At 67.9% G+C, this 115,343-nt stretch carries 96 protein-coding genes, 3 tRNA genes, 1 pseudogene and 1 other annotated feature (1 of these 101 cut by a window edge); of the genes and pseudogenes, 74 read left to right on the top strand and 26 right to left on the bottom strand.

The features are described from left to right. Window positions 1-906: 906 nt before the first annotated feature. Window positions 907-1,041, bottom strand: a sequence feature (AL1L pseudoknot). Between the two features lie 311 nt (window positions 1,042-1,352). Further along, on the bottom strand, window positions 1,353-1,685 hold the full coding sequence (locus tag FBF36_RS13700) for a transposase (protein ID WP_263970020.1): 333 nt from the start codon (window positions 1,683-1,685) through the stop codon (window positions 1,353-1,355). A 143-nt stretch (window positions 1,686-1,828) separates the two neighbouring features. Beyond that, window positions 1,829-2,509, bottom strand: a pseudogene (locus tag FBF36_RS13695) (transposase); the annotation flags it as partial. 554 nt (window positions 2,510-3,063) lie between these two features. On the opposite strand from FBF36_RS13695, the gene FBF36_RS13840 reads away from it, so the two are divergent. The 7 genes from FBF36_RS13840 (at window position 3,064) to FBF36_RS10565 (ending at window position 8,617) form a co-directional block, all read left to right on the top strand. After that, a complete protein-coding gene (locus FBF36_RS13840) occupies window positions 3,064-3,369 on the top strand; it encodes a Dabb family protein (protein WP_034491756.1) in 306 nt (101 codons plus the stop codon). Beyond that, window positions 3,366-4,313, top strand: a complete 948-nt coding sequence (locus FBF36_RS10590; RefSeq protein WP_009395088.1) for a DMT family transporter — start codon at window positions 3,366-3,368, stop codon at window positions 4,311-4,313. Before FBF36_RS13840 ends, FBF36_RS10590 begins: the two co-directional genes overlap by 4 nt. A gap of 6 nt (window positions 4,314-4,319) precedes the next feature. Next, window positions 4,320-4,751, top strand: coding sequence for a DUF2000 domain-containing protein (locus FBF36_RS10585; RefSeq protein ID WP_087943976.1), 432 nt, complete (start codon window positions 4,320-4,322; stop codon window positions 4,749-4,751). A gap of 394 nt (window positions 4,752-5,145) precedes the next feature. Then, window positions 5,146-6,150 carry a phenylacetate--CoA ligase family protein gene (locus FBF36_RS10580; RefSeq protein ID WP_138137506.1) on the top strand — a complete coding sequence of 335 codons (1,005 nt, stop codon included), beginning with the start codon at window positions 5,146-5,148 and terminating at the stop codon, window positions 6,148-6,150. Further along, a complete protein-coding gene (locus FBF36_RS10575) occupies window positions 6,147-7,031 on the top strand; it encodes an aminotransferase class IV (RefSeq protein ID WP_087943977.1) in 885 nt (294 codons plus the stop codon). The genes FBF36_RS10580 and FBF36_RS10575 overlap by 4 nt, the downstream gene beginning before the upstream one ends. A 33-nt stretch (window positions 7,032-7,064) precedes the next feature. After that, the gene (locus FBF36_RS10570; RefSeq protein WP_009395095.1) at window positions 7,065-7,667 is read left to right on the top strand and encodes a prephenate dehydratase domain-containing protein; all 603 of its coding nucleotides are present in this window, start codon (window positions 7,065-7,067) and stop codon (window positions 7,665-7,667) included. An 8-nt stretch (window positions 7,668-7,675) separates the two neighbouring features. Further along, on the top strand, window positions 7,676-8,617 hold the full coding sequence (locus FBF36_RS10565; RefSeq protein ID WP_087943978.1) for an ornithine cyclodeaminase family protein: 942 nt from the start codon (window positions 7,676-7,678) through the stop codon (window positions 8,615-8,617). Between the two features lie 442 nt (window positions 8,618-9,059). Here the strand turns inward: FBF36_RS10565 and FBF36_RS10560 are convergent, their stop codons facing one another. Next, window positions 9,060-9,560 (bottom strand): hypothetical protein, encoded by a 501-nt coding sequence (locus FBF36_RS10560; RefSeq protein ID WP_009395103.1) that lies wholly within the window; start codon window positions 9,558-9,560, stop codon window positions 9,060-9,062. 223 nt (window positions 9,561-9,783) lie between these two features. Between FBF36_RS10560 and argF the strand changes: the two genes are divergently transcribed. The 4 genes from argF (at window position 9,784) to FBF36_RS10540 (ending at window position 15,868) form a co-directional block, all read left to right on the top strand. Further along, window positions 9,784-10,812 carry an ornithine carbamoyltransferase gene (gene argF / locus FBF36_RS10555; RefSeq protein WP_009395105.1) on the top strand — a complete coding sequence of 343 codons (1,029 nt, stop codon included), beginning with the start codon at window positions 9,784-9,786 and terminating at the stop codon, window positions 10,810-10,812. A gap of 133 nt (window positions 10,813-10,945) precedes the next feature. Continuing rightward, window positions 10,946-12,058 (top strand): o-succinylbenzoate synthase, encoded by a 1,113-nt coding sequence (locus tag FBF36_RS10550; RefSeq protein WP_009395107.1) that lies wholly within the window; start codon window positions 10,946-10,948, stop codon window positions 12,056-12,058. 133 nt (window positions 12,059-12,191) lie between these two features. Beyond that, window positions 12,192-13,928 (top strand): 2-succinyl-5-enolpyruvyl-6-hydroxy-3-cyclohexene-1-carboxylic-acid synthase, encoded by a 1,737-nt coding sequence (gene menD / locus FBF36_RS10545; protein ID WP_138137857.1) that lies wholly within the window; start codon window positions 12,192-12,194, stop codon window positions 13,926-13,928. Window positions 13,929-14,140: 212 nt separating this feature from the next. Further along, window positions 14,141-15,868, top strand: coding sequence for a S1C family serine protease (locus tag FBF36_RS10540; protein WP_009398621.1), 1,728 nt, complete (start codon window positions 14,141-14,143; stop codon window positions 15,866-15,868). A 23-nt stretch (window positions 15,869-15,891) separates the two neighbouring features. Here the strand turns inward: FBF36_RS10540 and FBF36_RS10535 are convergent, their stop codons facing one another. Together FBF36_RS10535 and FBF36_RS10530 are read right to left on the bottom strand one after the other, a co-directional pair. Next, the gene (locus FBF36_RS10535) at window positions 15,892-17,253 is read right to left on the bottom strand and encodes an isochorismate synthase MenF (RefSeq protein ID WP_138137501.1); all 1,362 of its coding nucleotides are present in this window, start codon (window positions 17,251-17,253) and stop codon (window positions 15,892-15,894) included. Between the two features lie 34 nt (window positions 17,254-17,287). Next, window positions 17,288-18,013 carry a demethylmenaquinone methyltransferase gene (locus tag FBF36_RS10530; protein WP_034490853.1) on the bottom strand — a complete coding sequence of 242 codons (726 nt, stop codon included), beginning with the start codon at window positions 18,011-18,013 and terminating at the stop codon, window positions 17,288-17,290. A 365-nt stretch (window positions 18,014-18,378) separates the two neighbouring features. Here FBF36_RS10530 and FBF36_RS10525 point away from each other — a divergent pair, with 365 nt between their 5' ends. From FBF36_RS10525 to FBF36_RS10405, 25 genes are all read left to right on the top strand, one after another. Beyond that, entirely contained in the window at window positions 18,379-19,680 is a 1,302-nt protein-coding gene (locus FBF36_RS10525; RefSeq protein WP_138137499.1) for a geranylgeranyl reductase family protein, read from the top strand. Continuing rightward, window positions 19,677-20,036 carry an NADH-quinone oxidoreductase subunit A gene (gene ndhC, locus FBF36_RS10520; RefSeq protein ID WP_003787163.1) on the top strand — a complete coding sequence of 120 codons (360 nt, stop codon included), beginning with the start codon at window positions 19,677-19,679 and terminating at the stop codon, window positions 20,034-20,036. Before FBF36_RS10525 ends, ndhC begins: the two co-directional genes overlap by 4 nt. A gap of 62 nt (window positions 20,037-20,098) precedes the next feature. After that, entirely contained in the window at window positions 20,099-20,713 is a 615-nt protein-coding gene (locus FBF36_RS10515; protein ID WP_009395411.1) for an NADH-quinone oxidoreductase subunit B, read from the top strand. Beyond that, a complete protein-coding gene (locus tag FBF36_RS10510) occupies window positions 20,710-21,495 on the top strand; it encodes an NADH-quinone oxidoreductase subunit C (protein ID WP_009395413.1) in 786 nt (261 codons plus the stop codon). The genes FBF36_RS10515 and FBF36_RS10510 overlap by 4 nt, the downstream gene beginning before the upstream one ends. Further along, window positions 21,495-22,883 (top strand): NADH-quinone oxidoreductase subunit D, encoded by a 1,389-nt coding sequence (locus FBF36_RS10505; RefSeq protein WP_075377297.1) that lies wholly within the window; start codon window positions 21,495-21,497, stop codon window positions 22,881-22,883. The genes FBF36_RS10510 and FBF36_RS10505 overlap by 1 nt, the downstream gene beginning before the upstream one ends. Next, a complete protein-coding gene (gene nuoE, locus FBF36_RS10500) occupies window positions 22,883-23,653 on the top strand; it encodes an NADH-quinone oxidoreductase subunit NuoE (protein ID WP_009395418.1) in 771 nt (256 codons plus the stop codon). Before FBF36_RS10505 ends, nuoE begins: the two co-directional genes overlap by 1 nt. Beyond that, window positions 23,650-24,981 carry an NADH-quinone oxidoreductase subunit NuoF gene (gene nuoF, locus FBF36_RS10495; protein WP_009395420.1) on the top strand — a complete coding sequence of 444 codons (1,332 nt, stop codon included), beginning with the start codon at window positions 23,650-23,652 and terminating at the stop codon, window positions 24,979-24,981. Before nuoE ends, nuoF begins: the two co-directional genes overlap by 4 nt. A 3-nt stretch (window positions 24,982-24,984) precedes the next feature. Beyond that, a complete protein-coding gene (locus FBF36_RS10490; protein ID WP_138137497.1) occupies window positions 24,985-27,732 on the top strand; it encodes an NADH-quinone oxidoreductase subunit G in 2,748 nt (915 codons plus the stop codon). After that, on the top strand, window positions 27,729-29,378 hold the full coding sequence (gene nuoH / locus FBF36_RS10485; protein WP_009395307.1) for an NADH-quinone oxidoreductase subunit NuoH: 1,650 nt from the start codon (window positions 27,729-27,731) through the stop codon (window positions 29,376-29,378). Before FBF36_RS10490 ends, nuoH begins: the two co-directional genes overlap by 4 nt. Next, window positions 29,371-30,078, top strand: a complete 708-nt coding sequence (gene nuoI, locus FBF36_RS10480; protein ID WP_009395309.1) for an NADH-quinone oxidoreductase subunit NuoI — start codon at window positions 29,371-29,373, stop codon at window positions 30,076-30,078. The genes nuoH and nuoI overlap by 8 nt, the downstream gene beginning before the upstream one ends. Beyond that, a complete protein-coding gene (locus FBF36_RS10475) occupies window positions 30,078-31,079 on the top strand; it encodes an NADH-quinone oxidoreductase subunit J (protein ID WP_138137495.1) in 1,002 nt (333 codons plus the stop codon). The genes nuoI and FBF36_RS10475 overlap by 1 nt, the downstream gene beginning before the upstream one ends. Continuing rightward, window positions 31,076-31,381 (top strand): NADH-quinone oxidoreductase subunit NuoK, encoded by a 306-nt coding sequence (nuoK, locus tag FBF36_RS10470; RefSeq protein ID WP_009394285.1) that lies wholly within the window; start codon window positions 31,076-31,078, stop codon window positions 31,379-31,381. Before FBF36_RS10475 ends, nuoK begins: the two co-directional genes overlap by 4 nt. A gap of 17 nt (window positions 31,382-31,398) precedes the next feature. After that, window positions 31,399-33,393, top strand: a complete 1,995-nt coding sequence (nuoL, locus tag FBF36_RS10465; RefSeq protein ID WP_009394287.1) for an NADH-quinone oxidoreductase subunit L — start codon at window positions 31,399-31,401, stop codon at window positions 33,391-33,393. 13 nt (window positions 33,394-33,406) lie between these two features. After that, window positions 33,407-35,011, top strand: a complete 1,605-nt coding sequence (locus FBF36_RS10460; RefSeq protein ID WP_009394290.1) for an NADH-quinone oxidoreductase subunit M — start codon at window positions 33,407-33,409, stop codon at window positions 35,009-35,011. Next, a complete protein-coding gene (nuoN, locus tag FBF36_RS10455; protein WP_009394292.1) occupies window positions 35,008-36,621 on the top strand; it encodes an NADH-quinone oxidoreductase subunit NuoN in 1,614 nt (537 codons plus the stop codon). Before FBF36_RS10460 ends, nuoN begins: the two co-directional genes overlap by 4 nt. Beyond that, entirely contained in the window at window positions 36,618-37,724 is a 1,107-nt protein-coding gene (locus FBF36_RS10450; protein WP_009394294.1) for a polyprenyl synthetase family protein, read from the top strand. The genes nuoN and FBF36_RS10450 overlap by 4 nt, the downstream gene beginning before the upstream one ends. 357 nt (window positions 37,725-38,081) lie before the next feature. Then, window positions 38,082-39,464 (top strand): OmpA family protein, encoded by a 1,383-nt coding sequence (locus tag FBF36_RS10445; protein ID WP_225792342.1) that lies wholly within the window; start codon window positions 38,082-38,084, stop codon window positions 39,462-39,464. A gap of 287 nt (window positions 39,465-39,751) precedes the next feature. Next, complete coding sequence (locus FBF36_RS10440) at window positions 39,752-41,239, top strand: FAD-dependent oxidoreductase (RefSeq protein WP_138137493.1); 1,488 nt, start codon at window positions 39,752-39,754, stop codon at window positions 41,237-41,239. Between the two features lie 94 nt (window positions 41,240-41,333). Beyond that, window positions 41,334-42,449 carry an alanine dehydrogenase gene (ald, locus tag FBF36_RS10435; RefSeq protein ID WP_009395492.1) on the top strand — a complete coding sequence of 372 codons (1,116 nt, stop codon included), beginning with the start codon at window positions 41,334-41,336 and terminating at the stop codon, window positions 42,447-42,449. Between the two features lie 3 nt (window positions 42,450-42,452). After that, window positions 42,453-43,037, top strand: a complete 585-nt coding sequence (locus FBF36_RS10430; protein WP_009395491.1) for a GNAT family N-acetyltransferase — start codon at window positions 42,453-42,455, stop codon at window positions 43,035-43,037. A gap of 33 nt (window positions 43,038-43,070) precedes the next feature. Next, window positions 43,071-43,940 carry a zinc metalloprotease HtpX gene (gene htpX, locus FBF36_RS10425; protein ID WP_009395490.1) on the top strand — a complete coding sequence of 290 codons (870 nt, stop codon included), beginning with the start codon at window positions 43,071-43,073 and terminating at the stop codon, window positions 43,938-43,940. Between the two features lie 2 nt (window positions 43,941-43,942). After that, window positions 43,943-44,485 (top strand): AAA family ATPase, encoded by a 543-nt coding sequence (locus tag FBF36_RS10420; RefSeq protein WP_009395489.1) that lies wholly within the window; start codon window positions 43,943-43,945, stop codon window positions 44,483-44,485. Then, on the top strand, window positions 44,485-45,498 hold the full coding sequence (locus FBF36_RS10415) for a phosphotransferase family protein (protein WP_009395488.1): 1,014 nt from the start codon (window positions 44,485-44,487) through the stop codon (window positions 45,496-45,498). The genes FBF36_RS10420 and FBF36_RS10415 overlap by 1 nt, the downstream gene beginning before the upstream one ends. A gap of 97 nt (window positions 45,499-45,595) precedes the next feature. Next, the gene (locus FBF36_RS10410; protein WP_138137491.1) at window positions 45,596-46,861 is read left to right on the top strand and encodes a sensor histidine kinase; all 1,266 of its coding nucleotides are present in this window, start codon (window positions 45,596-45,598) and stop codon (window positions 46,859-46,861) included. Then, window positions 46,849-47,493, top strand: coding sequence for a response regulator (locus FBF36_RS10405; RefSeq protein WP_009395484.1), 645 nt, complete (start codon window positions 46,849-46,851; stop codon window positions 47,491-47,493). The genes FBF36_RS10410 and FBF36_RS10405 overlap by 13 nt, the downstream gene beginning before the upstream one ends. A 90-nt stretch (window positions 47,494-47,583) precedes the next feature. Here FBF36_RS10405 and FBF36_RS10400 read toward each other — a convergent pair whose 3' ends face one another. The 4 genes from FBF36_RS10400 to FBF36_RS10385 form a co-directional block, all read right to left on the bottom strand. Further along, the gene (locus tag FBF36_RS10400; RefSeq protein ID WP_050792650.1) at window positions 47,584-48,705 is read right to left on the bottom strand and encodes an ABC transporter substrate-binding protein; all 1,122 of its coding nucleotides are present in this window, start codon (window positions 48,703-48,705) and stop codon (window positions 47,584-47,586) included. A 109-nt stretch (window positions 48,706-48,814) separates the two neighbouring features. Next, entirely contained in the window at window positions 48,815-49,660 is an 846-nt protein-coding gene (locus FBF36_RS10395) for an ABC transporter ATP-binding protein (protein ID WP_009395482.1), read from the bottom strand. Continuing rightward, complete coding sequence (locus FBF36_RS10390; RefSeq protein ID WP_009395481.1) at window positions 49,657-50,697, bottom strand: FecCD family ABC transporter permease; 1,041 nt, start codon at window positions 50,695-50,697, stop codon at window positions 49,657-49,659. Before FBF36_RS10390 ends, FBF36_RS10395 begins: the two co-directional genes overlap by 4 nt. 15 nt (window positions 50,698-50,712) lie before the next feature. Continuing rightward, window positions 50,713-51,210, bottom strand: a complete 498-nt coding sequence (locus FBF36_RS10385; protein ID WP_009395480.1) for a YajQ family cyclic di-GMP-binding protein — start codon at window positions 51,208-51,210, stop codon at window positions 50,713-50,715. 158 nt (window positions 51,211-51,368) lie between these two features. Between FBF36_RS10385 and FBF36_RS10380 the strand changes: the two genes are divergently transcribed. From FBF36_RS10380 to FBF36_RS10355, 6 genes are all read left to right on the top strand, one after another. Then, window positions 51,369-51,450: transfer RNA gene (locus FBF36_RS10380), tRNA-Tyr, on the top strand. Window positions 51,451-51,560: 110 nt separating this feature from the next. Next, window positions 51,561-51,633: transfer RNA gene (locus tag FBF36_RS10375), tRNA-Thr, on the top strand. A 38-nt stretch (window positions 51,634-51,671) separates the two neighbouring features. Beyond that, window positions 51,672-51,745: transfer RNA gene (locus tag FBF36_RS10370), tRNA-Met, on the top strand. A gap of 60 nt (window positions 51,746-51,805) precedes the next feature. Further along, on the top strand, window positions 51,806-51,976 hold the full coding sequence (rpmG, locus tag FBF36_RS10365) for a 50S ribosomal protein L33 (RefSeq protein WP_003779904.1): 171 nt from the start codon (window positions 51,806-51,808) through the stop codon (window positions 51,974-51,976). A gap of 114 nt (window positions 51,977-52,090) precedes the next feature. After that, window positions 52,091-52,897, top strand: a complete 807-nt coding sequence (locus FBF36_RS10360; RefSeq protein WP_034491924.1) for a MaoC/PaaZ C-terminal domain-containing protein — start codon at window positions 52,091-52,093, stop codon at window positions 52,895-52,897. Window positions 52,898-53,401: 504 nt separating this feature from the next. Further along, window positions 53,402-54,103: a MarR family winged helix-turn-helix transcriptional regulator gene (locus tag FBF36_RS10355; RefSeq protein ID WP_138137489.1), complete on the top strand. Its 702-nt coding sequence runs from the start codon at window positions 53,402-53,404 to the stop codon at window positions 54,101-54,103. A gap of 25 nt (window positions 54,104-54,128) precedes the next feature. Here the strand turns inward: FBF36_RS10355 and FBF36_RS10350 are convergent, their stop codons facing one another. Next, complete coding sequence (locus FBF36_RS10350; RefSeq protein WP_009395475.1) at window positions 54,129-54,794, bottom strand: Maf family protein; 666 nt, start codon at window positions 54,792-54,794, stop codon at window positions 54,129-54,131. 34 nt (window positions 54,795-54,828) lie between these two features. Between FBF36_RS10350 and FBF36_RS10345 the strand changes: the two genes are divergently transcribed. The 4 genes from FBF36_RS10345 (at window position 54,829) to FBF36_RS10330 (ending at window position 59,034) form a co-directional block, all read left to right on the top strand. After that, a complete protein-coding gene (locus tag FBF36_RS10345) occupies window positions 54,829-55,731 on the top strand; it encodes a biotin--[acetyl-CoA-carboxylase] ligase (RefSeq protein ID WP_009395474.1) in 903 nt (300 codons plus the stop codon). Window positions 55,732-55,825: 94 nt separating this feature from the next. Next, entirely contained in the window at window positions 55,826-56,974 is a 1,149-nt protein-coding gene (locus FBF36_RS10340) for an adenylate/guanylate cyclase domain-containing protein (protein WP_009395473.1), read from the top strand. A 225-nt stretch (window positions 56,975-57,199) separates the two neighbouring features. After that, on the top strand, window positions 57,200-57,871 hold the full coding sequence (locus tag FBF36_RS10335; protein ID WP_009395472.1) for a response regulator transcription factor: 672 nt from the start codon (window positions 57,200-57,202) through the stop codon (window positions 57,869-57,871). An 86-nt stretch (window positions 57,872-57,957) separates the two neighbouring features. Beyond that, window positions 57,958-59,034, top strand: coding sequence for a sensor histidine kinase (locus FBF36_RS10330; protein WP_034491922.1), 1,077 nt, complete (start codon window positions 57,958-57,960; stop codon window positions 59,032-59,034). Between the two features lie 107 nt (window positions 59,035-59,141). Here FBF36_RS10330 and FBF36_RS10325 read toward each other — a convergent pair whose 3' ends face one another. The 3 genes from FBF36_RS10325 to FBF36_RS10315 form a co-directional block, all read right to left on the bottom strand. Next, window positions 59,142-59,873 carry a VTT domain-containing protein gene (locus tag FBF36_RS10325; protein WP_034491920.1) on the bottom strand — a complete coding sequence of 244 codons (732 nt, stop codon included), beginning with the start codon at window positions 59,871-59,873 and terminating at the stop codon, window positions 59,142-59,144. Between the two features lie 112 nt (window positions 59,874-59,985). Further along, a complete protein-coding gene (locus tag FBF36_RS10320) occupies window positions 59,986-60,549 on the bottom strand; it encodes a GtrA family protein (RefSeq protein ID WP_009395469.1) in 564 nt (187 codons plus the stop codon). 40 nt (window positions 60,550-60,589) lie between these two features. Further along, window positions 60,590-61,852, bottom strand: a complete 1,263-nt coding sequence (locus FBF36_RS10315) for a hypothetical protein (RefSeq protein ID WP_034491918.1) — start codon at window positions 61,850-61,852, stop codon at window positions 60,590-60,592. 65 nt (window positions 61,853-61,917) lie between these two features. On the opposite strand from FBF36_RS10315, the gene FBF36_RS10310 reads away from it, so the two are divergent. Both FBF36_RS10310 and purE read left to right on the top strand, forming a co-directional pair. Then, window positions 61,918-63,213 carry a 5-(carboxyamino)imidazole ribonucleotide synthase gene (locus tag FBF36_RS10310; protein ID WP_009395467.1) on the top strand — a complete coding sequence of 432 codons (1,296 nt, stop codon included), beginning with the start codon at window positions 61,918-61,920 and terminating at the stop codon, window positions 63,211-63,213. Between the two features lie 62 nt (window positions 63,214-63,275). After that, window positions 63,276-63,827, top strand: coding sequence for a 5-(carboxyamino)imidazole ribonucleotide mutase (purE, locus tag FBF36_RS10305; protein WP_009395466.1), 552 nt, complete (start codon window positions 63,276-63,278; stop codon window positions 63,825-63,827). A gap of 42 nt (window positions 63,828-63,869) precedes the next feature. On the opposite strand, the gene FBF36_RS10300 is transcribed toward purE, so the two are convergent. Continuing rightward, window positions 63,870-64,874 (bottom strand): Abi family protein, encoded by a 1,005-nt coding sequence (locus tag FBF36_RS10300; RefSeq protein ID WP_138137487.1) that lies wholly within the window; start codon window positions 64,872-64,874, stop codon window positions 63,870-63,872. A gap of 198 nt (window positions 64,875-65,072) precedes the next feature. Between FBF36_RS10300 and galE the strand changes: the two genes are divergently transcribed. Next, a complete protein-coding gene (galE, locus tag FBF36_RS10295) occupies window positions 65,073-66,062 on the top strand; it encodes a UDP-glucose 4-epimerase GalE (protein ID WP_009395464.1) in 990 nt (329 codons plus the stop codon). A gap of 95 nt (window positions 66,063-66,157) precedes the next feature. On the opposite strand, the gene FBF36_RS10290 is transcribed toward galE, so the two are convergent. Both FBF36_RS10290 and FBF36_RS10285 read right to left on the bottom strand, forming a co-directional pair. Beyond that, window positions 66,158-67,657: an LCP family protein gene (locus tag FBF36_RS10290; RefSeq protein ID WP_138137485.1), complete on the bottom strand. Its 1,500-nt coding sequence runs from the start codon at window positions 67,655-67,657 to the stop codon at window positions 66,158-66,160. Window positions 67,658-67,672: 15 nt separating this feature from the next. Beyond that, window positions 67,673-68,959: an LCP family protein gene (locus FBF36_RS10285; protein ID WP_034491769.1), complete on the bottom strand. Its 1,287-nt coding sequence runs from the start codon at window positions 68,957-68,959 to the stop codon at window positions 67,673-67,675. A 119-nt stretch (window positions 68,960-69,078) separates the two neighbouring features. On the opposite strand from FBF36_RS10285, the gene FBF36_RS10280 reads away from it, so the two are divergent. Continuing rightward, window positions 69,079-70,131, top strand: a complete 1,053-nt coding sequence (locus FBF36_RS10280) for a glycosyltransferase family 2 protein (protein ID WP_412784055.1) — start codon at window positions 69,079-69,081, stop codon at window positions 70,129-70,131. Window positions 70,132-70,174: 43 nt separating this feature from the next. Here FBF36_RS10280 and FBF36_RS10275 read toward each other — a convergent pair whose 3' ends face one another. After that, entirely contained in the window at window positions 70,175-70,588 is a 414-nt protein-coding gene (locus tag FBF36_RS10275; RefSeq protein ID WP_009395117.1) for a DUF2304 domain-containing protein, read from the bottom strand. Between the two features lie 23 nt (window positions 70,589-70,611). After that, window positions 70,612-71,328 (bottom strand): glycosyltransferase family 2 protein, encoded by a 717-nt coding sequence (locus FBF36_RS10270; protein ID WP_009395115.1) that lies wholly within the window; start codon window positions 71,326-71,328, stop codon window positions 70,612-70,614. A gap of 253 nt (window positions 71,329-71,581) precedes the next feature. Here FBF36_RS10270 and FBF36_RS10265 point away from each other — a divergent pair, with 253 nt between their 5' ends. The 5 genes from FBF36_RS10265 to FBF36_RS10245 are packed head-to-tail and all read left to right on the top strand — an operon-like array spanning window position 71,582 to window position 77,116. Then, window positions 71,582-72,238: an acyltransferase gene (locus tag FBF36_RS10265; protein ID WP_075377555.1), complete on the top strand. Its 657-nt coding sequence runs from the start codon at window positions 71,582-71,584 to the stop codon at window positions 72,236-72,238. Continuing rightward, on the top strand, window positions 72,238-73,371 hold the full coding sequence (locus tag FBF36_RS10260) for a DegT/DnrJ/EryC1/StrS family aminotransferase (RefSeq protein WP_009396319.1): 1,134 nt from the start codon (window positions 72,238-72,240) through the stop codon (window positions 73,369-73,371). The genes FBF36_RS10265 and FBF36_RS10260 overlap by 1 nt, the downstream gene beginning before the upstream one ends. Before the next feature lies 1 nt (window position 73,372). Then, complete coding sequence (locus FBF36_RS10255) at window positions 73,373-74,443, top strand: Gfo/Idh/MocA family protein (protein WP_138137483.1); 1,071 nt, start codon at window positions 73,373-73,375, stop codon at window positions 74,441-74,443. A 26-nt stretch (window positions 74,444-74,469) separates the two neighbouring features. Then, complete coding sequence (locus FBF36_RS10250) at window positions 74,470-75,837, top strand: lipopolysaccharide biosynthesis protein (RefSeq protein ID WP_138137481.1); 1,368 nt, start codon at window positions 74,470-74,472, stop codon at window positions 75,835-75,837. A gap of 1 nt (window position 75,838) precedes the next feature. Beyond that, complete coding sequence (locus FBF36_RS10245) at window positions 75,839-77,116, top strand: glycosyltransferase (RefSeq protein ID WP_138137479.1); 1,278 nt, start codon at window positions 75,839-75,841, stop codon at window positions 77,114-77,116. Here FBF36_RS10245 and FBF36_RS10240 read toward each other — a convergent pair. Both FBF36_RS10240 and wecB read right to left on the bottom strand, forming a co-directional pair. After that, window positions 77,079-78,209 (bottom strand): glycosyltransferase family 4 protein, encoded by a 1,131-nt coding sequence (locus tag FBF36_RS10240; RefSeq protein ID WP_009395185.1) that lies wholly within the window; start codon window positions 78,207-78,209, stop codon window positions 77,079-77,081. The two genes, FBF36_RS10245 and FBF36_RS10240, sit on opposite strands and share 38 nt — an antisense overlap. A 31-nt stretch (window positions 78,210-78,240) precedes the next feature. Beyond that, window positions 78,241-79,323, bottom strand: coding sequence for a non-hydrolyzing UDP-N-acetylglucosamine 2-epimerase (wecB, locus tag FBF36_RS10235; RefSeq protein WP_009395183.1), 1,083 nt, complete (start codon window positions 79,321-79,323; stop codon window positions 78,241-78,243). 299 nt (window positions 79,324-79,622) lie between these two features. Here wecB and FBF36_RS10230 point away from each other — a divergent pair, with 299 nt between their 5' ends. The 3 genes from FBF36_RS10230 to FBF36_RS10220 are packed head-to-tail and all read left to right on the top strand — an operon-like array spanning window position 79,623 to window position 84,297. Then, a complete protein-coding gene (locus FBF36_RS10230; protein WP_009395181.1) occupies window positions 79,623-80,777 on the top strand; it encodes a glycosyltransferase in 1,155 nt (384 codons plus the stop codon). Beyond that, window positions 80,774-82,195, top strand: a complete 1,422-nt coding sequence (locus tag FBF36_RS10225) for a glycosyltransferase (RefSeq protein ID WP_138137477.1) — start codon at window positions 80,774-80,776, stop codon at window positions 82,193-82,195. Before FBF36_RS10230 ends, FBF36_RS10225 begins: the two co-directional genes overlap by 4 nt. Continuing rightward, entirely contained in the window at window positions 82,192-84,297 is a 2,106-nt protein-coding gene (locus tag FBF36_RS10220; protein WP_009733899.1) for a DUF6541 family protein, read from the top strand. Before FBF36_RS10225 ends, FBF36_RS10220 begins: the two co-directional genes overlap by 4 nt. 38 nt (window positions 84,298-84,335) lie before the next feature. On the opposite strand, the gene FBF36_RS10215 is transcribed toward FBF36_RS10220, so the two are convergent. Then, entirely contained in the window at window positions 84,336-86,084 is a 1,749-nt protein-coding gene (locus FBF36_RS10215) for an asparagine synthase-related protein (protein WP_087943941.1), read from the bottom strand. A gap of 102 nt (window positions 86,085-86,186) precedes the next feature. Between FBF36_RS10215 and FBF36_RS10210 the strand changes: the two genes are divergently transcribed. Both FBF36_RS10210 and FBF36_RS10205 read left to right on the top strand, forming a co-directional pair. Then, window positions 86,187-87,491 carry a nucleotide sugar dehydrogenase gene (locus FBF36_RS10210; RefSeq protein ID WP_009733901.1) on the top strand — a complete coding sequence of 435 codons (1,305 nt, stop codon included), beginning with the start codon at window positions 86,187-86,189 and terminating at the stop codon, window positions 87,489-87,491. Window positions 87,492-87,510: 19 nt separating this feature from the next. Next, window positions 87,511-89,646 (top strand): DUF6541 family protein, encoded by a 2,136-nt coding sequence (locus FBF36_RS10205; protein ID WP_138137475.1) that lies wholly within the window; start codon window positions 87,511-87,513, stop codon window positions 89,644-89,646. Window positions 89,647-89,666: 20 nt separating this feature from the next. On the opposite strand, the gene FBF36_RS10200 is transcribed toward FBF36_RS10205, so the two are convergent. Both FBF36_RS10200 and rfbB read right to left on the bottom strand, forming a co-directional pair. Continuing rightward, on the bottom strand, window positions 89,667-91,262 hold the full coding sequence (locus FBF36_RS10200) for a DUF6020 family protein (RefSeq protein ID WP_009733903.1): 1,596 nt from the start codon (window positions 91,260-91,262) through the stop codon (window positions 89,667-89,669). Between the two features lie 248 nt (window positions 91,263-91,510). Further along, window positions 91,511-92,506 carry a dTDP-glucose 4,6-dehydratase gene (gene rfbB / locus FBF36_RS10195; protein ID WP_009733904.1) on the bottom strand — a complete coding sequence of 332 codons (996 nt, stop codon included), beginning with the start codon at window positions 92,504-92,506 and terminating at the stop codon, window positions 91,511-91,513. 415 nt (window positions 92,507-92,921) lie between these two features. On the opposite strand from rfbB, the gene FBF36_RS10190 reads away from it, so the two are divergent. The 11 genes from FBF36_RS10190 to FBF36_RS10140 all read left to right on the top strand — a co-directional run bounded on the left by FBF36_RS10190 (window position 92,922) and on the right by FBF36_RS10140 (window position 108,635). Next, on the top strand, window positions 92,922-95,423 hold the full coding sequence (locus tag FBF36_RS10190; RefSeq protein WP_138137473.1) for an N-acetylmuramoyl-L-alanine amidase: 2,502 nt from the start codon (window positions 92,922-92,924) through the stop codon (window positions 95,421-95,423). A 112-nt stretch (window positions 95,424-95,535) separates the two neighbouring features. Next, window positions 95,536-97,572 (top strand): rhamnan synthesis F family protein, encoded by a 2,037-nt coding sequence (locus FBF36_RS10185; protein ID WP_009733907.1) that lies wholly within the window; start codon window positions 95,536-95,538, stop codon window positions 97,570-97,572. 122 nt (window positions 97,573-97,694) lie between these two features. Then, the gene (locus tag FBF36_RS10180) at window positions 97,695-98,720 is read left to right on the top strand and encodes a glycosyltransferase family 2 protein (protein ID WP_009733908.1); all 1,026 of its coding nucleotides are present in this window, start codon (window positions 97,695-97,697) and stop codon (window positions 98,718-98,720) included. Beyond that, on the top strand, window positions 98,717-99,184 hold the full coding sequence (locus FBF36_RS10175) for a GtrA family protein (protein ID WP_009733909.1): 468 nt from the start codon (window positions 98,717-98,719) through the stop codon (window positions 99,182-99,184). Before FBF36_RS10180 ends, FBF36_RS10175 begins: the two co-directional genes overlap by 4 nt. Then, the gene (locus FBF36_RS10170) at window positions 99,174-101,237 is read left to right on the top strand and encodes a membrane protein (protein ID WP_034490931.1); all 2,064 of its coding nucleotides are present in this window, start codon (window positions 99,174-99,176) and stop codon (window positions 101,235-101,237) included. Before FBF36_RS10175 ends, FBF36_RS10170 begins: the two co-directional genes overlap by 11 nt. Before the next feature lie 35 nt (window positions 101,238-101,272). Continuing rightward, window positions 101,273-102,115 (top strand): NAD-dependent epimerase/dehydratase family protein, encoded by an 843-nt coding sequence (locus tag FBF36_RS10165; protein WP_009733911.1) that lies wholly within the window; start codon window positions 101,273-101,275, stop codon window positions 102,113-102,115. 75 nt (window positions 102,116-102,190) lie between these two features. Continuing rightward, entirely contained in the window at window positions 102,191-104,071 is a 1,881-nt protein-coding gene (locus FBF36_RS10160; RefSeq protein ID WP_009733912.1) for a rhamnan synthesis F family protein, read from the top strand. Beyond that, on the top strand, window positions 104,068-105,174 hold the full coding sequence (locus tag FBF36_RS10155) for an acyltransferase family protein (protein ID WP_009733913.1): 1,107 nt from the start codon (window positions 104,068-104,070) through the stop codon (window positions 105,172-105,174). The genes FBF36_RS10160 and FBF36_RS10155 overlap by 4 nt, the downstream gene beginning before the upstream one ends. A 184-nt stretch (window positions 105,175-105,358) precedes the next feature. Continuing rightward, window positions 105,359-106,453, top strand: a complete 1,095-nt coding sequence (locus tag FBF36_RS10150; RefSeq protein ID WP_009733915.1) for an NAD-dependent epimerase/dehydratase family protein — start codon at window positions 105,359-105,361, stop codon at window positions 106,451-106,453. 4 nt (window positions 106,454-106,457) lie between these two features. Next, entirely contained in the window at window positions 106,458-107,324 is an 867-nt protein-coding gene (locus tag FBF36_RS10145) for an ABC transporter permease (RefSeq protein ID WP_009733916.1), read from the top strand. Window positions 107,325-107,333: 9 nt separating this feature from the next. Continuing rightward, window positions 107,334-108,635 (top strand): ABC transporter ATP-binding protein, encoded by a 1,302-nt coding sequence (locus FBF36_RS10140; protein ID WP_087943942.1) that lies wholly within the window; start codon window positions 107,334-107,336, stop codon window positions 108,633-108,635. Window positions 108,636-108,663: 28 nt separating this feature from the next. On the opposite strand, the gene FBF36_RS10135 is transcribed toward FBF36_RS10140, so the two are convergent. From FBF36_RS10135 to FBF36_RS10125, 3 genes are all read right to left on the bottom strand, one after another. After that, on the bottom strand, window positions 108,664-109,740 hold the full coding sequence (locus tag FBF36_RS10135) for a glycosyltransferase family 2 protein (RefSeq protein WP_034490934.1): 1,077 nt from the start codon (window positions 109,738-109,740) through the stop codon (window positions 108,664-108,666). A gap of 136 nt (window positions 109,741-109,876) precedes the next feature. Beyond that, window positions 109,877-110,896, bottom strand: coding sequence for a glycosyltransferase family 2 protein (locus FBF36_RS10130; RefSeq protein ID WP_009733919.1), 1,020 nt, complete (start codon window positions 110,894-110,896; stop codon window positions 109,877-109,879). Continuing rightward, a complete protein-coding gene (locus tag FBF36_RS10125; RefSeq protein WP_075377638.1) occupies window positions 110,893-112,017 on the bottom strand; it encodes a glycosyltransferase family 4 protein in 1,125 nt (374 codons plus the stop codon). Before FBF36_RS10125 ends, FBF36_RS10130 begins: the two co-directional genes overlap by 4 nt. 176 nt (window positions 112,018-112,193) lie before the next feature. On the opposite strand from FBF36_RS10125, the gene FBF36_RS10115 reads away from it, so the two are divergent. The 3 genes from FBF36_RS10115 to FBF36_RS10105 all read left to right on the top strand — a co-directional run. Continuing rightward, window positions 112,194-113,315, top strand: coding sequence for a glycosyltransferase family 4 protein (locus tag FBF36_RS10115; RefSeq protein WP_009733923.1), 1,122 nt, complete (start codon window positions 112,194-112,196; stop codon window positions 113,313-113,315). A 150-nt stretch (window positions 113,316-113,465) separates the two neighbouring features. Next, window positions 113,466-114,401: an SDR family oxidoreductase gene (locus FBF36_RS10110; protein WP_009733924.1), complete on the top strand. Its 936-nt coding sequence runs from the start codon at window positions 113,466-113,468 to the stop codon at window positions 114,399-114,401. A 55-nt stretch (window positions 114,402-114,456) separates the two neighbouring features. Next, on the top strand, window positions 114,457-115,343 hold the 5' portion of the coding sequence (locus FBF36_RS10105; RefSeq protein WP_009733925.1) for a DUF2142 domain-containing protein. It continues 664 nt past the right edge of the window; the window shows 887 of its 1,551 coding nt (coding positions 1-887); its start codon is at window positions 114,457-114,459; its stop codon lies off the right edge, out of view.

The raw sequence follows: 115,343 nt of genomic DNA, 5'->3' as shown, positions 1-115,343 counted from the left end.
AAGGCCGGAATCAGCATGTCCAAACAACAGGGGCAAGCCCCCCCGGTGGGTGTCGAGTGCCCAGGCGGCTTCGTGTTCGGCGGGGGTGCGCATGCCGATGGCGGAGTGTGGCCGGGTGGTGCCCGTACCAGTGGACCCGCTCGGTGGTGGCTAGCACGGGCGGCGTCGATGTCCTGCCAGGTTCCTGGCCAAAGGATGAGCTCGGCCTTGTACAAGGAGCTTGAGCGCCTCAGCCAGAGCGAAGCCGAAAGGAGGTCCCCCTTCGACCCCACCGAGGCGACCGCCTCGCAGTAGGCCAGAGCCTGCCCGTAGCGGATGGCTCGGTACTGCACGCCGCGGGGGCAAGTGGTGCACCAGGCCCGTCAGGTCAGCACCGGCTCGTTTCCGCTGCCAGACGGCCATTTTCAGGGCGCCGGCGGCCAGGTCGGTGCACACTGGCCGGTAGGTGGTCTGCCAGCCGATGATCCGCCGCGAGAACACGTCAGTCACGAAAGCCACATAGACCCACCCGGAGAAGGTGCGCACGTAGGAGGGGGTACCTCCCGCTTGCGGGGGAATGTCGGCGACCCACAGCCCACCCAGGGCTAAGGCCTCGAAGTGGCGCCTGACCAGGGCGACCGGGCACTGCTCCCGCGACGCGCTGCGCGTGGTGCGCGGGGACTTGGCGCGTCTGACGCCGTGGTTGACCCAGGTCGGCCATCAGCCGCACGGGCGGTGCACCGCCTCCGCGTGACCGGCACCGTGACGCTCGGCGACCTCAGGGCGACCCCGCATCACGTGCATCTTGCGGGCTCCCAGCACCGAGTAGCTGGTTCTTGTGGACCCTGGATATCTCCGCCTTGAGGACCTCGTTGCACAACGACCTGGCTGATGGAGGACGGCTACGACGGGCGTGAGTCAAGCACTCGGGGCGATCTGCACACCGGCCTCGCTGAGCGTGGTGCAGATCGGCCAGGCCCCGAGCTCCTGCCGGTTGTCGTCGATGAAGGAGTCGATGACCTCTACCGGCGCTCACACTCCGCCCGGGGCGCAGATAACGCACTCGCCTTGCGCAGGATCTCATTGGCCCGACGCAGCTCTCGGACCTCCAACGCCGGCTCCTTGATCCGGGCCGCCTCATCGGTGGTGGTGCCAGGCCGGGTGCCCTGGTTCGGTCCCGGGCCTGTCTCACCCAGATACGCAGAGCCTCGGGATGGACACCCAGCTCATCGGCGAACCTGCGCACCGCGCCCTTGGCCCGCGCCGGATCCGCCAGCGCCTCCAAGGCCATCCTCGTGGCCCGCTCGCGCAGCTCATCGGGGTACTTCGGTCAAGTCCCTGGTAGTGGTGTAGAGGCCCTTCGTGGTTAGGGGTCAGTGGGTCAGTGTCGGGGGCGTGTCTGGATGGTCGTCCTGGAGCTTGTTGGTGGTCTGGCACTGTTTGAGGGTGTCCAGGCTGAGGTAGCGGCGGTTCTCAGCCCATTCGTCGGTCTGCTCGGCCAGGACGGCGCCGACCAGGCGGGTGATGGCGTCCCTGTTGGGGAAGATGCCCACTGAGTCGGTGCGGCGGCGGATCTCCTTGTTGAGGCGTTCTTGGGGGTTGTTGGACCAGATCTGCCGCCATACCTCGACGGGGAAGGCGGCGGTAGGCCAGCAGGTCGGCTCGCGCGGCGTCGAGGTGGTCAGCGGCCTGGGGCAGCAGGTCACGGGTGTAGTCCAGGAGGCGGTCGAACTGGGCCTGGACGGCTGCTGCGTCGGGCTGGTCGTAAACCGAGTGGAGCGTGAAGCATGGTCTTGAGGGCCGGCCAGGCGCTCTTGGGGGTCACTGTCATCAGGTTGGCGGCGTAGTGGGTGGGGCAGCGCTGCCAGGTCGCTGCGGGCAGGTTCGCGGCGATGGCCTCGACCAGACCCGTGTGGGCGTCAGAGGTGACAAGCCGTACCCCTCCCAGGCCTCGGGCGACCAGGTCGGCGAGGAACTCGTTCCACGCTGCTCCGCTCTCGCAGGTGGCTACCCGCAGGCCCAGGACCTCGCGGTGTCCGTCGGCGTTGACCCCAGTGGCTGTCAGGACCACCGCACTGACCACGCGACCGCCTTCGCGGACCTTCATTGTCAGGGCGTCGGCCGCTACGAAGATGAAGGGGCCGGCGTCGCCCAGGGGAGGGTTGCGGAAGGAGGCGACGTGCTCGTCGAGCTCGGCCGCCATGCGTGAGACCTGTGACTCCGGGCAGTGAGCTGATGCCCAGGGCGCCTACCAGCTTGTCCATGCGTCGGGTGGAGACCCCGGGCCAGGTAAGGCGTCGGCGACCACCGTGATCAGCGCGGACTCGGCCCGTTTGCGGCGCTCGAGCAGCCAGTCGGGGAAGTACGAGCCGGTACGCAGCCTGGGAACAGCCACGTCAATGGTCCCGACCCGGGTGTCCAGGTCCCGGTGGCGGTAGCCGTTGCGCTGGGCCCTGCGCTGGGGGCTGGCCTGACCGTACTCGGCGCCGCACACCGCGTCGGCACCGGCCGACAGCAGGGCGTTGACCATGGTCTGCAGCAGACTGCGCATCAGGTCCGGGCAGGCCTGTCCCAGAGCCTGGTCAAGGGCTCCAGCAGGGTCGACAATGTAAGGAGCGGTCATCGTGATGATGTCCTTTCGAGGATTCGGTGGAAGGTTGACTCGAAGGACCACACGGTGACCGCACCCACAACCAATACGAGAGCAAGCCACCGGCGGCTACACCACACTACGAGGCACTACCGGTACTTCTTCTGTCCCATGGCAGTGATCCTTCCGTGTCATCACTGCCTCCATCAAACCCGGGACGGTTCACTTGATCCGGCCAAGCCCTGACATGCTGCAGGTATGGCCCCAGCGATACTAGGCGCCCCCTCATCGCACGGCACATGCGAGATCTGAACGAAAGATGACAAGGCACATCGATAGCGGCCTCGGCATCCATTTGGTTGGGGCATGCATGTGATATATGCTCAAGACTACGACTAGTAGTCACCTTAGGGGTTACGGTGCGTAGGATCTACGTGCAATGCGCCCTCCTCCGATGGACGAAAGAGAGGTCAGCTTTGAATGAGAGCCAGTTCATGCACGTTGTCGCATTCACTTTGAAGCCAGGCGTGTCGCGCGAAGACCCTCGTGCTCAGGCGGCTGCCACGATCACCAGCGGTCATCCCGCTGCTATCCCGGAGATCGCAACTTGGTACTGCGGGTGGGACATCACTCACAGGCCGGACTCTGCCGATTTTCTCCTCGTGAGCACCTTCGACACTGCTGCTGACTGCGAGACCTTCCAGTCCCATCCTGAGCACCAACGAGGCAAGGAGGCCTGGAGACAGATTGCGACGTGGATGGTGGCCGATATTCTCCCGTGCGGTGGTGAGCATTCATGAGACAGGACTCGACATCGCTTCACATCAGCGCCGTTATTGGTGCCGCCTTCTTATGGAGCACCTCTTTTGCAGTGACGAAGGTAGTTCTCCGCGATGTAGGGGCATTGACTCTCGGAGCACTCAGGTTCCTGGCTGCAGGGATTCTACTGATCACCATTTGTCTGTTCGTCCGAGTTCGTCTGCGCGCACCTCTGCGATCACATGCCGTCGTGGCGGGCGCAGGTCTGGTTGGCATCACGATATATTTTTCCCTAGAAAACTATGGAGTCGCCTTGGCGACGGCCACTGATGCCGTACTGATCGTGGCATCCTATCCGGTTATGACGATGGTCGCTGAAGCCATCTTTCACCATCGTCAGCCAGCCACGATAAACGTTGCTGGAGCTCTCGTCGCCTTCGCTGGCGTAGCGCTTGTGACAGCAAATAAACCCGCACAGGAAGTTCCATACCGACCTTGGGGTATTATCTTCCTTCTCCTCGGTGGGCTCGCTTGGACCGCCTACAACATGATGTCAGCTCAGAAGCAAGTAAATGTGACGTCAAACCGACGTCTCGGCGTGCTTATCACGACGGGCCTGCAGAACTTATGGGGAGGTATTGGTTTCTGTCTACTCGTACCGATTCTTCCGGAAGGGGTGAACACTAACCTTAGATCGTCTGCGGTATGGCTGATAATCTATCTTGCTATCGGATGCTCCGCGGTGGCGTTCCTCCTCTATACGTTCGGTCTCACAGCGCTAAAACCAAGTCAGGCTGTCGCAATGCTGAATCTCGTTCCTGTATTCGGAGTTGTGTGGGCAATAGCGATCGCAGGAGAACACATCACCCCACTTAAAGCGATCGGCGCAGTTACCATTATCGTCGGTGTCGCTATGAACGCGCGAAATCCCCAACTTTCACAGGAAAAACAAACACATCGACACTGCATCCCATCGAAAGGATGACTAACAATGAACACAGAACAACAAAAAACCGTCATCGTCATCGATCAATATCTCCCCACAGGTTTGGCGGTCAATGCAGCATCGATTGTTGCAGCGATGATCATAACCGCCTTCCCCGCATTTATGGGACCGTCGGTGAAAACTGCTGATTCCGAACTTCCTGGCGTTGTACTGGCCCCGCTTCCTGTTCTTGCAGGAAATGGAAACCTGCTCAGATCTGTCTGGGACCGTGCTACTCAATCTGATTTCAGAATCGCCACTTTTCCTTTCACTCGCCTAGCACAAGGTTGCAAGACGTACGATGAATATATTTCCAAACTGAGTACAACCATCACACACGACCTCGAACTCTCCGCAATCGGCCTCTGTGGTCCTAGGAGAGCCGTCAACTCACTCACTGGGGACCTCCCTCTCTATCCCGCTCAGGAGAAAAAATAAAATGATCCCTCTTGGAAACTCGGAACTATGGAATGTCGCAAACAAATTCGCAGTTAAGCAGAGGCGCCAATGGGCAGGGGACATGGATACGGAAACTCTGAATGAATGGCAGTTCACGAATTTGCGACAAACCATTGAATACTGTCGGGAGAGATCTCCGTTCTACCAGCGTCATTTTGCAGATCTGGGAGCAACCGCACCTATCGACTCTCTACCGTTTACCTCCAAGGAGGATCTTCGACAACACCTTGACGATGTGGCAAGTTTAAGTCTCGAGCACACGTGGGTGTACTACGAGACTACGGGTACGACGGGAATCTCTACTCCATGTCCACGCACAGCCGAGGACTCCATACGCACCGGAATCGCTCTCTGCGAAGGTTACCGAAATCTTTTGAACACCTATGGCGAGAACCTCTCGATCGCTGTGATGGGGCCAACAGAGTTGCATTCGACCGGAGACACTTTTGGTGATGTATTCAGAAGCCTCGGACACAGCAGTATAAAAATGTGGCCACATTCTCCCGTCGTCGGTTTTGACCGTGCTTCGCACTTGCTCCAACGCCTGCCGATCACTGGTCTGACTTGCACACCAGGGATGACAATCCTCTTAGCTAGGCATCTTCTCTCTTCAGGCATCGACCCGGTTTCTCTAGATATCCGAGTCATCCTCACAGTTGGTGAGTTAGCAAGTCCACAACTGTTGAGACAAATCTGCGAAGTATGGAACGCTGACGTCTACAGTTGCATGTATGCATCGCAAGAGGCTTCCATCCTGGCTGTCTGTCAAAAAGATGGCCACCTACGGACGACGCCTCTGAACTACTACTACGAAATCATCAACCCTGATACCGGTATGGTCCTAAGCCCTAGTTCAGAACAACGAGAAGGGGAACTCGTCGTCACTCACCTCTACCGCGGGGCTAAGCCCCTAGTTCGATATCGCACCGGAGATTTGATCCGCGCCCATGGGACAGGACAAGACTTCACCATCACGCCGATCGGTCGAGCCCGCGACAAGCTTTGCATCGGGAACAAAGTTTATACTGCATACGACTTTGAGGTGGCCATTCTCGAAGATTGTCCCGCCTTCCTCGACTATCAGGTTGAAATCCATCGGCGCAATAATCATGACGAAGTGGACCTAGTTCTGGAATCCACCCATGAAATCTCCACGAAAGACCATCACCTGGCGGAACTACACGCCCACGCGCTCTCGGATAAACTGGACGTTCCTGTTCACGTGTTCTGGGGCAAGACGGACGCACGGACGTCCACAGGAGCCATGGTTAGTTGGAAAGCAGCTCGGATTCGTGACCACCGCGATAATCAATTAAGAGTCGAGACTGATTCGGCTAGCCAGATCGCAAATCAACGTGAAAATAGGACAGCACCATGACGGTATCAGCCTACTTAGATGGAAGATGGGTTAATGCCACCTCTCCTCATCTTAGCCTCTCTACCCAGGGACTTCAGTACGGCACTGCCGTATTCGAAGGGATCCGCGCCTACCGAAGCAAAAAGGATACGCAGGTGCGGCCCTTCGAAGCCAAGGCTCATTTCGAGCGCTTGCGAGCTTCGTGTCAGGTACTTCGGATTGATATCCGCGAAAGCGTCGAAGAACTCATCAGCATCGCAGAGGAACTCGTCACACGGAATCACCATGATGACGATTGCTATATTCGACCGGTTGTATGCAAAACGACGTTCTTGCCGGGAACGCCGTTCGGAGTAAAACTATCGGGTGTTGCTCATAGTGTTATACTTACATCTGTTTCTATGTCTTCCCGATTGGGGCGTCCTACCCGTCTCGGGATCGCCTCCACCCGCAGAGTTGCTAACGCATCTATGCCCGCAAGGGCAAAAATCAGCGGTGCGTACGTGTCCAGCGCTCTCGCCGTCGACGAATGCACCGTCCGCGGTTACGACGACGCGCTACTGCTGACAAGTGAAGGACGTGTTGCTGAAGCATCGACCAGCAACATTATTCTCAGGCGAGGTGATGCTGTTATCACTCCCTCGCTAGACCAAGGGATACTGCCCGGTATAACCCGGTCGCTCGTGCTAAATATGGCGAAGCATGACGGATACGAAGTTATCGAACGTCCCGTTGAATTGGCAGAACTATTTGCCGCGGATGAACTTCTCTTGACAGGAACAGGGATAGAGATCTCCCCGGTGACATCCATCGAGGGACAGAAAATTCGTGATGGCAAACCAGGTGATTTCACTCGCCATATTTGTCAACAGTACGAAGAAAAAACGCGCGCAACCTATTAACTCCATTGGTCACCCCTAGAAAGAAGCACGACCATGACTTACTTCACTGTTAATGGTGACATACCTTCAATTCGTTCGTCATCCCAGATTTCGACTCTCGGCCCGTCGGGAACTAGCAGTGAACATGCAGCAAGGTATTTCCTTAAAAGTTTCGGCACAAAAAGTTTCGGCACAAAAAGTTTCGGCACAGATAACTGTCGAATTCTGTTATATCCGTCATATCGGGACGCTGCTAGATCGGTCTCTGTAGGAGAGTCGGAGTATCTTGTGGTTGCCAATGCATTTCATGGAATCAATGATTTTTATATGGACCCCGTCCTGAGCGTGCACAGCGTTTTTCTTATGCTGACCCCACAGTATGGGCTGGCCAAACGCCCGGGCGACTTCCTTCGCTCACAATTCGAAGTTATTAGCCATCCGGCGCCGGTCCCTCTCATCGCTGAACTTATGCCACCAAGGCACAAATGTGCAGGTATTGTTGCCGCTAATTCGACTGCAGCAGCAGCAAGCGCTGTCGAAAATGGCGATTACGATGTCGCTCTTACTACCCATTCAGCTGCAGAAAAACACAACCTTGTTTTCTTCTCGAATCAACGTCCAATTGAAATGGTGTGGACCGTTTTCACTCACGGTTAGGAGCGAAGATGATTCAAATCGGTGCCGAAGCGATATGGAGGGCCGCTGATCGAAAAGGGTTCTGGACGTGTCTAGCTGACCGAATGGTCGTGGCTCTTAGAGAGCAAGCCGCCGCTCAAGCGGCATCGTCACCAAGACAGATCATACGAACAAACACTGGTAATGGACTCGGGCTTATGGCGGCAGTTGCCGAGAAGCCTGGTAAGTTAATCATGGGTGTCAAGATCGTGTCGCTCACCAAGCGAGTTTCTCAGGGAAGCCCTTCCCATCCGGGGGTAGTCGTCCTCATCGATCCTGTGTCGGGTGATCCAAAGGTGAGTCTTGATGCAGATTCGGTTACTGCGATCCGGACGGCTGCGACAACCTGCGCAGTTACTCGGCACGTAAGACCAGAGGCGGTCTATTTTACCATTATCGGTACCGGAATTGAGGCCCGCTCGCATCTTCTTGCACTCTCTTCGGTATATCCGAAAGCGCGGTTTACGATCTGGGGAAGGAGGTTTAAACTGGCTTCTAATCTCGCTTCCAGATACGCCTGCCAACATATTTCTGTCTCGGCAGAACCTGACTTAATGAAGGCGATTAAGGGTGCCCACGTCATTACCAGTGTCACTGCCGCCAGATCGCCGTTCCTTGATATAAATCATGTCGATGATGCCGCCCACGTCAACGCGATCGGGGCGTCGATACCTGGACTTTCTGAATGGATTCCCGAATCGTTTAGGAACGTCGATGTCATTATATGTGACACTGTCGAGGAGTGTCGCCGACAATCAATAGAGATTCCTGATGATCTTCTCGATGCTGCTCACAATGTGTCCGCGGTTCTCGACGAACCTTGCTGGAAAATTGCCAATCTCAATGGTAGGAGATCTGTCTACAAGTCAGTGGGATCGGCTGTCCTTGATGTTGCCGCTGGAGCCTTTCTCGTGGACTATCTTCAGTCATGAAATACGTGCGGGCTGGAAGGTGTGGCGTTTTTGGGTTGCTAGTTTTCTTTCTGTGCGCCTTATTTGGGGTGAAGTTTATTTATCGCGTTCGCAAAACAATTCTCTTTGCGTAGATGATGGCGCCTGCCGGTGCTCTCGTCCCATCGATAATCGGCTGGTCAGAACCTCTCCCCATCAGTGGGTTACTGACAGTAAGCTCTTTACAAATTTGGGTGGAGCTTTTATCTACGAGTCAAAGTTGCATCTTTGTAATCGCGCTGTGAATGATATTCATCATTCGCGTCTGTTTGATCGCTCCAGGCCACTGCACCCTCAACCGGTTGGGCAACTCCTTGGAGGTAGCATTCATCCTGATGTCGCACGCAAGATGAAAGGCATTGCGGATTCTGCGCGGCGCCGATCAACTGAGTGCTGACCTGGTCGGTGCGAGGCGGTCGGGTGCCTACGGCGCTGTCCGGCTCAGTGCGACCCGGCTGAGCTCGGGAACGTGCCGGCGGCCGTCGCGGAAGTCGGCGGTGACGTACTCCGGCGGGATCGGCTGGGGCTGGTGGGCGCGCTCCTCGATGGCGTCATAGCCGAGCGAGGTGTCCCACGGTCTCTCAATGACGGCGACGAAGGCCATGAACGGCAGCCATGTGAGAACCGTCAGCGCCGTCGTCGACGCCGGAGCGAGGAGCCGGGTTGCCAAGAACCCGGCGAGTGCGGGGCAGACCACGGCAACGAGAGTCAGCAGGAGACCATGAGCGTCCCGGGAGCGCCAGGCCCGCATGATGAGCCGGTGCGCGGAGGCGTCGACGGCCTCGCGCACGGCCACCGCCACCAGGGAGAACAGGACCGCCCGGCCGAGTCCCAGGCTGGCCCCGGTCATAGCGGACCAGGTCAGCACGATCACCGTCAGCCCGATGACGCCGGGCACTCCGAGGAGCAGGCGACCCACCACCATCGCGGAGACGGGGGTGACAGGCCTCCAACGACCGCGTCCTGTCTCGCCTTGTCCCGTGCCGGTCCTGCTCATGGATTCCCTTCTGATCGGCCTGATCGTGGATTCAACCGTTTGAGTCATTCTACAAAGCCTGTGGGAGACGTCTCGCACTGACGGCAGCGGTCGGTGCGGGCGAGGAGCGTGCCTCACCATCATCCCGGCTTACCGCACTGAAAGGACCCTTATGACCGCGCTCGCCGCTCCAGACCCCACCGTCCTCGCCGGCCTCAAGGGCCGCAGCTTCCTCAAGGAGCTCGACTTCACCCCCGCCGAGTGGATGGCGCTCATCGAGCTGGCCGCCCAGCTCAAGGCGGCCAAGAAGGCCGGACAGGAGGTTCGTCACCTGGAAGGCAGGAACATCGCCCTCGTCTTCGAGAAGACCTCGACGCGCACCCGCTGCTCCTTCGAGGTCGGTTCCCACGACCAGGGCGCCCACGTCACCTACCTGGACCCCTCGGGCTCCCAGATGGGTCACAAGGAGTCCGTGGCGGACACCGCCCGGGTCCTGGGCCGCATGTTCGACGGCATCGAGTACCGCGGTGACAAGCAGTCCAAGGTCGAGGAGCTCGCCGCCCTGTCCGGCGTGCCGGTGTGGAACGGTCTGACCGACGAGTGGCACCCCACCCAGATGCTGTGCGACTCCCTGACGATGCTTGAGCACGCCGGCAAGCCCGCCGGCGAGATCTCCTACGCCTACATCGGCGACGCCCGCTTCAACATGGGGCGCTCGCTGCTCGTCAACGGTGCGCTCCTGGGCGCTGACGTGCGCATCGTGGCTCCCAAGGAGCTGTGGCCCGACGACGAGTGCGTCGCGGCCGCCCGCCGGCTCGCCGACTCCACCGGTGCCCGCGTCACCCTGACCGAGTCGGTCGAGGAGGGCGTTGCCGGCGTCGACTTCATCCACACCGACATCTGGGTCTCCATGGGTGAGCCCAAGGAGGTCTGGGACGAGCGCATCGCCCTGCTGCGCCCCTACCAGGTCAACGCCTCGCTCATGGAGATCGCCGGTCCGCAGGCCAGGTTCATGCACTGCCTGCCCGCTTACCACGACCGCAACACGACCGTGGGTGAGGAGATCTTCCAGGCCACCGGCATGGACGGCGTCGAGGTCACCAACGACGTCTTCGAGTCCGAGGCCTCCATCGTCTTCGACCAGGCCGAGAACCGCATGCACACCATCAAGGCGGTCATGGTCGCCACCCTGGGCGACTGATCGGCGGACTGAAGCGGCGGAACCGGCAGGGGAGCGGGTCTCCGGCCGACGACGTCGTACGGCTCCCGTTCGGGCGTTCGTTGAGGTGGGGCCCGCCACCCTTGTTCCGGTTTCATCATGTTGATTGAAGATCATGCGTATTCTGTTGCCCGTGAGTCCGGACCAACAGCATGCCAACGGCGAGATCGACATCGCCTCTCTCCATGCTCAGGACTCCACCGGTCTGCTGGATCGCATCGACCGCGTCGTCGTCTGGGACATCCCCCTGACGACACCGTTTCGCGGCATCACCCGTCGCGACGGCGTCCTGCTCCACGGCCCCGGGGGCTGGGGTGAGGTCGCGCCGTTCTGGGACTACGGGTCGGAGGCCAGTGCTCCATGGCTCGCCTCCGGGCTGTCCCAGGCCCTGGGAAACTCCGTCCTTCCCCGCTACCGCGAGACCGTCTCCGTCAACGTCACCGTCCCCGAGGTCGGCGCCGAGGACGCTGCCGAGCTGGTGCGGGTCTCCGGAGCCAGGACCGCCAAGGTCAAGGTCAGCGGCAGCAGTGACAAGCGCTCGTCGGACCTGGAGCGCCTCGAGGCGGTCCGCTCGGCCCTGGGGCGTTCCGGGAAGGTGCGCATCGACGTCAACGGCGCCTGGGACCTGGACGCCGCCCGTGAGAACCTGCCCCTCATGGACCGGGCCGCCGGAGGACTGGAGTACGTCGAACAGCCCTGCGCCACCGTCCACGACCTGGCCGACCTGCGCCGCACCGTCGATGTGCCCATCGCCGCGGACGAGTCGATCCGGCTATCGGCCAATCCCATGGAGATCGTCCACCGGCGCGCCGCCGACGTCGCCATCCTCAAGGTGGCCCCGCTGGGCGGGGTGCACCGGGCCCTGGACATGGCCGAGCGCCTCGGACTGCCCGCGGTCGTCTCCTCCGCCTTGGACACCTCCGTGGGCATCATGACTGGCGCCACCCTCGCCTTCAGCCTGCCGTCCCTCAGCCACGCCTGCGGCCTGGGGACCTTGCGCCTGCTCAGCCAGGACGTCGCCGACCCCAGCGTTCTTCCCAGCAACGGGAGCCTGCGTCTTGACGCCGCCACCCCCGTCTCCGAGCGTCTCCTGAGCGAGGTCAAGGCGGGGCCCTACCTCACCAGGCACTGGCAGACGCGCCTGCTGCACCTGGCCGGTGCCCTGCACGCCCGCCGCCAGCGCGAGGCCCGCGATCCGAGCCGGGCCGTGGCCGGGCTGCCGCTGTAGCCCCTGCCCGAACCGTGCGGTGGGCTCACCGGGCCGTCCTACTGTGACTAATCGCAGCACAGAGCAGGCCGCGTGCTCTCGTATCCTCGCCCCTGTGACCGACTTCCCGGAGAGCTCGCAGCTCCCGCCCGCCATGGCCGACGCCCGCAGCCTCGTGGCGGCCCTCTTGGTCGAGGGTGTGCGTGAGATCGTCCTGTGCCCGGGATCGCGCAGCGCCCCGCTGGCGGATGCCCTGGCGGATGCCGCCGACGCCGGGCACCTACGACTGCGCGTCGTCCTGGATGAGCGCAGCGCAGGCTTCATCGCCCTGGGGGCCGCCCGCGCCCACGCCCTGACCGGGCACAGTCGCTGCGCCGCCGTCGTGACCACCTCGGGGACGGCCGTCTCCAACCTCCACCCGGCCGTCAGCGAGGCCGACGCCGCCGGCATCCCCCTGCTTGTCATCAGCGCAGACCGTCCCCATGAGCTGGTCGGCACCGGCGCCAGCCAGACCACCGAACAGACCGGGCTCTTCGCACCGGCCCTGCGCCTGGGCATCGACCTGCCCGCCGACCTGGCCGCCGACCTCGGAGACGGTGCGGCCGACGCCGCCATCACAGGGCAGGTGCGCCGCGCCGTCGTCGCGGCCACCGGGGCCCTCAGTCGGGATCGCGGGCCGGTTCAGATCAACGCCCGCTTCCGCCCGCCCCTGACGGCGGACGGCGCAGTGCCGGCTGTTCCGACGCGGCTTGGCCCGCCGGCGGCCACGGCTTCCCGGGCAGCGGTACCGGCCCGCGCCCTGGTGGTCGATGATCGCCAGCAGGCCGGCCACGGCTCCCCATCGGTGGGGAGGGGGCTCGTCGTCGCCGGCGACACCGCCCACCCGGCCGTCGGTGCCCTGGCCAGGTCTCTGGCCGAGCACCTCGACTGGCCGCTCCTGGCCGAACCCACCTCCCAGGCCCGCAGCGGCACCCAGGCCCTGATCCGTTACGCCGAGCTGCTGGGTACCCCGGCGGGCCTTGCGCTCACTGAGCGCACCGATCACCTCCTCGTCCTCGGCCACCCCAGCCTCAGTCGATCCGTCACCGCGCTCCTGGGGCGCGAGGACCTCGATATCACCGTCCTGACCGAGCACGCCCGGTGGACCGACGTCCCCGGGCGGGCCCGACGGATCATCCCCGTCGACGGTCCCGATCAGGAGCCTGTCGACGACGTCGCCCTCCAGGCGGTCCGGCTGGTCGCCGCCCTCGGTCTGGAACGGGCCGATGCGGCCTGGACCGACTCCTGGCGCCAGGCCGTGGCGGATCTTCCTGATCCGGGCCGCTTCAGCAGCGCCGACGCCGTGGTCCGGGCCGCGTGGGAGGCGAGCCTGGCTCCCGACACCCCCACCCTCCTGCTGGGCTCCTCCATGACGGTGCGGCGCCTGGACCGACTCGCCCAGCCCGGTGGCGCCGCCCCGAAGGCTGTTGCGAACCGCGGCCTGGCGGGCATCGACGGCACCATCGCCACCGGCATCGGACTGTGGATGGCCTCGGGTCGACCGGTTCGTGCCGTGATGGGAGATCTCGCCTTCCTCCACGACGCCATGTCCATGAGCCGGGGCGTGCGTGAGGAGGAGCCCGACCTGCAGGTGATCGTCGTCGACGACGGCGGGGGTGCGATCTTCTCCCACCTTGAGTACGCCCACACCACGCCGTCTGGTCGGTTTGAACGGCTTTTCACCGCCCCCCAGTGTGCGAGTATTGCTGCACTGGCCACCGCCCTGGGGGCCCGGGTCCATGTCCCCGATGATGTCGCGGCCCTCCGGAGGCTCTTGGCCGAGCCAGTCGACGGCCTGAGCGTCGTCGTCTGGGAGACCACGAGGCACGGTCCTCACGCCGTGACAACATGAATAACGATAGAGATGAACAGCAGCCAGCGGCATAGGACCCGCGGAAGACGGCTCGGCTCACCCCGAACCCACCGCCGGACTCCCAGTCCGCTGCGACACAACGGTCACACGATCCACAGCACAGCCTCAGGGAATCATCGGAAACGGTACAGAGCCCGGGTGTTGTCTACCCGTGGATCTGGAGAGGGCGACACGCCCGAGGAGGAGCACAGATGAGCGGATACGACGAGGCGAACCCGGAGGCCCACCGGCCCACTGAGCCCGGAGCGGCGGCAGACGACAGTCACTCCGGTGTCGACTCCTGGTCCGTCGGCAGCCAGAGCGGCCCGGGTGCGGCGGTCTCCGGCAGCGAGGCCCAGCGCTCGACTGAGAACCAGGAGAACCAGGTCGGCTACGAGGACCCGTCTCAGGCCCACGCCGCCGACGGTCCTCGCCCCGAGCCGGTCCCGCCTCAGAGCGCAGACGCGCAGCGCTGGAACGACACCCGGCAGCTGCCCACCGAGCCGCCCACCTCGCAGCTGCCCGCCGACCGGTCCGCGTCGGCCTACGCTGACTCCGCCCAGGGGCAGTACCAGCCCCAGCAGCAGTCGTACCAGGAGTCCCAGTCGCAGCCTCAGCAGCAGCCTTATCACCAGGGCCAGTACCCCGCCTCTCAGGAGCAGCAGGCCTATTTCGGCTCGCCCTACACGACCGTCCCGACGACGCCCGGTGGCTACGCGGCGCCCGGCGCCCCCACCGGGGAGTCCTTCTACGCGACCTCGAAGGCCGCAGGCAGTGAGAGAGACACCAAGAGGCGCCGCGGGCCGGGCTGGTTCGCCCTCGTGGCCTCTGTGGTGGTCGCCTCCCTGCTGGGCGCCGGTGGTGCCGTCGTGGCGGTCAACTACATGGACGCTCGCGGTGGGAACGCCGCATCGCACTCCTCGGCCGCGCCCACCGCGATCGCCACCGGTGACACGACCCAGACCGTCGACAGCACCGGTCAGGCCCCCGACTGGGAGGCCGTCTCGGCCGCGGTGTCCAATGCCGTCGTGTCCATCGCCATCACCACCGGCAACGGCAAGGCCCTGGGGTCCGGAGTCATCTTCGACAAGGAGGGGCACATCATCACGAACAACCATGTGGTGGCGGGTGCCTCGCAGATCCTGGTGACGCTGGCCGATGGCCGCGTCTACGAGGCCGAGCCCACCGGTACCGACCCTGCCACTGACCTGGCGGTCATCCAGCTCAAGGACGCCCCCGACAACCTCACCGTCGCCCAGCTCGGCGACTCCGACAAGCTGGCCACCGGTCAGGACGTCATGGCCATCGGTAACCCGCTGGGCCTGTCCTCCACCGTCACCACCGGCATCATCTCGGCCCTGGACCGTCCTGTCATCAACTCCCAGAGTGAGGACGGCTCAGGAGGAGGCTCCCCGTCCTCGGCGGTCTACACCAACGCCATCCAGATCGACGCCGCCATCAACCCCGGCAACTCCGGCGGGCCGCTCTTCGACGAGAAGGGGCGGGTCATCGGGATCACCAGCTCCATCGCCACCATGGGGAGCTCCAGTGGCGGTGAGGGCGGCTCGGGAAGCATCGGCATCGGCTTCGCCATTCCCGTCAAGCTGGCGGACAAGGTCGCCAAGCAGCTCATCAAGTCCGGCACGGCCACCCACGCCTACCTGGGCGTTAAGGTGGAGACCGGTGGCGCCGAGGTCGACGGCGAGATGCGCGCCGGTGCCAAGGTCGTCTTGGTCGAGGGCGGCTCACCCGCAGACAAGGCCGGCCTGAAGAAAGACGACGTCATCATCGCCATCGATGGCAAGACCACCTCCCAGGGGTCGGCGCTGACCGGTTACGTACGCCAGTACTCCGCCAACGACAAGGTCAAGCTCACGGTCATCCGCGACTCCAAGAAGCAGGACATCGACGTGACCCTGGCCGAGCGCAAGGACTCCTGACGCGCTACCCGCTCGGAGAGGCCTCAGAGACGCACGTTCAGGGCACCCAGCATGGGGCGCATCTTGGCGATCGTCTCCGCCAGCTCGTCGACCGGCTCGGAGTCCGGCATGATGCCGCCGCCCCCGAACACTCTCGCGGGGGACTGCGGTCCAGGACCTCCTGCGGGCAGCTGGGCGCTGCGCAGCGCGATGCACCACTCGCCCTCGCCATGCCAGTCGACCCAGCCCACGGGCCCGGCGTAACGCCCCCGGTCCATGGACTCGGCCTCCTCGATCAGGCGCGCGGCAGCCTGCGTCGGTGTCCCGCACACGGCCGCCGTCGGGTGCAGCGCGTCCACCAGCGCCAGTGCCCCGGTGTCCCCGGCGACGACCCCGGTGACATCACTGGCCAGGTGCAGCACATTCGGCAGCGTCAGGACGAAGCGGGCCGGGGCCTCCACCACTGAGCACAGCGGCTCCAGCGCCGTGATCGCCGAGTCCCGGGCCAGCTCGTGCTCCCGGTTGTTCTTCTCCGAGCCCTCCAGCCAGGACGCCAGGCGCGCCGTCGCCAGGGCGTCCTCGCCGGCGTGCCGGCGTGCCGTACCGGCCAGCACCCTGCTGATGAGGCGTCGGTCCCGCAGGCGCATCAGCAGCTCAGGGCTGGCCCCCACCATCTGGTCGACGGCGAAGACCCAGGTGGAGGGGTAGTCGCGGGCCAGGCGCCGCAGCACCGTGCCGGTGGCTAGCGGCGCGCCCGGGTAGGCCAGAACGTCACGGGCCAGGACCACCTTGCGGGCCCGCCCGGCACGCATCCGCTCCTGCGTGGCGGACACCGCCCGGCACCACTGCTCCTCGCTGAGAGCCCCGGCCTCAACGGTGGTGGTGCCGCCGGAGTCCCCGTCGTCGCCGGATTGCTCCCGGCCGATCACGGTGCGCGCCTCCGCCACCATCGCCCCCAGGCGGATCTCAGGATCCGGGTGCTCCGGCTCCGCACCGTCGGCAGCTACGGGTACCACGGTCGTCAACCAGGTGCCGGAGCCGTCGCACCCGACGACGACCTCGGGAACCACCAGGACTGAGGACTGCTGCGAGGCGGGGGAGAAGGTGATCACACCCAGGGCCACCGGCCCCGTCCCGGGGCGGACCAGCGCATCGCGCCACCAGGCCGCGCCGACGACGGCCCGCCACGCGGCCCTCAGCGCCTCGATGCGATCCGCCCCGGCGGCCTCGATCACCAGGACGCGGCCCAGGCCGATGAGTCCGCGCCCTTCGTGCACCCAGGAGCTGACATCCTCACGGCCCGCCAGCAGGTCGATGAGGGCGAGCCCCTCCAGCGCGCCCTCGGGCAGCTCGTGGGTGCGGAAGGACAGGCGCGGCGGGTCGGCCAGGCAGTGCTCCGCCCTCACGACGTCGGCCCCTGGGCGGTGCTCGGAGCAGCGTTCACTGCTCGCCCCGGGCGCGCAGGGGTCGCGTGGCCCGGTGGACCGCGACGATCCCGCCGGAGAGGTTCTTGTAGCCCACGCCCCGCCAACCGGCCTCCTGCATGAGACCGGCCAGCTCCCTCTGGTCCGGCCAGGCCAGGATCGACTCGCCCAGGTAGTCATAGGCCGCGGTGTTCGATGAGACCAGACGGGCGGCGGCCGGCAGGGCGCTGCCCAGGTAGAAGCGGTACAGAGGACGGAAGGCCGGCCAGGCCGGGGTGGAGAACTCCGCGATGACGATCCGCCCGCCCGGAACCGTCACCCGGCGCATCTCCGACAGCGCCCGCGCCGTGTCCTGCACGTTGCGCAGCCCGTAGGAGATGGTGACGACGTCGAAGCTCTCATCGGCGAAGGGCAGCGCCGTGGCGTCCCCGGCCACGAAGGCGATCTCGGGGTGGCGGCGCTTGCCCTCGGCCACCATGCCCGTGGAGAAGTCGCAGGCCACGACCTCGGCGCCGTCGGCGGCGTACTCCACCGAGGAGGTGCCGGTCCCGGCGGCCAGGTCCAGGACGCGCGTCCCCGGTCTCGCGGCGACGGCCGCGCACGTCACCCGGCGCCACATGTGCACCTGGAACAGGCTCATCACGTCATTGGACAGGTCGTAACGCCGCGCGACGGCGTCGAACATCCCGGCGACCTCACGCGGGTCCTTGGCGAGGCTGGCTCGAAGGGGGGATCGGCTCATGGAGTCATCATCGCAAATCCCGGCCGCTGCATCGCCGTCGAGGCGTGCCGGCAACCGCTCCTGACCGACTCGTTGGCGCCCTAGGACCCAGGTCCCGTCCGACGGTGTTGAAATTCGTTACTCACTTGCAGCGTAATTCTGGGGTGCCGCCATCCTTCGGTGAGGTGGGGAGTTTCCTGAACATTGCCGTCACAGCAACGAAAACCTCTGTTCGTCGCCTCCGTCGGCGGTCTTGTCATGGAGGCGTTCGCCCCCTGGGTACAGTCGGCACAGGCTCCGCCGAGCGCGGGGCCTGCATTACGGTGCCAGCTGTGATGCCTATGACAACGCCCGCCGTACCAGAAGTGCCGAGGAGGGAAGGTCGAGTGACTCAGGCAGCCGCCCAGTCCAGCGCCTCAGCCACTGCCGACGTCATCGTCGTCGGGGCGGGGCCGGCCGGATCCTCGGCGGCCTACCACATGGCCACTCTCGGTCTCGATGTCATCCTCCTGGAGAAGCAGGAGCTCGGCCGTGACAAGGTCTGCGGGGACGGCCTGACCCCCTCGGCCGTACGCGAGCTCGTCTCCATGGGCGTGGACACCTCCGGCTGGCAGCGCAACCGGGGCCTGCGCGTCATCGGCGGCGGACACCTCCTCCACTTCCCCTGGCCGGAGCAGGCCTCCTTCCCCTCCTACGGGATGGCCCGTCCCCGCGCCCTGCTCGACCGCGACCTGGCCGAGCACGCCGCCGCGGCCGGCGCCCGCCTGCTCACCGGCGTCACCGTCACCGGCCCCGTCACCTCGCCCACCGGCCGCGTCACCGGTGTCGAGGCCCGCCCCACCAACCGGGTCGCCTACCCCGGCATCGAGGGGCCCACCACTTTCACCGCCCCGCTGGTCGTCGACGCCGGAGGGGTCTCGGCCCGTCTGGCCACCGCCGTCGGGCGCATCAAGAACGAGCGTCGTCCCATGGGCGTGGCCGTGCGCGCCTACTTCCGCTCCCCGCGCGCCAAGGACGCCTGGATGGAGTCCCGCCTCGAGCTGTGGGACGGCACGCCCGGCAAGTCCGACCTCCTGCCCGGCTACGGCTGGATCTGGTCCGTGGGGGAGGGGCTGGTCAACGTCGGGCTCGGCTCGGTCTCCTCGCGCGCCCAGGCCACCTCCATCGACTACCGCGCCGTGTTCAACCGCTGGATGGACAACGTCCCGGCCTCATGGGGCTTCACCCAGGAGAACCAGGTCGGCGGCCTGGTCAGCGCCGCCCTGCCCATGGCCTTCAACCGCAAGCCGCACTACGCCGACGGCCTCATGCTGCTGGGCGACGCAGGCGGCATGGTCTCGCCCTTCAACGGCGAGGGCATCGCCCAGGCCCTCATGTCCGGACGCCTGGCCGCCCAGGCCGCCGCCCAGGCCGGTGCCCGCACGACCACCTCGGGCCGCGAGCAGGTCCTGGCCCAGTACCCCAAGGCCCTCAGCTCCGAGATGGGCGGCTACTACACGCTCGGCCGTGTCTTCGTCGCCCTCATCGAGCACCCCGAGGTCATGCGTCTGTGCACCCGCTACGGGCTGCCGCGCAAGCGCCTCATGAAGCTCGTCACCAAGCTCCTGTCCGACGGGTGGGAGCGCCGCGGCGGTGACGGAATCGACCACTTCATCCAGCTCCTGACAAGGATGGTGCCGGAAGCATGAACCCCTACGCCTCCCTGCTCATCATGGCCGCACTGGCCCTCCTGGTGGCCGTCGGCGGCCTGGCCATGAGCGCCATCATCAGCCCCGCCCGGCGCAACCGGGTCAAGGTGGCCAACTACGAGTGCGGCATCGACCCCACCCCCGCCAACACCGAGCACGGGCGCTTCCCCGTCTCCTTCTACCTGGTGGGCATGACCTTCATCATCTTCGACGTCGAGGTGGTCTTCCTCTACCCCTGGGCCACGGCCTTCGGGCGCCTGGGGTTCTTCGGGCTGGGAGCGGCCGTCCTGTTCATCGGCCTCATCACCGTGCCCTACATCCTCGAGTGGCGTCGCGGCGGACTGGACTGGGACTGAGGCGGCTCTGACCGGCGAGGACCCAGCCCGACGATCTCAAGGAGTACACAGCAGTGAAGAGCATGAAAAAGCACAACGCCTTCATGGCGTCCATCCCCTCCAAACGCAATGACCCCCACGCCGCCGCTGCCGCCGAGGTGGACAGCCCGGGCTTCCTGCTGACCACCGTCGAGAAGCTCGCGGGCCTGGCCCAGGCCCGCTCCATGTGGCCCGTCACCATGGGCCTGGCCTGCTGCGCCATCGAGATGATGGCCGCCGGCACCCCCCGCTTCGACATGGCCCGCTTCGGCTGGGAGGTCTTCCGCGCCTCCCCGCGCCACGCCGACGTCATGATCGTCTCGGGCCGCGTCTCCCACAAGATGGCCCCGATCGTGCGCAATGTCTACGACTCCATGCCCGAGCCCAAGTGGGTCATCTCCATGGGGGCCTGCGCCTCGTCGGGAGGCATCTTCAACAACTACGCCGTCGTCCAGGGCTGCGACCACATCGTCCCGGTGGACATCTACCTGCCGGGCTGCCCGCCGCGCCCCGAGATGCTCCTCAACGCCATGCTCGAGCTCACCCGCCAGATCGAGAAGAAGCCGCTGTTCAAGCACCGCGAGGAGATCGCCCGCGCCGTCGAGGCCGCCGCCCTGTCGGCCACCCCCACCCATGAGATGAAGGGCCTGCTGGCATGAGTGAGAAGAACGCTCCGGGACACGACTCGGGCTCCGACGCCCTGCCCGAGATCCCCGAGGTCTCGGCGGTCCCCGCCGTCCCCGAGGTCGCCGGCACCCCCGTGCGCCCCGAGCTGCGCCTGGAGGTCATCGCCGCCCCCACCGGCCAGTTCGGCGCCTCCGACGCCGGCGACACCACCGGCTACGGCGAGCACCGCAGCGTCGTCACCCTCGCCCCCGCCGCCGCGCGTCCCTACGGCGACTGGTTCGACGGCGTCGTCGACGCCCTCGTCGAGGACCTCCAGGAGGCCGGCATCGACCCGGCCGCCGCCATCGAGAAGGTCGTCATCGAGCACGACGAGCTCACCCTGTTCATCGCCCGAGAGCACCTGCTCGACGTCGCGCGCCCCCTGCGCGACGACCAGGACCTGCGCTTCGAGCTGTGCCTGGGCGTCAGCGGAGTCCACTACCCCGAGCTGACCGGGCGCGAGCTGCACGCCTGCATCCAGCTCATGAGCCTGACCCACGGAGGGCGCCAGCTGCGCCTTCAGGTCGCCTGCCCCGACTCGGACCCGCACGTGCCCTCCCTCGTCTCCCTCTACCCCGGCAACGACTGGCACGAGCGTGAGACCTGGGACCTCATGGGCATCGTCTTCGACGGCCACCCCCACCTGACCCGCACCGCCATGCCCGACGACTGGGTGGGCCACCCCCAGCGCAAGGACTACCCGCTGGGCGGCATCCCCGTCGAGTACAAGGGCGCCCAGACCCCGCCCGCCGACACCCGGAGGTCCTACCGCTGATGAGCACGACAAGCACCTTCCGCGCCTCCGGCCCCGCTACGGACGAGCTGTCCTCCGGCGCCGAGCAGTTCACCGTCAGCGGCGGGGACTGGGACGACGTCGTCGCCCAGATCGCCGAGCGCGACGAGGCCGACCGCCTGCGCAACGACCGGATCGTCCTCAACATGGGCCCGGTCCACCCCTCCACCCACGGCGTGCTGCGCCTGGTCCTGGAGGCCGACGGCGAGGTCGTCACCGAGGTCCGTGTCGGAACCGGCTACCTGCACACCGGTATCGAGAAGAACATGGAGTACCGCACCTGGGTGCAGGGCGAGACCTTCGTGACCCGCATGGACTACGTGGCCCCCTTCTTCCAGGAGGTCGGCTACGCGCTCGCCGTCGAGAAGCTCCTGGGCATCACCGACGACATCCCCGAGAAGGCCACCGTCACCCGCGTGCTGCTCATGGAGCTCAACCGCATCGCCTCCCACGTCGTGGCCGTGGGCACCGGGGGCAACGAGCTGGGCGGCACCACGCTCATGACCATCGCCTTCCGCTGCCGCGAGAACATCCTCAAGGCCTTCGAGATGGTCTCCGGGCTGCGCATGAACCACGCCTACATCCGCCCCGGGGGGCTGGCCCAGGACATCCCCGAGGGCTTCACCGAGTTCGTGCGCTCGGTCATGCCGGACATGAAGAAGGACATCCACGAGCTCGAGCTGCTGCTCCTGGAGAACCCGATCCTCAAGTCCCGCTTCATCGGCGTGGGGGAGATCAGCCTCGCCGGAGGGCTCGCCCTGGGCCTGACCGGGCCGTGCCTGCGAGCGGCCGGCTACCCGCTGGACCTGCGGCGATCCAACCCCTACTGCGGCTACGAGACCTACGACTTCCGGGTCCCCACCTACCGGGTCTCCGACTGCTACAACCGCCTGCGCATCCGCCTGGACGAGGCCTACGAGTCCCTCAAGATCGTCTCCCAGTGCCTGGACCGCCTCGACGAGATCGCCGCCCGCGGCGACGACCCCTCCAACACCACGATGGTGGCCGACCCGACCATCGCCTGGCCCGCACGCATGTCCATCGCCACCGACGGCCAGGGCCAGTCCCTGGAGCACGTGCGCGAGATCATGGGCAGCTCCATGGAGTCCCTCATCCACCACTTCAAGCTGGTGACCCAGGGCTTCAGGGTCCCGGCCGGGCAGGTCTACCAGACCGTCGAGCACGCCAAGGGGATCCTGGGCGTCCACGCCGTCTCCGACGGCGGCACCCGCCCCTACCGGGTCCACTTCCGTGACCCCTCCTTCTCCAACCTGCAGTCGTTGGCCATGATGGGGGAGGGCGGCATGATCGCCGACCTCGTGCCCACCCTGGCCTCCATCGACCCCGTCCTGGGAGGCGTGGACCGCTGATGAGCACCACCGAGAACGCAGTCAACCCAGCCGTCGAGACCATCGCGACCGTCAGCGCGGTCGGCCCGGTGGGCACCGTCGCGCAAGCCGCCGTCGCCGCCGGCTACAGCGCCGAGGTCGCCCAGGGCCTCCAGGACGACATTGAGCGGATCATCGCCCGCTACCCGGCGGGCAAGGAGCGCAGCGCCCTCATCCCGATGCTCCACCTCATCCAGTCCGTGGACGGCTACGTCTCGCCGGCCGGCATCGCCTTGTGCGCCGCCAGGCTCGGCCTGGAGCGGGCCGAGGTCAGCGCCGTGGCCACCTTCTACAGCCAGTTCCGCCGCCACCCGGTGGGCACCTACCACGTGGGCGTGTGCACCAACGCCCTGTGCGCCGTCATGGGTGGGGACGAGATCTGGTCGGCGGTCACCGAGCACACCGGCCTGGGCGCCGAGGAGACCAGCGAGGACGGCACCATCAGCCTCGAGCGCGTCGAGTGCAACGCCGCCTGCGACTACGCCCCCGTCGTCATGGTCAACTGGGAGTTCTTCGACAACCAGACCCCCGACTCCGCCGTCGCCATGATCAAGGCCCTCGAGCGCGGCGAGGACGTCGTTCCCACCCGTGGCCCCGAGACCGTCCCCACCTTCCGCGAGAACGAGCGCCTGCTGGCCGGCTTCGAGGACGGTCGCACCGATGAGGGGCGCGGCCCCGGTGAGCCGACCCTGCGCGGCCTGCGCATCGCCCGCGAGCAGGGCTGGACCGCGCCGAAGGAGGAGACCAAGTGAGTGACACCGCCACCTACACCGCGCCGGGGACCCTCACCCCGGTCCTGAGCGACCTGTGGGACCAGGAGCGCTCCTGGACCCTGCAGGCCTACCTCGACCACGGCGGATACGAGGGCCTGAAGCAGGCCAAGACCCTCAGCAGCGAGGACCTCATCACCCTCATCAAGGACTCCGGCCTGCGCGGGCGCGGCGGCGCCGGATTCCCCACCGGTCTGAAGTGGTCCTTCCTGCCCCCGGTCGACGGCGGCCCGCGCTACCTCGTGGTCAACGCCGACGAGTCCGAGCCGGGCACCTGCAAGGACATCCCCACGATCATGTCCAACCCGCAGGCGCTCATCGAGGGCATCGCCATCACCTCGCGCGCCATCGGCGGCGACCACGCCTTCGTCTACCTGCGCGGCGAGGTCCCCCACGTCTACCGCCGCCTGCTCAGCGCCGTGCGCGAGGCCACCGAGTCCGGCCTGCTGGACACCGGCTTCGGGCTCGACGGTCAGCAGCCGCTGCGCATCACCGCCCACGCCGGGGCCGGCGCCTACATCTGCGGTGAGGAGACCGCCCTGCTGGACTCCCTGGAGGGCCGCCGCGGCCACCCCCGCCTCAAGCCGCCCTTCCCCGCCGTCGCCGGCCTCTACGCCCGCCCCACGGTGGTCAACAACGTCGAGACCATCGCCTCGGTCCCGGAGATCCTGGCCCGCGGCGCCCAGTGGTACTCCACCATGGGCACCGAGAAGTCCAAGGGCCACGGCATCTTCTCCGTCTCCGGCCACGTGGCCCACCCCGGCCAGTACGAGGCCCCCTTCGGCATCACCATGCGCGAGCTCATCGAGCTCTCCGGCGGCATCCGCCCCGGCCACGAGCTGAAGTTCTGGGTGCCGGGGGGCTCCTCGACACCGATCTTCGGCCCCGACGAGCTCGACGTCCCCCTGGACTACGAGTCCGTGGCCGAGGCCGGCTCCATGCTGGGAACCCGCGCCCTGCAGGTCTTCGACGAGACCGTCTCCGTGGTGCGCGTGGTCACCCGCTGGACCGAGTTCTACCAGCACGAGTCCTGCGGCAAGTGCACCCCCTGCCGCGAGGGCACCTACTGGATGCGTCAGATCATGCTGCGCCTGGAGGCCGGGCGCGGACTGCCCGGCGACGTCGAGAAGCTCGAGTCCATCGCCTCCAACATCGCCGGGCGCTCCTTCTGCGCCCTGGGTGACGCCTCCGCCACCCCGGTCCTGACCGGCATCAAGCGGTTCCGCGAGGAGTTCGAGGCCGGCTACACCGCCGCCGCCGGTGAGCTCTTCCCCTACGCCGCCTCCTCCGTCTTCGAAAGCGCACGGTGAGCCATGACTGCTGAGACGACCACCAAGAGCTCCGCACCCGCGGCGCCCCCGGCCCCCGAGATGGTCCACATGACCATCGACGGACTCCCCGTCGAGGTCGAGAAGGGGACCCTCCTCATCCGCGCCGCCGAGCAGGTCGGCGTGCGCATCCCGCGCTTCTGCGACCACCCGCTGCTCGCGCCGTCTGCCAACTGCCGCCAGTGCCTGGTGGAGGTGGCCATGCCGGGGCGCGACGGCGTCGTGCGGCCCATGCCCAAGCCCCAGCCCTCCTGCGCCATGACCGCCATGGAGGGCATGGAGATCTCCACCCAGGCCACCAGCGAGGTCGCCGCCAAGGCCCAGGCCGGCACCATGGAGTTCCTCCTCATCAACCACCCGCTGGACTGCCCGGTGTGCGACAAGGGCGGCGAGTGCCCCCTGCAGAACCAGGCCCTGGAGCTCATGGCCTCCGGAGCCCAGTCCGCCACCCGCTTCACCGATGTCAAGCGCACCTTCCCCAAGCCGTTGCGACTGACCAGCAACATCCTGCTGGACCGCGACCGCTGCATCCTGTGCCAGCGCTGCGTGCGCTTCGCCGATCAGATCCCCGGTGACCCCTTCATCGCCCTCCAGGGCCGCGGAGGCGGGCACCCCTCCTTCGACATGGACGGCGACCCCGAGCACACCGGGGGCCTGTACTCCGAGCAGATCGGGCGCTTCGACGCCCGCGTCCTGGACTTCCACACCGAGCCGACCCAGGAGCCGCTCGACGCCGACCTCCAGACGATCCGCGGCGTCCCCTCCCTGAGCGCCCTGGGCGACCTGACCGGCCCCGGCGGCGAGCCCGGCGCCTCCGACGGCACCGACTACGGCCCCGACCTGGGCGCCGGCCGCGAGGACCTGGACGCCTCCGGGCGCCCCTTCGCCTCCTACTTCTCGGGCAACATCATCCAGATCTGCCCCGTGGGCGCCCTGACCTCCGCGAAGTACCGCTTCCGGGCCCGCCCCATGGACCTGGTCTCCACCGACTCCGTCACCGAGCACGACGCCTCCGGATCCGCCATCCGCGTCGACATGCGCCGCGGCGTCGTCCTGCGCCACCTGGCCGGCAACGACCCCGAGGTCAACGAGGAGTGGATCACCGACAAGGACCGCTTCGCCTTCACCTGGTCCTCCCAGCCCGACCGCCTCACCGTGCCGCTCGTGCGCGACGAGGAGACCGGCGAGCTCGTCACCACCTCCTGGTCCGACGCCCTGGACGTGGCCGCCCAGGGACTGGCCCGCGCCGCCTCCGACGGGGGAGTGGGGCTCCTGCCCGGTGGCCGCCTCACCCTGGAGGACGCCTGGGCCTGGTCCCGCTTCGCCCGCACCGTCCTGGGCACCAACGACATCGACCAGCGCGTGCGCAGCCACAGCCCGGAGGAGGACACCTTCCTGGCCGCCCGGGTGGCCGGAACCGGACTGTGCGCCGTCACCTACCGCCACCTGGAGAAGGCCGGCCAGGTCCTGCTCCTGGGCCTGGAGCCCGAGGACGAGTGCGGCTCCCTGTTCCTGCGCCTGCGCAAGGGCGTGCGCGCCGGCGGCGTCAAGGTGGCCACCGTGACCACCTGCCTGAGCGCCGGCAGCCGCAAGCTCTCCGCCCAGGCCATCCTCACCCCGCCCGGTGAGGAGGCCCGCGTCGTCGCTCACCTCAGCCAGACCCACCCCGACCTCGTCGAGGCCCTGCGGGCCGACGGCGCCACCATCCTCATCGGTGAGCGCGCCGCCCGCGTCCCCGGCCTGCTGAGCGTCGCCGACACCCTGGCCACCGCCACCGGAGCCCACCTGGCCTGGGTCCCGCGCCGCAGCGGCGAGCGCGGCGGCATCGAGACGGGCCTGCTGCCCGGCCTCCTGCCCGGCGGGCGCCCCGTGACCGACCCCGAGGCCCGAGCCCAGGTCGAGCGGGCCTGGAACCTGGGCCCCGAGCACCTCCTGCCCACGACACCGGGCCGCGACGCCACCGCCATCCTCTCGGCCCTCCTGGAGGGGAGCCTCGGCGGCGCCGTCATCGGCGGCATCGACCTGCGCGACTTCCCCGACCCGGGCCTGGCCCGAGCGGCCCTGGCCGCCAGCGGCTTCACCGTCCAGCTCGAGGTGCGCCGCAGCGAGGTCAGCGAGCACGCCGACGTCGTCCTGCCCGTGGCCCCGGCCGTGGAGAAGAACGGCACCTTCGTCAACTGGGAGGGGCGCGTGCGCCCCTTCGGTCAGGCCCACGTCTCACGTGCTCGCACAGACCGCCAGGTCCTGGGCATGCTCTCAGGCGAGATGGGGGTCGACCTCCAGGTCGACGACCTGGTCGTCCTGCACGAGCAGCTCGCCGACCTGGGCCTGTGGCGCGGGCAGCGCCCGTCGGTCGCCTTCGGGCCCGCCCCGCAGATCGGCACCGAGGCTCTCGCCTCCGCTGACGGTGTGGAGGCCCGCCTGACCACCCACAAGCCCATGCTCGACGCCGGACGCCTCCAGGACGGCGAGCCCTTCCTGGCCGCCACCGCCCTGCGCCCCATCGCCCGGGTGGGCACCGACCTCGCCCAGCGCCTGTCGCTGGCGTCCGGCCAGGAGGTGACCGTGGCGACCGCCACCGGATCGATCACCCTGCCGGCCGTCGTCGGCGGTGTCAGCGACGGCACCGTGTGGCTGCCCGAGTGCTCGGCCGGATCCACCGTCCACCAGACCCTGGGTGCCGGGCACGGCTCCCAGGTCACCCTGACCCACGCAGCGGAGGTACTGAGGTGAACCCGATCCACGCGGCTCAGGCCGCTGCCGACGACGCCATCTCCAACGGAGGTGTGACCGCCGACTTCTCCGCCGAGACCTGGTGGCTGACCGTCATCAAGGCCGGCTTCATCGTCGCCTTCCTCATCGTCAGCGTCATGATGGCCCTGTGGGTGGAGCGACGCGGCCTGGCCCGCATGCAGACCCGCCTGGGCCCCAACGTCAACGGCCCCATGGGCCTGCTCCAGGCTGTCGCCGACGCCGGCAAGCTCATCATGAAGGAGGACTTCTGGCTCAAGGGGGCCGAGAAGGTCATCTACCTCCTGGCGCCGCTCATCGCCGCCTTCAGCGCCTTCATGGTCTACGCGGTCATCCCCTTCGGGCCGCAGGTGAGCATCTTCGGCCACTCCACGCCCCTGCAGCTGACCGACTTCCCGGTGGCGGTCCTCTACATCCTGGCCATCACCGCCTTCGGCGTCTACGGCATCATCCTGGGCGGATGGTCCACGCACTCCACCTACCCACTCTTCGGCGCCGTGCGCAGCGCCGCTCAGGTCATCTCCTACGAGCTGAGCATGAGCCTGTCCATCCTCACGGTCTTCCTGGCCTCGGGAACCATGTCCACCTCCGGGATCGTCAGCGCCCAGCAGCGCATCTGGTGGGCCGTGGCGATGCTGCCCAGCTTCATCATCTACGTCATCTCCATGGTCGGTGAGGTCAACCGCCTCCCCTTCGACCTTCCCGAGGCGGAGGGCGAGCTCGTCGCCGGCCACATGGTCGAGTACTCCTCGATGAAGTTCGCCTGGTACTTCCTGGCCGAGTACATCAACATGTTCAACGTCTCGGCCGTGTGCGTCACCCTGTTCCTGGGTGGCTGGCGCTCGACGATCCTCAGCTTGTTCTGGGAGGGCGCCAACTCCGGCTGGTGGCCGATGCTCTGGTTCGTCGCCAAGGTCTGGGCCGTCATGTTCTTCATGGTCTGGACCCGCGGAACCCTGGTACGCATCCGCTACGACCACTTCATGAAGCTGGGCTGGAAGGTCCTCATCCCGCTCTCCCTGGTCTGGTTCGTGCTGGTGGCGGTGGTGCGCGCCTTCCGCACCTTCTCGGGCGCCTCGGTGCAGGCGCTGCTGCTGCCGATGGCCGTCGTCTTCTGCGTCATCATGCTCATCCTCTTCCTCATGCCCGACAAGGAGGAAGAGGAGGAGCTCTACGACGAGTACGACGATGAGGACGCGGACGACGCGGACGACGCTGACGACGTCGACGACGACGTCGAGATCATGAGCACCGAGGACGACCATGTCGCCTTCCTCGAGGGCTTCCCCGTCCCGCCGCCTCCGGGCAAGTCCCTGCCGCCCTCACCGCGTGCCCGCCGCGCCGCCCTGGCGGCGGAAGCGGCCACCTCGGCCGACGACTCCGAGACCGGGGCGGCCACCTCCGTCGGCCTCCTAGAGGACGTCGACCTCGAGGACGATGACGCGGCCGCCTCCGCGGACTCCGCCGCATCTGCCCAGTCCCCCGACTCGGCCGGCACGGCCGGCACGGCCAGCACGGACGCGGCCACCGCCCTGCCCACCTTCACCCTTGACCTCAAGGCCGACTCGGCCGGCGGCAAGGACACAGACACGGCCGCTGAGGCACCCCAGGAGGGAAAAGATGACTGATCGCCCCCACCGTTCCCGGGGCTCGCAGCACGACAAGTGGCTGCGCGACGCTCCCTCCGCCCTGGCCCGGGCCTTCGCGCCCGTGGCCGGCTACGGGGTCACCATCTCCTCGATGTTCCGCCCGGTGGTCACCGAGCAGTACCCCTTCGAGGCGCCCCAGGTGATGCCCCGGTACCACGGGCGCCACCAGCTCAACCGCTACGACGACGGCCTGGAGAAGTGCATCGGCTGTGAGCTGTGCGCCTGGGCCTGCCCCGCCGACGCGATCTACGTCGAGGCCGCCTCCAACGAGCCCGGCGCCCAGTACTCGCCCGGCGAGCGCTACGGGCGCGTCTACCAGATCAACTACCTGCGCTGCATCTTCTGCGGCATGTGCATCGAGGCCTGCCCCACCCGGGCCCTGACCATGTCCACCGACTTCGATGAGCTCGTCGGCCCCGGCCGCGAGGGCCTCATCTACGAGAAGGAGGACCTGCTGGCCCCCGTGCCCGAGGGCGCCGTGGCCGCACCCCACCCCATGGTCGAGGGCACCGAGGACGGCGACTACTACCGTGGGCGGGTCGCCGGCTCCACCCAGGCCCAGATCGACTGGGTGCGGGCCCACCGGCCCGACGACCCCAGTCTGGACGACGCCCGCGCCAAGGCCGCCCCCGCCGCCTCCGGACGGGACAGCCGTCAGACCGTGAAGGGAGCCCTGTGATGAGCACCCTGCTGATGACCGGAGCCTCCGCCGCCGTCCCCACCGCCGTGACTCAGGACGGTCACCTGGGGCTGGGCGAGGCCATCGTGTTCGGCGTCGTCGCCCTGGTCACCGTGGCCTGCGGCATCGGCGTCCTGACCGCCAAGCGCGCCGTGAACGCCGCCATCAACATGATCGGCATCATGATCTCGCTGGCCGTCCTCTACATCGTCAACGAGTCGCCCTTCATGGGCATCACCCAGGTCGTGGTCTACACCGGCGCCGTCATGACCCTCGTCCTGTTCGTCATCATGCTCGTGGGCGTCGGCGGTGACGAGCCGGTGGGAGCCGCCGGTACCGTCATGAGGCGCCCGGTCCTCATCCTCCTGGGCCTGGGGCTGGCCGGTGCCCTGACCGCCGTCGTGTGGCGCTCCACCCTGCCGACGCCGGTCGGGCTCAAGAACGGAGCCAAGGCCGCCCCCGACCTGCTGGCCGTCACGCTCTACCACGACCACGTCGTCACCATGGAGCTGACCGCCATCCTGCTCATCGTCGCCGCCGTCGGCGCCCTGACCCTCACCCACCGCCAGCGCATCCGGGCCCGGCTCAGCCAGCGCGGGGTGGCCGCGAGCAAGATGCAGGACTACACCACCAAGGGCGCCCACCCGGGCCAGAAGCCGATGCCCGGCGTCTACGCCTCCACCAACTCCGCCGCCGCCCCGGCCCTGGACGCCGAGGGTGAGGCCGTGGAGGAGTCCGTGCCCCGGGTCCTGCGGGCCCGCGGACAGGGGCTGGAGCTGTCCGACGTCTCCCCGGAGATGGGACTGGCTCAGCGCTCGGGCACGATCGTCGCCCGCCTGGCCGGCGCCGGAGACACCGGCGCAGCCGACGGCCCCCGGACCGCCCGCCGCTCCGGGATGCCCACCATGCCCGGTGCCGCCGCCCCCGCCGTCAAGCAGCCCGTCCTCAGCGATGACGGGGCAGCCGACTCGGCCGCCCCGGAGCAGAAGGAGGAGAAGTGAGTCTCCCCATCAGCGTCTACCTCATCCTGGCCGGGGTGCTGTTCACCCTGGGGGCGCTCACGGTGCTGCTGCGCCGCAACGCCATCATCGAGCTCATGGGAGTTGAGCTCATGCTCAACTCCGTCAACCTCGTCCTGGTGACCTTCTCCCGGATCCACGGCAACCTCACCGGTCAGGTCTTCGCCTTCTTCGTCATGGTGGTGGCCGCCGCCGAGGTCGTGGTGGGTCTGAGCATCGTCGTATCCATCTTCCGCACCCGCAGGTCCACGTCGGTCGACGACGAGAACCTGCTCAAGAACTGAGGGGAGAGACCACCGACATGCTTCCCGCTCCTGTCACCGCAGCTGTGACGCCCCTGACCGAGGCCACCGGCCCGGCCTCCTGGGCCTGGCTGCTCATCGCCGTCCCCGCCGCCTCCGCCGCCCTCCTGCTGCTGGCCGGCCGTCGCTCCAACGCCTGGGGCCACTGGCTGGGCCTGGCCGCCTCCTTCGCCGCCGCCTTCCTGGGCGTGGGCATCCTCGTGCAGGTCCTGGGCCTGCCCGCGGAGGAACGCGTCATCGGCCTGCCCCTCTACCACTGGTTCTCCGCCGGGAACCTCAACATCGACGTCGGCCTGCGCCTGGACCCGCTGTCGCTGACCTTCGTCACCCTGGTCACCTGCGTCGGCTTCCTCATCCACCTGTACTCGGTGGCCTACATGGCCCACGACCGCGACCGGCGCCGCTTCTTCGCCTACCTCAACCTCTTCATCGCCGCGATGCTCACCCTGGTCCTGGGCGACTCCTACATCGTGCTCTTCGTCGGCTGGGAGGGCGTGGGCCTGGCCTCCTACCTTCTCATCGGCTTCTGGAACACCGCCGACGCCGACGCCCCCCAGGGCGAGCAGGCCACCAGCCGCGAGAACGCCGCCGCCGCCAAGAAGGCCTTCGTCATGAACCGCGTGGGCGATGTCGGCCTCCTGCTGGCCATGATGGCGATCGTCGGCCAGATCGGCTCAGTCTCCTTCGACGACGTCTCCGCCGCCGCCCTCGACGGCTCGATGACCACGGGCTGGCTCACCGCCATCGGCTTCTTCCTGCTCCTGGCGGCCTGCGGCAAGTCCGCCCAGTTCCCCCTTCAGGCCTGGCTGGGTGACGCCATGGCCGGCCCCACGCCGGTCTCGGCCCTCATTCACGCCGCCACCATGGTCACCGCCGGCGTCTACCTCATGGTCCGCTCCGCCGCCGTCTTCGAGGGCGCCCCCAGCGCCCAGACGGCCGTGGCCGTCGTCGGCGCCATCACCCTGCTGCTGGGGGCCGTCATCGGAAGCGCCAAGGACGACATGAAGAAGGTCCTGGCCGCCTCCACCATGAGCCAGATCGGCTACATGATGCTGGGTGCCGGTCTCGGCCCGATCGGCTACGCCTTCGCCATCTTCCACCTGCTCACCCACGGCTTCTTCAAGGCCCAGCTCTTCCTGGGGGCCGGCTCGGTCATGCACGCCATGGGCGACCAGGTCAACATGCGCCGCTTCGGCGGCCTGCGCGGCGCCATGGCGATCACCTGGGTCACCATGGGCATCGGCTGGCTCGCCATCCTGGGGGTGCCGCCCTTCTCCGGATTCTGGTCCAAGGACCACCTCATCGAGGCCGCCTTCGTCGGCGAGGGCGCCAAGCCCTGGATCCTGGGAACCATCGCCCTGCTGGGCGCGGGCCTGACCGCCTTCTACATGTCCCGCCTGTTCTTCATGATCTTCCACGGCAAGCAGCGCTGGACCACGGAGGAGGACCTGGAGGGTGAGGTCCACCCCCACGAGTCCGGATGGCTCATGACTCTGCCTCTCATCGTCCTGTCCGTGTTCTCCGCGTGCCTGGGCGGGCTGCTGAGCTACAACAACATGTTCGTCACCTGGCTGGAGCCGGTCACCGGTCATGCCGAGCACGGCGAGCCGGTCCTGCCGGCCATCGTCATCATGGGTGCCACCCTCGCCCTGGTCGTCGTCGGGGTCGTCGTGGCCTGGTGGATGTACGTGCGCCGTCCGGTGCCCGTCGTCCTGCAGCCGGTCAACCCCCTGGTGGAGGCCGCCCGCAAGGACATGTACCAGGACGCCGTCAACGAGGCCCTGGCCATGCGCACCGGCCAGGGACTGGTCCTGGCCACCGACGCCGTCGAGCGTTACGTCGTCGACGGCGCCATCGAGGGTGCCGCCGCCGGCACCGGCGCCCTGGGGCGCCTGACCCGCCGCACCGAGTCCGGGTACGTGCGCTCCTACGCCGGCTACATGCTGGCCGGAACGGTCCTCGTACTCATCGCCGTCCTGGCCGCCAGGTTCTGAGAGGACACGACACATGCCGACTCTTCCCGCATCGCTGCCCGTCCTGACCGTCATGGCGGTCACGCCGCTGGCCGGGGCGCTCCTGCTGTGGCTGGTCCCGCCGCTGCGCCGGCTCCACGCCCGCGCCGTGGGCCTCGTGTTCTCCCTGGCGGTCCTCGCCCTGGGCCTGTGGGCGCTGAGCGCCTTCGAGCTGGGGCATGCCGGCACCGTCCAGCTGACCGACACCCACTCCTGGATCCCCGCCATCGGCGCCTCCTGGGCCCTGGGCGTCAACGGCCTGGGCCTGTCCATGGTGCTCCTGGCCGCCTTCGTCACGCCCCTGGTGCTGCTCGCCTCCTGGGGTGAGGTCCCCGCCGACCGGCAGGGCCTGTTCACCGGGCTCGTCCTGGCACTGGAGTTCTTCGTCGTCGTCATCTTCTCGGCCCGGGACCTGCTCCTGTTCTATCTGTGCTTCGAGGCGATGCTCATCCCGGTGTACTTCCTCATCGGCTGCTTCGGCGGCCAGAAGCGCCAGCGCGCCGCCCTGAAGTTCCTCCTGTACTCCCTGGCCGGCGGGCTCGTCATGCTCATCGGCGTCATCGCTGTGTACCTGCACTCCGCCAGGAACGGCACCCCCAGCTTCCTCATCGACTCGGTGGCCGCCAACCTGCACGTGTCCACCTCCGCCGGACACTGGATCTTCCTGACCTTCTTCATCGCCTTCGCCATCAAGGCGCCGCTGGTCCCGGTCCACACCTGGCTGCCCGACACCGCCGAGCAGGCCACCCCGGGCACCTCGGTGCTGCTCATCGGCATCCTGGACAAGATCGGTACCTTCGGGATGATCACCCTGGTCCTGCCGATCTTCCCCGAGGCCTCCCGCTGGGCCGCCCCGGTGATCCTGGTCCTGGCGGTCGTCTCCATCATCTACGGGGGCCTGGCCGCCATCGCCCAGGACAACCTCTACCGCCTCATCTCCTACACCTCCGTGAGCCACTTCGGCTTCATGGTCCTGGGGATCTTCATCGGCAACCAGGTGGCAGCCAACGGCGCCATGGTCTACATGGTGGCCCACGGGCTGTCCATCGCCGGCCTCTACCTGGTCACCGGCTTCATGGCCCGGCGCACCGGGACGGTCGCCATCAGCGAGCTCGGCGGCATCGCCCGGGTCATGCCGCTGGTGGCCGGGACCTTCCTGGTCTGCGGGCTGGCCTCCATCGCCCTGCCGGGCCTGAGCGGATTCGTGCCCGAGTGGATGGTGCTCACCGGCACCTTCTCGGTATCGCTGGCCCTGGGCGGTGCGGCTGTCGTCGGTGTCGTCATCGCCGCCGTCTACATGCTGCTGCCCTACCAGCGGGTCTTCACCGGGGCGCCTGCCCCCGAGCGTGTGGGCAGCTCGGACCTCGACGGGCGCGAGCGCCTCGTCGTCGTCCCCGTCATCGCCGCGATGCTCGCGCTCGGACTGGCCCCGGCCGCACTCACTCATGCGCTCGACGACGTCGCCCGGCAGGTCGCGCTCACGGTGGCCCGCTCCCCGCAGGACGCCGCCTCCGCCGGCGGCGCCGGTGACAGCCACGATGCCGGCGGTGCATCCGAAGCGCCCGCCGCCTCCACCGCTACGGAAGGGAACACCAAGTGAGCCCCTCAGCCACTGCCCCGATCGTCAACTGGGACGCCCTGACGCCGGCACTCATCATTCTGGGCGCCGGTGTCCTGGGTGTCCTCGTGGAGGCCTTCATCGCCCGTCCCGCCCGCCTGGCCATCCAGTCCACGCTGAGCTTCCTGGCCATCCTGGCCTCCGGGGCCTTCCTGTTCCTGCGCTGGGGCGAGGTCAAGGCCGCCGGGGCCGCCGCCGCGGCCATGCCCCAGTTCCAGCTCCCCAAGGGCTTCCTGCCGGGTGCCCGTATGTCCGCGGGCCTGACCGAGGATCCCTTCTCCATCGCCGCCCAGGGCATCCTCCTGGTCATCGGGCTGCTGGCCGTCATGGTGATGGCCGACCGCACCGCCGTCGGCGACGGGGCCTTCGCGGCCCAGGCCGCCGACCGGCCCGGCAGCGCGGAGGAGACAGAGTCCCTCCTGGCCGGGTGGACCACGACCGAGGTCTTCCCCCTGACCCTGTTCTCGCTGGGCGGCATGATGCTCTTCGGGGCCAGCAGCGACCTCATCACGCTGTTCGTCATCCTGGAGATGATCTCCCTGCCGCTGTACATCCTGGCTGCCACTGCCCGCCACCGCCGGCTGCTCAGCCAGGAGGCGGCGCTGAAGTACTTCGTGCTGGGAGCCTTCGCCTCGGCCTTCCTCCTCATGGGCGCGGCCCTGCTCTACGGGGTGGCCGGCGCCGTCGACTACAAGACGCTGGGCGAGGCCGTGCGCACCGTGCCGGGGCAGGAGTGGCTCATCCTGGCGGGCCTCATGCTGGTGATCATCGGCCTGCTGTTCAAGGTCGCGGCCGTGCCCTTCCACGCCTGGAGCCCGGACGTCTACCAGGGCGCCCCCACCCCGGTCACCGGATTCATGGCCGCCGGCGTCAAGGCCGCCGCCTTCCTGGCCCTCGTGCGCTTCTACTACATGATCGCCGGCGCCATGGGCTGGGACCTGGCCCCCGCCCTGTGGGCCGTGGCGGCCCTGACCATGCTCGTGGGCACCGTCGTCGGGGTGGTTCAGCACGACGTCAAGCGCATGCTCGCCTACTCGGCCATCGCCCACGCCGGCTTCATGCTCATCGGGATCCTGGCCTACTCCAAGGCGGCGATCTCCGCACTCGGCTTCTACGCCCTGACCTACGGGATTGCCACCGTGGGAGCCTTCGGCATCATCACCCTGGTGCGCTCCAACCGCGACGGCTCCGTGGGAGGTGAGGACGGCGACCTGGAGGCCTTCAAGGGCCTGGGACGCCGCAGCCCCTGGGCGGCCGGCGCCATGACCGTCTTCCTGCTGTCCTTCGCCGGAGTGCCCCTGACGGCCGGCTTCATGGCCAAGTTCCGGCTCTTCGCCACCGGCCTGAGCGGCAACGGGGTGCCCTTCGTCATCCTCGCCATCGTCTGCTCGGCCGTCACCGCCTTCTTCTACATGAGGCTCATCGTGCTCATGTTCTTCCATGAGCCCGACGGCGAGCGCTCGGTGGTCGTGGGCAGCCGCGGCCCGATCCTCCTGGCGGTCGGCGTTGCGGTGATGGCCACAATCGGGTTGGGCGTTTTGCCGCAGACCGCCTTCGACCTGTTCGACCGGACGGCTATGCTCCTTCCGTGATCGGATCACTGCCGCTGAGCGCCCCCGAGCTGGAGTCGCGCATCATCCCCGCTCTCCAGACCATTGAGGACCGCCTCATGGAGGTGGTCACCAGCGCCGACGAGACCATCAACCCGCCGACCTCGCACCTGGCCGAGGCTGGGGGCAAGCGCCTGCGTCCGGTCCTGGCCCTGCTGACCGCCCAGCTCGGCGACCCGGCCCTGGCCACCGGCGAGCAGATCCGCGACGCCGGTGTGGCCGTGGAGCTGACCCACATCGCCACCCTCTACCACGACGACGTCATGGACGAGGCCCCGCTGCGCCGCGGTGCCCCGAGCGCCCAGACCGTGTGGGGCAACTCCGCCGCCATCCTCACCGGCGACGTCCTCGTGGCCCGTGCCTCCCAGCTGGTGGCGGCCCTCAGCCCGGAGGCCGTCATGGCTCACGCCAAGACCTTCGAGCGCCTGTGCATGGGGCAGCTCCACGAGACCCTGCCGCGCCCGTCGGGCACTGACCCGGTGGACCACTACATCCAGGTCCTGGCGGACAAGACCGGCTCCCTCATCGCGGTGTCCGCCCGGTACGGGGCGATGCTCACCGATGCCGGGGTGCGAACCGAGCAGATCGTGGAGGAGTTCGGTGAGAGGATCGGCGTGGCCTTCCAGCTGGCCGACGACGTCATCGACCTCATGAGCGACTCTGCCACCACCGGCAAGACCCCCGGTACCGACCTGCGTGAGGGCGTGGACACCATGCCGGTGCTGCTCCTGCGCAAGGCCCTGGCGGCCGGCGAGCTCGATGCCGCCGGCCAGGCCATCCTCTCTCGCCTGTCCACCGGTGACCTGTCCGACGACGCCGTCCTGGCCGACGTCGTCGCTCGCCTGCGGGAGCACCCCGTCCTGACCCGCACCCGCGAGATGGCTACGGCCTGGGCCGCTCAGGCGGTTGAGGGTCTGAAGGGCCTGGAGGAGGCTGTTCTTGACGGGACCCGGCAGCGCCTGGCCCGGGTCGGCATCGAGGGTGAGGCCGCTGCGGCGGCCTTGGCCGACGCCGGTGAGAGGGTGGCTCAGGTGCGTGCGGCCATGGAGGACTTCGCCCGCATCCTCGTGGACCGGGCTGCCTGACCAGTCGGCCTGGGGGCAGCAACTACCCATGATCCCCATGGGGAGATGGGGAGCTGATGGGGAGAGACGGGTAGTTCCCCATCGTGGGCCGTGGACCACGGTGCATAGGGTGGCATGCACGTGTTCCCAATGCGCCGAAAGGTCCCCGTTATGCTGCCCTTCACGCCACCGTCTCCTGATGCCCGTGCCCGACTGACCCGACGTGGTCTCCTGACCCTGCCCACTTTGGCCGGTGCGGGGATTGTCCTCGCAGGTTGCGGGGTGCTGAAGAAGGACGGCTCCGCCTCATCGGGGAAGAGCTCGGGGGCTGCGTCCCCGCGTGCTGCTGCCACCGCGACTGGCCCCCATGGTGGGGTGATGCTGGAGGCGGAGTGGCAAGGAGCCCCACTCTCGGTCGAGGTGGGGCCCGTCGCAGTCAACGACAAGTACGCTGTCGTGCGCCTGGTGTTATCGACGACCTCGAAAAAGAATGTGGGCCTGTCTCAACCATTCGGCTCCGCGTATCACCCGTGGACCATGGTTGCGATCAGAATGCTCTCTTTGGATAAGGGCTTGGTGTATCGTGAACTGGACGAAGAAACACATCATCTATCTGATGGTGTTGAAAAAGGAAAGCCTTTGGAAGTATTCCCAGTGTTTCATGCGCCGCCCGAGGATGTTGGCGTCGTGGATCTACTCCTTCCTTATGTGGGTATTGCTACAGGTGTTCCGGTCCTGCAGGATGCTGAGACTGATTTCTCAGTGAATGATGTGGTGTCGAAGGCGAAGCTCGACGAGTCGGAGGCGGGGCCATTCAAGATCGAGACCATGTCGCTGGCTGCTGATGATTCGTCGGATACGAAGCAGGATGAGAAGTCGACGACGGTGACGGTGGCTGGGGACGTCACGTTCGCGACTGACTCTGATCAGCTCTCGGCTCAGGCTGACAGCGTGCTGGCGAGTGTGGTGGAGCAGATCAAGAAGTACCCATCTGGTGGGGATTTGACGATCACGGGTCACACTGATGATGTGGCTGATGATGCGCACAACCAGGATCTGTCTGAGCGGCGGGCCAAGGCGGTGTCGGAGCGGCTCAAGAAGCTGACGGACCTGTCCACGTGGAAGGAGTCGGTCTCGGGCAAGGGGGAGTCCTCGCCGCGGGTGCCGAATGACACTGACGAGCGCAGGCAGATCAATCGCCGTGTGGAGATCACGCTGACGCCCTCGAAACCCGCCGAGGCCAGTGCGCCGCCGAGCACGAGCGCGGTTCCGTCGTCGACCGCGATGCCGAAGGCCGCCGGCCCCGTGGGCAAGGGACCTGAGGGTGTCGACGTGAAGATCGACGGTAAGACCGTGCACATGGTGATCGACCATGTGGTTCGAGCCGGTAACTACTTGGTTGGAACGGTAGTGGTCACCTCTAGCGAGAAGGTCAGCATGCCGGTTGCTCCCTTCTCCTTGCCTGGAAAAATGATGGAGTTGCGTGGCTTGTCTGGGGTGTTTGGTGTGAGTGGCATAACCATCCTCAGTGGCGGGTTGAGGTATCTGGAGGCTGACTATACATATTCCGATGGAAGTAGACTTCCTTTAGCGAATAGTTTTGTATACGATCTTGAGCCTGAGGCTTCCCAGTCCCTCCCGGTCGTGTGGCCAGACGTCGGCGAGGACAGCATCACGATTGATATGCCTGCAGGTGAGTACCTTTATACGAAAGAGCGAGTTGTTGCTCGCCTTACTGACATCCCTGTCGTTAACGCGTAGCACCTCTGTCGCTCAGAAAAAGGGGGTGGTTGATAAGAAGATGTCGCGCCGTCCTGATCGGCTCCCCGGAGCAGGCCTCGCCACGTGTCCCGCCGGTACCTCCCCGACGTGACGCGGCTCAAAGCCGCGATGTTGCCCGGGCCCTGGGGGAGGGCCGCCCTTCCTCCATAGACTGTTCCGCGGTGCCCCGCCGTCATCGCCGTCGCCCTGGACCGGATCAACCGGCCCTCCCGGCAGCGGCAACGCGGGCGCCACGTCCACGTCCCCTGAATCAGGAACGAAGAACAGTGAACGCACGTCCTCTCAATGTCGCCGTCATCGGAGCAGGCCCCGCAGGCATCTACGCCTCGGACATCCTCTCGAAGTCGGGCCTGGACGTCTGTATCGACCTGTTCGAACGGCTTCCTGCGCCCTACGGGCTGGTGCGCTACGGCGTCGCCCCCGACCACCCGCGCATCAAGCAGATCATCGTGGCCCTCTACAAGATCCTCCAGCGCGGGGACATCCGGCTCATCGGCAACGTCGAGGTCGGCCGCGACATCTCGGTGGCCGAGCTCCGCGAGCACTACGACGCCATCATCTTCTCCACCGGAGCCGACACCGACGCCCCCCTCGACATCCCCGGCGTCGACGCCCCCGAGTGCTACGGCGGCGCCGACTTCGTCTCCTGGTACGACGGTCACCCCGACCACCCGCGCACCTGGGACCTGAGCGCCAAGGAGGTCGCCGTCATCGGCGTCGGCAACGTCGCCCTGGACATCGCCCGCGTCCTGGCCAAGCACGCTGACGACCTCATGACCACCGAGATCCCCGCGAACGTCGCCGCCACCCTCAAGGAGTCCCCGGTCACCGACGTGCACGTCTTCGGGCGCCGCGGCCCCGCCCAGGTGAAGTTCACCCCGCTGGAGCTGCGCGAGCTCGGCAAGCAGCCCGACGTCGACGTCATCGTCGACGAGGAGGACTTCGAGTACGACGAGGGCTCGCAGGCGGCCCTGGCCTCCTCCAACCAGCAGCGCCAGGTCGTCAAGGCCCTCGAGGGGTACGCGATGCAGGAGCCGGAGGACCTCACCGCCTCCCACCGCATCCACATCCACCTCTTCTCCGCCCCCCACGAGGTCCTCACCGACGACGACGGCCACGTCGTCGGCCTGCGCACCGAGCGCACCCGCCTGACCGGCGACGGCAACGTCACCGGCACCGGCGAGTACCGCGACTGGCCCGTCCAGGCCGTCTACCGCGCCGTCGGATACGCCTCCAGCGCCATCGAGGGTCTCCCCTTCGACGCCGAGCGGCACGTCGTCCCCAACGAGGGCGGCCGCGTCCTCGGCGAGGACGGCAAGCCCCTGACCGGCCTGTACGCCACCGGCTGGATCCGGCGCGGCCCCGTGGGCCTCATCGGCTCCACCAAGTCCGACGCGCAGGAGACCATCACCAACCTCGTGGCCGACGCCAACGCCGGCCTGCTGCACGCCGAGACCACCGACGAGGCCCAGGTCGGCCACGACGCCCTCATCGCTCTGCTGGAGTCCCGCGGCATCCCCTTCACCAACTGGGAGGGCTGGGAGCTGCTGGACGCCTACGAGCGAGAGCTCGGCGAGGGCTACGGTGAGGTCGTCGTCACTGGAGGGGACTCCAAGCCGCGCGAGCGCGTCAAGGTCGTCTCCCGTGACGCCATGACCGCGATCTCCCGCTCCACGGAGGTTCCCGAGGACCTCATCGGCCAGCCCGAGGCGGGCCGCGTCCCCGAGCGCGTCGCCCACCGCCTGGCCGAGTGAACCCGGGGGCCGGCGGCCCCGCCGCCGGCCACCGGCCCACACACGCCACCCCACCCCTTCACAACCACTTCACAACCACCCCGAAGGCAGAACCATGCGAATCGGCGTTCCCACCGAGATCAAGGACAACGAGTTCCGGGTCGCCATCACGCCGGCCGGTGTTCACGCACTCACCCGGCGCGGGCACACTGTGACCATCCAGGTCGGCGCCGGCGAGGGGGCCTCCATTCCCGATGCGGAGTACACGGCCGCCGGCGCAGTCATGACCGACGACGTCCCCGGCCTGTGGGCCGACTCCGAGCTCATCCTCAAGGTCAAGGAGCCGATTGCCCAGGAGTACCCCTTTCTGCGCCCTGATCTGCTGCTGTTCACCTACCTCCACCTGGCCGCGGACCGGGCCCTGACCGAGGAGCTGCTCACCAAGCGGGTCACCTCCATCGCCTACGAGACCGTCGAGACTGACGCCGGTGCTCTCCCCCTCCTGGCCCCCATGTCGGAGATCGCCGGCCGCCTGGCCGCCCAGGTCGGTGCGGAGGCCCTGTTGCGCCCCCACGGCGGGGCCGGCGTCCTGCTGGGCGGTGCCGCCGGGGTGCGGCGCGGAAACGTCGTCGTCCTGGGTGGAGGCACCGCCGGACTGAGCGCCGCGCGGGTCGCCGCAGGTATGGGCGCGGACGTCACCGTCTTCGATGTCGACCCGCTGCGCATGCGTCGGATCGAGGAGGTCGACGGCGGCACCATCCGCACCCGCTTCTCCACCGAGCTCGACGTGGCCCAGGCCTGCGCCGGGGCGGACCTGGTCATCGGCGCCGTCCTCGTGCCCGGGGCCCGCACCCCGAGCCTCGTCACGCGCGCCATGGTGGAGACCATGCGGCCCGGCAGCGTGCTGGTCGACATCGCCATCGACCAGGGAGGCTGCTTCGAGGACTCCCGCCCCACCACCCACTCCGAGCCCACCTTCGAGGTGGACGGCAAGATGTTCTACTGCGTGGCCAACATGCCCGGAGCCGTCCCGCACACCTCCACCTACGCGCTGACCAACGCGACCCTGCCCTACACCCTGGCCCTGGCCGACGAGGGCTGGCGAGGCGCTGTCACGGCGCGCCGGGACCTCGCCCGCGGCCTGAGCACCCACGCCGGGACGCTCTACACCGCCGGCGTCGGCCAGGCCCTGGACCTCCCCGCGGCCGACGTCGCCGACCTGCTGGGCTGAGCAATGAGAACCCGTCGCATCCGCTTCGCCAGCAGAACCGACCGCTGGGCGCACGACCTCTACCTGCGCGCCTTCCCCGAGGATGAGCGCCTGCCCTGGGCGCTCATCCACGTGCTCAGCCTGCGGCGCGGCGTCGACCTCGTCGCCTGGTGGGACCGGCCCGCCGGACCCGCCCACGCGGCCTCACCGGACCCCGTCGCCCTGACCTGGAGCGTGCGCCGCCCCGGCTCCCGACTGCTCTACCTCTTCTACCTGGCCGTCGACGACGCCGCCCGCGGCCGGGGCCTGGGCACCCGCCTCCTGGCCGAGCTCGAGCGCCGTCACCCCGGCTGCAGCATCGTCCTGAACATCGAGCCCGTCATCGACGAGGCCGACAACGCCGAGCAGCGACGCCGTCGGCTCTCCTTCTACGAGCGGGCCGGCTTCCGCGACACCGGGTACGCGGTCCAGGACTCAACGGGGGAGTACTGGACCCTCGCGCGTGAGGCGCCGGGAACCACCTTCGACCCCGACGACTTCCGCGATGCCCTGCGCTGCCTGGACTGCGGCCTCATCACCGCGCGAGTGGTCCCGCGCCAGCAGACATAGGCCAGACACAGGTTCATCCCATAGTCTCCAGCCATGACAAGGACTCACCACTACAACGGTCTCAAGACCGCCGTCCTCCTGGGCGGCATGTGGAGCCTGCTCCTCCTGATCGGCTACGCACTGGCCAGGGGGACCGGCTCCTCCATCTGGCTGATCATCGCGCCGGTCATCGGGCTGGTACAGACCGCCTTCGGCTTCTGGAACTCCGACAAGATCGCGGTGCGCTCCATGGGCGCCATCGAGGTCACCGAGGACCAGCAGCCCCAGATGTACGCCATTGTGCGTGAGCTCTCCGCCGCGGCCGGCCAACCCATGCCGCGCCTCTACGTGGCCCCCACGATGAGCCCCAACGCCTTCGCCACCGGCCGCAGCCCCTCGCACGCCGCCGTGTGCTGCACCCAGGGCATCCTCCAGCTCCTCAACGAGCGCGAGCTGCGCGGCGTCCTGGGCCACGAGCTCTCCCACGTCTACAACCGCGACATCCTCACCTCCTCGGTGGCCGCGGGCATCGCCGGCGTCATCTCCTCGATGGCCACCATGGCCCTGTGGTTCGGCGGCGGCAACCGGCGCGACCGGGACGGCGGCAACATCATCGCCGTCCTGCTGCTCACCCTCCTGGCGCCCCTGGCCGCCGCCATCACCCAGTTCGCCATCTCCCGGACCCGCGAGTACGACGCCGACCACGACGGAGCCGAGCTCACCCGCGACCCGCTCGCCCTGGCCAGCGCGCTCAGCAAGCTCGAGCTGGGCATCTCGCGCGTGCCCATGGGACAGGACCCCCGCCTCGAGCCGGTCTCCTCCATGATGATCGCCAACCCCTTCGGGAGCCTGCGCAACCTCTTCTCCACCCACCCTCCCATGGACAAGCGCATCGCCCGCCTTGAGCAGATGGCCGGGTACTGACGGTGACCCTGACCGTCGTCGGCGGGCTGCCTGCCGTCGGCAAGACCACCGTGTGCCGGGAGGTCCTGAGCCTGCGGGTCCAGGCGCGGCCGCAGAGCCGGCCGCCGACCTGGCTGCGCATCGACTCCATCGAGCAGGCCCTGCGGGACAGTGGCGAGATGCTCCCCGGCATGCCCGCAGGCGCCGGATACTACGCGGCCGCCGCTGTCGCTCGAGACGTCCTGGCCTCGGGCGGGGACGTCCTGGTCGAGTGCGTCAACCCGCTGCCCATCACCCGCCGCCTGTGGGAGGAGACGGCCTCAGCCGTGGACGCCCGGTTTCTTACCGTCGAGCTCATCTGCTCCGACGTGGCCGAGCACCGGCGCCGCGCCCGGCAGCGGGCCGGCGATATTGAGGGCCTCGAGCCGCCGACCTGGCAGGAGATCACGCACCGCGACTACGCCCCCTGGCCTGAGGCGGACCTCCACCTCGATACCGCCCGGCTCACCGCCGCCGAGGCCGCCCGAGCCGTCATCGACCTCGGCCTCGCGGACGGAGTCAGGTGATGGTGGACAGGGGAGCGGATACCCCGCCTCCGACCGGAACCGACAACGACATCGCCCAGCGCGTCAGGGCCGCCGTCGATGCCGGTGAGTTGCGCGGCATGACGGCCGGACCGGTCGAGCAGCTAGGGGAAGGTGAGAGCTACACGGCCTGGCGAATCGGCTCCGGCGAGCGGACCCGGGTCCTGCGCCTTCCACGGCACCTGCCTCACGACATGCCCCGCTCCATGGAGACCGAGTTCGAGGTCCTCAGACGCGTCCCGTCCGAGCTGGGCACCAGCGCCGTCGCCCTGGAGACCAGTAGTGACAATCCGCTCGGCACCCCCTACATGGTGACCACCCACGTCCCCGGCCGGTCCCTGCGCGCCGCCGACTGGAACCGGCGGCTCGCGGCCGTCCTCGCTCACCAGCTCGCCCGCCTGCACGAGGCCCTTGCCACCGGTACCGCGCCGTCGGCCGCCTTCGTGCCGAGCGCCGGCGAGCAGGGGGAGGAGCTGCTGACCTGGTGGGGAGCGCACCACCCGGAGACACTTGCCGACCCCCGCGTCCGTGCACTCCTGCCCGCCTGGCGCCGCGAGCTCACCCGCCTCGCCCCCGCCTTCGAGACGGTCCCCACCCACCCGCTCATCCACGGCGACGCCGTCGCCACCAATGTCGTCCTCGGCCCCGACGGCCTCCCACGACTCATCGACTTCGAGTGGTCCGGGCCCGGTGACATCGCCAAGGACCTGGCCCTCATCGGCGGCCGGGTGACCGGCGGGCCCTGGTACCTGCCCATGACGCCCGACGACGTCACCGCCTTCGTCACCGAGTACTCGCGGTACTCGCGGCGCTCGCGGCATGCGCTGGATGCCGGTGCCACCGACCCGCAACGGCTGCTGGAGCGCCGCGACGGCTACGAGCTCCTCGACCGCCTGGGCAACCTCCTGTACTGCCTCAGCCGCCCCGACGAGACTCGCTATAGGAGGTGGGGCGATGAGCTCGCCCACAGCCTGACCGCCCGGCTCGGTGGCTGAGCCGCCTCGGGCTCAAGGCAGTGTCGGGCTAGCCCCACCAAGGCTCCGCCAGGTGGCAGGATTGGGCGTGATTCCGGCCCTGAGGAGGATGTGAGGCATGAATCGATCCGCGTGGGCCGCGCGCTACCGCCAACTCGGCAGGGACGCCGCCTTCCTCCTCCTCAGCGGGCCACTGAGCCTGCTCGCCTTCTACCTCGTCGTGCCGCTGACCGCCCTCGGCGTGGTCACCACCATCATCTGGGCGGGGCTGCTGGTGCTCGTCATCGACCTGAGCATCGCCGGGGGCTTCGCCAACATCGCCCGCCTCGCCGTGGCACGCGTGGACGGACGCGAGCCGGTGCCCGGCGGCTACCTCGAGCCCGAGCCGGGGTCCTCCGCGCGCCGCCGGCTCTTCCGGCGCCTGCGCGACCCCCAGCGCTGGATGGACCTGCTGTGGACCGTCATCTACTTCCCGGTCTCCCTCATCACCTGGATCATCAGCGTCGTGTGGCTGGCCCTGGCCGTGGCAGGTCTCCTCGCCCCCATCGCTGATATCACTCTCGACCTGGTCCTCGATCCGGCCGTGGGGCAGCGTCAGGGACTGGCCCATCTTCTGGGCCTGCAGCCGGAGCTGTTCTGGGACATCGGTTTCGACCTCACCTGCGGCATCGTCTTCTCCCTGACCGCCCCCGCCGTCCTGCGGGGCCTGGCCGCCATGCAGACGGGTCTCATCCGAGCCATGCTCTCCTGGCGCAGCGAGGTCAGCCGCCTCCAGACCTCCCGGGCCGCCGTCCAGCGCGCCGAGGCCGACACCCGCCGCCGCCTGGAGCGCGACATCCACGACGGCCCCCAGCAGCGCCTCGTGCGCCTGCGCATGGACCTGGCCCGTGCACAGCGTCAGGCCGAGAAGGACCCGGCAGCGGCGTCGGCCATCATCCAGGGCGCCATGGATCAGACCCAGCAGACCCTCGACGAGCTGCGCCAGCTCTCCCGCGGTATCGCCCCACCGGTCCTCATCGACCGTGGCCTGGCGGCCGCCATCACCGAGGCCGCCACCCGCTCCTCCGTCCCCGTCACCGTGAGCACCGAGCTGCCGGACCTGCCCGACCACGTCTCCCAGGCCGCCTACTTCGTGGTCAGTGAGGCGCTGGCCAACCTCAACAAGCACTCCGGGGCCACGGCCGCCGGTGTCGAGGCCCGCGTCGTCGACGGCGCGCTGCAGGTGAGGGTCAGCGACAACGGCATCGGTGGTGCCTCGACCGCCAAGGGGCACGGCCTGGCCGGCCTGGTCGAGCGCCTCAGCGGTGTCGACGGTAGGCTCACAGTCACGTCCCCGACCGGCGGGCCCACCACACTGGAGGCGATGATCCCGTGCGCGTTCTGATCGCTGATGACTCCGTCCTCCTGCGCGAGGGGCTGGCACTCATCCTGGCCGACGGCGGCCACGAGGTCGTCGGGGGAGTGGGGGACGGCGACGCCCTCGTGAGCGAGGCCCTGCGGCTGCGCCCCGACGTCGTCGTCGCCGACATCCGCATGCCGCCCTCCCACACCGACGAGGGCCTGCGCGCCACCACCCGCATTCGCGCCCAGTGGCCGGGGGCGCCCATCCTGCTGCTGAGCCAGTACGTCGTCGCCGGTTACCTGTCCGACCTCCTGGCCGACGGCGGTGGCGCCCTGGGCTACCTCCTCAAGGACCGGGTCGGTGACATCGATGCCTTCCTCGGCGCGGTCGAGCGGGTGGCGCGCGGCGAGCTCGTCCTGGACCCCGACGTCGTCTCCCAGGTCCTCCAGCGGGGCCGGCGCGACGACCCGCTCACCGAGCTCACGCTCCGCGAGCGGGAGGTCCTGGCCCTCATGGCCGAGGGTCACACCAACGCCGGCATCGCCGAGATCATGGTGGTCACCGAGGGGGCCGTGGAGAAGCACACCCAGCGGATCTTCGCCAAGCTCGGGCTGCTGCCCGACGCCGCCGTCCACCGCCGCGTCAAGGCCGTCCTGACGCTGCTATCGGCCTGAACGGGCATGAGGTGTGGCCCCGAACCCAGTGGGTTCGGGGCCGCAAGCCGTCTCTGAGCGTGTCAGTGCCGCCGGTGAGAGCTCCGGACGTTACTGGGGATCCTTGCCCGCCATGATGAGCTTCACCTCGTCGTCGGTCAGGTTGTAGCTGAGATAGGTCTTATAGAAGGTCTTCACCTTCTCCTCGATCTTGAGGTTGGGGAAGAGCTCCGGGTGGAGGAGGGCAGAGACCCACTGCACCTGAAGAAGCTCCTCAACACCGTAACGGTCCCAGCCGAAGACGCCCTTGGGGTTGACGTAGACCTTCCGATTCTGAACGGCCTTGATGCTCGCCCAGTTGGGGTCATTGAGGATCTTCTCATCCTCCCCCGCCTTTCCCGTGATGATGACGTCAGGATTCCACGTGAGTATCTGCTCCATCGTGAACTGGGCCTGGGCGTTGCCCTTCGTCGACACGTTGACGGCGTTCCTCCCGCCGGCCGTCTTGATCCACTCGTCGATGATAGTGCCAGTGCCGTCGAGGTTGAGGGTGTGGACACTACCGCCGTGCATGACCGTGGGACGCTGATCGTCGCTCAGGCCGTCGGTCTTGGCCTTAACGTTCTTGACCGTCTGGTCCAGCTCGGCGTTGTACTTCTCGGCGATCTTGGGGGCGTCCCCGCCAAAGACCTTTGCCGTCATCGTGATGGACTTCTTCATGTCTTCATAGGTCTGGAACATGCAGTTGACCACCGGGATACCGACCTCCTTGGCCTTGTCCCGCAGCGTCTCCTTGGAGTCGAAGATGACTTGGGGATTCAGTGCCGCCAGGTCCTCGAAGTTGAAGTCGTCCCCGAAAGTCGAGGTTGCCTTCGACATGTTCGGGCAGACCTTGTACATCCAGGGGAACTTCTTGGGATCACAGTGCGTGGCGACGAGCCCCTTGGCCCCGGTGAGCATGATCGTCACCTCGTTGTGGGCGTACCAGCCGTCCGCATACGCGGTAGGGTTCATGGGCACCTCGACCTGCGTACCGCCCATATCGGTGATGGTCTGGGTGCCGCCTGAGGGTGAGGCGCTGCCGCCCGCCTTGGAGGACTTGGAGCCGCAGGCCGCCAGCAGGCTCAACCCGACGGCGCTCCCGGCGCCGGCGCCGGCGAGCTTGAGCAGGTCTCGGCGGGAGGGCGATGAGAAGGTGGTTGAGGGGGCGGATGATGAACGTAGCGAAGTCATGAACACTCCTAAGAAGTGGAAGGCTGCGGTGATTGATGGAGTCATTCATCAACCTTCCATAAGGATAGAATATGAGGTAAGAGATCGTGGTCTGCAACAACCTGAGCTTTCAAGCGAGCTCGAGTGTCGGGATGCAGGTGCGGACAACCTCGCCGTCGGGACTTGTGGCCTCCAGGACCCGCACTCGTGTGCCGTAAGCGGCTTGGAGATTCTCCTCGGTGAGCACCTCGTCGACCGGACCGGAGAGGATTGTTCGGTCCTGGGTGATGAGGGTGGCCCGAGTCGCCACCAGAAAGGCATGATCCGGACTGTGCGAGGTCATGACCACTCCGTGGTTCTCATCGGCCAGATCTTGTATGCGACGGAGGATCGTCGCCTGATTGCGCAGATCGAGAGCCGCAGCCGGTTCGTCCATCACCAGGATCCTCCCGTCTTGGACCAGCGCCCGGGCAATGAGGGTCATCTGCTGCTCGCCCCCGGAGAGCTCGGTGAAGGGGCGTGCGGACAGGTGGGCGATTCCCAATCGGGTCAGAACCTCTTCGGTGCGCTTACGGTCCTCACGGGAGGGGGAGTCGAGCAGGCCCAGGCGTGAGACGCAGCCCGTCAGGGCGACGTCGAATACGGAAAAGGCGAACGGTGGCTCGTGCAGCTGGGGGACATAGGCGATGTAGCGGGCTGTCTGACGGCGGGAGAGCGAGGAGCGCTCACGACCACCGATCTCCACTCGACCCGCGACAGGTGCCAGGTGACCCAGCAGGGTCCGGAAGAGTGTTGTCTTCCCAACGCCGTTGGGTCCTAGGAGGCAGAGCACCTCGCCGGTTCGGATCTCCAGGTCGACTCCGGTCAGGATGGCGTGACCGCGGTAGCCGCAGGACAGGTTGCGCGCTGTGATGGTGGGGTGCTCGGAGGGCTCAGGGCGTCCCGTGCTCCGTGCCCGGGCCTCGGGACGGCTCACTGTCGGCCTCCTTGCTGGGTGCGCAGAAGGACGAGGAAGAACAGTGGGGCTCCGATGATGCTGGTGAGGATTCCCAGTGGGATCTCGGAGGAGATCACCGTGCGGCAGGCCGTGTCGACCGCGATGAGGAAGGCTCCGCCCAGGATGACGGACAGGGGGACGACGATCCGGTTGTCCGGGCCCGCGATGAAGCGCACCACGTGCGGCATGATGAGGCCGACCCAGCCGATGACGCCCGAGACGGCCACGCAGGAGGCAGTCAGCAGGGTCGCACAGACAATGCTGACCAGGCGCAGCGCGGCGGCGTTGATCCCCAGAGACTCCGCCTCCTCATCGCCGAAGGCCAAGATGTTGAGACGCCACCGCATGGCCAGGAGCGGGACGACACCCAGGATGAAGGGGATGGCGAAGAGTCTCAGGTCGCTCCATGTCACCTTGGCGATGGATCCCATGAGCCAGTAGGTGATCTCCGGGAGCTTGGAGTCAGGGTCCGCCGTGTACTTGATCGTTGAGACGAAGGCCTGGAAGAGGGCTGAGACGATCATGCCGCACAGGACCAGCAGCAGAACCTGGCTGCTTCCGCGTCCGATGGATCGGGCCGCCGTATAGGTGATGAAGACCGCCGCGAGTCCTCCGGCGAAGGCCGCTGCCCGAACCGGCAGGCTCCCCAGGGAGAGCAGCAGCGCGAGGGCCGCGCCGAAGGAGGCGCCGGTGCTCGCCCCCAGGATGTCAGGGGAGACCATGGGGTTGCGGAACAGTCCTTGGTAGGCGGCCCCGGAGATGGCAAGAGCGCCCCCGATCATGGCGGCGGCCGCGACACGGGGCAGGCGGACGTTGAGGACGATGTTGCGCGAGACAAGAGGCGTGTCGCCGTCGCCGGTGGCCAGCTGCCACAGAACCTCAATGACGGTGCCGGGTGAGAGCATCGCCCGGCCCACAGCCATGGCTCCCACTGCGATGACGATGAGGAGGGCGAGAGCGATGACGGTGAGCGTCAGGTGCTTGAGAAGGTGACTGCTGGCCGCGGGCAGGCGCATAGGCGTTGGCCCGATTCAACGGTAGTTGACGAACTGGAGGGCGGCGTCGACGTCGAGGTTCTTCAGCAGGGCGATGACGCTCTGGAGGTCGTCGCGGGACTTGGAGGTCACGCGCACCTCGTCGCCCTGGATCGTGGCCTTGACGCTCTTGGGGCCCTCGTCACGGATCGCCTTGGTGATCCTCTTGGCCACCTCCTGAGTGAGCCCCTCGCGCAGGGGGCAGGCCAGGCGGTAGATCTTGCCCGAGGGGCGAGGCTCCCTGTCTCCCAGGTCCAGGGCCTTGAGGGAGACGCCGCGGCGGAAGAGCTTGGACTCCAGGACGTCCAGGATCGCCATGACCCGCTCGGCCGTGTTGGCCTCCAGGGTGATGGTGTCGCCGGACAGGCTCACGGAGGCGTCGACGCCGCGGAAGTCGTAGCGCTGGGAGATCTCCTTGGCGCACTGGTTGACGGCGTTGTCCACCTCCTGGCGGTCGAGGCGGGAGACGACGTCGAAGGAGGAGTCGTTGGCCATGGCGGCAGTCCTTTCCGGGGTGGGACTTCAGTCGACCCGAGTCTAGGCGGGTTGTTCTGTGAGGAGGGTCCTACGGGGGCGATTGGCGCGGTGCGCCGCTGCCTTGCTATTCTTCCACGGCGCCAGGCGATGACCGAGAGGTCGGAGCGTGGAGCCAAGGCGGGTTGCCCGAGCGGCCAATGGGAGCTGACTGTAAATCAGCCGCGTAATGCTACGGGGGTTCGAATCCCTCACCCGCCACGCCGATCACTCGTTGATCGCACCTCGCCACCCGGCGAGGCCGCAGTGAGCGAAGCCACGGTGGAACGAATTGCCAGAGCGATTCGGATCTGCCTACGATTCGGCTCGTTGCCCCGATAGCTCAGTCGGCAGAGCGTCTCCATGGTAAGGAGAAGGTCAAGGGTTCGATTCCCTTTCGGGGCTCTCACAGCGGGGGCCACTGGCCCCCATTGTGTTCCTATGGCGAGGTAGCTCAGCTGGTTAGAGCGCACGACTCATAATCGTGAGGTCGAGGGTTCGAGTCCCTCCCCCGCTACGCAAGCTTTCGAGTACAGCGTTCCGTCGCATGCTCGAGGATCGACACGAGGAGACAAACGTGGCCAGCAAGTCCGCCGACGTTCGCCCCAAGATCACTCTGGCCTGCTCGGAGTGCAAGGAGCGCAACTACATCACCAAGAAGAACCGTCGGAACACCCCCGACCGTCTCAGCATCGCCAAGTTCTGCGCCCGCTGCGGCAAGCACACTGAGCACCGCGAGACCCGCTGAGAATCGCGTAGCGATCCCGGTCGCAACCGCCTTGCGACCGAGGAGCAAGCCCCGTCGACACCATGTCGGCGGGGCTTCGCCGTCTCCCCGAGGTCGGTGCCTAGCATCGGAGAGGTGAACGGTATCAGCCCCGGCGAGGACATCGTCGAGCGGCTCGCAGCAGTGCTGAGCGGGGTGCTCGCAACCGGCTCCTCCGTGTCTTCGAGCCGTGAGACTCACCGCCAGGCTCTGCGTGGAGCGACGGCGATTCTCCCCGCTGTGCAGGCCATGCACCAGATCCAGGAGTGGGTGCGGGACTGCCGGGGGGATGTTGCCTGGGAGGGCCTGGTGCACCGCCGTTGCCGGATGAGTCCGAGCTCGGCGGGAGCCGAGGCGATCGCGGAGTCGGCTGCGCCCGATGGAGTAACGATCCGGCAGGTCGAGCGCGCGGGGTGGGAGCTCGTCCAGGCAACCGTCAAGGTGCTGGTGATGGACCGGCGCTGGTGGGTGACCCACGAGCTCGCCCGCCGCACCCGGCCGTCCCAACAGGGTGCCGTCGATCATGGAAAACTCACGGCCCCGGGAGCTGGATTTGATACGCCGCCGGACTCCGGGTTCTACCGGCTCACTGACGCTGATATCGCCTCCTGGGCAGACGTCAGTGGGGATCGAAACCCCATCCATCTCCTACCCGGCAGAGCGGCCGAGGCCGGACTGTCGGCCGGTTCCAATGAGGTCGTCGCTCACGGCCTGCTGCTCGGAGCGATCAGTCTCGCGCTCGTCCAGTCTTCGTCTCTACGGCAGACAAGCCTTGTATTCATTGGTTCTGCTGATGTTCCTGCGTCCGAGTGCAGTGCGGGTGAGCCATGGGTGACGCTCACTGTCGATCTCTCCAATGGAGACATCGTCCAGGGGGCGCGGCCCATCCTGCGGCGCCGGTGACCATGCCCACCTCCGTGTCCGCCGCCCGAGGTGACGCAGGTACCGCCCGCACCCCTATCGCCGCATGAGGAAATAATGATTGCTTACTGGAGGGAATTCTGATGGCGATTCATTGTTGCCTAGAAGGTTGTGCGATGAGAGGATGGAAGCGAATTGTCGGTCACTTCCCAATCATCGGTCAACGGGGATGATAACGTGACAAAGGTGGGTATTTCGGTGTCAATCTGATGTATGTCAGGGTGACATGAAGTCAGTATCTGAATTGTTTTCCCATGTGATCCCCACCCTCTTGAAGCCGCTTGTTGGCAAGGAAAAGTGTGAGTGTGTCCTATGTTCTCAAGGTTGTCTGATGTTGTGGTTCGCCGTGCTGGAGTGCTGAGGCTCCGACCGAGTGTGATAAAAAAGAAGTGGAGCCGCGCTTGTATGAAAGCCAAAGGCAGACAACAAGTTCGCGCTTGAGGGTTCGCGACCTACCAGGGTCGGTGCTGAGAGGAGTCGATAAAGGTGATTACCGCAGAGCGGATGATGGTGGAGCCGACGGCCTACGCCGAGGACGTCGAGATAACCGAGATGACGTGGACTCAGAGCGACCAGGAAGCCGTTGAAGCCACCTACACCCAGGAGTCGGCCGGTGCCGCGGGTTCGCCCGAGCACGGTGGTGGGCTGGTGGGCGGTTGCGGCCAGGAGCCCACCCCGACCTGCGGACAGAACGACTCCTTGGAGCAGGAGGGCTTCCGCCGACTCGATGAGATCGAGATGGATGCCTGGCGGGCCTTCCTGGCGGCCTCCACCTCCGTCACGGCCCGTCTCAACCGTGAGCTCGAGGCCGGATGCGGCATCTCCATGCACGAGTACGAGATTCTGGTGCGCCTGTCCGAGGCGCCCGACCAGACCCTGCGCATGTCCACTCTCGCCGAGCACGTCTCACACTCCCGCTCGCGGCTGACCCACACGGTCCGGCGCCTGGAGAACGTGGGATACGTCGAGCGCAGCTCCTGCGACTCCGACCGCCGCGGCGTCAACTGCACGCTGACCCAGGAGGGTCTCGACTTCCTGCGTGAGGCGGCTCCGGTGCACCTTGACGGCGTGCGCCGTCACGTCGTCGACCGCCTCAGCCGTGAGCAGCAGGTCGTCATGGCCGAGCTCATGAGGGTCATCGCCCAGGCCCCGGACTCCTCCGGGTTCTCGGCGGCTTCGGCGTCCTGACGCTCCTGTGCGCCCGCCGGCGTGATCAGTGGGCGTCGCCAGTCGGTTTCGACACCGGCGGCGGCGCCCACAAGTCTGTCCAGAGCACTTCCAGGTCCGCCAGGAGTCGGCGCAGCAGCGGCAGGGAGATCCCGACGACCCCGTGGGGGTCGCCGTCGATCCCCTCGATGAAGGCGCCTCCCAGCCCGTCGATGGTGAAGGCTCCGGCGCACCACAGCGGTTCTCCGCTGGCGATATAGGCCTCGATCTCGGTCTGGGTCGGGGAGCCGAAACGGATGGTGGCCGAGCTGACCCCCTCGGCGATGGCGCCGTCCGCGGTGCGCACCAGGAAGTGTCCGGTGTGCAGGGTGCCGGTGCCCCCGCTCATCATCTGCCAGCGCTCACGTGCCTGGGCGGCGTCGGCGGGCTTGCCGACGACCTGGCCGGAGATCTCCAGCATGGAGTCGCAGCCCACGACCACCTCGGCCTCTTGCGGGTCGGTGGATGCCATGACGTCGAGCGCCTTGGCCCGAGCCAGGGCCTGTACCTGCTCGGCGGCGCTCGGGGCTGTCAGCCCGGCGTCGCGGCGCCGTTGAATCAGCTCGCCGAGCACGGCCTCCTCGTCGACGGTGGAGACTCGTACCAGCGGCTCGACGCCGGCGGCTCGCAGGGTGGCCAGGCGGCCGGATGACTTCGAGGCCAGGAGGATCACGCCGCCAGACTATACGGGCCGGTAGGCTCGGATCATGACCTCAGGTGGCACCCCCTTCTCGCGTCTCGATACCGTTCCCGTCACAGGATCCACTCAGGACGACCTGCGCGCGGCCCTCCTGGGGCCTGAGTGCGGGGCCTGGCCGCACCTGTCGGCGCTCCGGGCTCTGAGGCAGACCGCCGGCAGAGGGAGGTCCGGGCGCGCCTGGGTCACCCCCGACGATGGCAGCGCCCTCCTGGTCTCCGTGGTCCTGCGGCCCCTGGTCCCCGTTGAGCGCCTGGGCTGGCTGCCGTTGCTGGGCGGCTTGGCCGTCCGCGATGCTGTGGCTCCCCTCGTCGAGGACCTGCCCTGGCGGGTGGGGACCAAGTGGCCCAACGACGTCGTCGCCCTGCCCGATGACCCGGCAGCCGTGCCCGTGGTGCCCGGCTGGGACGACACGCGCAAGATCGCCGGCGTCCTCAGCGAGCTCGTCGTACCGGAGCCCGCCGGGGGACTCGCACCCGACGCGGTTCCCTCCGACCGCGACCAGGCCCCGATGGTCATCCTCGGCATCGGCGTCAACATCGGGCAGGAGGCGGAGGACCTGCCGGTGGCCTGGGCCGGTTCCCTGCGCACGCTCGGTGCTGTCGGCGCGGGTGACGCAGCTGCGCGTGAGGACGTCATGGAGGCTGTTCTCGCGGCGACCGGCCACCATCTGGTCCGGCTCATCGGGCAGTGGGAGGAGGTCGGCGGAGACGTCGATGCCGGAGACGGCGCACTCGGGCGCCGGCTGCGCGCGGCGCTGACAACCCTGGGGAAGCGGGTCAGTGTCCAGGCTCCTGACGGTGAGCTCAGCGGGCTGGCCGTCGACGTCACCCCCGCGCTCGTGCTGCGCAACCAGGACGGTGACACCGAGGTCCGCGCGGGCGATGTGACCCTCGTGCGTGTGGGGAAATGAGTGTCGGGCGCCGTGATAATCGCGAACCCGTCACGGCTCCGTGTGGTCGGTTGCTCAATGGGCATAGGCGTGTGATCTGCGCTACTGTGGCAGGGTGACACTAGACAGCCAAGCGAGCGAGGGGCGCGCACCGGACTCCCAGGAGGGCGGCGCCCAGCAGAAGGCTCAAGAGGGTGCCCGTCGTGGCGAGGGGGAGGGCGCCGCTGAGATGGACCCTGCAGAGCGGACCACCCTGACGGGGCATGAGTACCTGCTGCTGGGGACGCCCCCCAGCCTCACTCTGACCGAGGTGGCTCAGCGGGCCGGAACCAGTGTGGAGGTGGCGCAGAAGTTCTGGCGTGCCATGGGCTTCGCTGACGTCAAGCCCGATGCGGTCCACTTCACTGAGCAGGATGTCGCCGCGCTTCGAGACACCGTGGCGCTGCTGGACGAGACCAGTGACTCCTCCCTGGCCTCGGCCAGCGTGCTCGAGCTTCTCAGGGCCCAGTCCTACACCATGGACCGTCTGGTCCTGTGGGAGCTGGAGACCTTCGTCACTGACCTCAGTGAGCGTCTCGGTCTGGACGACACCTCTGCCCGGTTGGTCGCCCTTGACCGCATCGACGGCCTCGTGGAGCTTCTGGAGCGCCAGCTGACCTACGTGTGGCGCCGTCACATGGCCTCCATCCTGGGGCGCACCGACGCTGAGGTGTCAACCCGGGGCAGAGAGGACACCGGCCCCGACCTCTACCCGCTCATCCGCTCCCTGGGCTTCGTTGACATCGTCTCCTTCACCCAGCGCGCTCAGGGCATGAGCAAGGCCGCCCTGACCCACATGCTCGAGGGCTTCGAGAACACGGCCAGGGATGTCATCACCTCCCGGGGGGCGCGGGTGGTCAAGACGATCGGGGACGCCGTCATGTACATCTCCGATGACCTGCTGATCGCCGCCGACGTCGTCACCGCTCTGGTCGACGAGCTCCAGAAGGGGCCGGATGCGATTCGGGTTCGAGCCAGCCTCGTCGAGGGACGGGTCATCTCCCGCTCCGGTGACGTCTTCGGTCCCACCGTCAATCTGGCCTCCCGGCTCGTGGACGCGGCCGAACCCGGCAGCATCCGCCTGGACGAGCCGACCGCCATGGCCATTCTCCGCTCGCCTCAGGCGGATCGGTACCGGGTGGGGCAGTGCCATGAGGTGGTGGCCAAGGGGCTGGGGCAGATCGTGCCCTGGTCGTTGGAGAGGACCTCACCGACCCGCCTCTGAGCCGCAGGAGCCAGGATGACGGCTCCGTTATCATCTCGTGATTATTTGCCTGCTCAGCCCTTGAAGAGGCAACTCCGAATCGAGTTTTTCCGCGGTATCTTCACGAAAACATGTTCCAGATGTGGGAGGGTGAAGAGTCACCGCCCCGGCCGTGGTCACGTCTTGGTATCTTCTCCACCTCTGGGACGATGGCGGTGGGGGGCGTCGTCACCTAACATCGCGGATGTGACAACTGTTCTGCTCGTCGAAGACGACCCCGCCATCTCCGAGCCCCTCGCCCGCGCCTTTGGACGCGAGGGCTATGAGGTCCTGACTCATGGCACCGGTAAAGGCGCCCTTGAGGAGATCTCAGCCGCTGACATCATCGTCCTGGACCTGGGACTGCCGGACATCGACGGCCTGGACGTGGCCCGTCAGGTGCGGGCCCAGGGCCTGACCATCCCGATCCTCATGCTCACCGCGCGCAGTGAGGACTCCGACCTCGTCGTCGGTCTGGATGCGGGGGCCGATGACTACGTCACCAAGCCCTTCCGCCTGGCCGAGCTGCTGGCTCGCGTGCGGGCTCAGGTCCGTCGCGCCTCGGGGGAGGCCACTGAGGATGAGCTGAGCGTCGGAGAGGTCCGGGTCGACGTCGCCGCTCACCGGGCCTTCGTCGGCTCGCGCGAGCTGCAGCTGACGACCCGGGAGTTCGAGCTGCTCCGGGTCCTGGTGCGCGCCGGTGGCGAGGTCGCCTCCGGTGAGGACATCCTCAAGGAGGTCTGGGGTGAGGACCCCACCGGGAGTCCCCAGACCCTTCAGATGCACGTGACCTGGCTGCGTCGCAAGCTCGGTGACGATGAGGACAGCCCCGCGCTTCTGCTGGCCCAGGAGGACGGCTACCTTCTGACCGCCGGCTGAGCCGCTGACCGGGAGGGCCTCCCGGGAGGGGTGCTGGGTTCCGCAGCTGCCTCGACGAGCTGATCGGGGCTGAAGGAGGACTTGCCATGCGTCGTTACTCCATGACGATGACGATGTCGGCGGTGTGCGTGGCTGTCCTCCTGCTGGGGCTGCCACTGGGAGGCGCCTGGATCGTCAGCGCGTTGCGCTCCGCCGGAAGCGGCGACCGGGTCACCATTATCGGCACGGTCATCCTCACGGTCCTGGTACTCACCGGCACCGCGCTCACGGCGGCCTCCGTCGTGGCCTCCCGGGTGTCCAGGCGCATCTCGGCCCCACTCATCTACCTGGCCGCCGAGGCCGAGCAGCTTGGCAGCGGTCAGGTGCGCCCTCGGCTGCGCTCCTCGGGGATCGAGGAGATCGACCTGGTCCAGGCCGAGCTCGTGCGCTCGGCCGAGCGTGTGGCCGGGCGTATCGCCGCTGAGCGTCAGTTCGCCTCCGACGCCTCCCACCAGCTGCGCACGCCGCTGACCAGCCTGTCGCTGCGCCTGGAGGAGATCGAGCTGCTCGCCGGCGAGGAGGATGTGCGAGCCGAGGCCCATGCCTGCCTGGAGCAGGTCGAGAGGCTCACCGGCGTCGTCGAGGACCTGCTCAAGGTCTCGCGCCGCAGCGGAGGTGGGACCACGGAGGCTCTTCACCTCAAGGACATCTTCGCTCAGCAGCGCGAGGAGTGGGAACCGGCCTTCGAGCAGGCCGGACGCACCATCACCTTCTCCGACGAGATCAGCCACCCGGTCCTGGCCACACCCGGGTCCCTGGCCCAGGTACTGGCCACTGTCATCGAGAACTCCCTGCGCTACGGGGCCGGGACAACGTCGGTGAGTGTACGCAGCGCCAACGGCGGTCACGCGGTCTTCATCGATATCACCGACGAAGGTGAGGGCGTGGCCGAGGACATCGCACCGCATGTCTTCGAGCGGCACGTCTCCGGCTACGGCTCCACCGGCGTCGGGCTGGCGCTGGCCAAGGATCTCGTCGAGGCCGACGGCGGCCGCATCGAGCTGTCCCAGCGCAGCCCGGCGGTCTTCTCCATCCTGCTCAATGCCGTCCCCAAGTCCCTGGACCCCAACAACGTCCTGCCTCAGGGCGCACTGGTCTCGGTGGGACGGCGTCGCCGCTTCTGACCCGCTGCTGGCCACTGGCGGAACGGCGAGGACGCACCACGGGCTTCGGGACAGAACCCGGGGAGTTCATGGTGCGTCCACTGGGAGGCGTCCGGAGTGGAGAGGCGTCAGGACTTCTGGCGGCGGGACTTGATGAACTGCGAGATACCGGAGATGAGCATCGGAGCCACCGAGATGAAGACGATCACCAGGATCATGGCGTCGATGTTGTCCTGGATCCACTTGATCGTTCCCAGGAAGTAGCCCAGCCAGGTGATGCCGAAGGCCCAGAATGTGGCTCCCAGGATGTTGAAGGTGATGAAGTGCCGGTAGTTCATCTTGCCGACACCGGCGATGACGGGCGTGAAGGTGCGTACAATCGGCACGAACTGAGCCAAGGTGACGGCCTTGCCGCCGTGGCGCTCGAAGAAGTCCGAGGTGCGGTCCACGTACTCCTGCTTGAACAGGCGTGAGTCGGGCTTGTTGAAGATCGCGGGTCCCGCCTTGCGGCCGATGAGGTAGCCGGTCTGGTTGCCGGCAATGGCCGCGAGCCACACGAGGGGGGCAGCCACCCAGATGGGGACGGGAACTCCTTCGGCCGGGTTGGTCTCGCCGATGGCCACGAACATCCCCAGGGTGAACAGCAGTGAGTCACCGGGCAGGAAGAAGCCGACGAGCAGGCCGGTCTCGGCGAAGATGACAAGCATGACGCCGACAATGGCCCAGGGGCTGATCCAGCCGACGAAGGCTTTGATGATGAAGGTGGCATCGAGCCACTCGGGGCCGAGCATCGGTGCGTGGGCGGAGGGGACAGCGGTGGGCAGATTCAGCGCCGGAGCCAAGGCGGTCAGGGCAGTCACCGTCCAAGGCTAAACGGTGCCCCGGCAGCCATGCCGTGAGAGCGATCCCCTCCGGGCTGTGGAATCGGGCACCTCGGATGTCGCCGCCGACTGCGCCGGTCCTGCCTGGGCTTCAGGGGCGTACCGAGACGGGGACGGCACGGGGCTCGGTCCCACTGCCCGCCTGCCCCTGGGGACTGGTGCTGTCGGTATCGTCGTCACCGGGGGAGTGGTCCTTGTGCCCGGTGAAGACGATGTAGTGGTAGAAGACGAAGCGGAATGCCGTTCCCAGGCCGAAGCCGACGACGTAGGCCGCAATATTGTCCGCCAGCGGTGAGGTCAGTCCCAGGACGTGATGGGTGAAGAGCAGGCAGAACTGCGTGATGGCGATGCCGCCCAGGTTGGCCAGGACGAACAGGGTCGCCTCGCGGGCAACGTTCTTCTGGGTGCGGCCCCGGTAGGTCCAGTAGCGGTTTGCGATCCAGGAGAAGACGGTCGCGATCGAGGATGCCATCAGCTGAGCGGAGTTCGGGTGACCGGAGAGGAAACCGGTAGGGCCGTGCTGGAGCAGGTTGAACAGGCCGACGTCGATCACGTAGGCCGCAGCGCCCACCATGCCGAACTGCATGAACTCCTTGATGAGGGCGATGAGCCTCTGCGCCAAGGAATTGCCGGAGGATCGCGTCATGGCGGGCATCCTATGCCGATCGCGGTCAGGTCGTGCAAGCCGAGGCTGCTCACGGAACCCAGTGAACACTGACGCTGCCCAGGTCCCACACCCATGAGACCCAGAACAGCTGGCCGGTCACGCAGGCCGTCAGCAGAGCCAGCCGCCTGCGGGTGGTGCCGGCCGCCGCGGCCAGCGCCCAGCCCGCCGGGGCCAGGGGCAGCAGGAGCCGCAGCACCGACGTCGTCGGGTCGAAGAAGACCAGGAGGTAGAGCAGGTAGCCCAGGCACCAGAACCAGGTCGCAGGCCCCAGAGCCCGCAGCCCCGGGGCGCTCAGCAGCAGGCCCACCGTGGTCAGAACGACGACCAGCAGGGCCGGGCCCAGATGTGGGCCCACCCAGTCGCCCAAGCGGGTCGCCCACTGCACGACGGGCGCCAGGTCCGCGCCGCGCCAGGAGGTCTCAGTGGCGGTGTAGGCATCCTGACGGCCCGTGACCAGCCAGGCGATGATCGGCCAGCTCAGGGCCGCCGAGCAGGTGAGCAGTGCCAGCGCCAGCAGCCGCCTGCGCGCGCCCGGCGCTTGAGGGGAGTGACCGGGCAGAAGACGCGGGAACCAGGTGGGTGGGACCCAGCTCCGGGCGCAGGCCGTCTCCCAGAGCCACCACAGCCCCAGCGCCGCCCCCAGCGGGACACCGACAGGACGGGCGAAGCAGGCAGCCAGCGCCAGGGGAGTCGCAGCCAGCGCCCGCCCGCGGCTCGCCAGCCACAGCGTCAGCCCCACCAGCACCAGCCCCAGGGACTCGGCGTAGGGGACCTGGAGGACCGTGGCGCACGGCGAGGACCAGACCAGTGCCACCGCCCACAGGGAGGATCGCCTCCCTGTCAGCGGCGAGAGCCAACGGTCCATGACGACCGCCGCCGCCGCCGAGGCCAGGATCGACACGATGGTGGCACGCACGTAGAAGGACCAGCCGGTCCAGCCGAGCAAGGAGGCCAGGCCGCTCAACAGCGGCATGAAGGCCCAGGTGTTCTGAGTGACCCTCCCGTCAGCACCCACGGGCAGTCGATCCGGATAGCCCTCCTCAACGATCCGGTTGTACCAACCGGCGTCCCAGAAGCGCATGTGCTCCTCCCAGGACGGTGCGGCCCCGGCCCACGGGGTAGCGGGTGTGTCCTGGGCGCCCAGCCGCAGGATGACGAAGGTCAAGACACTCGCCGCGGCCCAGACCATCAGAACCTGGAGCCAGCGGCGCGGACCGGAGGGAGCGCTGTGCGTCGGAGGCGAGGGCGGGGCCTGCTGGGCGGTGGAGGACTCTGCGGCGGGTGGCGTCACGCCCCCACCCTACGGTCTGGACCCTGCTGCGGTGAGGATGAGCGGCGAGCGAGTAGCCTAGGGGTGTGAGCGCACCCATCGTCGCCGTGATCGGAGGCGGGCAGCTGGCCCGCATGATGCAGGAGGAGGCCAGTGCTCTGGGTATTCACCTCAGGGCACTGGTGGAAGCCGCGGACGGGTCCACCGGACAAGTGACCCCGGACGCCCCCGTGGGGGCCGCCGACGATGAGGCGGCCGTGCGCGCCGTCGTCGCCGGGGACGGTGCTGACGGGCCGGGAGGGGAGCCGGCTGCGGTCCTCACCTTCGAGCATGAGCACCAGGACTCGGCCCTCCTGGAACGGCTCCAGTCCGAGGGAGTCAGTGTCCAGCCCACCTCGCAGGCCCTGACCCTGGCGCGCGACAAGCTCGCCATGCGGCGGATGATGAGTCGGGCCGGGCTCCCGCAGCCCGCCTGGGCGGAGGTCGGCGGACCGCAGCAGGAGAGCGCTGAGCAGATGACCGACGCCGTTGAGGCCTTTGCCGGCGAGCACGGCTGGCCCGTGGTGCTCAAGACGCCGCGCGGAGGCTACGACGGCCACGGGGTCCTGCTGGTGCACAGCGCCGAGTCCCTGCGTGAGGGGGAGGCCGCCGAGTGGATCGCCTCGGTGGCCCGGGCCCGCGCCGGCCAGAGTGATGGCCTTGGAACCGGTGGGGGAGGCAGCCTCGGAGGGGCTGCGGTGACCAGTCTCCTCGTGGAGCAGGCGATCCCCTTCACCCGTGAGCTCGCCGTCCTGCTGGCCCGCACCCCCAGCGGCCAGGTGGCGGTGTGGCCGGTGGCTCAGACGGTTCAGGAGGACGGCATGTGCGCTGAGGTGCTGGCGCCGGCCCCCGGTCTCGACTCGGTCGCCGTCGAGGAGGCCGAGCTCATCGGCCGCGCGGTCGCCGAGCATGCCGGGGTGACCGGGGTGCTCGCCGTCGAGCTCTTCGCCGTGGAGACCTTCGGGGAGCCTACGCGCCTGTACGTCAACGAGCTGGCCATGCGTCCCCACAACTCCGGTCACTGGACCCAGGACGGGGCCGTCACCAGCCAGTTCGCCCAGCACCTGCGGGCGGTTCTCGACCTGCCGCTGGGGGCCACGGAGGCCACAGCGCCCACCACTGTCATGGTCAACCTCATCGGCGGCAGGCACGAGCCGGGGGCTGATGCCTTGGCCCGGGCCATGGCCGCTCATCCCGATGCCCGGATCCACCTCTACGGCAAGCAGTGGCGACAGGGCCGCAAGCTCGGGCACGTCACCATGACGGTCGGCCGTGGCCAGGAGGTCGCCGACGTCGTTGAGCAGGCGCGCGGGGCCGTCGCCATCCTGCGCGGGGACGCCTGAGCCGGATACGTCAGGGCATGTCAGGGCATGGTGCAGTACACGGAAGACTAGGGAGGATATTCATGAGCGAGGTCAGCGCAACGACGCCGGGGACGACAGAGGCGGGGCGGCCGGTGGTCGGCATCGTCATGGGGTCGGACTCGGACTGGCCGGTCATGGGGGCCGCCGCCGAGGTCCTCGATGAGTTCCAGGTGGCCTACGAGGCCGACGTCGTCTCGGCCCACCGCATGCCCGCCGAGATGATCGACTACGGGCGCGCTGCCGCCGAGAGGGGACTGCGCGTCATCATCGCCGGTGCCGGGGGAGCGGCTCACCTGCCCGGGATGCTGGCGGCCGTCACCGAGCTGCCGGTGATCGGGGTGCCGGTACCGCTGAAGTACCTCGACGGTATGGACTCTCTGCTGTCCATCGTGCAGATGCCGGCCGGGGTCCCAGTGGCCACGGTCTCCATCGGCGGGGCCCGTAACGCTGGGCTGCTGGCGGTGCGCATCCTCGCGTCCGGTCAGGGGCAGGAGGCCGCCCGCCTGGGCGCCGCCATGCGGGTCTTCCAGAAGGACCTGAGCGAGGTCGCCCACGCCAAGGGCGCCGCCCTGCGCGAGCGCCTGCAGGATTGATGGTCGACCTCCGCACGAAGTGTGTGAAGGCTGCTGACTGTGTCAGGAGCCGGATTCGAAGGCCTCCTGCCAGAATCTGTCTGCGTCCCAGTTGGTCTTCATACCCAGGGCATTCAGTGGGATGTGCTGGTACCTGCTTAAAAGATTGCGCAGTCTCAGAGCCCACGTCGAGTATGGGCTGATGGTGAACAGGATCGACTGAAGAGAGACGAGAACGGGGTAGAGCCTCTTTCGTTCTAGGGCTCCTGGGTTGCCGGTATCAAAGGTGCTGCCATCGTTGAGCCAGCGGACGGTCCTGCTCTTTGGGATTGCTGGGTATACGCCAAGGAATCTGTTCCAGAGGCGTCCGTGATGGGCGCAGATATTGCGGACCCTGACGTGACTTTTCAGCCATGATTGCAGAACTGGCTCAGTAAGATGGAGTTCTCTCGCGATCGCTTTTCGGTACTTGCGTGCCAGGCCGGCGTAGAGGCGTTGGAGCTCGCCGGCGGTGAGAAGCTCGATGACCAGCCAGGATGGCGGTGTTGTCGGGGATGTGTAGGTGTCGAGATAATGGGTGAGTGCATCAGGGTAGTGAAGGCGGTCCGTCTGCTCGCGACGAGTTGAGGGAGCGTACTGCCGACCAAGACTCGTGAGATGTTCGATACGCTTAACTGTTGCGGAGTAGTCTTTATGATTTTGGTAGTTGGAGGTGTTTTGGTACCAGAAGGCTCCGCCTTCGCCGTGTGTTGACATCGTGTTGGACACTGCGGCGCGCACCGCGACCTCGACGCGTTCAAGTGCGTCCATTGTCAGGAGGCGCAGTTGTCGATCGAACACATAGATAGAGAGGATGTCGTCGAAGGTGGTGCCTGGTCTGAAGGAGTGGGTGGTTCGGTCGGCTTGGAAGGGGATTGTGTAGGGGGAGAGTCGATAGTATCCGATGTGTCGGAGGTATCTGGCGGCACGATTTCGGTCCGTGATGATGAGTCCGCGTTCAATGTAGCGCTCAATGAGGTCGTTCTCATTGAGCGCTGGTTTATCGTAATGTTGACCTGGAGGATTCATCCTCCAATTGTAGGGTGTTGGTACGTAAAAACCCCCCGATTTGGGCGTGCTCTGATGAGCGAGAGGCCTGGGGGGTGTTGTGGTATCAGTGTACACGGGTTTACAGCTGCGAGGGGGTGTTGGGTGAGGAACGCACTGACGCATGGATCTCACGTTCGTTTCTGTTCGCTTCTGAGCGAGTATGGATAGAATGTGGGCATGAGCATTCTCGTTGCTGGAGGCGCCGGCTACATCGGCGCGCACGTGGTCCGACTTCTCCTTGAGCGCGGGGAGGAGGTCGTCGTCGTCGATGACCTGTCCTACGGGACGCCGGAGCGAGTCAAGGGGGCCTCCCTCGTCGAGCTCGACGTCGCCAGCGGTCAGGCCCCCGAGAGCCTCGCTGAGGTCATGAGCTCGCGAGGTGTCACCGCTGTCATCCACTTCGCCGCCCGCAAGCAGGTGGGCGAGTCCGTGGAGCGCCCCGCCTGGTACTACCAGCAGAACGTTGGAGGCCTGGCGAACATGCTGCTGGCCATGGAGACGGCCGGCGTCAACCAGATGATCTTCTCCTCCTCGGCGGCCGTCTACGGCATGCCCCCGGTGGAGGTCGTGCCCGAGGACATCGACTGCCGCCCCATCAACCCCTACGGCGAGACCAAGCTCATTGGGGAGTGGATGATGGCTGACGCCGAGAAGGCCTGGGGGCTGCGCTGGGCCGGTCTGCGCTACTTCAATGTCGCTGGTGCCGGCTGGGACGACCTGGGCGACATGGCCACCCTCAATCTCATCCCCATGGTCCTCGACCGTCTCGCCAAGGGCGAGACCCCCAAGATCTTCGGCACCGACTACCCCACCCCCGACGGCACCTGTGTGCGCGACTACATCCACGTCAAGGACCTGGCGGTCGCTCACATCGCGGCCCTGGACTACCTGGCCGGCGGCCAGGAGATGGCCGAGCACGTCTTCAACGTCGGCACCGGCCAGGGCGCCTCGGTGCGGGAGGTCGTCTCCAAGGTCATCGCCTCCACGGGTCTGGACCTGGAGCCTGAGGAGCTCGCCCGCCGCGCCGGTGACCCGCCCCAGCTCATCGGCAACGCCACCCGCATCGGTGAGGTCCTGGGATGGAGGGCCGAGCACGACCTGGACGACATCGTCGCCTCCTCCTACAGCTCCTGGCAGGCCGACCCCAACCGGCCCCACGTCGGCTGAGCGGTCCCCGGACCGGAGCAGACCTGAGAGGGAGGGTGGGCCGACACCTCGATCATGAGGTGTCGGCCCACCCTCCCTCTGCGCGGATCCCAGCGTCAGAACTGGTTGAAGTCCGCCGCCGTCAGCTTCCCGTCGCGCACCTTGGCGAAGAAGTCCGGTGCGGTTGTGTCCCGCAGCAGCACCGTTTCGCCAATATCGGCATCCTCGGGGGAGTAGGCGGTGTCCTCAATGGGCGGAGCGCCGGTCAGACCGCTGCCGGAGGCTGATCGGAAGGCCAAGACCATCTGGGCGATGCTCATGGTGCTGGCGCTCTGATCCACCGTGAGGACATCCGTACCGGCGTCGACCAGCGCGTCCTGCCGGGAGAAGGAGAAGATGGTGGACGGTGAGGCCGCCTTGGAGACCACCGCCGAGATGACGGCGCGCTGGCGCTGACCGCGCCCAACATCGCCAGTCGGGTCCGACTTGCGCATCCGGGAGTAGGCCAGTGCCTTCTTCCCGTCCACTGTCTGGCACTCGCCCTGGGAGACGTCCCAGACCATTCCCGAGTCCTCGTCGACGACGGAGTAGGGCCAGCACACGTCGACCCCGCCGACGGCGTCGACCATCTGGGACACTCCGGTCATGCCGACCTCCACATAGTGGTCCACAGTCAGCCCGGAGAGCTTCTCCACGGTCTGGACCAGCAGCTTGGGTCCGCCGGTGTAGGCGGCATTGATCTTGTTCTCCCCGAGCTCGGGGATGTCCACGAAGGTGTCGCGCGGCAGGGAGGTCAGACTCGTCTGCCCGTTCTCCGCCTTGTGCAGCAGCATGACGGAGTCGGCGCGTGCTCCCTCGGTCTCGTCCTGGACGGCGCCGCCGCGCGCGTCCGACCCCACGATGAGCCAGGTCTCGCCCGGGGTGTCCGCCGCCCCGGACAGGGCGTCGACGCGGTGGAGCTGGGAGGAGACGTCGTTCCACAGCCAGGCGACCCGCGCTGCGATCAGTGCGAGGACGACGACGATGACGACGACCGTCCAGCCCAGGATCCGGCGCCATCGCGGCCGGGAGCGCTTCGGCTGCCGCGGCTGCTCGGGCTTGAGCTCCGGCCCGCCTGGAACGGGCTCATGCGGGGACTGCGGGCTCTGGGACCCTACGGGGTAGGTGCCGCGTCGCACAGGCATCGCCTGTGTGCGCTCCGGGCCGGATGCGGCACTGCGTCCGTCGGTATCCGGCTCCAAGGGGACCGCACTCGACCCGGCCCGGGCGCGGCTGCCTCGTTGAGACGGGGCGGCTGGGCGCCGGGGTTGGACCGAGGGTGGCTGCTGGCCCGATCGCTCAGAGGTGGACTGGGCCGAGGCCTGCTGCTCGTCGCTGTCCTGACGACCCAGGACTGAGTGTCGCTGGGGTCGGCGGGTACCAGAGGTCGATGACGGGCGGCGCGGGGAGCCTCCGGCGACGTCGGTGGGCTGGGCAGTGTCCTCTCCACCGGGTGCCTCCCCGCGCTCGCGGCTGCGCTGATTGACGGCATCGATGGGGCGCTGCTGGCGTGGAGGCCTGCCTCCGTCGGAGCCGGGGGTGATCGAGGGCGGGAGTGAGTCGTCTGTCGGAGTCACACCGATGATTCTGCCTCAGGCGGGGCAGGCTGGGGTGGTGGGTTTCGTGGCGGGTTGCTGCTGGGGAGCACTCGCCTTCGGGGCCTGGGTCGCCGGTGCCTGCGTCGGGGCGGCCGTGGTGGGGTCGGATGACTCGGATGACTCGGATGACTCGGAGGACTCGCCGCCCTCCGAGGCGGAGCCGTCCGCTGTGGCGCCTGAGTCCGGGGAGGCGGGGGCGGTGGTGTCGGAGGGGACGGGCTTGTCGTCCCCGAGGGCCTTCCAGACCTTCTTGGCGCCCTCGGTGGCAACCACCTGGTTCGGGTCGGCTGCGGGCTCGTTCGGCATGGTGATGAAGTTGATCTTGTCGACGCCGATGCCCTGGATGGAGTAGGCCAAGCCTGACAGGTTGCTGATCTGACCGATGCGCTCGGACGTGGTGAGCGTCTCCAGGGTGCTGGTCAGGAAGCTGGACTGCGTGAGGAGGTTGGAGGACAGAGCCTTGGAGGCCATGGCCCTCATGAGGTTCTGCTGGCGGGCAATACGGGAGATGTCCGAGCCGTCACTCACCCCGTGCCGGACACGGGCGTACTGCAGGGCGTTCTCGCCGTTCAGCTTCTGGCAACCCGCGTCGAGCTTGAAGCCGGTGTACTCGGTGTCGTCGATGGCCTCATCCACCTGCACGTGGACGCCCCCGAGGGAGTCGACCACCTTGGACAGGCCGGAGAAGTCGACGACGATGAAGTCATCGATGCGGAAGGACGTCATCGTCTCCACGGTCTTCCAGGTGCAGGCGGCCCCGGAGGCAATGGCCTTCTTGTCGTCGCTGTCTCCGGCTCCCTTGGCGAAGGCGGAGTTGAACGGCGCGTCCTCACTGGCTTCGGTCTTCCCACCATCGAGAGTCGTGCACTCGGGGATGTCCACCAGCGTGTCGCGAGGGATGGAGACGGCGTCGACGCGCTTGCGGTCGGCGGAGATGTGCATGACCAGCGCCGTGTCGGAGCGGGCCGAGGCGACGTCCTCGCTGCCCTGTGATCCGTCCACGTTGTTGTTCCCCGCGCGGGAGTCGGTGCCCAGGATCAGGAGGTTGACGGCTCGACCCTCGTAGCTGTCCGGCGGCTTGGTGCCGGGCCGGTCGTCCTCGGAGAGAAGGCTGTCGACGTTGAACCACGTGATCCGCGACTGGATGTTGTGCCACGCGAAGCCCGCGGCGGAGACGACGAAGATCGTTACCGCGAGCAGGCTGAGCCCTGCTCGGCGGGCCAGACGGCGTCCGAGCTCTTTGGATGAGTGCCGCGCGCGCGGCTTACTGAACTGAGGCACGGAAGCGATCATAGGGAATGAGGGAGGAGATCCATATGGGCCTCCCTACACCTGTTGCATGAGATTTACCCAATGAGGGGTGAAGCCCCTCACACGGGTAACAGGGCTAGGCTCTCTCCGTGACCAGTGTTGCGAAACCCACGCCGACCAGTACCTCGGCCACTCCCCTCAGCGCTTCGGATCAGGTAGAGGAGCGCTCAGGGGCTCCGGCCGCCGCCTCGACTGGCGGGAGGGCTAATGTGGAGACGGGTGGAGATATCCGCCAACCGGGCGGGCGATCGGACTCGGACACCGTCGGTGCATCAGCAGCCGGTGCCCCCGACGAGCAGAGTGTGCGAGTGGTGACGGTCGCCTTCAATCCGGGCGAGGAGCTGGAGCGCTTCCTGGCCTCCTTGGCCGCGGCGACGGCGCGTCGGCTCGTCGTCGTCATCGCGGACAACGGCACCGAGCACGATGTCGTCACCGCTGCCGCTCAGCGCCACGGGGCGCGTGTCGTCGGGGACGGCACCAACCTCGGTTACGGGGCGGGCGCCAACCTTGCGGCCGCGGACCTGGAGGAGGACTGGATCGTGGTGGCCAATCCCGATCTCGTCTGGAAACCGGGGAGTCTCGACGCCCTCATCGATGCAGGTCTGGCCAATCCGGCGGCCGGCTGCCTGGGCCCCCTCCTGCTCAACCCCGACGGCACCGTCTACCCCTCCGGGCGTGCCCTGCCCTCCCTGGTCAAGGGTGCAGGGCACGCCGTTCTGGGCAAGATCTGGCCGGCCAACCCCTTCTCCGCCGCCTATCACACTGCCGGACAGGGGGGCTGCGACGGGACCCGGACAGTGGGCTGGCTCTCCGGTGCCTGCCTGCTGCTGCCCGCCGCCGCCTGGAGACGCCTGAAGGGCTTCGATGACGACTACTTCATGTTCTTCGAGGACGTGGACCTGGGGGAACGGGTCGGGCGAGCCGGCTGGCTCAACGTGCAGGTGAACGACTCCGTCGTCATCCACGAGCAGGGGGCCAGCTGGAAGGCGCGTCCGGAGAAGATGATCCGGGCGCACCACGCCTCCGCTCGGCACTACCTCTGCGGCGTCTACGACTCCCCGTGGCAGGCGCCGGTGCGCTGGCTGCTCTCCGGCGGGCTGCACCTGCGGGAAGAGCTCGAGGTCCTCGCCTCCCGGCGCTGAAGGGAGAGCACACGGCGCCCTCCGGGCGCGCCGTGTGCAGTGCTCAGTCGTGAGTCGCAGGGGTGAGTCGTGCTGCGGCGGGCGGCTCGGGCGCGTTGTCCAGGGCGATGCGCCGGGCCAGGTGAGTGATCTGCCGCTCTCGGGCGCTGTTGCGCCGGAAGGAGGAGAGGATCTGCGCCAGGAAGGCGATCACCAGGGCGTACAGCAGGAAGTCGGTGCCTCGCCCGACTCCCATCCGGTGCGCGATCGAGCTCATCACCCAGGGGAAGGTGATGTTGAAGACGGCGAAGGCCACGAAGGCCAGGGTGACCAGCCTCCGGGCGGCCATATGACGGGCCCCGCCGGGGGTGCGCAGCATCATCCAGCCGACGGCGATCACGGCCAGGATCAGGGCGGCCTGGATGTAGAACTGGTGGTTCGTGATCGGCGTGACCTGGGCGGCAAACTGATGAGTCATGGGCTGTGCCTTCCGTATCGGACTCAGGTGAAGAGCAGGTCGACCAGGATGTTGACCGAGTTCCACAGGGACTGGCCCTTGGAGCGGGAGTAGTCGGTGTAGACGATGTGTACCGGGAACTCGCGCCAGGGCATGCCGGTGGCGCCGATCTCGCGAATGATCTCGCTGGCGTGCGCCATCCGGTTCTGCTTGAGGTCGAGCTGCGCCAGGACGTCGCGGCGGATCACCCGCAGGCCGTTGTGGGCATCGGTCAGACGCATGCCGGAGGTGTGCGAGCTGACGGCCGCCGCCGTGCGCAGGACGACCCGTTTGAGCCAGCCCACCGGGGAGGGGCCCTCAAGGAAGCGTGAGCCGAGGACGACGGCGAGCCCCTCATCGCGCGCCGCCGCGACCATGGCGGCGGCGTCCGTGGTGGAGTGCTGGCCGTCGGCGTCGAAAGTGACGATGTAGTCGGCGTTGGTCTTCTCCAGGACGTAGGAGAAGCCCGTCTGCAGCGCTGCTCCCTGACCCAGGTTGACCGGGTGGCGCACGACGACGGCCCCCGCGGCTGCAGCCTCTTGGGCCGAGGCGTCCTTGGAGCCGTCGTCGACGACGACGACGTAAGGGAAGATCTTGCGAGCCTGGGAGATGACCTCGCGCACGACGGTCGCCTCGTTGTACAAGGGAATGACGAGCCAGGTGTCGGTGACCGGGGACACCGGGGTGGGGTCCCCGGTCTGCGTTGCGTTGGAGGTAGTCACCTCCGCATTCTTGCACGCGATGAGTTGGTGTCAGCCCTCTTGCGGGAGGCGGGGGCGGTCGGTGTTGGTGGGGTAGGTCTCGTTCGGGGCGTGCCCAGGCGTCGTCTCGTGAGGAGGAGTCCCCTAGGATGGGGCAGGTCGTGCAGCGCCCGCCGCCCCCGGCGGCCGGAGCGGCACGGCTTCCGGCAGCCACCAGGTTGACCGGAATCGTACGATCGTCAGGGCGGTCCGAGCCGCCCGCACAGGAGTCGCCGTGGCCACCCGCATCGCCCCGTCCGCTGATGTCTCCGAGGACGCCGTGCTCGGAGAGGGCACCAGCATCTGGCACCTCGCGCAGGTCCGTGAGCACGCCGTCCTCGGACGGGACTGCATCGTGGGACGCGGCGCCTACATCGGCGAGGGCGTCGTCATGGGGGACAGCTGCAAGGTGCAGAACTACGCCCTCGTCTACGAGCCGGCCCGTCTGGCCGATGGGGTCTTCATCGGCCCCGCGGTCACGCTGACCAACGACCACTTCCCCCGGGCCGTCAACCCCGACGGCTCGCTCAAGTCCGCCGCCGACTGGGATCCCGTGGGAGTCACCATCGACGAGGGCGCATCGATCGGTGCCCGCGCCGTGTGCGTCGCCCCGGTGCGTGTCGGTGCCTGGGCCACGGTGGCCGCCGGCGCCGTGGTCACCAAGGACGTTCCCGCCCACGCCCTGGTCGCCGGGGTCCCAGCCCGCCGCATCGGCTGGGTCGGGCGCGCCGGCGAGCCCCTTGTTCCCGCCGACCCCGGCCCCGACGGCGCCCCGCGCTGGCGCTGCCCCGTCACCGGGACCCTGTACGAGCAGTCCGATGCCGAGCCCGGTACTGGGAACGGCACGCAGTCCAGCTCCGAATCCACCACCATCCGAGAGGTCACCCACTGATGTCACTCGAGTTCATCCCAGCAGCCAAGCCGATCATCGGGCAGGAGGAGCGCGACGCCGTCGACGCCGTCCTCGCCTCGGGCATGGTCGTCCAGGGGCCCCAGGTCAAGGCCTTCGAGGAGGAGTTCTCCGCCCAGGTCGTCGACGGCGCCCACTGCGTGGCCGTCAACTCCGGCACCTCGGCCCAGCACGTGGCGACGCTGGCCACTGAGCTCCAGGAGCGCGCCGGAGGGGCCCCGGAGGTCATCGTCCCCTCCTTCACCTTCGCCGCCACCGGCAACTCGGTGGCCATCAGCGGCGCCGTGCCGGTCTTCGCCGACATCGACCCGGTGACCTTCACCCTGGACCCCGCCAGCATCGAGGCCTCCATCACCGAGCGCACGGCGGCCATCGAGGTGGTCCACCTCTACGGTCTGCCCGCCAACATGCCTGAGATCCTCGCCATCGCCGAGCGCCACGGCCTGGCCGTCCTCGAGGACTGCGCCCAGGCGCACGGCGCCTCCATCGACGGCAGGCCCGTGGGCGCATTCGGGGCCTGGGGCGCCTTCTCCTTCTACCCCACCAAGAACATGACCAGCCTCGAGGGCGGCATGATCACCACGGCCGACGCCGAGCTGGCCCGCCGCTGCCGCCTCATCCGCAACCAGGGCATGGAGCAGCAGTACGCCAACGAGCTGGTGGGCCTCAACAACCGTATGACGGACGTGGCCGCCGCCGTCGGCCGCGTCCAGCTGACCAAGCTGGCCGGCTGGACCGCTGCCCGCCAGGCCAACGCCGCGCGCCTCAATGAGCTGCTGGCAGGCGTCGACGGCGTCGTCACCCCCTTCGTCCCCGAGGGCTACACGCACGTCTACCACCAGTACACGATCCGCCTCGAGGGGGCCACGGGCGCCGAGCGCGACGCCGTCCAGGCCGCCCTGCGCGAGGAGTGGCAGGTCGGTAGCGGCGTCTACTACCCGATTCCCAACCACCGCCTGGCCTCCCTGGCCCACTATGCCGAGGGCCTCGAGCTGCCCGGAACCGAGAAGGCCGCCCGCGAGTGCCTCTCCCTGCCGGTGCACCCCTCCCTGAGCGAGGCGGACCTGGAGCGCATCGGCCAGGCCGTGGCCGCCACCGTCAAGGCAGGTGCCTGACATGGGTGAGAACGTCGCCTTCGACGGCCAGGCCACGACGACCGGGCTGCCCGCGGTCCATCACCTGCCGGACAAGGGCACAACGGACAACCCGCTGCGCGTGGGTCTCATCGGCCTGGGCTCCATGGGGCGTCACCACGCCCGGGTCATCCGCGCCACCGAGGGGATGGATCTCGTGGCCGTCGCCGATCCCGGCGGCGACCGCTTCGGCGTCGCCGGTGAGCTGGCGGTCCTGCCCGACGTCCACGCCCTCATCGACGCCGGACTGGACGCCGCCATGGTGGCCGTCCCCACCGTCTACCACGAGGAGGTCGCCCTGGCCCTGGCCGAGGCCGGCGTGCACACCATGGTGGAGAAGCCCATCGCCCACGACGCCGCCGCGGGCCGCCGCGTGGCCGCCGCCTTCGCCGAGCGGGGCCTGGTGGGCGCCGTCGGCTACATCGAGCGCTGCAACCCCGCCCTGCGGGCGCTGCGCGAGCGCCTCGACGCCGGTGAGCTCGGCGAGGTCTACCAGGTCCTCACCCGCCGCCAGGGCCCCTTCCCGGCCCGTATCAGCGACGTCGGCGTCGTCAAGGACCTGGCCACCCACGACATCGACCTGACCGCCTGGGTCGCCGGCGCCCACTACACCTCCGTGTCCGCACAGGTCACGCACCGCTCCGGCCGTCAGACCGAGGACATGATGGTGGCCACCGGTCTGCTGGAGGGCGGCATCATCGTCAGCCATCAGGTCAACTGGCTCACGCCCTTCAAGGAGCGCGTCACGATCGTCACCGGGGAGAAGGGCGCCTTCGTGGCGGACACCCTCACCGGGGACCTCACCTTCCACGCCAACGGCACCGTGGCTTCCACCTGGGACCAGGTCGCCGCCTTCCGGGGGGTCAGCGAGGGCGACGTCATCCGCTACGCGATCCCCAAGCGTGAGCCGCTGGCCCTGGAGCAGGAGAGCTTCCGCGACGCCGTGCGCGGCGTGGCCCAGCGCCACGTCACCATGGACGAGGGCGTGGCCACGCTCAACGTCGTCGAGGCGGTGCTGACCTCGGCGAGCGAGAACCGGACGGTCGAGCTCTGAACCGGTCAGTCGCTTCGAGCGGACCCGTGGCGGGGATTTTCGCCCGGGTCCGCTCGGTCATGGAGTCCTCCCCGTTCCTGCGCCACGTCCTGACACTGGTCAGCGGGACGGCCACCGCCCAGGCCATCGTCTTCGGCATGACGATGGTCCTCACCCGCATCTTCTCCGATGCGGACCGCGGTCAGCTGACGCGCTACACCTCGATCGTCTTGATCATCACTGCCGTCGCGGCGCTGCGCTACGACATGACGATCATGCTGCCCAAGAAGGACGCCTGGGCCCTGGCCTGCGCCCGGCTGGGAATGGTGTCCATCGTGGTGGTCTCTGTGGTCACGAGCGTCGCGGCCCTCCTCCTCAAGCCGCTGATCGCCCGGCAGTGGGGGAACGATGTCGCCGCCTGGATGCCGCTGCTGGGCCTGACCACGCTGCTGCTGTCGACGGTTCAGCTCCTCCAGTACTGGTACAACCGCCAGTCGGACTACCGGACGATCTCGATCAACCGGGTCGAGCAGCAGGTCGGGCAGTCCCTCGGCCAGCTCGTCCTGGGGGCGGCGGGGATGGTCAGTGTCGGAGGTCTGCTGCTCGGTCAGACGATCGGTCAGCTCTGGGCCTTCGTCAATCTGGGGCGCAAGGCCAAGCCGTTGCACCGGCCGCTGCCGCCCGAGGCGCCCAGCCTGTGGCAGGTCGCCCGCCGCTACCGGCGAATGCCGCTGCTCAACGGCCTCAACGCCTTCGTCGACGCCGTGCGGCTCAACGGCATCAACCTGCTCGTGGGCTCCTACTCGGTGGCCAGCCTGGGGCAGTTCAACCTGGCTTGGACCTGCCTGGAGGTTCCGCTGGCCCTCATCAACGCCGCCGTGGGGCAGGTCTTCTTCCACAAGCTCGCCACGCTGCAGCCCGGACAGATGCGCCCGCTGGTGCGTCAGGTCATCAAGAGGGTCCTGATGATCGGGACCATTCCCTTCGCCCTGCTCTTCATCGTCTCGCCGTGGCTCTTCCCCCTGCTCTTCGGCGGCCAGTGGGTCGAGTCGGGTGACTTCGCCCGGGCCCTGACCCCCTGGCTGTTCATCCTGCTGGTCACCTCGCCCCTGTCCAACCTCTTCGTCGTCACCGAGAACCAGGACTGGATGCTGATCTTCTCGGTGGTCTACGCCGCCGTCCCCCTGGCCTGGCTCTGGCTCAGCCCGTACTCGCTGCTGACGACCACCTACGTCCTGGGCGCCATCATGTGCGTCATCCTCGTGGGACAGATCCTCATGGCCGACGCCGCAGCCCGCGGCTTCGACTCGCGCCCCCCGGCATCGGAGGCCAATGAGGGGCACTACGAGGCCGCCGGTGAGCCCGAGCCCTCCGCCTCCGTGCCCGCGACCGATTCTCACGATGAGGAGCAGTGACGTGCACATCGTCCTCACTCCCTCGTGGTACCCGGACGGGAACCGCCCCCACAACGGATCCTTCTTCCGCGACCAGGCGCGCATGCTTCAGCGCGGCAGGATGCGAGTGGGCGTCATCGCCCTGGAGCCGGTCTCCTTCTGGCAGGCGCGCCGCGAGCTGACGGCGGATGTCGAGGAGGGGATCGTCGTCGTGCGCGGCACGGTGCCCACGATCCCTAAGGGCGCCCTGCCCGGCGACCGGGTGGCGGCTCGCGCGGTGGCCGCCCGAGCGGTGCGGCTCTATGAGGAGACCATCCGCAATCTGCCCGAGTCGCCCGGCAATGGCGGGGCATGGGTGAATCCCGACGTCGTGCACGCTCACTCGGTGTTCACCGGCATCCACGTCGGCCGCTACGCCGCCGAGCACTGGGGCGCCGGACTGGCCATCACCGAGCACCGTCCCAGCTCGACGGACCGCAATGTGCACGGGTGGCGGTATCGGGCCCTGCGGCGCGACCTGAAACGAGCCGGAGGACGAGCCGTCGTCTCCACCCCCTTCGCCGAGGCCCTGCGGGACTACTGGCGGCTCGGGGAGTGGAGGAGCATCGCCCTGCCGGTCAACGACGAGGTCTTCGATGTCCCCAGGCCCGCCGATCAGGATCGCCAGGGCGACAGCGCCAGGGCCCTGACGGTCTGCCACGTCTCCCACCTGGGGCGTAACAAGCGCCCTGAGGAGACCATCCGCGCCGTCGCCCGACTGGCCCGCGCCGATCTCGCCGCCGGGCGTGAGCCCACGCGGCTGCTCCTCGTCGGAGGGGAGACCCACGAGATCGAGCCCCTCAGAGAGCTGGCCCGGGCCGAGGGCATCGAGCAGACCTCCACCTTCACCGGCCGGGTGCCCCACGACGAGGTCGGCGGACTCATGGCCGCCAGTGACGTCTTCGTCCTGGCCAGCGAGGTCGAGGCCGGGGGCACCGTCCTGGCCGAGGCCCAGGCCCTGGGACTGGCCTGCGTCGCCACGCCCACCTGGGCGGGACGCTTCATGGTCGAGCCCGAGACCGGCCTCGTCCTGCCCGCTGCGGCCCAGGCGGACGACAACGCCCTCGTCGCCTCCCTGACCGAGGCGCTCACCCGGGTGACCGACTCCATCCGCGCCGGGGGCTACTGCCCCGAGGCCATCCGGGCCCGTGCTCGCCAGCGGTTCGGGGAGGCGACCTTCGTCAAGGCCTGTCGGGAGCTCTACGAGCAGGCATGCGGCGAGATCACCGGTAGTGCCGGGAGTACCGGGAGTACTCAGTGATGGCGGTCTCGTAGGCGCGACCGTAGGCGCGCGCCACCTCGCTGGGGGAGAAGGCCCGTGGCAGCGTGTCCTGGATGTCGCGCGCCGTGCGGTCCGTGCAACGTCCCATGACGTCGACGACGGCCCTCGCCCACGTGGCGGGGTCGTCCTGACTGACGATCTCGGTCACCGAGGGATCCAGGAAGCTGGTGTGCGCCCCCCGGTCACTGGTGACCACCGGCCGGCCGGCGGCGACGGCCTCGGCGGCGCCCAGGAAGAAGGTCTCCGCGAGCGTGGGCACGAGAAAGAGGTCGCTGTCGGCCAGGACCTGCTGAACCTGGTCGCCCGGCAGCTGACCGGTCAGCTCCAGGTCGACGCCCAGGCTCTCAGCGAGATCGGTGCAGCGCTCGGCCAGCGGACCGCCACCCACCCAGGTCAGCCGGGCCGGCACCCCCTGCTCCGCCAGCGCCGCGACCACCTCGACGGCCAGGTCCGGGCGCTTGCGCTCGATGAGCCCCCCGATGCCGATGATCCGTAACGTGTCGCGCCCCAGCTCGATGCTGCGGCGCGGCGCCGGATCCTCAGGCATGGTGACCTCGTTGGGAACCGTCAGGATCTCGCCACGGGGGCGATAGACCCGCAGGTCGGCGGCGAGCTGGTCGGAGACGGTGGTGACGACGTCGGGCCTGCGCTCCAGACGCAGGACCACCTGGGCGCCCGCCCGCGCCAGGGAGCCGAGCTCGGCGCCGCGCTGGGCGATCCCCGACCAGTGCTCCGTGTGGAGCCACGGCTGGTGGGGCCGGCCCAGGGCGTAGGGCAGGAGGGTGGAGACCGCGTGGGTGTGGACGACGTCGCTGCCCCGAGTCAGAGCCTCCAGCTCCCGCCTGGCTGTGAGCAGCTCATGGGGCCGCGACAGCGTCATCGGCAGGCGGACGACGGGCAGGCCCATCACTCGGTCGTGCCGCACGCCGTCGTTGACGGAGGCCGAGGCGAGGTGGACGACACGAATGTCGTGGCCGGCTGCCGCCATGGAGGCGGCGTGGCGTGCCACGAAGACCCCCAGGCCCGGTGAGCGGTTCGTGGGGAACCAGGTGGTGACGATGGTGACGCGCATGATGCCGCTGAAGGAGTCGGTGCGGAGGCGATCAGCCGGGCAGGTGCTCGGTGAGGGCCTGGACCACTCGGGTGGCGGCGTTGCCGTCCCCGTAGGGGTGGGCATCGGCCTCGGCCGGCTCGGTCGGTCTTGGGCGGGAGGCGGCGCTCACCAGGGCCTGACCGGGCTCGACCAGGACGTTCCAACCCAGGTTGACGGTCTCGACCCACTCGGTCTGGGGACGCACCGTGGTGCACGGCGCGCGCAGAAGGAAGGCCTCCTTCTGCAGGCCTCCGGAGTCGGTGACCACGCCGCGGGCGTGCAGGGTCGAGGCGACGAGCTCGGGGTAGGCCAGGGGCGGGTGCATCCGCAGGTTGCCCGAGTCGCCCAGGGTGATGCCGTGCTCGTCGCACTTGGCCACCAGACGCGGATGGGCCAGGAGGACCACGGGGTGATCGACCGCCGCCAGCGACTCCAGGATGGAGCGCAGGCGCTCGGGATCGTCGGTGTTCTCCGCCCGGTGGATGGTGGCCAGCGAGTAGCCGCCCTCGGGCAGGTCCAGCTCGGTCATGACGGGGGAGGGGGTGTCGATGACGGAGTCGCGCACCGAGAACAGGATGTCGGTCATCACGTCGCCCACGACGACGGTCCGCTCGGCCAGTCCCTCGTCGGCCAGGTGAGCGGCCCCCACCTCGGTCGGTGCCAGCAGCAGGTCGGCGGCGTGGTCGGTCAGGATCCGGTTGATCTCCTCGGGCATGGCCCGGTTGAAGGACCGCAGGCCCGCCTCCAGGTGGGCGATGGGCACGTGGAGCTTGACGGCGGACAGCGCACCGGCCAGCGTGGAGTTCGTGTCCCCGTAGACCAGGACCCAGTCGGGGCGATGGGTCTCGATGGTCTCGTCCATGGCCGCGAGCATCGTGCCGGTCTGCACCCCGTGCGATCCCGAGCCGACTCCCAGGTGGACGTCAGGAGCCGAGATCCCCAGGTCGCTGAAGAAGACGTCGGAGAGCATCGGGTCGTAGTGCTGCCCGGTGTGAACAATCACATGGTCGATCCCGGCCTCTCGGAAAGCGGCGTCGATCGGGGCTAGCTTGACGAACTGGGGCCGGGCGCCCACTACTGACATGACACGCATGGCCGAGACTCTACCGTGACTCCGCAGGCTCCGGTGCCATCGGAGATCAGCGCATCGAGGATGCGCGCGCCTTTTCGTACGGTCGTGAGTGTCGTTGAGACGGTACTGAAAGGACTGTGCCTCGCCGGCCATCGGCCCGGGTTCCTCACTACGACTGCGAGGACGCTGCTCGCCGACGTCGTGTCAGAACTGTGATCGGCCGATGGTACTATCACTTGCGCTCGAGTCTGTCTGCTCTGTCTGCCTGGTGCGGCCGCGCCTGGTTCCTGAGATACCCCTTAAAGGAGGCAAGGCACCGTATGGCTGCGATCGTCTACCACGCCCCCTTCCCCCTGGATCGGGAGGCGTCGTCGGCTTCCGGTATCCGCCCCGTGCGCATGCTCGACGCCTTCCGGGAGCTCGGCTACACCGTCCTGGACGTCACCGGCTCGGCGCGGGAGCGATCCCGCCGCCTGAGAGCCCTGAGGGACCGCCTCCGGGGCGGGGAGCGCATCGAGTTCCTCTACTCCGAGTGCGCGACCATCCCGACCATGCTGACCGAGCCGCGTCACCTCCCGCCCCACCCCTTCGTGGATCCGGCGCTCATGCGGCTGGTGCACCGACACGGCGTGCCCACGTCCCTGTTCTACCGGGACATCTACTGGGCCTTCCCCGACTACCGCGAACGGGTCGGGACCGCGGTGGCCACGGCCATGGGCTGCGTCTACCGCTACGACCTCGCCTGGTACTCCCGCTACATCGACCGCCTCTACCTGCCCTCGATGCGGATGGGCGCCCACGTCCCCGGGTTCCCCGAGGAGCGCATGGCCCCGCTGCCCCCGGGCTGCGAGATCATTGACGAGGCGCCCTCGCCCCGTGCCGATGGCGAGCTCCACCTGCTCTACATCGGTGGACTGGGCGGCCACTACCGGCTCCAGGAGTGCCTGCGCGCCGTCCGTGACGTGCCCGGCACCAGCCTGACCATCTGCACCCGCCCCGACCAGTGGGAGGCGGCCGGCGACCAGTACGCCGACCTGGTAGAGGCGGCCGGCGGCCGGATCGAGGTCGTGCACCGTTCCGGAGAGGAGCTCTCCGCCCTCTACGAGCGCGCGGACCTCTGCGTCCTGTTCGTCGAGCCCGACCCGTATCGGGAGTTCGCCTCCCCGGTCAAGCTCTATGAGTACCTCGGACGCGGCAAACCGGTCATCGCCTCCCAGGGGACCCTGGCCGCCGAGGTCGTGGGCGCCGCCGGCGCGGGCTGGACCCTTCCCTACGACGCGAGCGAGCTCTCCGGGCTGCTGCGCGGACTCCTCGAACACCCCCAGGAGGTCGCCGAGGCCGCCGGCCGGGCCCGGGAGGCTCGGCAGGAGCACACCTGGCTCAGCCGGGCTCGCACGGTCGCCAAGGACATGGAGGCGGTGCGGGCCGGCGGACTCGCCCAGGCCCGTGCGCTGCGAGCGGGAGGAATCCGATGAGTGCGCGAGGCCTTCTCAAAGCGTCGCTGGGCGCTCTGGTCCTCGGTGGCACCGCGGCTGCGCTGGCGACGGCGGCGACGTCACGTCGGTGCGCCCGTTCCGGACGAGGAGGCGGTGTCCTGGTGGCTACCCGCATCCACCTGCCCGAGGCCGCTGCTGCGTCCTTTCGGCTCGACAGCGTGGAGAAGGCGCTGGCGGCCGATGGGGTGGCGGTGAGGGTCCTCACCAGCCGGGCCCCGGCCGACGCGCCGCAGGCCGACCCCGATCCTGACGGGGTCCGGGTCTCCCGCTGGCCGGTCCTGCGGGACTCCTCGGGCTACCTGCGCGGCTACGTGCCCTATCTCTCCTTCGATCTGCCCCTGGCCCTGAGACTGCTGACGGCCCCTCGGCCGGAGGCGATCCTCGTTGAGCCGCCCCCGACGACCGGCGCGGTCGTCCGGGCGGTGGCGGCCCTGCGCAGGATCCCCTATGTGTGGTACGCCGCGGACGTCTGGTCGGCGGCGGCCGCCTCCACCGGTGCCGCCGGCGTCGTCGTCCGGGCCGTCGAGAGGCTCGAGGCCTTCGCCGTCGGCGGGGCCGCACGCGTCATCGCCGTCAATGACGGAGTCGCCCAGTCCGTCGCCGAGCTCGTGCACGCGGTGGAGGACGATGACGCCTGGGCGCAGCGGATCCGGGTCGTGCCCAACGGAATCGACACTGCTGTCTTCGACGCCCACGGTCCGACTCCCTCCGAGCAGGACCGCGAGCAGATCGGGCTGAGCGGCCCGTACTTCGTCTACGCCGGAACGGCGTCGGAGTGGCAGGGCGCCGACGTCTTCGTTCACGCCCTGGCTCAGGTGCGTCGTACTCACCCGAAGGCCCAGCTGCTCTTCCTGGGCCGGGGAACGGCCTGGCAGGAGATCACTCAAGCCGCCTCCCAGCTGCCCGCGGGGGCCGACGGCGCTCCGGCCGTCATCATGCACCCGGCCGTGCCCGCGGCCGAGGCCGCCGTATGGCAGCGGGGCGCCGCCGCGGCCCTGGTGTCCATCAAGCCCGGGCAGGGATACGACTTCGCCTACCCCACCAAGGTCCTCTCCGCTCTGGGCTGCGGCACGCCGGTGCTCTTCGCCGGTGACGGGCCGGTGTCCGCGGACCTGCGCGACTTCGACCTGGGGTGGGCGGCCGAGCACGACGCGGCGGCAGTAGCCGAGGCCATGCGCACGGCGCTGGACGTCTACGATGCTGAGACAGCCTCGGGTGCGCGGCCCGCGACGGCTCAGCGCTTCCACGACTGGGTCGAGGACCACCGTTCGCTGCGTGCCACGGGGCAGTCCGCCGCTCGCATCGTGCAGGAGGTCATCGCCGGGGCCGATGACGCGAGCAAGAAGGTCGATGAGTTCAGTGACGTACGTCGAGTGAGTGAGGAACAACGTTGGTGACCAACAGCCTGGTCGACTGGTTCAACACCCTGCCAACCGCTGTCCTGCTTCTTTCGGCGCTCTTCGGGGTCGGATGGCTCGTGCTGCGCGCCGCCGGGATGAGAGGGATCCGTCCCGTCGCGCTGGCCCCGACCATCAGCGCCCTCGTCCTGACCGCCGACGGGCTCTTCCAAGCCGCCGTCGGCAAGCCCTGGGGCTGGATCCCCGTCATGGTGACGACCGCGATCCTGGCTCTTGCCGCGTACACGATGAAGCGTCTCATCGATCGCTGGGACCCGGGGATCCTCCTCATGCCCGAGGACCAGCGAGAGGGCATGACCATGCGCACCGATGGCGGACGCGCCGAGCGCAGGCTCTTCCTGACGGTCCTGGTGTTCTGGGCCGTCACCGCACTGCCCGTCATCCTCACGATCCCACCGAACGCCGTCTCCCAGAGCGGTGACGCCCTCTACCACTACATGCAGGTCGCCATCATCGAGCGTGAGGACTACGCCTCGATGTTCAACCCGAACGCCGGCATGTTCGGGCTGACGAGCCACGCGGGCTTCTACCCGATCGTGTGGCACCAGGTCGCCAGCCTGGGCGCGTGGAGCTGGCGCGAGACACTCATCGCCAACAACGTCCTGCTGCTCGCGGTGGCGCTGGTGTGGTACCTCGGCCTGGTCTACCTGGCTCGTACCGCGCTGCCGAAGGTCCGCCATGCCCCCTACCTGGCACTGGCCGCCTCGCTTCTGGCTCCGGTATTCCCCTGGCGGCTCACCTACGGCGCCGCGCTGTGGCCCTACTGCATGGCGGTGGCCACGTGCCCGGCCGTCATCGCCATGTCGATCGAGTGCTGGCGACGCGCCCGCACCCTCCTGGTGGTGGCGGCTCGCGACCAGAGCGCATCCCGCCGGGGCGCACTGGGCCGGGCAGCCATGGCACTGAGCGCCATCATCCCCTTCTTCGCCGGGTCCTGCCTCATCCACACCTCGGCGGCGGCAATGCTCCTGTGGCCGCTGTTCGGCATCATCCTGTGCTACGCGGTGGGCTCGGGGAGCAGGAGCTGGCGCTGCGGGCGACGCGGTCAGGCTGCGGCCCGGTGGATCGGCGCCGTGCTGGCGGTGGTCGCACTCGTCGCCTTCGTCTTCCTCCCCGGTCCCCAGCAGCACCACTTCGGCAGGTACACCGAGCTGGACTGGAGCAACCCGGTGACCAAGCTCCTCATCCCCGTCGCCCTGGACTACTTCGGCGGCTGGGCCATCGAGTGGGTTGAGATGCCGTTGACGATTCTGAGCGTCCTGGGCGCTGCGATCTGCCTGTGGCGGCGGCGGAGCTGGGAACTCGTGGTGGCATGGGTCTTCAGCATGTCCCTCATCCTGGCCGCCATCGCCCCCATCCCGGTGCTCTCATCGATCACCGGCCTGTTCTACCGCAACCCCCACCGGCTCAAGGCGATGACCGCTGTCCTGGCCGTGCTCCTCGTCGTCATCGCCCTGGACGCTCTGCGCACGTGGCTCGCCCCGGTCGCCGCCCGGATCGCCTCAGGCCTGCGCGGCGTCCTGGCCCGTACCGGCCTGGCGGACTCGACGATCTCGCTGGTGACCCGGGCCGCGGCCGCCTGCATCATCGTCGTCCTGTGCGCGCCCGCCACGGCGGTCGGAAGCCAGGCCATCGCCTCCGACGTGCGCGAGGGCTACCTGCCGGTACACGGAGACACCCGTTTCATCGCGGACAAGGCCGAGCTCGACATGATCCGCAGGCTGCCCGAGGAGCTGCCGGACAACGCCGTCGTCATCGGCGACCCGGTGGCTGGAACGGGATACATTCCCATCCTCACCGGTATGCGCAGCGTGTGGGTCTTCCCGGGGCAGGCGGCCGACGACGAGGACGGGATCTACCTGCGCGAGCACTTCAACCAGATCCGCACCGACCCCCACGTGTGCGAGATCCTTCAGCAGCACGGGATCCGCTACTTCTACGCCGACAAGGACATTCGCTTCAACAACTCCCAGCTCAGCAAGATCCGTCCCGGGCTGTACGGGGTTGACACCTCCAGCGGATTCACCCTCATCGACAGCGGAGGCTCAGCCGCGCTGTGGCGCATCGACATCTGCGGCTGACAGCCTCAGCTGACAGCCGCAGATGCCCTGAGAGCGCCTCAGCTCATGTCTTGCGTGTCGCCCGTACTCATGGGCACGACGGGCTCGGTGCTCCAGGTCCCCTCCAGGAACAGTCGGGCCCACAGGCCCGTCGAGGTGGCCCCTCGAGCCATGCGCCTGATCTGCTCCGTGCGGGGCATGGGGGCGTTGAACGCCTCGAAGGCCATGGGATGGTGCAGCATGGTCCTCATGGAGACTGCTCGTGCCAGGGCCGTGCGGGTGCCGGTGACGGTCAGTGCCGCCATGAGCAGGCGCCGTGGCCCGGCGGGGATCCGAGCCGCCGGCGCCTCGAAGAGCTGCGAGGCGGTGCCCGTCGCCTCGGCGTAGGCCTCCGCCGTGAACTGCGCGTACCAGTCGCGAGTGGCGGTCAGCTCCTCCGATCCCCGCAGCCAGGTGCGCCAGAGCTCGGTGTCGAGCATCGGCAGCGCCCAGCCGTATCCGAAGGCCTCGTAGGCCTTCAACGACTCGTTGATGTACTTGGCCTGGCGCTCCTGGAGGTTCACCCACTCCAGGAGCTCCTGGATGGAGCGTCCGCTTCCGGCCAGGTCCTCGTTCCGGCGCGTCGGGAAGGAGACCTCCTGGGCGCCTTGCATCACCGCCCGGCGCAGCAGGGGCAGGTGTCGCCACGCGTTGCGGTCGCCCTGGAGCAGCGAGTGGTGCCGGGCCACGGCGGCGAGCACGTCGTTGCGCGATGGTCGGCCCTCGAGCAGGTGCTCGTCATGCATATTCCCGACGATCGTGTGACCGGGCAGGAAAACCGCGTCAGTGTCGATCAGGGCGTCCCGGCGCATCCGGAGCAGGGCGTACCAGTCCTGGACGTGCGGCAGGGAGGTCAGGCCCCAGGTGCGCTTCTGGAAGCCGACGCCGTCGGGTCCGGCCCAGGTGCGAGCCACCTCGGCGGGGTCCAGGTCGACCGTGAACCAGTCCATCCCGAGAGCCTCGGCGACGCCCCGGGAGATGGCGACCTCGGTGCTGCCCGGCACCCCGTAGGTGAAGGTCACGACGTTACGGGCCCCGTGGCGCTTGAGCCAGACGGCCAGCAGCCGGGAGTCCAGCCCGCCGGAGAGGGGAACGAGGAGCTGGCGGCCGTCGGTGTCCTGAAGGACGCGCTCGACCGCGGTGTCGAGCGCGGTGCGGAAGACGCCCGCGAACTCCTGAGGGGACGTGATCGGGTCGGCGTCGTAGCGGTAGGTGTCCCACGAGCGGCAGCTCCAGGTCCCGTCGGGCCGCAGCTCCACCACCGAGCCCGCAGGAGTGGCGTACACCTCATGAGCAAGCGTCCGTGTCCCCGGCGTGAAGCCCGCGTGGAGGAAGACACCGGCGGCCTGCTCGTCGCGGACCCAGGCGGGAGCGTGCCGGCGCAGCTCCTGAGGGTCGTCACTGATGACCCAGGTGTCACCGGCGCGGGTGAAGAGGAGGTGGTGGGAACGGGTGCGGTCCGTGGTCAGGCGCACGACGCCGTCACCCGCCTCGATGAGGGTCCATGATCCCGTGCGCCGGGTGGGCTGCTCGCGCCGCAAGGACTCCAGCTCGCCGGTCCTGGGCGGCAGCGGTCGCCACAGGTGGTGCGGGCCTGACAGGGGTGAGGGCGACGCCGGCGACGCCGGAGACTCCGGAGACGCCGGAGACGCCGGAGACGCTGAGGACTCAGGGCCCGAGGGACTGTGCGTCCACGTCGGAGACATCAGGTGAAGCCGGTATCCGGGAGCGGACGTGTCCGTGCGGTCCGTGTGGTCCAAGTCGTGCATGTGGACATGGTAAGCGCCGTATCATACGGAGGGCTGCTAACCGAGCCGCCACCTGAGCATCAACCTGAGCCTCAGCCTGATCCGTCGGAAGGACCAACCCGTATGCGCATCGCCGTCGTCGCCCTGGGCAAGATCGGACTGCCTCTGGCCGTCCAGTACGCAGACAAGGGCCACGAGGTCATCGGAGTCGATGTCAACCCCGCCGTCGTCGAGGCCGTCAACGCCGGAACCGAGCCCTTCCCCGGTGAGGCCCACCTGGCCGAGAAGCTCGCCGCGCTGAGTCCCGCCACCGGCAACGGCGCTCTGCGCGCCACCACCGACTACGCCGAGGCCGTCCCCGACGCCGACGCGATCGTCCTGGTCGTGCCGCTCTTCGTCAACGACGCCACCTGGGAGCCGGACTTCGCCTGGATGGACGACGCCACCCGCTCCCTGGCCGCCCACCTGACCCCCAACACCCTCATCTCCTACGAGACCACGCTGCCCGTGGGCACCCTGCGGGGCCGCTTCAAGCCCATGATCGAGGAGATCAGCGGCTTGAAGGAGGGCACGGACTTCCACCTCGTCTTCAGCCCCGAGCGGGTTCTCACCGGCCGCGTCTTCGCCGACCTGCGCCGCTACCCCAAGCTCGTGGGCGGCCTGGACGAGGCCGGCACCCAGGCCGGCATCGCCTTCTACGAGTCCGTCCTCGACTTCGACGAGCGCGACGACCTGCCCCGCCCCAACGGCGTGTGGGACATGGGCACCGCCGAGGCCGCCGAGATGGCCAAGCTCGCCGAGACCACCTACCGCGACGTCAACATCGGTCTGGCCAACCAGTTCGCCGTCTACGCGGACAAGGCCGGCTTCGACATCGAGCGCGTCATCGAGGCCTGCAACTCCCAGCCCTACTCCCACATCCACCGCCCCGGCATCGCGGTGGGCGGGCACTGCATCCCGGTCTACCCGCGCCTCTACCTGTCCACCGACCCCGACGCCTCCGTGGTGCGCACCGCCCGCACCTTCAACGCCACGATGCCCGCCTACGTGGTGGGCCGGGCCACCGAGGTGCTCGGTTCCCTCAAGGGACTGCGCGTCGTCGTGCTGGGAGCCTCCTACCGCGGCAAGGTCAAGGAGACCGCCTTCTCCGGTGTCTTCCCTACCGTGGAGGCCCTGCGTGAGGCCGGCGCCGAGGTCCTCGTCCACGACCCGATGTACACCGACGACGAGCTGGCCGGTTTCGGCTGGACCCCCTACCACCTGGGGGAGCAGGTCGACGTCGCCATCGTCCAGGCCGACCACCCCGAGTACGGCGAGCTCACCGCCGCCGACCTGCCCGGGCTGCGCCTCCTGCTGGACGGGCGCCGCGCCACCGACGCCGGCAAGTGGACCGGCGTGCCGCGCCTGACCATCGGCGGAGGCGAGTGACCCCGGAGGCGCTCTGAGCGTGGTGGTCGGCTCGATTCCGGCGATGAGCCCGGTCGGTGACGGCTCCTGGTGGACCGTGTGGCCCACCGTGGTCGTCGCGGTCGCCCTGGCGCTGTTCCCCGGGTGGCAGGTGGCCCGTGCCTGGGGCATCCGCGGGATCACCGGAATCGGGGCGGCCCCTGCGCTCTTTCTGGGACTTGTCGGTCCGGGGACGGTGATCGCCGGGGCGCTCGGCATCCGCTGGGGCAGGGGCGACCTCCTCCTCGGGCCCGCCGGGTGGCTGTGGGTGGCCGGGGTGATCCTCGGGGCCCTCCTGACCCGCTCCGGGGGGCGCTCGCGCGACGGAGCCCGTCCTGGCGGTGCCGGCACCGTCCTGATGCCGTCGGCCCTCAGCCGCCGGGACACCAGGCTGGTGGCCGGGGCTGTCGGGTTCTCCGGCCTCATGACGGTCCTGCCCGCCCTCATCGGCACCCGTGGCCCGCAGTCGCCGCCCCAGGCATCCGACGCCGTCTTCCACCTCTCCGCCGTTGCCTTCATGCGCCAGGAGGGCGATGCCTCACCGCTCGGCGGGCTGGCCTCCATGTACGACGGTGCCGTCGGCTACTACCCGACCGGCTGGCACGCCCTGGCGGTCCTCCTGCCCGGGAGCGTCGTCGTCGGCGCCAATGTCCTGGTGCTGGTCACCGCCGGACTGATCTGGCCACTGGGCGTGGCGGCGTTGCTGCGCGAGGTGCTTGGCCGCATCCGCTCCTCCACGACCGCTGCCGACGGCGTCGTCCTCGCTGCCGGTACAGCGCTGTCCGGCTCGGTGGTGAGCCTTCTGCTGCTCCTGACCAGCACCTGGCCCTATGCCTTGAGCCTCGCCGTCCTGCCCGGGGCACTGGCCCTCGTTGTCAGGGCCTGCGCTCCTGGTAAGGCGGGTCCCGCCGTCCGGGCCGGTGCGCTGGCCATGGCGGCGCTGGCCAGTATCGGCGTCGTGACCGCCCACGGCGCCGGACTGTTCAACCTCGCCGTTCTCGGCGGCCCGGTGGCTCTGGCCTCGTTCATGCCGCTTCTCACCCGCTGGTGGCGTCGCGGTGGCGCCCAACGAGCCGCACTGCTGGGGGGCGCGGCCGGTGGAGTGATCGTCGTCGCCGCGGGCGCCTGGGTGATGCGCTCCTCCCTGGCCTCGGTCATGGCCTACCCGCGCCCCGGCGGGAACCTGCCCGAGACGACCTGGGCGGTCCTCACCGACCACCCGCTCCTGGCCACGTACACCCCCTGGTACCTGGGCAACGCCGTGGTGACTGGTCTCGCCCTGCTCGGGGCGGTCTCGGCCTGGCGGACGCCGGGGATGCGGCGCTGGTGCGCGGGGACCGGTCTGGCCATCGTCCTCATCCTGCTGGCGGCCGGCCCGCAGTGGCCGCTGCGAGCCCTGGCCGGGCCCTGGTACACCCAGCGGGCCCGCATCATGCCACTGGTCACGATCGGAGTGCTCGTCCTGGCCGCCTGGGGAGTCGCCGAGGCGCAGCGCCGCTGGGGGAGGGGCGTGGACGAGGCGGAGGAGAGTGCTGAGGGGACCTCCGCCCCTCACCCTGATGACCGCCCGCAGCGGCCCTCATGGCGACGTCGGGCAGGCATGCTTGCGAGGCGCAACGTGCCTGCCTGCCTGCTCCTGGCCTCGCTCGTCCTGGCCCCCGCCTGGCGCTGGAGCCTCAAGACGGAGATCCTCCAGTCCATCCACGACCCCTCGCGCATCGTCTACGGCACCATGCTCAGTGATGAGGAGCTCGCCCTCATCCGCCGTGCTCCCTCGACCCTGCCCGCTGACGCCGTCGTCCTGGGGAATCCCTCGAACGGGAGTGCCTACCTGTGGAGCGTGGCCGGGGTGAGGGTGGTCTATCCCTCCAGGCCGGAACCACCTGCGCAGGACCTGGGCTGGCTGGGACGCCACCTCCACGAGATCGGGTCGAATCCGCGGGTGTGCAGCATCCTCAAGCAGCGGGGCGTGCGCTACTACTACACCGACAGCACGGTGCCCGACGGCGCCACCGGTGGCGGCCGCGAGCCGCTGTGGGGTCAGGCCCTGGACCGGCTGCCCCACCAGTACCTCGAGGAGATCGACCGCACGCCGGACGGCACCGTCACCCTGTGGCGCATCACCGCCTGCGACTGACGCGGCGAACAGCCTGGTTCTCAGTCCTCCCAAGCGGTGCGGTCGGTGCCCAGCAGAACCGCGAGGCCGATCGGCGCGACCATGATGAGGGGCGCCGTGTAGCGGAACGGCGTAACGGTGGGAGCCGCAACCATGAGCGTTGCCCACAGCAGGATCACGGGTGTGTAGATCGCCACCCACTCTCGCCGCCCGGCGTAGACGAAGCCGACCACGCTCAGAGCCACCACCCACATCCAGGTTCCCGGGCCCGGCATGACCTCCATGGCCCGCACGGCGGCCTCCGCCACCGGTTGCCAGGGCTTCGGCAGGAGCGAGTGGCTGACGACACCGACGCGGGCGTAGTCGCGGATCAGCTGATCGCGGTCGGCCGGGTGGTTCGAGACCACGGAGACGAAACGGGACTGCCCCTCGGTGCCGATCGGGTCGGCGTCGAAGCGCCACAGGTTGCCGGTATGCACGAGGAAACCGGTGACGAAGGGGCGTGGGCACGCCACCAGTGCCCGTCCCCACGCGGAGAGGAACTGGCCGCGGTGCGTATCGAGGTAGGTCCTGTTGAAGGCCGGGGAGTCCTTGACCGGGTCGACGCTGGAAGGCCGGTAGGCCCGCTTCCAGGCCTCGGGGGACAGGATGCTGTCGAAGACCTGGCGGCTGGCCGGTGGCAGGCAGCCGGCGTCGTGGGTCAGGGTGTACCCGACCATCTGCAACGGGATGCCCACGCCCTCCTCAGCGTGCTGGGACTGCGCCGTCATGGCCGAGGGCACAACGATGATGACGAGGGCGAGGGCGGTGACCGCCAACGCCCGGCGCAGGTGTGCCCGCGACCACCACACCACCAGCGCCAGGGCGATCAGAACCACCGGCAGGGCGTTGCTGCGCATGAGCGCGAAGCCCGCCGGCACCACCACGACCACGGCGATGCCGCTCCTGCTGGACAGGATCCTCCCGGCTCCGGCACGTACCGCCAGCAGCACAGGGATGAGCGCAGTGGCGAACAGTGAGAAGGTCGAGTCCTTGACCACGGCGAAGGAGTAGTCGGCCACCAGCGGCATCAGTGCGCAGTATGCGATGAGAGAACCGGTCACTCCGCGTGAGGCCCCCTTGCGGTCCAGGAACACGACAAGACCGCTCACGCAGGTCGCCCACAACAGCATCTGTCCCACCGACAGCAGCACGACGCCGGTCAGGTCGCCCCCGACCAGGCGCCCCAGCCGGAACAGGGCCACGATCATCAGCCTGTAGGTGATGGGGTGCTGGGCCCCGGCGCCGAACGGGTCCGTCAGGATCCAGGCCGTGTCGTTCATTGAGGCCATCGGCCACAGGTGCCCGTACAGCAGGGACCAGCAGGTCAACGGAATCAGAAAGGCCCTCAGTGCCAGCCACCGCACGCAGCGGCGATCACCACCCTGCTGCGAGCGGGCTCCTCTGCGCCGTGCGGCCAGATCCACCAGGGCCAGGAAGCCCCAGCACGCGGCGCCGCTGAGAATCAGGGCGACCAGCAGCCGCAGTGGGCTGAAGGATCCCTCCAGGAGCGCTCCGGCTGCCCGCTGGACTCGGCCGACGGTCTGCGAGACGGTGTCCACTGCCGCGAAAGCGGCTGCGAAGAGGCAGGTCGTCACCGCCCGACGTCGTCGGCGAGGAGCGTCTTCCCGGGGATTGGGAGCCGGCTCCTGCGGTGGGCCGTGGTGACCGGACCGGGAGGAGGGGCACAGCGGTGGCGGTAGGCACAGTGGCACAGCGTGGATCTCCGGGCCGGGGACACATGGCAGAGCGCCGTAGCGCTGGATGGAGACGCGTGTGGGGTCCCCCGCAGAGGACCCCACACGTCACGGCTCATCGATGGCGGCTCGATAGTGGCGCTGCCCGGTCACTGTCCCTGGGCGGCGTACTTCGCCTCGACCTCGGCCTTGAGTGGGCGCCACCAGGCCTCGTTGTCGCGGTACCAGTCGATGGTGGCCTGCAGACCGGAGCGGAAGTCGGTGAACTTCGGCGCCCAGCCGAGCTCCTCGACCAGCTTGGAGTTGTCGATGGCGTAGCGCATGTCGTGGCCGGGGCGGTCGGCGACGTGCTCGTAGTCGTCGGGCGCGTGGCCCATGAGCTCCAGGATCAGCTCGACGACCTCCTTGTTGTTCTTCTCGCCGTCGGCGCCAATGAGGTAGGTCTCGCCGATGCGGCCCTTCTCGATGATGTCCCACACGGCGTCGTTGTGGTCCAGGACGTGGATCCAGTCGCGCACGTTCTCGCCGGCGCCGTAGAGCCTGGGGCGTACGCCGTCGATGAGGTTGGTGATCTGACGCGGGATGAACTTCTCGATGTGCTGGTAGGGCCCGTAGTTGTTCGAGCAGTTGGAGATCGTGGCCTCCACGCCGAAGGAGCGCACCCAGGCGCGCACGAGCAGGTCGCTTCCGGCCTTGGACGAGGAGTAGGGGGAGGAGGGGTTGTAAGGCGTCGTCGGCTCGAACTTGGCCGGGTCGTCCAGCTCCAGGTCGCCGTAGACCTCGTCGGTGGAGATGTGGTGGAAGCGCACCTTGTGGCGGCGCACCGCCTCCAGCAGGGTGAAGGTGCCCACGAGGTTGGTCTGGATGAAGGGGGAGGGGTCGCGCAGCGAGTTGTCGTTGTGCGACTCGGCCGCGAAGTGGACGACGACGTCGGCCTGGGCCACGAGCGGGTCGACGACGTCGGCCTCGGCGATGTCTCCGACGACGAGGGTGACGCGATCATCCACGTCCGCCAGTGAGCCCTTGTTCCCGGCGTAGGTGAGCTTGTCCAGGACGGTGACAGTGGCATCGGGGTAGCGCACCAGGGTCTGGTGGACGAAGTTGGCGCCGATGAAGCCGGCGCCTCCGGTGATGAGGACGTGCATAGAACTCGCTCCGATGGATGGGAACTAGGGGCGCTGGGCGCCCGATATGGCCGACGCCATCATGCCACAGGAGCGCAACGGAGCCCACGGGCACCTGCGGGATGCCGCCGTCCTGCCTCTCGCACCCCGGGCTGAGGTCGCCAGTGGCGGTGAGACCAGATTGCAATGGTCCCGCCGTGAGGCGGCAATACCGCGGTCTCTCAAGAAAAGACGAGGGGCGGGTGGGCGGTGGCCAGGATCGTGAGCGCCGACGCGTTCCGCACTGTCAGTCACCTCCCGTAACTATCAGTAAACTATCAGTAATCTCCCGGAAATTGCTCAGAAATTTGATTTCGTGCCTCTCAAGGGAGCAGCGTCGTCGGTTCCGATGGTGAGGCCTGATGGACGCCCGTCGGTATCACCTCAAAGGAACCCCATGAACGTCCCTCGCGCTCTTGGCCGCATCGTCCCTCACGGCGGCCATCGTCTCAGTGGTCATGTCGGTGGTCATGTCGGTGGTCATGTCGGTGGTCATGTCGGTGGTCATGTCGGTGGTCGCGGTGCTCGCACGTGCGCGCACCGGTCCGCCGGGCTCATCGCCCTGACCTCACTCCTCCTGTCAGGGCTGGCCCCCGTGGCCGGTGCCGCGCCTGACACCGGCGACTCCGGTGGCCAGACCGACGCCCCCGCCCCGGTTCAGATCCTCGACCTGACCACCTCCAGCGGTCAGGCCACCGAGGTCGCGCAGTCGGGGCTCGATGACGTCCAGCCCTCTGCAGGACCAGGTACGGGCTCGGGCCCTGGTGGCGGGGCGGGGTCCGGGACGTCAACGCCGTCGGCCGAGAGCGTCAGCAGCTCCGGTGACGCTGCCTCGGTGCTTCCGGCGACGGTGCTCAGTGCAACCGGCTCCGTGCCCGCCGTCGCTCGGACGACGGGAGCGGCAGGTGCGCCGATCCCGTCGATCCTGCCGGCAGCCACCGACCCGCAGGCGGACGCCGCTCTTCTGACCGACCCGCTCGAGGTCGACCGCTTCTTCGTCGCCGGCTTCACCTGGACCGGCGGTACCGACCTGCCCGAAGGCGTACGCATCTACCTGCGCGTGAGGGAGAACAGAACCTGGTCGCCCTGGTACCTCAACGAGGCGGCGGACGCCGGCCGCGACGACCGCGCCACCCCCGGCACGGGGGAGTTCGTCACCGGCGGGGCCGATGCGATCCAGGCCTCCGTCGTCGGAGGCTCGCTTCCTGCAGGACTGAGGCTGGCCCTCGTCCCCTCCCGGCCCCAGGGCGAGGAGACCCTCGAGGCCGATGACCTCAAGACCACCGAGGCCGCCCCCACCCCCGTCATCGAGGAGGCCGCCCTCCAGTCCCAGGGCGCGCAGCCGGACCCGGCTGCCACGGCGCTGTCCACGAGCCCCGCGCTGGTCAGCCGGCCGGTCGCCGCGCCTGCTGCTGCGCCTGTCGTCGCACCGGCTGCGACAACCGCCAACGGCCTCCCGGTTCCGGTGACCACCCGAGCCGAGTGGGGAGCCAATGCCTCCTACATGAGCTGGGATCCCGAGTACGCGAGCGCCGGCCACGTCGTCGTCCACCACACCGCAGGCACCAACAGCTACTCATCGGGCCAGTCCGCCTCCATCGTGCGGGGCATCTACTACTACCACGCAGTCACTCTGGACTGGGGCGACATCGGCTACAACTTCCTCGTTGACAAGTTCGGCACCGTCTTCGAGGGGCGCTCCGGCTCCGTGGCGGCACCGGCCGGCAAGATGAGCGTCGGGGCGCACGCCCGAGGCGTCAACACCGGCACCATGGGCATCTCCATGATGGGGGACTACAGCGCGGTGTCCCCCTCGGACGCTCAGCTGAGCTCCGTGGGCAAGATGGCCGGATGGTTCCTCAAGCGGGCCGGCATCTCGGATGTCGCCGGCTGGGCGGGCCTGCACGTGTGGACCACCGAGCGCTACCAGGCCGGATCCACCATCTCCATGCCCCGTATCCTCGGGCACCGCGACGTCGGCTACACCACCTGCCCCGGCAACGTCGGCTACTCCAGGCTCGGCGCCATCCGTACCATCGCGCAGTCGCAGAGCTCCGCCTCGCAGGGGGGAGGCGGTGGCGCGCCGTCAACCGTCGCCCAGAACCATCCGGGTGCCGCCGCCCTGCGCGGCGCCCTTCCCGCCAACGGCTGGATCGGAGCGGCCACCACCGGTGTCTACGCCTCCTCCAAGGGTGGGGTGTTCCAGCGCTTCGAGCGTGGTGTGGGCTACTGGAGTCCGGCGACCGGTGCGCAGTTCGTGGGGGAGCCGGTGCTCAGTGCCTGGGGTACTTACGGGTATCAGACCGGGTCGATGGGTTACCCGCGTAGCGGTGGCGTGGCCGGTGTCGGTGGCAGCCGTCACCAGATCTTCGAGGGGGGCATCGCCTACTGGCGCCCCGGGGGCCGGGTCAGCTTCATCCGCGGCTCGATCCTGACCGCATGGGCCGCCTCCGGCTGGGAGAGCTCCTGGATGGGCCTGCCCACCTCCAATGAGATCGCCTCCTCCAAGGGTGGGGTGTTCCAGCGCTTCGAGCGTGGTGTGGGCTACTGGAGTCCGGCGACCGGTGCGCAGTTCGTGGGGGAGCCGGTGCTCAGTGCCTGGGGTGCTTACGGGTATCAGACCGGGTCGATGGGTTACCCGCGTAGCGGTGGCGTGGCCGGTGTCGGTGGCAGCCGTCACCAGATCTTCGAGGGGGGCATCGCCTACTGGCGTCCTGGGGGCCGGGTCAGCTTCATCCGCGGCTCGATCCTGACCGCATGGGCCGCCTCCGGCTGGGAGCGCTCCAAGGTGGGGCTGCCCGCCGGCCCCGAGGTCCACCAGGCCGACGGCACCACGACCCAGCCCTTTGAGAGAGGAATGATATCGGTGGCACCCAATGGGAAGGTGACTATCCGCTGACATCCCGCAAGCGGACGAACGGCGGGGCGGCCAGGAGCGCATGAGACACTGGCCGCCTCGCCGCTTCGTTACCAGCTGCCTTCGTCGACCACCTGCCGGGGAGGACCTCCACATGAACCGAGGACTCGTCTACTTCCACTTCGATCCTCATCATCAGGTCCGTGACTACGTCGTCACCGCGCTCAGCTCCCTGCGCCCCCATGCCGACCACATCCTGCTGGTCTCCAACTCTCCCATCCGTGACGCCGACCGCTCCCGGCTGGAGACCTGCTGCGACCAGGTTCTCCAGCGCCCCAATGAGGGGCTCGACGCCGGTGCCTACCGGGCCGGTCTGGAGCACCTGGGCTGGGACCGGCTCGCCGACTTCGACGAGCTCATCCTGACCAACCACACCTGCTACGCGCCTCTGCGCCCCTGGGAGGAGGTCCTCACCCGTGCCGAGGGCTGGTGCGACATCTCCTTCTGGGGCATGACCGAGCACGCGGCCATGCGTCCCCACCCCTTCCTCGCCAGGCGAGAGCTGCCCCGACACATCCAGTCCCACTGGATCGCGGTGCGCCGCAGGCTGCTGACGGCTCCGGCCTTCCGTGAGTACTGGGAGCGGATGCCGCCGGTCTCCTCCTACCGCGACTCCATCCAGTGGCACGAGTCGCGTTTCACCGACCACTTCGCCGAGCTCGGTCACACCTGGGAGGTCGCCTTCCCCGTGGACCGCTACCGCTCGGACAACCCGGCCATCGAGGAGGCCCCGGCACTGCTGGCCGACGGCTGCCCCCTGCTCAAGCGTCGCGCCCTCTTCCACGACCCGCTCCACCAGGACCGGCAGGCCGTCGTCGGCGGGGAGCTGCTGGAGGATGCTGCGCGGGCGGGCTACAGCGAGGACCTCATCCTGTCCGACGTCGTTCACAATGCTCCCGCCCGTGACCTCATTGTCAACGCTGGCCTCACCGAGGTCGTCGTTGAGGCCGCCCCTGCGCCGGATGAGCCCGACCCGGAGGCGGGATCGACCGCACCGACGCCCTCGGGCTGCGTCGTCGTCCACGTCCCGGCCGGAGGGGAGGGGGTCGAGCGCGCCGAGGCCGATGGTCTTGCTCAGCGCCTGGCGAGCCTGCCGGCGCACTGGCGGGTGGTGGTCACCTCGCCCACGCACCTGGATGCCGCCGACCTGGAGCGTCTCACTGGTCGCCGCCCAGCGGACGAGGCCGCGGCACCGGGGGGCGCGGCTGTCGCCTTCCGTGCGGTGCGGGATCTCGATCCGCGTGGCACGATCCCCTTCCTCACCGAGTGCGGCGACCTGTGGGATCCTGGGCGCGCCACCGGCTCCGACGGTGGTGGCGACCTCGTCCTGCGGATCACCGTGGGGTCGCCGAGCGGTCCCGAGTCGAAGGCCGACGACGTCGCCCGCCGGCAGGTGCTCGACTGCCTACTGGCCTCGCCGGGATACACGGCCGGCCTCATCGACCTCTTCGAGCGTCACCCCGGCCTCGGTGTGGCCATGCCTGCCGCCAGTCACATCGGACAGGCTCACGGTGGACCGACATGGGACGGGCTGGCCGGTGCCGCCAAGACGCTGTCCCGCCGGCTCGGCCTGACCGTGGAGCTGGATCCGGTCGCCCCCGTGGTTCCGGTCGGCGCGATGTTCATGGCCCGCCCCGAAGCACTGCGCACGCTGAGCGAGGGGGCCAAGGAGCTCGTGCGACTGACCGAGCGGGCCGTCGCAGGTCCCGAGCAGTCGGCCGAGCGCCTCAGGGAGGCCCGAGCCGCCGAGGTGCTTGAGCTGCTGACCGTCTACGCAGCCATGTCCAGCGGCTTCCACCCCCGCGAGGTGCTCACCCCGGCCTGGGCCGGGCGGCTATACGGGTCCCTGGCCTACAAGCAGCGAGCCGTCACCGCGGACCTCCCGGCCTACACCGACGAGCAGGTCAGGTTCCTCCAGGCGCGGTTCGGACCTCAGGCCGGAGTCGGTGCCCGGGTGCGTTCCTACGTCGATGTTCACCACCCTGACGTGGGTGGTGCTCTCAAACCCGCCTACCGTTATCTGACCGGTGGAGCATCGGACCTGGCGCGGGCCGCAACGGCCGCCGGCAGGCGTTTTCGCGAAGCCGGTCGCCGTCGCCGAGAAGGCGGAGAGACGGCGGGGAATGAATGAGGTGTTAGCATATCGTGAGGTGCTCCCCGCACCTCCTGCCGGCATGGGCGGGTATGCCCCTCGGATCCCCTGTTGGAGCCCCGGCCTCAATCAATGAGTCACGTGAGGACCTTGACCTGTCCATGAAGAAGATCAGCGTCGTCATTCCCAGTTATAACGAGGAAAAAAGCGTCAGGTTGATGTACGACCGCCTGAACTCGGTATTTCGCACACGTCTTCCGCAATACGACTACGAGATCATCTTCGTCGATGACTACTCGACGGACGGTACCCGCGACGCGATCCGCGCTCTGGCGGATGAGGACAAGCGGGTGAAGGCCGTCTTCAATGCCCGTAACTTCGGTTTTCACCGGAATGTCTTCTCGGCTCTCACCTACGGCTCGGGGGACGCGACCTTCATGCTCTTCGGTGACCTCCAGGATCCGCCTGAGAACCTCCCGGAGTTCGTGGCCCGTTGGGAGGCGGGGGCCAAGGTCGTCATCGGGCAGCGGAGATCCTCTGACGAGGGCTTCATCATGACGGGGTGCCGTCACCTCTACTACAAGCTCATCGACTGGTTCGCCGACACCCCTCAGATCGCGCGTTTCACCGGATACGGGCTCTACGACGCCGAGTTCATCGATGTTCTCAGGCAGATCGGCGATATCCAGCCCTACTTCAAGACGGTCGTCGCCGAGTACGGGATCGGGCTCGAGATCGTCCAGTACGATCAGGCCCAGTCCTCCCGGGGGAAGTCGAATTTCAACTTCCTGCGCAACTACGACTTCGCCATGCAGGGGATCACCAGCTCCACCAAGCTTCTGATGCGCATGGCCACATTCGTGGCCACCTTCGTCGGCATCATCTGCCTGGGCCTGGCGACCTTCGTCCTGATCAAGAAGCTCATCGACTGGAACGCCTATCCGGTGGGTGAGGCCTCCCGCACCGTGGGCCTGTTCCTCCTCGGATCCATCCAGCTGTTCTTCATCGGGATCCTGGGCGAGTACATCCTCAGCATCAACGGGCGCGTTGTCAGCAAGCCTCGCGTGGTGATAGGTGAGCGCCTCAACTTCGGTCCCTCTGAGGGGTCGTCGGGCTTCGGGGGCGGCCCGGCGTCGCCGGAGGCGGGTAACCCGTCGCAGGGACGTCCCGGTGGGAACATCTCTTGAACGCCCTCCAGGAGAAAGCGCGCCCCCTCGTTCTTCAGTTCGGGCGCTTCCTCGTTGTCGGCGGCATCTCCTTCTGCGTTGACTTCGGCCTCTTCACCGTGCTGTACGGGCTGGGCGTCCCCCACCTCGTCGCCAGCGCGACGTCCTTCTCCACCTCGGTGGTCCTCAACTACATCCTCTCCAGGCGCTACGTGTTCGAGGCCCAGGAGAACGTCAGTGTCCTCAAGGAGTTCACGCTGTATGTTCTGCTCAACGTGGTCGCACTGGGCTTGAACACCCTCATCCTCTATGTGTGCGCCGACCTCGCCGGAATGAGTCCCTTCCTGGGGAAGATCATCGCCACGGCAATCGTGCTCATCTACAACTTCATCTCCCGCAAAGCCCTCCTGGAGCGTCTCGGTGCCTCCTCCGGGGCGACCGCCGTCCATCACTCCGACGAACAGGCAGGCTCTCGTGTCCGGTAAAGCTGCGAAGAACAGTACGGGTCAAGCAGGGAACGACAACGCTGAGAAAACTGATCACGACTCCACGCCGGAGACGCGGGCGCAGGAGAAGAACGGGCAGTCGGCCGGTGCGTCCGGCGGTACCAAGACTCTTCCTGCCTCAGGCGCCGGCTCGCGTCTGCGTGCGCGCTTCGACTCGGAGGTCGATCGTGGGCGCGAGGTGATCGAGCGCGTGGTGAGGAGCCGTCTCGGCCGTTGGTGGAACGACACCGAACGTCCCGGTCTCGTGGACTGGGCGCTGCTGGGCGTCATTCTGCTCGGCGCCTACGCCTTCTTCCTCTACGGCGACGTACGAGCCACCTTCGAGCACTCCTTCAACTTCCTGGACGCGGTTCTTCAAGGGCGGATCGGCGACTTCTACCGGATCGCGATCGAGCACACGTCGACCGGTCACCCAGCGGTCTACGACATTCCGCTCTACCTGCTCTTCGGGCTGTGGAACCTGCCGACCTACGTCCTATACCGGATCACCGGCTTCCAGTACCTGCTGTCGACGCCGGCGCAGCTGTGGCTCAAGACCATGATGGTGCTCGCCGCCCTCGTCGCCGCCAAGGTCCTGGTGGACATCGCTCGTGACCTCGGCGTCGGTCGGCAGCGCAGCAAGTGGGTCGCCTTCTTCTTCCTGTCCTCGATGACGCTGTTCGTCCCGGTCTTCGTCATCGTCCAGTACGACATCATCATGATCGTCTTCATCCTGCTGGGGCTGCGCGCCTACCTGCGCGGCCGGCTGGGCAGGTTCCTGCTGTGGTTCGCGATCGCCAACACGCTCAAGCTCTTCGCCATCTTCATCTTCGTGCCGCTTCTGCTACTGAGGGAGAAGCGGCTGCGCGTGGTGGCCCTCCAGGTCGTTGTCGGGCTCATCGGCCTGGTCGGGTGCCGCGCCATCTACCACGGCAATGTGGCGTACAAGGCGTCCACCGGGGGATTCATGAGCAGCATGCTTCAGAGGCTCACTGCCGTGGGGGTCCCGTGGCAGGGCAGCATGATCCCGATCTTCGTGGTGTTCATGGTGGGGATCGGCATCTTCGCCTACCTGCGCTGCCCTCAGGGAACGAAGGCGTTGGCGGCCGATGCGGTCTACATCTGCCTGGCCATCTACCTCGTCTTCGCGACGGTCGTCCCGCTCAATCCCTACTGGGCCGTCATGGTCTCGCCCTTCGCGGTGCTCATCATCTTCCTCAACCCGCGCCACGTGCTGCTCAACTCGGCTCTTGAGATGGGCGTTGGAACCGCGTTGTTCCTCATGTACACCTTCACCGGTTTCTCCATGTACGACCGGTCGATCCTCGATCAGCTGCTTCTGCCTCACCTGGCCACTCCGACGGCGCAGCCCCGCTATGAGAACCCCGCGCAGTTCCTCGACGTCATGGGAATCAGCAGGCAGGGGTCCTTCATCGTCGGCTTCATGATCGCCTGCGTTCTGGCGATCCTCTTCATCAACTTCCCGCGCGCCGAGATGGTGGAGAAGCTGGGGCGGGGCGAGCGGGTCCCGCGCTCCGCGGCCTGGTCGCGCCTGACCATGCCTGCGGCGTTCAGCGCGCTCGTGCTGATCCCCTACTTCGTGCCGGCAGTTCCGGTGGCGTACTCAGCGGTCACCGACACCCCCCAGCCGGGAGGCGTCAACATCCTCGGTGACGGAGCGAGCGTCACCGAGACCGTCACCCTGCCGTCGACCGTGGAGGTCAGCTCCATCAATATCGCCTTCCTGGCAGGAGACATCCAGTGGCTCGACTCCTCGGTGGTCAACGTCGAGGTCACGGACGCCTCCGGTGCCCGGGTCTTCAAGACCGCGGCGCCGGCGAACTCCCTCCACGAGGGTCTGCACGAGTTCCCGGCCAAAGGACTCGTCCTGCGCGCTGGTGAGAGGTACACCGTGAGGATCACCAGTGAGCTGACCGAGGGCGGCAGCGCCGTCGTCGAGATCAATCCCGCGGTCGACCAGTTCCCGACCACGGAGAACGGAACGACCGTCAACGGCGATCTCCTCATGTCCATCAGCGGCAGAACCAAGTGATCGTTCCGCGACCGCACCTGTTAGGATCCGGAGCCATGGCAAAGACAGTTCTCGTCACTGGAGCAGGCGGCTACATCGGTCGCCACGTCGTCACCGCGCTCCTGGAGCGCGGCCTGGATGTCAAGGCCCTCGACCTGCGACTCGACGGCGTCGACGAGCGGGCTGAGAGGCTCTCCCTGGACCTCTTCTCCGGGGATGCCGATATCTATGACCAGATGGGGCGTCCTGACGTCGTCCTGCACATGGCCTGGCGCGACGGCTTCAAGCACGCCTCGAACGCTCATATGGACGACCTGGCCAAGCACGTTCGTCTTATTGAGAACCTGTACGCCGGCGGTCTCAAGCAGCTCGCCGTCATGGGGACCATGCATGAGGTCGGCTACTGGGAGGGCGCCATTGACGAGAGCTCCCCCTGCAACCCCGCCTCGCTCTACGGCATCGCCAAGAACGCACTGCGGGAGACCACCTTCCTGTCGGCCAAGAAGCATGGCGCCGTCGCCCAGTGGATCCGTGCCTACTACATCGTGGGTGACGACAAGTTCGGCAACTCGATCTTCTCCAAGCTCCTGGAGGCCGCCGAGGAGGGGCGCACCACCTTCCCCTTCACCACGGGCAAGAACCGCTACGACTTCATCTCCGTGGATGAGCTGGCCACGCAGATCGCCGCGATCGTGGACCAGACCGAGGTCGACGGCATCATCAACGCCTGCACCGGCGAGCCGATGACCCTGGCCGACCGCGTCGAGGCCTACATTCGGGACAACGACCTGGACATGACCCTGGAGTACGGGGCCTTCCCGGATCGGCCCTACGACTCGCCCGGTGTATGGGGCGACCCGACGAGGATCCGCCGTATTCTCGCCTCAAGCGCGGGCTGACGCGCCCGGAGAAACCCTATTCCTCCGCTCTCCCGTCATGGTGAGCGGCTTGAACCACTGCCCAGAAGGGACATTATGGCAACGCTCGGCCAGGACCCGAAGCGACTCGGGATCTTCTTCTTCTTCGACGCTCAGGGCATCGTGGACTCCTACGTGGAGACCCTGCTCACTGACATGGTCAAGAACCTCTCCGAGCTGGTCATCGTCGTCAACGGTGAGCTGACCGCCAAGAGCTATGCCAGGCTGACCGCCTTCACGGACAACATCATCCTTCGGGAGAACAAGGGGCTGGACGCCTGGGCGTACAAGACGGCCATGGAGAGCTACGGCTGGGACAGGCTCGTCGAGTTCGACGAGATCGTCCTGTTCAACGCCACCATCATGGGGCCGGTGCACCCCTTCGAGGAGATGTTCACCGAGATGGCGGGGCGGGACATCGACTTCTGGGGAATTACCTGGTTCCACCTGGCCCCCGGCGACCCCTTCGGGCACTCTCTGGAGGGGTACCTGCCCCGTCATCTTCAGTCCCACTTCCACGCCTACCGGCGCTCCCTGGTCTCCTCCAAGGCGTTCCAGGACTACTGGGACAACCTGCCTCAGATCAATTCCTACGAGGAGTCCGTGGGGCTCCACGAGGCGCCCTTCACGCAGCGCTTCGAGCGGCTCGGCTTCGTCTCCGACGTGTATGTCAATACTGAGGACCTGGAGGGCTTCACCCTGCAGCCCATCCTCTTCACCCCCAAGCAGCTCATTGCGGAGAGGCGCTGCCCCATCTTCAAGCGCCGCTCCTTCTTCCACAGCTACGAGGACGTGCTTCACCAGGCCGTGGGCAACGCGACCGTCGAGCTCTACGAGTACCTGCGCGACCACACCGACTTCGACACGAACCTCATCTGGGACAACGCCCTGCGCTCCATGAACATGGCAGACCTGGTGAAGAACCTCCAGCTCACCTACGTCCTGCCCACGCAGGCGGTGGTTCGCGAGCCGAAGCAGCAGAAGGTCGCCCTCATCGCGCACCTGTACTTCATGGATCTCCTGGACTCCACGCTCGCCTACGCCCGGTCCATGCCCGAGGGGACGGACCTCATCCTCACCGTCGGTTCCCAGGAGAAGGCGGAGCTGGTGGAGCGGGCGTGCCAGGACCTGCCCTACAACGTGGACGTGCGTGTCATCGAGAATCGGGGCCGGGACGTCAGCGCGCTCCTGGTGGGGTGCAAGGACATCGTCGACGACTACGACCTGGTCTGCTTCATGCACGACAAGAAGGTCACCCAGCTAAGCCCCTACACCGTGGGCGAGGGCTTCGCCCGCAAGTGCTTCGACAATCTCCTCCCGACTCGAGAGTTCGTCGAGAACGTCGTCGCCACCTTCGACTCGGAGCCCCGGCTCGGTCTGCTCTCGCCGACCCCTCCCAACCATGCCGACTACTTCCCCATCTACTCCTACAGCTGGGGGCCGAACTTCGATCGCACGAAGATGCTCCTGGAGAAGGAGCTGAACCTGAACGTCCCGCTCGATGCTCACAAGGAGGTCATCGCCCCGCTGGGCACCATGTTCTGGTTCCGGCCGGCCGCTCTCAAGCCGCTCTTCGACCACGACTGGCAGTGGGAGGACTTCCCGCCCGAGCCGAACGACATCGACGGAACCATCCTCCACGCCATCGAGCGCGCCTACGGCTATGTCGCGCAGGCCTCTGGCTACTTCTGCGGGTGGCTCTTCTCCGACTCCTTCGCGCGGATCGAGCTGACGAATCTGTCGTTCTACACCAGGGAGTTCACCACCGCGGTGTCGCAGCACTGGGGGGTTGATGCCGAGCAGCGAATGATCCAACGGGTCCGTAGCGCTCGCAGCACTCGTCAGCAGGTCAAGGAGCAGGTCGGCCGCTGGATCCCGGCCGCAGTGCGCTCGCCCCTCAAGGGCGCCTACCGCCGAGTCAGGGGGATCGGGGAGTGACCGAGACGGGCGCGTCGGTGGGAGCGGCGGCTGCGAAGCCGGTCGCCGGGAAGCGGACCAGGATCTTCTACCTGGACCTGGTCCGAGCCCTGGCGGCGCTTCTCATCGTCCTCACCCACTTCAACAACCCCTACCTGGCTGATGGCGGCTACGTTCTGACCAACTTCCCCTTCGGCATCTATGTGGGCGGGTTGGGCGTCTCCCTGTTCCTCATCATCTCCGGGGCCGCCCTGACGGTGACCTATCGGAGACCGATCAATCTCAAACGGTTCTACTGGAAGCGCTGTCTCAACATCTACCCGATGTTCTGGACCGCCTGGATCCTCGCGACGCTCTACTTCTTCGTCGCGACCGGGGGCCGGCCGCCCAACAGCGCCCCGACTCGCTCCCTCATCTTCACAGTCCTCGGCGTGGACGGTCTGGTTGCCAACTTCCAGGTGCGCACCGCCTACCTCCTGGGGGAGTGGTTCCTCGGTTTCATCCTCCTGTACTACCTCGTCTTCCCGCTGCTGCTGTGGGCCATCGACCGCTTCCCGATCATCACCGGCGTTCTCATCCTGGCGGCCTACGCCGCCACCGTGATCATCATGCAGCGCTACTTCGCGGGCTACTCCTCGGCGATGATCCTCACCACCAGACTCCCCGAGCTGGCCTTCGGCAGCTACTTCGTCCTCTACGTCCGCCGGGTTCACTGGGGCGTGGTCATTCCCGCTGCAGCGGTCCTGGCCGTCTCGGCCATGCTCCCCGAGGAGATTCCCGAGGACGTGGCCACCACGCTCGTCGGCATCTCGGCCTTCCTCATCCTCGTGGTCGTCGGCCGCTACGTGGCGATCCAGCCGGTACGCGTACTCGTCGATCTCATCGCCAAGTACTCCTACCCGATCTTCCTGGTCCACCACGTCGTCATCATGGTCCTCTACGAGAAGATCAATGTGGCGGGCTTCGTTCCGGTTCAGCGCTACACGATGCTGGTCGCGACCTGCGTCATCGTCTTCGGCCTGTCGGTGGCGCTGGTGAGGATCACCGATCACGTCGTCGCTTTCGTCACCAGGGCCTTCAAGGGCATGAGCTGGCGTCCCGAGGTCTCCGAGGTCGAACGCTGATATGTGCGGCGTGCGGCTCCGAGCGGGGGCGAGGTCGTGGCCCGCGCCCCTGAGGCGTGTCGAAGGCAACGGCGGCTGCGGGCCCTCACGGCTCCGGGAACGCTGAGAATAGTGATGAGGCCGTTGTACGACGCGTGAGAGCTCGTCCCACCGCCCCGACTCGACTACACCAAGGGAGACCCTCGTGACCCGTACCTGCCTCGTGACCGGTGGCGCCGGATTCATCGGCTGCGCGATCTCGCGTGACCTGGCGGACGCCTTCGACCGCGTCGTGGCCCTGGACAACATGCACCCGCAGATCCACCCGTCCCAGGAGCGCCCCGCCGAGCTCGACGAGCGCGTGGAGCTGCACCGGCTGGACGTGGCCCTCGCCGAGGACTGGGACTCGGTCCTGGCCGCGGTAGCACCGGATGTCATCGTCCACCTGGCCGCGGAGACCGGGACCGGCCAGTCGCTCACCGAGGCCTCCCGCCACGCCAACGTCAACGTCGTCGGTACCACCCAGATGCTCGACGCCCTCGTGCGTCACGAGATCCGCCCGGACAAGATCATCCTGGCCTCCTCCCGGGCCGTCTACGGTGAAGGGGCGTGGATTGACGCCGAGGGGCGCCCCTCCTACCCCGGGCAGCGCACTCACGCGATGCTCGAGGCCGGACAGTGGGACTTCGAGGGCCTGACCCCCTCGGTCCAGTCCTCCTCCGAGGTCAAGGCATCCCCGGCCAACGTCTACGCCGCCACCAAGTTCTGCCAGGAGAACCTCGTGACCTCCTGGTGCGGCTCCTTCGGTGTCACGCCGGTGCTCTACCGGCTTCAGAACGTCTACGGCCCTGGCCAGTCCCTCATCAACCCCTACACCGGCATCGTCTCCCTCTTCGCCCGCCTGGCCAAGCAGGGGCAGTCCATCCCGGTCTACGAGGACGGCCAGATCGTGCGGGACTTCGTCTTCATCGACGACGTCGCCTCCGCCATCGTGGCCGGCGTCCTGCATTCGCCGGCCGCCGCCCTGCCCTACGACATCGGCCTGGGGGAGCGGACCACCATCATGCAGGTCGCTCAGACGATCGCCGAGCACTACGGAGCGCCCGCCCCGCACGTCACCGGCCAGTTCCGTGACGGCGATGTGCGCGCCGCCTGGGCGGACACCGCGCGCGCCCGCCAGGCGCTGGACTGGGAGCCCCGGGTCGGCGTCGCTGAGGGCATCAACCGGCTGTGCGACTGGATCGACGCCCAGGACGGGGCGGTTCCGCCAGCGCCCACCAGTACAGTGAAGGAGGCGTGAGCCTATGCGGCTGTCTCGACTGCTCCGTTCGGAGGATGCCCGCCGGACGCTGGACCTCACCCTGCGGCTGACTCAGCGCTCGGTCTCGTCGGAGTTCAAGGGCACGGCCCTGGGGCGCCTGTGGTCCTTCATCAACCCCCTGGCCACGGTCGCCGTCTTCTCTCTCATCTTCGGCGTCGTCTTCCGCGGCGGCGTGGCACCGGGCCGCAACTCCGGCATCGACTCCTTCGCACTGTGGATCGGTATCGGGGTGCTCAGCTGGAACTTCATGTCCAGCGGCATCATGGCCTCCATGAACGCCCTCGTGGACAACTCGGGGCTGCTCACGAAGGTCTACTTCCCACGTCAGGTCCTCATATACTCCGCGGTGCTGTCCCTGGCCGTCGACTTCGCCTTCGAGCTGCTCGTTCTGACCGTTATCGCCATGATCATGGGTGGCCCCGGGGTCCTCCTCATGCTTCCAGCGCTGCTCGTCGTCACCCTGCTGGCGGGCATGTTCGCCGTCGGGCTGGGTCTCATCCTGTCCATCGCCACCGTCTACTTCCGGGACCTGGGCCACCTGTGGCAGATCTTCAACCAGATCTGGATGTACGCCTCCGGCGTCGTCTTCTCCCTGACCATGGTCGACAAAGTCCAGAACGACCTGTTCGACAAGGGCTGGCAGATCAACGGCGAACCGATCCCGCTCACCACGATCCTGCGTCTCAACCCGGCCGAGACCTTCCTCGAGGCCTTCCGGTCCTGCCTGTTCGAGTTCGCCCTGCCGTCACTGCCCGTCTCCCTGGCCTGCCTGCTGTGGTCCTTCGTCATGCTCGGCCTGGGCCTCGTCTTCTTCCGCCGGCACTCGGCGAGCATCGTTGAGGAGCTCTGATACCCGAAGATGGCTGCATCAACCGGATTGTCCGCATCATCACTCGCCTCGTCGGCGCAGGCCGCTTCGTCGGCGTCCCCGCAGGCGCTCGCCGTGCGCATTGAGGACGTCTCCAAGCGCTTCAGGATCTACCGCCACCGCAACCAGTCCCTCAAGGGCGCGGTCCTCCAACGCAGCCGCGGCGTCTACGAGGACTTCTGGGCCCTGAAGGACATTACCTTCGACATCCCGGAGGGCAAGACCTTCGGGCTCATGGGGCACAACGGGTCCGGTAAGTCCACGCTGCTCAAGTGCATCGCCAAGATCCTGGCCCCCAACTCCGGCTCCATCACCGCCCGCGGACGCATGGCCGCCATGCTGGAGGTCGGCTCCGGCTTCCACCCCGAGCTCTCCGGAAGAGAGAACATCTTCCTCAACGGGGCCATCCTGGGGATGAGCCGCAAGGAGATCGAGGCCAAGTTCGACGACATCGTCGACTTCTCCGGGGTCGGCGAGTTTATCGACCAGCCGGTGAAGAACTACTCCTCGGGCATGTACGTGCGCCTGGGCTTCTCCGTGTCCATCCACGTCGAGCCAGAGATCCTCCTGGTTGACGAGGTCCTGGCCGTGGGCGACATGGAGTTCCAGGAGCGATGCATGGACAAGTTCGCCGAGTTCCGGGAGGACGGACGCACCGTCGTCGTCGTCTCCCACGGCCTGGAGCAGATGCGCACCTTCTGCGACGAGGTCGCCTGGCTCGACCACGGCAGGCTCAAGGAAGTCGGACCGGCCCCCGAGGTCATCGACAAGTACTCCGACGTCACCCACGGAGCCAAGAAGGTCAAGGAGGGCCAAGGAACCCGCTTCGGCAGCGGTGAGGCCCAGATCAGCCGGATCGAGCTGCTCGATCGCACGGGCCGGCCGGTGGGCTCCATGCGCACCGGGGACGAGGCCACCATCCGGCTGCACTTCCGCTGCGAGGAGACGATCGAGAAACCCGTCTTCGGCTGCTCCATCGACACTCGCGAGGGCATCTTCGCGTGGGGGCTTCACGGCCTCGACGACGGCTTCCAGCCCGAGAGGATCGAGCCGGGCGAGGGGACGGTGGACATCTCGATCCCCGCGATGATGCTGCGCCCTGGCGCCTACCTCATCTCCGGGTCCATCCAGCCCTGGCAGCTCTCCAGCGTCATTGACGCCTACCAGAAGGCCACGGCCTTCGACATCATCCCCGGGCCGCGCATGGAATCCGGGGGGCTGGTCGCCCTGGGAGCCCACTACGAGCGGATCGACCCGCCCCGCCCCATGGTCACGTTCACCAAGGACGACTGAGGCTCGGCGGGGCGGGCAGCGCCGCTGCTCAGCGCCTCTGGATCTTCTTGACCCCTTGGGCCACGGTGCGGAAGAAGGGCTTGGCCGTGGCCTCCACATGGTCGACCTTCAGGTTGATCGCATGAGTATGCATGAGGACCTGGCGCATCGTGTCATGCAGGTCTCCGATGGTGAAGCGCAGGTCGCGCATGGCCCTCTGGAGGTGCGCGATCTCCTTGTCCTGCTGCTCCAGCCTCTTCTGGATCCGGTGGTAGTACTCCGCCGAGACGAGCAGGAGTCCCAGGTTCTCGGAAGCGGCTGTCACGCCCTGCGGGGCGGAGGCCTCGGTCCCGGTGCAGTTCACTGACAGGCGGGCGTAACGGTCCCGAATGGCGAGGTTGTCGGTGCGGTGGTGGACGGCGTCGACGACGACGGAGTTGCCCACCGACTCGTCGGTGGAGTCGCGGTGGTGCCAGTGGGCCAGCGGCTCGCCGTCGATGAAGCCGACCGGGGAGGTCGCCAGCAGGCGGAGGTTGAAGTCCCAGTCGGCCTGGGTCAGCAGGGTGCCGTCCCAGTGGCCGATGCGGTCGGCCACCTCGCGGCGGATGAGCTGGGAAATCGGCGGCACGTAGTTGGCCACCATCGTGTCGATGAGGGTCCAGCTCTCCCTGTCCGGTGCCAGAATCCCTCGGTTGACCTCGATCATGCCCTCCTCTGAGACCGTCTCGGAGATCAAGTCGCAGCGCGTCGCCACAGCCCCATGGCAGGGGTGCTCGTCGAGGTGGGCCACGCAGGCGGTCAGGAAGCCGGGCTCCCAGGAGTCGTCATCATCATGGATCGCGAAGAACTCACAGGAGGAGACGGCCAGACCGTCCTCCAGAGCGGCCTCGCGCCCGTGAGAGGTCTTGTTGGTGACCACCGTGGTGCGCTCCCGCAGCCACTGGGGGGCGCTCTCCAGGGCGATGTCCACCGGCTCGGTGCTTCCGGCGTCGTTGACGATGACGAGCTCGAGGTCCTGGAAGGACTGGGCCCCGACCGACTGGAGTGCTCGCGTCAGCAGCATGGGACGGTTGCGGGTCCGGGTCACCACGGTGACTCGTGGGGATTGTGCGGCTTGTCCAGCCATTGTCGGGGATCCTCCTTGATCTGGTCAGGGGCGCATCGTGTTTGGCGATGTTATCGAAACGCCCGGGGCGTCTGATAAGGTCTCAGCCCCGTCACTGTATCGGGTGAGGTGGCATCGGCGTAGTCGGGAAGTGGAATCAGCGGTGCTCAGCCGAGGTCGACGAGCGTCTCGCGCGGCCCCTCGTGCGCCGACGCAGCTCGCGCGGTAGGCCGGCGACCGCCTGAGCAAGTCCTGTCATCACCGGGCCGCGCTGCGGTCCCCGGAGGGTCCGCACCAGCGTGCGTGCCAGCGCCTGCATCACCACCGGGGCCGGACTGTGGGCGGCCGCCGTCAGTATCCGGTTGCGGACGTTGACCCGGATGAACATCGGTGAGTCGGTGCCCGAGGAGGAGGCGTGCTCGTGGTGCGCCACCGCCTCGCGCACGTAGACGACCCTCCAACCGCGCTCACGCAGGCGCCAGGACAGATCCGTGTCCTCGTAGTACATGAACAGGTCCTCACGGAAGCCGTCCAGGGTTCGCCACGCCTCACGCCGGATCGCGCAGGCGCCCCCGCACAGGCCGAAGACCTCACTGGGGGAGTGCTCCCGCTCGGCTGGCACCAGCCAGTCCCGGTCGTAGCCGTTACCGGAGGCGTCCACCAGGTTGCCGGTGGAGTTGACCAGCACCTCCCCCTCGCCGCGGGAAGCGGCCTCGTCGTCGACCCGGGCCCACCGACCGGTGCGGGGGGAGACGAGTACGTCCTGCTGCCCCGGGGCGGCCGGCTTCCAACGGCCGGCCAGAAGGATTCGCGCCGTCGCCGCGGCCGGTGCCGCCGCGGCCGGTGGATCGCTCAGGGGCCTCAGGAGTGCCTCAAGGAAGCCGGGCTCGGCCATCGCGTCATTGTTGAGCAGGACGAGGACATCCTCAACCATGCCCTGGGCCCCGAGGTTGACACCGGCGCCGAAGCCCCGGTTCTCAGGGGACTCGACCACTGGGAGCCCCTCCCGGCGCAGCTGCTCGACCGAGCCGTCGCCGGAGGCGTTGTCCACGACGACGAGCACGTCCCCGTCTCCCAGCTGCTCTCGGATGGACCGGGCTGCCCGGATCGTCAGCTCGGCCTGACGCCAGTTGACGATGACAACGCGAGCTGAGGGACGCCTGACGGGCTGCGTCACACCGCACCTCCGATGAGGGCGTGATAGACCTCCGTGTGCGCAGCTGCACAGGCGTCCCAGGTGAAGGTCCGAGCGCGCTCGCGGCCGGCCCGGGCCAGCTCGTCGTGCTCCGGGCCGACGGCCCGGGCGAGCCGGTCCGCGATCTCGTGCGGCGAGGAGGGATCCGCCAGCAGGCCCGCCTCCCCGGTCACCTCGGCCATGCAGGTCCCGGCGCTGGTGACCACCGGGGTCCCGTAGGCCATGGCCTCCAGGACCGGCAGACCGAAGCCCTCCCAGACGGAGGGGAAGCAGAAGGCGCGGGCGCCGCTGTAGGCGGCAGCCAGCTCATCGTCGTCGAGCCTGCCGGTGACGTGGACCCGATCACCCAGCCGGGTCAGCAGCTCGCGCTCGACGGCATCGTCGCCCCATCCGACCGGACCGACGAGGACCAGGTCGAGGTCGCCGACGTCGTTGTGCTCCTCGTTGTGCTCCTCGATGAGGAGCGCGAAGGCCCGCAGCAGTCCCAGCAGGTTCTTGCGGGGCTCGCGCGTGCCCGTCCACAGGATGTAGTCGCGTGCGAGGCCCCGGGTGGCGCGGAAGCTCCCGATCTGTTTGTCGCTGACGGCCCGGGTGCGCACCCCGTGCGGAATGACGTAGAGGCGGGCGGCGTCGATCCCTGCCGCGATGCAGTCGTCGGCGGTGGCCTGGGAGGGCACGATGATGGCGCTCGCCTCGGCGATGACGCGCTCCAGGGAGCGGCTGAAGTAGGCGTTGCCGCGTGGGGTGAAGTGCTCCGGTGCGCGCAGGAAGGCCAGGTCGTGCACAGTGACGACCAGTGGCAGCGAGGTGGGGGGCAGGGCCCAGGTGGTGGCGTGAATGAGCTGGGCGCCGGGCAGGATGGACTCGGCCCGCGGCAGCCCCAGGCGGTTCCAGGACTCGTACAGGGCGGTGCGCGGCAGGTGGGAGGAGCGCATCGGCATCGGTGGCAGGCCGACCTCCCTGGGCGATGGAGCCCCCTGATGATGGGCGGTGATCCCGGCCACGGGCACCCGCCGGGCGCGCAGGGCCTGGGAGAGCTCGACGATGTAGGTGCCCGAGCCCCCGGGGACGGGCTGCCACAGCTGCTCAACCACCAGGCCCACTCGTGGACCGCGGGGGCGAGCCGACGGACGGGAGCCGCTGGCGCTGGAGGACCTGGAGGTCGTGGTGCGGGAGGCGGGGGAGGAGGAAGGGGCCGGGGAGTGCGCCGGGCGGGAGTGATCTGCGCTCATGGGCTCAGAGTACGGGGTGGCCGCGCGCGGCGCGGTAGCCTGCCGTCATGAAGGTTCTTCTTGATGCAACGGCGATCCCGGCTGATCTCGGAGGCGTGGGGCGCTATGTCGACGACCTCGTGCCCGAGCTCATCGCCTCCGGCGTCAACCTGGCCATGGCCGTCCAGCAGCGGGATGTCGCGCACTTCTCCGCCAAGGTGCCCAGCGCTCACCTCTTCCCGGTGCCTGAGTCCATGGAGTCGCGCGGTGCCCGGATGGCCTGGGAGCAGACGGGGCTGCCGGCACTCATCCATCGGATCCGCCCTGATGTCCTGCACTCGCCCCACTACACCTTTCCGGTGCTGCACCAGGTGCCCGTGGCCGTCACCCTCCACGACGCCACGTTCTTCTCCCACCCGCAGGCGCACTCGCCCTTCAAGCAGAAGTTCTTCTCCCGCGCCATCCGTCGGGCCGTGCGCGGGTCCGACGCGCTGATCGTGCCCTCCCAGGCCACCCGTGACGAGACCATCGCATACGCCGGTGGCGATCCCGAGCGCTTTCACGTCGCCTACCACGGTGTGGATACCTCCGTGTTCCACCCGGTCGACGACGCTGAGAGGGCCCGTGTGGCCGCCTCCCTCGGCCTGGAGGGCAAGCGCTACATCGGCTTCCTGGGGACCTTGGAGCCTCGCAAGAACGTTCCCAACCTGGTGCGCGCCTGGATCGACGTCTTCCGCGACTCCGAGGACGCCCCGGCCCTGGTGCTGGCCGGCGGTCCCGGCTGGGATGAGGAGATCGAGCCGGTCCTGGCTCAGGTGCCCCGGCACCTGAACGTCCTGCGGCCCGGCTACCTGCCTCTTGAGGATTTGCCCGGATTCCTGTCCGGCTGCGAGATCCTGGCCTATCCCTCCATCGGCGAGGGCTTCGGCCTGCCGGTTCTCGAGGCCATGGCCTGCGGGGCCGCCGTGCTCACCACTCGCGAGCTGAGTCTGCCGGAGGTCGGAGGCGACGCCGTCGCCTACTGCGGATCGGACGTCCAGGCCATTGCCCGTGGCCTCGTGGTCCTGGATGCCCAGCCCGAGCGGCGCCGGGCACTGGGGGCCGCAGCCCTCGATCGGGCGGCCGAGTTCACTTGGAAGGCCTCCGCCCAGGCGCACGTCGAGGCCTACCGCGCCGCCATGGCGCGCTAGCGCCGCACCCCTGTGCGGAGCGCGGTATGCCGTTTGTCCTTGGTGATATCGACCAAAGTGGCCGGCGCGCTCGTGTAGTGTTCATCGACGGGCTATGACCCATGGTGAGGCGTCGGCGAAACGACGCATGCGGGAAGGAAGAGACGGGCCGTGAACGACACTGAACCTCTGGGGGCCGAGGAGACCTCCCTCCCGTGCGCCGGGTGCCGAGGCGGGCAGGTGCGTGGCCGTGTTCTCCTCACCGGCGCCAACGGCCAATTGGGGCGCGCGCTCATGGCCCTGCTGCCACAGGCGGGTTTCGAACCCACCGGCGTCGATCTGCCGGAGGTGGACATCTCAGATGCGGCCGCCATGTCCTCCTGGGACTGGGCGAGCTACGACATCATCATCAATATCAATGCCGCGGCCTGGACCGACGTGGACGGGGCGGAGACTCCTGAGGGACGCCGCCTGTCCTGGCGGGCCAACACGGTCGGCCCGGTCAACCTGGCCCGGGCGGCCGTGCAGCACGACCTGACCCTGGTGCATCTGTCCACCGAGTACACCTTCGACGGCGTGACGGCTGTCCACGCCGAGGAGGAGTCTCCCTCGCCGTTGGGGGTCTACGGACAGTCCAAGGCCGCCGGGGACGCTGCCGTCAGCGTCTGTCCCCGGCACTACCTGGTGCGTACCTCATGGGTGGTCGGCGACGGCAAGAACTTCGTCAAGACGATGCTCTCCCTGGCGGAGCGCGGTGTCAGCCCGCGGGTCGTGGGCGACCAGACCGGTCGTCTCACCTTCGCCTCCGATCTGGCGGCGGGCATCATCCACCTTCTCGCCTCGGGCGCCGAGTTCGGCACCTACAACCTCTCCGGCGAGGGGCCGATCGTCTCATGGGCCGACGTCGCCAAACGGGTCTACGAGCGCGCCGGCCACAGTCCCGACGAGGTCACGCCTGTCACCACTGAGGAGTACTACGCGGGTCAGGAGGGGATCGCGCCCCGGCCGCTGAGCTCGGCCCTGGATCTCACGAGGATCAAGGCCGCAGGCTTCACCCCGGCCGACTCCACGGAGCGCCTGGAGGCTTATCTTCAGGACCTCCTGTAGGTTGAATCCGACCGGATTGAACTCCCTGATTCCCTGTTTTCCGTCGGAGACCAGCATGAGACGTGTGCTCACCAAGTACTTACGACTGCCGTCCCCGGGCCGCTCAGAGGCCGGGGCGCTCCTGTCGCGGCGCCCGGCACTGGTTGGTGGGCTCCTCCTCGTTCTCATGCTGCTGACCGGGCTCGGGTGGGCGGTGTCCTCGCCGGTGGAGTCGTCGCCGGACGACAACTATCACCTGGGCAGCATCTGGTGCCCCCGTCCATCGGGCGAGTCCTGCCAGACCAGCGTTGTCGACGGTGATCCGGTTGTCCGGGTTCCGATCGCGGTGGCGGACGAGTCGATGAGGTGCTACGTCCTCCAGTCGAACAAGTCAGCGGGATGTGCGCTCGGGTACGACGATTCTCATATGGTGTGGTCCAAGCGCTTTGACAACGGCGCCTACCCGATTGGCTACTACCACTTCCATCACCTCCTCGTCGGCAAGGATGTGCAGACCTCGGTTCTGGTGATGCGCGGCGTCAATGTGCTGATCGCCGTTGCTGTTCTGGGAGCCGTCGGCCTCTGCGCACCGCAGGGGCTGAGGCGGCCATTCATCGGTGCGATCGTCGCGTCGTGGGTCCCCATGGGGGTCTACTTCATCGCCTCCAACAATCCCAGCTCGTGGGCCGTCTCAGGGTTGATGGCCTACTCCTCGGCAACGTACATGGCCACGCAGCAGAAGGGGCGTCGTCGTATCGCTCTGGTGCTTTGCGCGGTGATCGGCGCCGTGATGTGCTTGACGTCGCGATATGACGCCGCCTTCTTCCTCCTCGTCGTCGGCCTCGCCCTGCTGTTCGTGGTGCCGTGGAAACGAGGGGGATGGATAGGGCTGAGCGCCCTCGCCGGGGTGGCCGTCCTCGGGGGCGTCACCTTCATGGCCTCGTCCCAGGTGTCGAAGGTCGC

It is taken from the genome of Actinomyces sp. oral taxon 171 str. F0337 (assembly GCF_005696555.1).
In the GTDB taxonomy this organism is placed as follows: Bacteria; Actinomycetota; Actinomycetes; order Actinomycetales; family Actinomycetaceae; genus Actinomyces; species Actinomyces oris_E.
This window is presented reverse-complemented; position numbering and strand designations above follow the sequence as displayed.

What these genes read in the sequence shown, in the direction of transcription:
- FBF36_RS13840 (WP_034491756.1), top strand. Translation starts at nt 3,064, where the DNA reads ATGCACGTTGTCGCATTCACTTTGAAGCCAGGCGTGTCGCGCGAAGAC.
- FBF36_RS10590 (WP_009395088.1), top strand. Translation starts at nt 3,366, where the DNA reads ATGAGACAGGACTCGACATCGCTTCACATCAGCGCCGTTATTGGTGCC.
- FBF36_RS10585 (WP_087943976.1), top strand. Translation starts at nt 4,320, where the DNA reads ATGAACACAGAACAACAAAAAACCGTCATCGTCATCGATCAATATCTC.
- FBF36_RS10575 (WP_087943977.1), top strand. Translation starts at nt 6,147, where the DNA reads ATGACGGTATCAGCCTACTTAGATGGAAGATGGGTTAATGCCACCTCT.
- FBF36_RS10570 (WP_009395095.1), top strand. Translation starts at nt 7,065, where the DNA reads ATGACTTACTTCACTGTTAATGGTGACATACCTTCAATTCGTTCGTCA.
- FBF36_RS10565 (WP_087943978.1), top strand. Translation starts at nt 7,676, where the DNA reads ATGATTCAAATCGGTGCCGAAGCGATATGGAGGGCCGCTGATCGAAAA.
- FBF36_RS10560 (WP_009395103.1), bottom strand. Translation starts at nt 9,560, where the DNA reads ATGGTGGTGGGTCGCCTGCTCCTCGGAGTGCCCGGCGTCATCGGGCTG.
- argF (WP_009395105.1), top strand. Translation starts at nt 9,784, where the DNA reads ATGACCGCGCTCGCCGCTCCAGACCCCACCGTCCTCGCCGGCCTCAAG.
- FBF36_RS10550 (WP_009395107.1), top strand. Translation starts at nt 10,946, where the DNA reads ATGCGTATTCTGTTGCCCGTGAGTCCGGACCAACAGCATGCCAACGGC.
- menD (WP_138137857.1), top strand. Translation starts at nt 12,192, where the DNA reads ATGGCCGACGCCCGCAGCCTCGTGGCGGCCCTCTTGGTCGAGGGTGTG.
- FBF36_RS10540 (WP_009398621.1), top strand. Translation starts at nt 14,141, where the DNA reads ATGAGCGGATACGACGAGGCGAACCCGGAGGCCCACCGGCCCACTGAG.
- FBF36_RS10530 (WP_034490853.1), bottom strand. Translation starts at nt 18,013, where the DNA reads ATGAGCCGATCCCCCCTTCGAGCCAGCCTCGCCAAGGACCCGCGTGAG.
- ndhC (WP_003787163.1), top strand. Translation starts at nt 19,677, where the DNA reads ATGAACCCCTACGCCTCCCTGCTCATCATGGCCGCACTGGCCCTCCTG.
- FBF36_RS10515 (WP_009395411.1), top strand. Translation starts at nt 20,099, where the DNA reads ATGAAAAAGCACAACGCCTTCATGGCGTCCATCCCCTCCAAACGCAAT.
- FBF36_RS10510 (WP_009395413.1), top strand. Translation starts at nt 20,710, where the DNA reads ATGAGTGAGAAGAACGCTCCGGGACACGACTCGGGCTCCGACGCCCTG.
- FBF36_RS10505 (WP_075377297.1), top strand. Translation starts at nt 21,495, where the DNA reads ATGAGCACGACAAGCACCTTCCGCGCCTCCGGCCCCGCTACGGACGAG.
- nuoE (WP_009395418.1), top strand. Translation starts at nt 22,883, where the DNA reads ATGAGCACCACCGAGAACGCAGTCAACCCAGCCGTCGAGACCATCGCG.
- FBF36_RS10490 (WP_138137497.1), top strand. Translation starts at nt 24,985, where the DNA reads ATGACTGCTGAGACGACCACCAAGAGCTCCGCACCCGCGGCGCCCCCG.
- nuoI (WP_009395309.1), top strand. Translation starts at nt 29,371, where the DNA reads ATGACTGATCGCCCCCACCGTTCCCGGGGCTCGCAGCACGACAAGTGG.
- FBF36_RS10475 (WP_138137495.1), top strand. Translation starts at nt 30,078, where the DNA reads ATGAGCACCCTGCTGATGACCGGAGCCTCCGCCGCCGTCCCCACCGCC.
- nuoL (WP_009394287.1), top strand. Translation starts at nt 31,399, where the DNA reads ATGCTTCCCGCTCCTGTCACCGCAGCTGTGACGCCCCTGACCGAGGCC.
- FBF36_RS10460 (WP_009394290.1), top strand. Translation starts at nt 33,407, where the DNA reads ATGCCGACTCTTCCCGCATCGCTGCCCGTCCTGACCGTCATGGCGGTC.
- FBF36_RS10445 (WP_225792342.1), top strand. Translation starts at nt 38,082, where the DNA reads ATGCTGGAGGCGGAGTGGCAAGGAGCCCCACTCTCGGTCGAGGTGGGG.
- ald (WP_009395492.1), top strand. Translation starts at nt 41,334, where the DNA reads ATGCGAATCGGCGTTCCCACCGAGATCAAGGACAACGAGTTCCGGGTC.
- FBF36_RS10430 (WP_009395491.1), top strand. Translation starts at nt 42,453, where the DNA reads ATGAGAACCCGTCGCATCCGCTTCGCCAGCAGAACCGACCGCTGGGCG.
- htpX (WP_009395490.1), top strand. Translation starts at nt 43,071, where the DNA reads ATGACAAGGACTCACCACTACAACGGTCTCAAGACCGCCGTCCTCCTG.
- FBF36_RS10415 (WP_009395488.1), top strand. Translation starts at nt 44,485, where the DNA reads ATGGTGGACAGGGGAGCGGATACCCCGCCTCCGACCGGAACCGACAAC.
- FBF36_RS10410 (WP_138137491.1), top strand. Translation starts at nt 45,596, where the DNA reads ATGAATCGATCCGCGTGGGCCGCGCGCTACCGCCAACTCGGCAGGGAC.
- FBF36_RS10400 (WP_050792650.1), bottom strand. Translation starts at nt 48,705, where the DNA reads ATGACTTCGCTACGTTCATCATCCGCCCCCTCAACCACCTTCTCATCG.
- FBF36_RS10390 (WP_009395481.1), bottom strand. Translation starts at nt 50,697, where the DNA reads ATGCGCCTGCCCGCGGCCAGCAGTCACCTTCTCAAGCACCTGACGCTC.
- FBF36_RS10385 (WP_009395480.1), bottom strand. Translation starts at nt 51,210, where the DNA reads ATGGCCAACGACTCCTCCTTCGACGTCGTCTCCCGCCTCGACCGCCAG.
- FBF36_RS10345 (WP_009395474.1), top strand. Translation starts at nt 54,829, where the DNA reads ATGACCTCAGGTGGCACCCCCTTCTCGCGTCTCGATACCGTTCCCGTC.
- FBF36_RS10330 (WP_034491922.1), top strand. Translation starts at nt 57,958, where the DNA reads ATGCGTCGTTACTCCATGACGATGACGATGTCGGCGGTGTGCGTGGCT.
- FBF36_RS10320 (WP_009395469.1), bottom strand. Translation starts at nt 60,549, where the DNA reads ATGCCCGCCATGACGCGATCCTCCGGCAATTCCTTGGCGCAGAGGCTC.
- purE (WP_009395466.1), top strand. Translation starts at nt 63,276, where the DNA reads ATGAGCGAGGTCAGCGCAACGACGCCGGGGACGACAGAGGCGGGGCGG.
- FBF36_RS10300 (WP_138137487.1), bottom strand. Translation starts at nt 64,874, where the DNA reads ATGAATCCTCCAGGTCAACATTACGATAAACCAGCGCTCAATGAGAAC.
- galE (WP_009395464.1), top strand. Translation starts at nt 65,073, where the DNA reads ATGAGCATTCTCGTTGCTGGAGGCGCCGGCTACATCGGCGCGCACGTG.
- FBF36_RS10275 (WP_009395117.1), bottom strand. Translation starts at nt 70,588, where the DNA reads ATGACTCATCAGTTTGCCGCCCAGGTCACGCCGATCACGAACCACCAG.
- FBF36_RS10260 (WP_009396319.1), top strand. Translation starts at nt 72,238, where the DNA reads ATGTCACTCGAGTTCATCCCAGCAGCCAAGCCGATCATCGGGCAGGAG.
- FBF36_RS10255 (WP_138137483.1), top strand. Translation starts at nt 73,373, where the DNA reads ATGGGTGAGAACGTCGCCTTCGACGGCCAGGCCACGACGACCGGGCTG.
- FBF36_RS10240 (WP_009395185.1), bottom strand. Translation starts at nt 78,209, where the DNA reads ATGCGCGTCACCATCGTCACCACCTGGTTCCCCACGAACCGCTCACCG.
- wecB (WP_009395183.1), bottom strand. Translation starts at nt 79,323, where the DNA reads ATGCGTGTCATGTCAGTAGTGGGCGCCCGGCCCCAGTTCGTCAAGCTA.
- FBF36_RS10230 (WP_009395181.1), top strand. Translation starts at nt 79,623, where the DNA reads ATGGCTGCGATCGTCTACCACGCCCCCTTCCCCCTGGATCGGGAGGCG.
- FBF36_RS10225 (WP_138137477.1), top strand. Translation starts at nt 80,774, where the DNA reads ATGAGTGCGCGAGGCCTTCTCAAAGCGTCGCTGGGCGCTCTGGTCCTC.
- FBF36_RS10215 (WP_087943941.1), bottom strand. Translation starts at nt 86,084, where the DNA reads ATGCACGACTTGGACCACACGGACCGCACGGACACGTCCGCTCCCGGA.
- FBF36_RS10210 (WP_009733901.1), top strand. Translation starts at nt 86,187, where the DNA reads ATGCGCATCGCCGTCGTCGCCCTGGGCAAGATCGGACTGCCTCTGGCC.
- rfbB (WP_009733904.1), bottom strand. Translation starts at nt 92,506, where the DNA reads ATGCACGTCCTCATCACCGGAGGCGCCGGCTTCATCGGCGCCAACTTC.
- FBF36_RS10190 (WP_138137473.1), top strand. Translation starts at nt 92,922, where the DNA reads ATGAACGTCCCTCGCGCTCTTGGCCGCATCGTCCCTCACGGCGGCCAT.
- FBF36_RS10185 (WP_009733907.1), top strand. Translation starts at nt 95,536, where the DNA reads ATGAACCGAGGACTCGTCTACTTCCACTTCGATCCTCATCATCAGGTC.
- FBF36_RS10180 (WP_009733908.1), top strand. Translation starts at nt 97,695, where the DNA reads ATGAAGAAGATCAGCGTCGTCATTCCCAGTTATAACGAGGAAAAAAGC.
- FBF36_RS10165 (WP_009733911.1), top strand. Translation starts at nt 101,273, where the DNA reads ATGGCAAAGACAGTTCTCGTCACTGGAGCAGGCGGCTACATCGGTCGC.
- FBF36_RS10160 (WP_009733912.1), top strand. Translation starts at nt 102,191, where the DNA reads ATGGCAACGCTCGGCCAGGACCCGAAGCGACTCGGGATCTTCTTCTTC.
- FBF36_RS10145 (WP_009733916.1), top strand. Translation starts at nt 106,458, where the DNA reads ATGCGGCTGTCTCGACTGCTCCGTTCGGAGGATGCCCGCCGGACGCTG.
- FBF36_RS10140 (WP_087943942.1), top strand. Translation starts at nt 107,334, where the DNA reads ATGGCTGCATCAACCGGATTGTCCGCATCATCACTCGCCTCGTCGGCG.
- FBF36_RS10135 (WP_034490934.1), bottom strand. Translation starts at nt 109,740, where the DNA reads ATGGCTGGACAAGCCGCACAATCCCCACGAGTCACCGTGGTGACCCGG.
- FBF36_RS10115 (WP_009733923.1), top strand. Translation starts at nt 112,194, where the DNA reads ATGAAGGTTCTTCTTGATGCAACGGCGATCCCGGCTGATCTCGGAGGC.